Source organism: Solibacillus cecembensis (genome assembly GCF_050272495.1).
GTDB classification, from domain to species: domain Bacteria; phylum Bacillota; class Bacilli; order Bacillales_A; family Planococcaceae; genus Solibacillus; species Solibacillus cecembensis.
Window position 1 is genome coordinate 1 of sequence record NZ_JBNNMF010000002.1, and the last position, 115,343, is coordinate 115,343.

General features: G+C 37.0%; 83 protein-coding genes and 1 pseudogene. 15 read left to right on the forward strand and 69 right to left on the reverse strand.

Features of this window, described 5'->3' with window-relative positions; translation table 11 throughout:
• Positions 1 to 266 precede the first annotated feature (266 nt).
• Complete coding sequence (locus ACQKIH_RS01940; protein WP_057984447.1) at positions 267 to 809, reverse strand: C40 family peptidase; 543 nt, start codon at positions 807 to 809, stop codon at positions 267 to 269.
• Between the two features lie 351 nt (positions 810 to 1,160).
• The gene (locus tag ACQKIH_RS01945; protein WP_427763129.1) at positions 1,161 to 2,084 is read right to left on the reverse strand and encodes a C40 family peptidase; all 924 of its coding nucleotides are present in this window, start codon (positions 2,082 to 2,084) and stop codon (positions 1,161 to 1,163) included.
• Positions 2,085 to 2,381: 297 nt separating this feature from the next.
• Here ACQKIH_RS01945 and brnQ point away from each other — a divergent pair, with 297 nt between their 5' ends.
• Both brnQ and ACQKIH_RS01955 read left to right on the forward strand, forming a co-directional pair.
• Positions 2,382 to 3,701: a branched-chain amino acid transport system II carrier protein gene (brnQ, locus tag ACQKIH_RS01950; RefSeq protein WP_427763130.1), complete on the forward strand. Its 1,320-nt coding sequence runs from the start codon at positions 2,382 to 2,384 to the stop codon at positions 3,699 to 3,701.
• 158 nt (positions 3,702 to 3,859) lie between these two features.
• Positions 3,860 to 5,230, forward strand: coding sequence for a S41 family peptidase (locus tag ACQKIH_RS01955; protein ID WP_427763131.1), 1,371 nt, complete (start codon positions 3,860 to 3,862; stop codon positions 5,228 to 5,230).
• A gap of 45 nt (positions 5,231 to 5,275) precedes the next feature.
• Here ACQKIH_RS01955 and ACQKIH_RS01960 read toward each other — a convergent pair whose 3' ends face one another.
• Positions 5,276 to 5,869: a TetR/AcrR family transcriptional regulator gene (locus tag ACQKIH_RS01960; RefSeq protein WP_427763132.1), complete on the reverse strand. Its 594-nt coding sequence runs from the start codon at positions 5,867 to 5,869 to the stop codon at positions 5,276 to 5,278.
• Positions 5,870 to 6,201: 332 nt separating this feature from the next.
• Between ACQKIH_RS01960 and ACQKIH_RS01965 the strand changes: the two genes are divergently transcribed.
• A complete protein-coding gene (locus tag ACQKIH_RS01965) occupies positions 6,202 to 8,235 on the forward strand; it encodes an S-layer homology domain-containing protein (RefSeq protein ID WP_427763133.1) in 2,034 nt (677 codons plus the stop codon).
• Between the two features lie 153 nt (positions 8,236 to 8,388).
• Here the strand turns inward: ACQKIH_RS01965 and ACQKIH_RS01970 are convergent, their stop codons facing one another.
• The 32 genes from ACQKIH_RS01970 to ACQKIH_RS02125 form a co-directional block, all read right to left on the reverse strand.
• Positions 8,389 to 9,303 (reverse strand): C40 family peptidase, encoded by a 915-nt coding sequence (locus tag ACQKIH_RS01970; RefSeq protein WP_427763135.1) that lies wholly within the window; start codon positions 9,301 to 9,303, stop codon positions 8,389 to 8,391.
• A gap of 358 nt (positions 9,304 to 9,661) precedes the next feature.
• A complete protein-coding gene (locus ACQKIH_RS01975) occupies positions 9,662 to 12,793 on the reverse strand; it encodes a hypothetical protein (RefSeq protein WP_427763136.1) in 3,132 nt (1,043 codons plus the stop codon).
• Between the two features lie 302 nt (positions 12,794 to 13,095).
• Complete coding sequence (locus ACQKIH_RS01980) at positions 13,096 to 14,898, reverse strand: N-acetylmuramoyl-L-alanine amidase (RefSeq protein WP_427763138.1); 1,803 nt, start codon at positions 14,896 to 14,898, stop codon at positions 13,096 to 13,098.
• A 104-nt stretch (positions 14,899 to 15,002) separates the two neighbouring features.
• Entirely contained in the window at positions 15,003 to 16,085 is a 1,083-nt protein-coding gene (locus ACQKIH_RS01985; RefSeq protein WP_427763140.1) for a CAP and S-layer homology domain-containing protein, read from the reverse strand.
• 332 nt (positions 16,086 to 16,417) lie between these two features.
• Positions 16,418 to 18,913 carry an S-layer homology domain-containing protein gene (locus tag ACQKIH_RS01990; RefSeq protein ID WP_427763142.1) on the reverse strand — a complete coding sequence of 832 codons (2,496 nt, stop codon included), beginning with the start codon at positions 18,911 to 18,913 and terminating at the stop codon, positions 16,418 to 16,420.
• A 197-nt stretch (positions 18,914 to 19,110) separates the two neighbouring features.
• Entirely contained in the window at positions 19,111 to 21,153 is a 2,043-nt protein-coding gene (locus ACQKIH_RS01995) for a stalk domain-containing protein (RefSeq protein WP_427763144.1), read from the reverse strand.
• 119 nt (positions 21,154 to 21,272) lie between these two features.
• Complete coding sequence (locus tag ACQKIH_RS02000; RefSeq protein ID WP_427763145.1) at positions 21,273 to 22,388, reverse strand: phosphodiester glycosidase family protein; 1,116 nt, start codon at positions 22,386 to 22,388, stop codon at positions 21,273 to 21,275.
• A 183-nt stretch (positions 22,389 to 22,571) separates the two neighbouring features.
• The gene (locus tag ACQKIH_RS02005) at positions 22,572 to 25,355 is read right to left on the reverse strand and encodes an S-layer homology domain-containing protein (protein ID WP_427763147.1); all 2,784 of its coding nucleotides are present in this window, start codon (positions 25,353 to 25,355) and stop codon (positions 22,572 to 22,574) included.
• A gap of 529 nt (positions 25,356 to 25,884) precedes the next feature.
• Positions 25,885 to 27,720, reverse strand: a complete 1,836-nt coding sequence (locus ACQKIH_RS02010; protein WP_427763149.1) for an SH3 domain-containing protein — start codon at positions 27,718 to 27,720, stop codon at positions 25,885 to 25,887.
• 888 nt (positions 27,721 to 28,608) lie between these two features.
• On the reverse strand, positions 28,609 to 30,300 hold the full coding sequence (locus ACQKIH_RS02015; RefSeq protein ID WP_427763150.1) for a phospho-sugar mutase: 1,692 nt from the start codon (positions 30,298 to 30,300) through the stop codon (positions 28,609 to 28,611).
• Positions 30,300 to 31,586 carry a glucose-6-phosphate isomerase gene (locus tag ACQKIH_RS02020; protein WP_427763151.1) on the reverse strand — a complete coding sequence of 429 codons (1,287 nt, stop codon included), beginning with the start codon at positions 31,584 to 31,586 and terminating at the stop codon, positions 30,300 to 30,302. Before ACQKIH_RS02020 ends, ACQKIH_RS02015 begins: the two co-directional genes overlap by 1 nt.
• A 94-nt stretch (positions 31,587 to 31,680) precedes the next feature.
• Positions 31,681 to 32,652: a UDP-glucose 4-epimerase GalE gene (gene galE, locus ACQKIH_RS02025; protein ID WP_427763152.1), complete on the reverse strand. Its 972-nt coding sequence runs from the start codon at positions 32,650 to 32,652 to the stop codon at positions 31,681 to 31,683.
• Positions 32,649 to 33,533 (reverse strand): UTP--glucose-1-phosphate uridylyltransferase GalU, encoded by an 885-nt coding sequence (galU, locus tag ACQKIH_RS02030; RefSeq protein ID WP_427763154.1) that lies wholly within the window; start codon positions 33,531 to 33,533, stop codon positions 32,649 to 32,651. The genes galE and galU overlap by 4 nt, the downstream gene beginning before the upstream one ends.
• A gap of 70 nt (positions 33,534 to 33,603) precedes the next feature.
• Positions 33,604 to 35,001: an undecaprenyl-phosphate glucose phosphotransferase gene (locus tag ACQKIH_RS02035; protein ID WP_427763426.1), complete on the reverse strand. Its 1,398-nt coding sequence runs from the start codon at positions 34,999 to 35,001 to the stop codon at positions 33,604 to 33,606.
• Positions 35,002 to 35,046: 45 nt separating this feature from the next.
• Positions 35,047 to 35,913: a glycosyltransferase family 2 protein gene (locus tag ACQKIH_RS02040; protein WP_427763156.1), complete on the reverse strand. Its 867-nt coding sequence runs from the start codon at positions 35,911 to 35,913 to the stop codon at positions 35,047 to 35,049.
• Positions 35,914 to 35,925: 12 nt separating this feature from the next.
• Positions 35,926 to 36,885, reverse strand: a complete 960-nt coding sequence (locus tag ACQKIH_RS02045; protein WP_427763157.1) for a glycosyltransferase family 2 protein — start codon at positions 36,883 to 36,885, stop codon at positions 35,926 to 35,928.
• 63 nt (positions 36,886 to 36,948) lie between these two features.
• Entirely contained in the window at positions 36,949 to 37,800 is an 852-nt protein-coding gene (gene rfbD / locus ACQKIH_RS02050; protein WP_427763159.1) for a dTDP-4-dehydrorhamnose reductase, read from the reverse strand.
• Positions 37,800 to 38,810 (reverse strand): dTDP-glucose 4,6-dehydratase, encoded by a 1,011-nt coding sequence (rfbB, locus tag ACQKIH_RS02055; RefSeq protein WP_427763161.1) that lies wholly within the window; start codon positions 38,808 to 38,810, stop codon positions 37,800 to 37,802. Before rfbB ends, rfbD begins: the two co-directional genes overlap by 1 nt.
• 13 nt (positions 38,811 to 38,823) lie before the next feature.
• A complete protein-coding gene (gene rfbC / locus ACQKIH_RS02060; protein ID WP_427763162.1) occupies positions 38,824 to 39,381 on the reverse strand; it encodes a dTDP-4-dehydrorhamnose 3,5-epimerase in 558 nt (185 codons plus the stop codon).
• Between the two features lie 21 nt (positions 39,382 to 39,402).
• Complete coding sequence (gene rfbA, locus ACQKIH_RS02065; protein ID WP_427763163.1) at positions 39,403 to 40,272, reverse strand: glucose-1-phosphate thymidylyltransferase RfbA; 870 nt, start codon at positions 40,270 to 40,272, stop codon at positions 39,403 to 39,405.
• An 18-nt stretch (positions 40,273 to 40,290) separates the two neighbouring features.
• Entirely contained in the window at positions 40,291 to 40,641 is a 351-nt protein-coding gene (locus ACQKIH_RS02070; protein ID WP_427763165.1) for a DMT family transporter, read from the reverse strand.
• Positions 40,642 to 40,645: 4 nt separating this feature from the next.
• Positions 40,646 to 41,011, reverse strand: a complete 366-nt coding sequence (locus ACQKIH_RS02075) for a DUF2304 domain-containing protein (RefSeq protein ID WP_427763166.1) — start codon at positions 41,009 to 41,011, stop codon at positions 40,646 to 40,648.
• 7 nt (positions 41,012 to 41,018) lie between these two features.
• Positions 41,019 to 41,723, reverse strand: coding sequence for a glycosyltransferase family 2 protein (locus ACQKIH_RS02080; RefSeq protein WP_427763168.1), 705 nt, complete (start codon positions 41,721 to 41,723; stop codon positions 41,019 to 41,021).
• Between the two features lie 205 nt (positions 41,724 to 41,928).
• On the reverse strand, positions 41,929 to 43,716 hold the full coding sequence (locus ACQKIH_RS02085; RefSeq protein WP_427763170.1) for an ArnT family glycosyltransferase: 1,788 nt from the start codon (positions 43,714 to 43,716) through the stop codon (positions 41,929 to 41,931).
• 46 nt (positions 43,717 to 43,762) lie between these two features.
• Positions 43,763 to 44,812, reverse strand: coding sequence for a hypothetical protein (locus ACQKIH_RS02090; protein ID WP_427763172.1), 1,050 nt, complete (start codon positions 44,810 to 44,812; stop codon positions 43,763 to 43,765).
• A gap of 62 nt (positions 44,813 to 44,874) precedes the next feature.
• Positions 44,875 to 45,714: a glycosyltransferase family A protein gene (locus tag ACQKIH_RS02095; protein ID WP_427763173.1), complete on the reverse strand. Its 840-nt coding sequence runs from the start codon at positions 45,712 to 45,714 to the stop codon at positions 44,875 to 44,877.
• Between the two features lie 19 nt (positions 45,715 to 45,733).
• Entirely contained in the window at positions 45,734 to 47,194 is a 1,461-nt protein-coding gene (locus ACQKIH_RS02100) for a hypothetical protein (protein ID WP_427763174.1), read from the reverse strand.
• 14 nt (positions 47,195 to 47,208) lie between these two features.
• Positions 47,209 to 48,111 carry a class I SAM-dependent methyltransferase gene (locus ACQKIH_RS02105; RefSeq protein WP_427763176.1) on the reverse strand — a complete coding sequence of 301 codons (903 nt, stop codon included), beginning with the start codon at positions 48,109 to 48,111 and terminating at the stop codon, positions 47,209 to 47,211.
• A gap of 14 nt (positions 48,112 to 48,125) precedes the next feature.
• Entirely contained in the window at positions 48,126 to 49,400 is a 1,275-nt protein-coding gene (locus ACQKIH_RS02110; protein ID WP_427763178.1) for an ABC transporter ATP-binding protein, read from the reverse strand.
• Positions 49,390 to 50,202: an ABC transporter permease gene (locus ACQKIH_RS02115; protein ID WP_427763179.1), complete on the reverse strand. Its 813-nt coding sequence runs from the start codon at positions 50,200 to 50,202 to the stop codon at positions 49,390 to 49,392. The genes ACQKIH_RS02110 and ACQKIH_RS02115 overlap by 11 nt, the downstream gene beginning before the upstream one ends.
• Before the next feature lie 115 nt (positions 50,203 to 50,317).
• Positions 50,318 to 51,898 (reverse strand): O-antigen ligase family protein, encoded by a 1,581-nt coding sequence (locus ACQKIH_RS02120; protein WP_427763180.1) that lies wholly within the window; start codon positions 51,896 to 51,898, stop codon positions 50,318 to 50,320.
• Between the two features lie 17 nt (positions 51,899 to 51,915).
• Entirely contained in the window at positions 51,916 to 52,413 is a 498-nt protein-coding gene (locus ACQKIH_RS02125; protein ID WP_427763181.1) for a tetratricopeptide repeat protein, read from the reverse strand.
• A 672-nt stretch (positions 52,414 to 53,085) separates the two neighbouring features.
• Between ACQKIH_RS02125 and ACQKIH_RS02130 the strand changes: the two genes are divergently transcribed.
• Positions 53,086 to 53,469, forward strand: coding sequence for a hypothetical protein (locus ACQKIH_RS02130; protein WP_427763182.1), 384 nt, complete (start codon positions 53,086 to 53,088; stop codon positions 53,467 to 53,469).
• A gap of 162 nt (positions 53,470 to 53,631) precedes the next feature.
• On the opposite strand, the gene ACQKIH_RS02135 is transcribed toward ACQKIH_RS02130, so the two are convergent.
• From ACQKIH_RS02135 to ACQKIH_RS02155, 5 genes are all read right to left on the reverse strand, one after another.
• The gene (locus ACQKIH_RS02135) at positions 53,632 to 54,141 is read right to left on the reverse strand and encodes a QueT transporter family protein (protein WP_427763184.1); all 510 of its coding nucleotides are present in this window, start codon (positions 54,139 to 54,141) and stop codon (positions 53,632 to 53,634) included.
• Between the two features lie 158 nt (positions 54,142 to 54,299).
• Positions 54,300 to 55,055 carry a 3-oxoacyl-ACP reductase gene (locus tag ACQKIH_RS02140; RefSeq protein WP_427763186.1) on the reverse strand — a complete coding sequence of 252 codons (756 nt, stop codon included), beginning with the start codon at positions 55,053 to 55,055 and terminating at the stop codon, positions 54,300 to 54,302.
• 73 nt (positions 55,056 to 55,128) lie between these two features.
• Positions 55,129 to 55,350: a DUF2829 domain-containing protein gene (locus ACQKIH_RS02145; protein WP_427763188.1), complete on the reverse strand. Its 222-nt coding sequence runs from the start codon at positions 55,348 to 55,350 to the stop codon at positions 55,129 to 55,131.
• A gap of 100 nt (positions 55,351 to 55,450) precedes the next feature.
• Entirely contained in the window at positions 55,451 to 56,827 is a 1,377-nt protein-coding gene (locus tag ACQKIH_RS02150) for an MATE family efflux transporter (RefSeq protein WP_427763427.1), read from the reverse strand.
• 32 nt (positions 56,828 to 56,859) lie between these two features.
• Entirely contained in the window at positions 56,860 to 57,321 is a 462-nt protein-coding gene (locus tag ACQKIH_RS02155) for a GNAT family N-acetyltransferase (protein ID WP_427763428.1), read from the reverse strand.
• Positions 57,322 to 57,579: 258 nt separating this feature from the next.
• Between ACQKIH_RS02155 and ACQKIH_RS02160 the strand changes: the two genes are divergently transcribed.
• Together ACQKIH_RS02160 and ACQKIH_RS02165 are read left to right on the forward strand one after the other, a co-directional pair.
• On the forward strand, positions 57,580 to 58,419 hold the full coding sequence (locus ACQKIH_RS02160; protein WP_427763189.1) for a MerR family transcriptional regulator: 840 nt from the start codon (positions 57,580 to 57,582) through the stop codon (positions 58,417 to 58,419).
• A 338-nt stretch (positions 58,420 to 58,757) separates the two neighbouring features.
• Complete coding sequence (locus ACQKIH_RS02165; RefSeq protein WP_427763191.1) at positions 58,758 to 60,398, forward strand: multicopper oxidase family protein; 1,641 nt, start codon at positions 58,758 to 58,760, stop codon at positions 60,396 to 60,398.
• Between the two features lie 412 nt (positions 60,399 to 60,810).
• Here the strand turns inward: ACQKIH_RS02165 and ACQKIH_RS02170 are convergent, their stop codons facing one another.
• The 4 genes from ACQKIH_RS02170 to ACQKIH_RS02185 form a co-directional block, all read right to left on the reverse strand.
• Positions 60,811 to 61,797: a sensor domain-containing diguanylate cyclase gene (locus ACQKIH_RS02170; RefSeq protein WP_427763192.1), complete on the reverse strand. Its 987-nt coding sequence runs from the start codon at positions 61,795 to 61,797 to the stop codon at positions 60,811 to 60,813.
• Between the two features lie 17 nt (positions 61,798 to 61,814).
• The gene (locus tag ACQKIH_RS02175) at positions 61,815 to 62,600 is read right to left on the reverse strand and encodes an alpha/beta fold hydrolase (RefSeq protein ID WP_427763193.1); all 786 of its coding nucleotides are present in this window, start codon (positions 62,598 to 62,600) and stop codon (positions 61,815 to 61,817) included.
• A gap of 506 nt (positions 62,601 to 63,106) precedes the next feature.
• The gene (locus tag ACQKIH_RS02180) at positions 63,107 to 68,437 is read right to left on the reverse strand and encodes a S8 family serine peptidase (RefSeq protein ID WP_427763194.1); all 5,331 of its coding nucleotides are present in this window, start codon (positions 68,435 to 68,437) and stop codon (positions 63,107 to 63,109) included.
• 196 nt (positions 68,438 to 68,633) lie between these two features.
• The gene (locus ACQKIH_RS02185) at positions 68,634 to 73,160 is read right to left on the reverse strand and encodes an endonuclease (protein WP_427763196.1); all 4,527 of its coding nucleotides are present in this window, start codon (positions 73,158 to 73,160) and stop codon (positions 68,634 to 68,636) included.
• A gap of 672 nt (positions 73,161 to 73,832) precedes the next feature.
• On the opposite strand from ACQKIH_RS02185, the gene ACQKIH_RS02190 reads away from it, so the two are divergent.
• Positions 73,833 to 74,357 carry a PepSY domain-containing protein gene (locus ACQKIH_RS02190; RefSeq protein WP_427763197.1) on the forward strand — a complete coding sequence of 175 codons (525 nt, stop codon included), beginning with the start codon at positions 73,833 to 73,835 and terminating at the stop codon, positions 74,355 to 74,357.
• Between the two features lie 119 nt (positions 74,358 to 74,476).
• Here the strand turns inward: ACQKIH_RS02190 and trpB are convergent, their stop codons facing one another.
• Positions 74,477 to 75,628: a tryptophan synthase subunit beta gene (gene trpB, locus ACQKIH_RS02195; RefSeq protein ID WP_427763429.1), complete on the reverse strand. Its 1,152-nt coding sequence runs from the start codon at positions 75,626 to 75,628 to the stop codon at positions 74,477 to 74,479.
• Between the two features lie 298 nt (positions 75,629 to 75,926).
• Here trpB and ACQKIH_RS02200 point away from each other — a divergent pair, with 298 nt between their 5' ends.
• Together ACQKIH_RS02200 and ACQKIH_RS02205 are read left to right on the forward strand one after the other, a co-directional pair.
• Positions 75,927 to 77,282 carry a sodium/glutamate symporter gene (locus ACQKIH_RS02200; protein ID WP_427763198.1) on the forward strand — a complete coding sequence of 452 codons (1,356 nt, stop codon included), beginning with the start codon at positions 75,927 to 75,929 and terminating at the stop codon, positions 77,280 to 77,282.
• 101 nt (positions 77,283 to 77,383) lie between these two features.
• Positions 77,384 to 78,088, forward strand: coding sequence for a FadR/GntR family transcriptional regulator (locus ACQKIH_RS02205; RefSeq protein ID WP_427763200.1), 705 nt, complete (start codon positions 77,384 to 77,386; stop codon positions 78,086 to 78,088).
• 628 nt (positions 78,089 to 78,716) lie between these two features.
• Here ACQKIH_RS02205 and ACQKIH_RS02210 read toward each other — a convergent pair.
• From ACQKIH_RS02210 to ACQKIH_RS02225, 4 genes and pseudogenes are all read right to left on the reverse strand, one after another.
• Positions 78,717 to 80,112: pseudogene (locus tag ACQKIH_RS02210) on the reverse strand (alkaline phosphatase).
• 553 nt (positions 80,113 to 80,665) lie between these two features.
• Complete coding sequence (locus ACQKIH_RS02215; protein WP_427763202.1) at positions 80,666 to 81,556, reverse strand: stalk domain-containing protein; 891 nt, start codon at positions 81,554 to 81,556, stop codon at positions 80,666 to 80,668.
• 422 nt (positions 81,557 to 81,978) lie between these two features.
• Positions 81,979 to 82,443: a JAB domain-containing protein gene (locus ACQKIH_RS02220; protein ID WP_427763203.1), complete on the reverse strand. Its 465-nt coding sequence runs from the start codon at positions 82,441 to 82,443 to the stop codon at positions 81,979 to 81,981.
• A 271-nt stretch (positions 82,444 to 82,714) separates the two neighbouring features.
• On the reverse strand, positions 82,715 to 85,969 hold the full coding sequence (locus ACQKIH_RS02225; protein WP_427763204.1) for an S-layer homology domain-containing protein: 3,255 nt from the start codon (positions 85,967 to 85,969) through the stop codon (positions 82,715 to 82,717).
• A gap of 1,013 nt (positions 85,970 to 86,982) precedes the next feature.
• Between ACQKIH_RS02225 and ACQKIH_RS02230 the strand changes: the two genes are divergently transcribed.
• Genes ACQKIH_RS02230 through csaB form a run of 3 tightly spaced genes read left to right on the forward strand, consistent with a single transcriptional unit; the run spans position 86,983 to position 92,293 of the window.
• Entirely contained in the window at positions 86,983 to 87,714 is a 732-nt protein-coding gene (locus ACQKIH_RS02230; RefSeq protein WP_427763206.1) for a WecB/TagA/CpsF family glycosyltransferase, read from the forward strand.
• A 5-nt stretch (positions 87,715 to 87,719) separates the two neighbouring features.
• Positions 87,720 to 91,217, forward strand: coding sequence for a DUF5693 family protein (locus tag ACQKIH_RS02235; RefSeq protein WP_427763207.1), 3,498 nt, complete (start codon positions 87,720 to 87,722; stop codon positions 91,215 to 91,217).
• Positions 91,217 to 92,293 (forward strand): polysaccharide pyruvyl transferase CsaB, encoded by a 1,077-nt coding sequence (csaB, locus tag ACQKIH_RS02240; RefSeq protein ID WP_427763208.1) that lies wholly within the window; start codon positions 91,217 to 91,219, stop codon positions 92,291 to 92,293. Before ACQKIH_RS02235 ends, csaB begins: the two co-directional genes overlap by 1 nt.
• Before the next feature lie 844 nt (positions 92,294 to 93,137).
• On the opposite strand, the gene ACQKIH_RS02245 is transcribed toward csaB, so the two are convergent.
• A complete protein-coding gene (locus tag ACQKIH_RS02245; protein WP_427763209.1) occupies positions 93,138 to 93,617 on the reverse strand; it encodes an IDEAL domain-containing protein in 480 nt (159 codons plus the stop codon).
• 476 nt (positions 93,618 to 94,093) lie between these two features.
• On the opposite strand from ACQKIH_RS02245, the gene ACQKIH_RS02250 reads away from it, so the two are divergent.
• Positions 94,094 to 95,668, forward strand: coding sequence for an SWIM zinc finger family protein (locus ACQKIH_RS02250; RefSeq protein ID WP_427763211.1), 1,575 nt, complete (start codon positions 94,094 to 94,096; stop codon positions 95,666 to 95,668).
• A 45-nt stretch (positions 95,669 to 95,713) separates the two neighbouring features.
• Positions 95,714 to 98,467, forward strand: a complete 2,754-nt coding sequence (locus tag ACQKIH_RS02255) for a DEAD/DEAH box helicase (protein ID WP_427763212.1) — start codon at positions 95,714 to 95,716, stop codon at positions 98,465 to 98,467.
• 267 nt (positions 98,468 to 98,734) lie between these two features.
• On the opposite strand, the gene ACQKIH_RS02260 is transcribed toward ACQKIH_RS02255, so the two are convergent.
• The gene (locus ACQKIH_RS02260; RefSeq protein ID WP_427763213.1) at positions 98,735 to 99,169 is read right to left on the reverse strand and encodes a single-stranded DNA-binding protein; all 435 of its coding nucleotides are present in this window, start codon (positions 99,167 to 99,169) and stop codon (positions 98,735 to 98,737) included.
• A 258-nt stretch (positions 99,170 to 99,427) separates the two neighbouring features.
• Between ACQKIH_RS02260 and ACQKIH_RS02265 the strand changes: the two genes are divergently transcribed.
• A complete protein-coding gene (locus tag ACQKIH_RS02265; RefSeq protein ID WP_427763214.1) occupies positions 99,428 to 99,895 on the forward strand; it encodes a YwpF family protein in 468 nt (155 codons plus the stop codon).
• A gap of 76 nt (positions 99,896 to 99,971) precedes the next feature.
• On the opposite strand, the gene ACQKIH_RS02270 is transcribed toward ACQKIH_RS02265, so the two are convergent.
• The 18 genes from ACQKIH_RS02270 to atpF form a co-directional block, all read right to left on the reverse strand.
• Positions 99,972 to 100,319: a hypothetical protein gene (locus ACQKIH_RS02270; protein ID WP_057986787.1), complete on the reverse strand. Its 348-nt coding sequence runs from the start codon at positions 100,317 to 100,319 to the stop codon at positions 99,972 to 99,974.
• Positions 100,320 to 100,420: 101 nt separating this feature from the next.
• Positions 100,421 to 100,804, reverse strand: a complete 384-nt coding sequence (locus tag ACQKIH_RS02275; protein WP_427763216.1) for a hypothetical protein — start codon at positions 100,802 to 100,804, stop codon at positions 100,421 to 100,423.
• A gap of 111 nt (positions 100,805 to 100,915) precedes the next feature.
• Complete coding sequence (fabZ, locus tag ACQKIH_RS02280) at positions 100,916 to 101,353, reverse strand: 3-hydroxyacyl-ACP dehydratase FabZ (RefSeq protein ID WP_427763217.1); 438 nt, start codon at positions 101,351 to 101,353, stop codon at positions 100,916 to 100,918.
• 146 nt (positions 101,354 to 101,499) lie between these two features.
• Positions 101,500 to 101,787, reverse strand: a complete 288-nt coding sequence (locus ACQKIH_RS02285; RefSeq protein ID WP_057986781.1) for a DNA-directed RNA polymerase subunit beta — start codon at positions 101,785 to 101,787, stop codon at positions 101,500 to 101,502.
• A 26-nt stretch (positions 101,788 to 101,813) separates the two neighbouring features.
• Entirely contained in the window at positions 101,814 to 102,653 is an 840-nt protein-coding gene (locus ACQKIH_RS02290; protein ID WP_427763219.1) for a flagellar hook-basal body protein, read from the reverse strand.
• A 169-nt stretch (positions 102,654 to 102,822) separates the two neighbouring features.
• The gene (locus ACQKIH_RS02295; protein ID WP_427763220.1) at positions 102,823 to 103,662 is read right to left on the reverse strand and encodes a flagellar hook-basal body protein; all 840 of its coding nucleotides are present in this window, start codon (positions 103,660 to 103,662) and stop codon (positions 102,823 to 102,825) included.
• 77 nt (positions 103,663 to 103,739) lie between these two features.
• Positions 103,740 to 104,738, reverse strand: a complete 999-nt coding sequence (gene mreB, locus ACQKIH_RS02300) for a rod shape-determining protein (protein ID WP_427763221.1) — start codon at positions 104,736 to 104,738, stop codon at positions 103,740 to 103,742.
• Between the two features lie 202 nt (positions 104,739 to 104,940).
• Positions 104,941 to 105,207, reverse strand: a complete 267-nt coding sequence (locus ACQKIH_RS02305; RefSeq protein WP_057986824.1) for a sporulation transcriptional regulator SpoIIID — start codon at positions 105,205 to 105,207, stop codon at positions 104,941 to 104,943.
• A gap of 338 nt (positions 105,208 to 105,545) precedes the next feature.
• The gene (locus ACQKIH_RS02310; protein ID WP_057986773.1) at positions 105,546 to 106,193 is read right to left on the reverse strand and encodes a peptidoglycan DD-metalloendopeptidase family protein; all 648 of its coding nucleotides are present in this window, start codon (positions 106,191 to 106,193) and stop codon (positions 105,546 to 105,548) included.
• A 254-nt stretch (positions 106,194 to 106,447) separates the two neighbouring features.
• Positions 106,448 to 107,362 (reverse strand): stage II sporulation protein D, encoded by a 915-nt coding sequence (gene spoIID, locus ACQKIH_RS02315; protein WP_427763222.1) that lies wholly within the window; start codon positions 107,360 to 107,362, stop codon positions 106,448 to 106,450.
• Positions 107,363 to 107,628: 266 nt separating this feature from the next.
• Positions 107,629 to 108,942, reverse strand: a complete 1,314-nt coding sequence (gene murA, locus ACQKIH_RS02320) for a UDP-N-acetylglucosamine 1-carboxyvinyltransferase (protein ID WP_427763223.1) — start codon at positions 108,940 to 108,942, stop codon at positions 107,629 to 107,631.
• A gap of 542 nt (positions 108,943 to 109,484) precedes the next feature.
• Complete coding sequence (locus ACQKIH_RS02325) at positions 109,485 to 109,730, reverse strand: DUF1146 family protein (RefSeq protein ID WP_057986767.1); 246 nt, start codon at positions 109,728 to 109,730, stop codon at positions 109,485 to 109,487.
• A 110-nt stretch (positions 109,731 to 109,840) separates the two neighbouring features.
• On the reverse strand, positions 109,841 to 110,248 hold the full coding sequence (locus ACQKIH_RS02330) for a F0F1 ATP synthase subunit epsilon (RefSeq protein WP_057986764.1): 408 nt from the start codon (positions 110,246 to 110,248) through the stop codon (positions 109,841 to 109,843).
• 24 nt (positions 110,249 to 110,272) lie between these two features.
• Positions 110,273 to 111,688 carry a F0F1 ATP synthase subunit beta gene (atpD, locus tag ACQKIH_RS02335; RefSeq protein WP_057986761.1) on the reverse strand — a complete coding sequence of 472 codons (1,416 nt, stop codon included), beginning with the start codon at positions 111,686 to 111,688 and terminating at the stop codon, positions 110,273 to 110,275.
• A 51-nt stretch (positions 111,689 to 111,739) separates the two neighbouring features.
• Complete coding sequence (gene atpG / locus ACQKIH_RS02340; protein ID WP_057986759.1) at positions 111,740 to 112,597, reverse strand: ATP synthase F1 subunit gamma; 858 nt, start codon at positions 112,595 to 112,597, stop codon at positions 111,740 to 111,742.
• Between the two features lie 105 nt (positions 112,598 to 112,702).
• Positions 112,703 to 114,211, reverse strand: a complete 1,509-nt coding sequence (gene atpA / locus ACQKIH_RS02345) for a F0F1 ATP synthase subunit alpha (RefSeq protein WP_057986757.1) — start codon at positions 114,209 to 114,211, stop codon at positions 112,703 to 112,705.
• A 28-nt stretch (positions 114,212 to 114,239) separates the two neighbouring features.
• Positions 114,240 to 114,776: a F0F1 ATP synthase subunit delta gene (locus ACQKIH_RS02350; RefSeq protein ID WP_427763224.1), complete on the reverse strand. Its 537-nt coding sequence runs from the start codon at positions 114,774 to 114,776 to the stop codon at positions 114,240 to 114,242.
• A complete protein-coding gene (atpF, locus tag ACQKIH_RS02355) occupies positions 114,773 to 115,294 on the reverse strand; it encodes a F0F1 ATP synthase subunit B (RefSeq protein ID WP_057986750.1) in 522 nt (173 codons plus the stop codon). Before atpF ends, ACQKIH_RS02350 begins: the two co-directional genes overlap by 4 nt.
• Positions 115,295 to 115,343 lie beyond the last annotated feature (49 nt).

A 115,343-nucleotide genomic window follows, 5' to 3' on the forward strand; every position in this document is an offset into this window, starting at 1 on the left:
GTTCTTTTATTATATATGAAAAGAGCGAGGTATTCGACGATTCAATCGTCGAATACCTCGCAAAGTTAAACTATATGGACTTTTTCAGTACCCTCCATTGGATTGATGGGGGCTTTCGCTTTGAGGAATGAAGTGGTGCTGGTTTTTGCGGTTATCCGTCTATTTCGAGTTTTATCCGTCTCTGCCTACAAACAAAAAATCCCCCAGCCTATTTTATAATAGACAGAGAGATTGAACTGTAGTGTTTGTGTATGATGCTATGTATGTTATTCAGCCTCTGGAGTGTTATCTACTGCACTTCCATCATCAGCAAAATCTGTGCCTGGATTGAAGTTTGCAATGCGTTTTGCGCCAACATATTTGTTACCCCAGTAAGCTTTATCATTGATGCTTGTTTTTACAACACCCTTGCTCGTTGAAGCGTGGATGAAGTTTCCAGAACCGATATAAATACCTACGTGTGAAACACCTTTACCAGATGTATTGAAAAATACTAGGTCTCCTGCTTGTAAATCGCTTTTCTTAACTGCTGAACCTTGTCCATACATGCCTGAAGAAGTACGATCTAAAGATGTAATACCTACCTCTTTAAATACTTGGCGTACATAGCCAGAGCAATCAAAGCCTGTTGACGATGTGCCACCGTATGCATAGCGTACACCTAAATATTTTGATGATGCTGATTTCAACTCATCTACTGAGTATGCTGCAGATGCAGAAGCTTTGTTTTCATCAACTGGAGTAAAGAAAAGGATAAATGCCGCAGCCAAAGTAAGTATTGTATTACGAATTATATTAAGATGTTTCATCGTGTTCCCCCAAAAGTTCAATTAGTTTTCTGAAAACTTAACTGTTCTTAGGTTAACACGTGGTTCGACACCGTAACATTACATTTGTGTAACAATACAGTAACACAACCACTTTAATGTAATATTAGCACATTTACTACATATACCCTTTATTTACGCGTTCTAAACCGTTTTTCTTCCAATTTTTTTTTGTTATATTTGTAATATTTTTGCCGTTCCTTACGTTTTTTGTTACATTTGTAATATTACTCGACAAGGAAGTGCTCCATAATCCCCCAATAAATCTATCTTACTAAAAGAAGATACATAGATTCTCAACAAATCGAGGAATTCTACATACCTTCTAATAGTTTACTGCACGTTATTTAGACGCTTGAAAGATACAAAGCGCTCAGCCCAGTATTTTGTTTTTACATTGGCGACAGCGACCCCTTGAGAGCCCGCATGGATAAATTCATCATTACCTATATAAATGCCCATATGTGAAATATTAGGGATAAATGTGTTTTTAAAGAACACTAAATCTCCTGGCACTGGGGTTTGTACCTTTGTAGTATCCTGTTGGAAATACATTAAGCTACTTTTACGCGTCAATTTTACCCCTGCTTGTTGATAGGCATAGTTAACAAATCCACTACAATCAAAGCCCGCCATTGTATTTCCACCATAAACATACGGAACACCTAGCGACTGATTTGCAATATTTAATACTTGATTGTACATTTGCTCTGAAGCAGCATTGACTGAAACAGTAATTTCTCGTTCATTTCCTAACTGCTTGGCAATCGCTTCATCTGATGTTTCTTTAAATTCAATTACTGCCTCCACTTCATCTACACTCGCTTCTTCTTTAGCAGTAAGTTGTTGCATTTTTAACCTTTGTCCCACTTTAATTGCATCAGATTCTAAAGCATTCCACTTTTTCACATCGGAAACTGTCGCATTATATTTCTTAGCAATATTCGTTAAATTATCGCCTTTTGCAACAGTATAATATTGTATTTTATTTGCTGTTGGTTTATTTTCCTTTTCCACTAGATTCCCCGTTGCTTTGTCGGACGTTGCAACGATCAATTTTTGCTCCAAAAAAATGCTGTCATCAGATAGTTTATTCCATTGTTTCAACTGTTGGACCGTCGTATTGTGGGCTGTTGCAATTTTTGTTAAATTATCGCCTTTTTGCACGGTATACGTAGATGCCTCAACATTGGAAGCAACTAAAAATACGGATGTAAATAGTGCACCTGATATTAATGTTTTCCATTTATGCTGCATGATAGGGGGCTCCTTACTATTATATGAAATTTCTTCTATATGCCCATTTTACTGAAAAATATGTCACAAATACAACATGCCATAAGGTCGATTCTACGATACAATTCGAATTATTAGTGTATATTCTAGCATTTGTGAAGTAATTAATAGCGTTCATGTTGAAATCCCAACTTTTGTTATCGGAAAATAATAAACGCACTTTCATTTTTAATACTTTTATGATAGAATAATCAATTGTGATAGGGTTTAAATTTTTTGAAAGTTTTGCATTTTCAAACTAAAAGGAGTTTTATCGAAATGAAGAGCAATACAAATTTTATCCGCGACAATATTGCGGTTGGTTTTATGTTATTCGCTTTATTTTTAGGCGCGGGTAATATCATATTCCCACCACTTTTAGGTCAAATGGCCGGAGAAAATATTTTTGTATCAATGGTTGGTTTTTTAATAACAGGGGTTGGATTACCTCTTTTAGGAATTATCTCCGTAGCAAAAAACGGCGGTGACTTGGAAGTATTAGCAGGCCGTGTGAATCCGTATTTCGGCATCATATTCACTTCAATTGTTTACTTATCAATAGGTCCGTTCTTTGCAATTCCTCGGACAGGCGCTGTTTCTTATTCAATCGGGGTTGCGCCATTCCTTTCAGAAGCTGCACAGAATAGTTGGATTCCATTGTTCTTGACAACACTCGTTTTCTTTGGAATATCATTTTATTTAGCTTCCAATCCAACGAAGCTTGTTGATCGTGTCGGGAAGTTTTTAACACCCGCCCTACTGTTTGTCATTATTTTACTTGCAGCGAAATCCTTCTTAACACCACTGGGCGAAATTGGTGAGTCACAAGGAGCCTACATTAATAATGCATTTGGTGAATCCTTCATCCAAGGCTATTTAACGATGGACGTGCTCGCATCACTCGTATTCGGGATCGTTATTGTACAAGCACTTGCATCACGCGGGATTACACAAAAAGCACAGCAAATTAAAATTACCATTTTTGCTGGTATTGTTGCTGCATTAGGCTTAGCATTTGTTTATGTTTCACTCGGTTATTTGGGTGTAACAAGTGTTGATGCAATCGGCTTCCATGATGATGGTGGTGCGATTATTTCGTTAGCAGCTAATGCTCTTTATGGAAGTTTTGGTAACATTATTTTATCTGCTACAATTATTTTAGCTTGCTTAACCACATCGGTAGGTTTATTTTCAGCGAACGCAACATTTTTCCATAAAATTTTCCCGAAAGTTTCTTACAAAACTTACTTAGTCGTTTTCGCGTTATTTAGTTTTGCTGTATCCAATTTCGGATTATCTAATTTAATCAATATTTCGTTACCAGTTTTAGTAGCGATTTATCCGATTGCGATTGTATTAATGATTTTTGCAATGTTCGGTAACCTATTCAATCATGCACCGAGCGTTTATGGCGTCGCACTGATTTTCACGGGTGTTGTTGCTTTATATGATGGTATCAAACAAACAGGTGTAACGATTCCTGCCTATGAAAACTTCCTATCTATCTTCCCGTTTTACGAACAAGGGATTGCTTGGGTAGTTCCTGCATTAGTCGGCGGTGTGATTGGCTACATTATTCACATTGCAAAACGTAAATAGAAAGCTAACTTGAAAAGGGTGTTGAGTATAAATTACTCGGCGCCCTTTTTGTTAAAATGTTTGAATCGTGATTATTTGTGCAATGGTAGTAAAAGGCATATTATAATAGATAGGTTATCCATTAAAATGCTCATAGCAGGAAATTTTGAGGTGAGATTATGTTAAAAAGACAGCTTTCTGCACTATTATTTTTCATTTTACTTTTCACAATCCCTTTCACGACCTTGGCAAGCCCGTTAGAAGAAGCTAAACAAACGGTGAAGGATCTTTATGTCGGGGATATTCACGGCAATGTGGACAATGCTACTTCTATTGAAGCACTTGTAGATATGCTTGATCCCTATTCAGGCTATTTCACAGAAGATGAATTTGAAGAATACATTAATGCCGTTGATTTAACGTCTGTAGGAATTGGTATAGTCATCGAAAAAGTAAATACAGGCATTTTGATTACTCAATTAATTGACGGTGGTAGTGCTAAAAAAGCTGGGCTTATTGTCGGGGATATTATTACTGCGGTGGACGGTACTTCTACTGTTTCAATGACAATTGAGCAAGCAAGCGCTCTGATTAAAGGGAAAGAAAATACAAAAGTGGCGGTAACCATTTTGCGTGAAGACGGGACAATTTTGAAAAATACACTCGTTCGTAATGCCTTCTCGTTACCAAATGTTACGACAGAACTGCTTTATGGAAAGGTTGGCTATATTTCTTTAAGTTCTTTCTCAAACGATACGGCTTCCCTAATTTCAAAAGCGATTACGACATTAAAAAAACAAGGTGCGCAGTCGTTTATTTTAGATTTACAAAATAACGGTGGCGGTTATGTTACAGCAGCCGAGCAATTAATCGGGATGTTCCCAAACACGAAAGATGCTTATAAATTACAAGAATCTACAGGCATATCCAATGTACGCGCACTTCAGCAAGCAGTGAAATTCCCTGCGAATACGAAAGTGCTCATCAACCAGTTAAGTGCTAGTTCTTCTGAAATGACTGCTGCTGCATTGCTAGATCAAAAAGCAGCAACTTTATACGGTCAAAAAACATATGGTAAAGGCTCCATGCAAGCATTTTATGAGCTATCAGATGGCGGCATTTTAAAGCTAACAATTGGTCATTTCCTCGGTCCTGCTAATACGGTGATTAATAATGTAGGGATAAAGCCAAATATTGCAACAACAGGAAATCCATTATTCCAGGCACATTATGATGCAATGACTTCTAAGCTTTCCGGTTACAAAGAACAAACAGGCCTAAAAAATGTAACAGCGGGAAATCCTTTTACAGTAAATTTCACTAAGCCTGTCGCTAACAAAATTAACACTTCTTCAGTGGAATTAGTCGAGCTTGGTGGTCAAGTCGTCCAAGCAACCATCACAAAGCAGCGCAATCAATTACTTGTCACACCCGCTCAACCTTTAAAGGCAGGGAAAGATTATGCGCTAATTGTACATCCAAAAAACAAAAATAGTAATGGGCAAACATTACAACAAGGCATTTATTTACCAATTCAAGTCGCTAAATAAATAAAAAACTGCGCAACTTCCTTAGATGGAGGTTGCGCAGCTTTTTTATCGTACTAATTTGCGTGAATCTGAAAAATAAATATGAGAAATCTCTTCTGCAAGCTGTTGTGGATTGGATTTGTATGTCAGTAAATTTGTTCGTGTTAAGCGCTCTATCGAACCAACCAAACTCTCCGCTAATACATGCGAATCCACACGCTGCGTAACATCATAATCTTGGCACTCTGTCTCAATAACATTCACCAAGTTCATGACAAATCGATCCTTCAGCGCTAGGGATTGCTCTGTCTCATAGAAACCTATTTTCGTTAAATTTGGATTCTCAATGAAATACTCAAAAATTTGCTTTAAGTGCTCTTGAATCATTTGATTTACATCGTTATTTGTCATCATATGTACAGGATTGTTTGAAAAAATTTGGTTCAGACCATTTTGAAACTTTTCATTTAAATCATTGAATAATGATTCTTTACTTTGAAAGTACAAATAAAACGTCGGCTGTGTTAAATCGGCCGCCTTAACAATATCACTAATTTTCGTTTGATGATATCCATATGTTGAAAATAGTTCAACTGCCTTCTCCAACAATAATTGTTTGCTTCTTTCTCCATTTGAATTCACTTTGCGTCCTCTTGCCATACTTCTCCACCCTTATCTCTCTATATTTAGATGTTTAGTACTTTATAATTACCAAATATTTCACATTTATTATATATTAATTATCTTTCAAAATAAAGCTATCTATCATAAATATAACATTATCTTTTAAATTTAGTAGTTCATTTATAATATTTATAAGTATCATTATAAAATCCCATATATTTCTCCGCAGTTCAAATCGCCCACGCAAGAAAGATTGACTTAAGGATAAGGTTACATTTGTATGACATTCCTTTTAAGATTGCGGTTTCTTCTATTATTCAACTGAATTAATTGCTAAAATGTTAATAGATTGAAAGGAGTGTGAATTTGTGTTCAAAAAAATATTCGGACTTGCGATCGCAGCAACGCTTTTCTTGTCCATTTCTACACAATCGAAAACGTATGCAAATGATATACAAGGACATTTAATGGTCCATGAGCTTACATATTGGGCAAATTTAGACGTCATTCGCCCAGATGCAAAGGGGAATTACAATCCAAACCGCGCCGTAACTCGTGGGGAATTCGCTTCTTACATTACGCGTGCACTGAATTTACCAGTCTCTACTGTACATGTGTTTAAAGATTTAAAGCCTGGTGAGGATCGTACACTTGAAATTCAAGCGGCTGCTGGCTCAAATATTTTAAGCGGCTATCCTGATGGTACTTTCCGTCCAAATGAAAAGATTACCCGTCAGCATATGGCTGCACTTTTACAAAGAGCGTTAAATTACTCGAACGTCCCGCTATCTGGGGCACCGCTCACGTTTAAGGATAATAATAAAATTGATGAGCAATTCAAGTCAGCTGTAGCAACGAGTGTATACTACAATATTATTCGTGGCTCACAAACATCGAAGGGAATTATTTTCGATCCACAAGGGTCATCAACAATCGCTCATGCCTCTGCATTTTTATATCGTATGAACGCAACGATTGAGCAGTACGCTCCAGGAGCAGATGAAGATAACGAAGGAAATCAAGGTGAAACAGAAGTACCACCAACTGCACCACCGACAAATCCAAGCAGTTACTATATCGCAAAATTATCAAATGGAGAGATCACAAAAAATCCAACTGTTTACTTCAATTACGAACAAGCAGAATCGGCACTAAAAGGCGCTTCCGCACAACTGATTTTTAAAGGTGATAAAATCGTCCATATGCCAAGCGGAATTGCATCTGCGGCTGATACAGCTGCTAATACTGTAACGATTTATGCAGATAAAGAGTTTAAAACGCAGTTAACTTATGCAGTAGAAGGTTCAGAGCTAAAGTATTATAGCAACACTGAAGACTATGCCATCGTTCAACTTGCTGATACGAAAGGCTATGCAAAAATGAATGAGGTGACATTAACACCAACAAGCTTAATTAAAGGGAACAATGAATATTTTGTAGAGGGCGGTTTTTTAACGCATCGAACGTACAACCATGTAACACAAAAAAGTTATGGGGTTTATGTTGTTGGTGAGGCACCAGCCTTTATGAAACCTGGCACAAACTATTATAGCCAAGACGGGGTTAACTTTTATAGCGATGTGTTATTAACGAAAAAAGTCGGCACACATTATCCTTATTTCCAATTTACTTCTCTACGTCAGCATTCAAACTATACAGCTGAAGAGTTAGATACGATGATTATGACAATACTTGCAGAACGACAAGCAACTGGACAAGTGCGCTATGCGAATGCAACGACTGAATCTCGCTTAATTGGAATGGGCGCATTATTAAAACAAGTAGAAGCTTCTCATAATGTCAACGCGCTGTTCATTTTAGCGGCCTCAATGCATGAGGGCGATTACGGAATTAGCGTCAATTCGTTAGAGAAAAACAATATTTTCGGCATTAAAGTGTATGACTCAGATACGACATTAGGCACTGCTTACCCAAGCCGTGATGAAAGCGTCATGGCGTTTTTAAATCAATATGTTAATTTAAACTATGCACCACAATCAGGTAAGTTCGCGAAAGGCGTGGCTCCTGGTAACAAAACAGCCGGAATGAACGTCCACTATGCATCTGATCCATTCTGGGGTAGTAAAATTGCCGGACATATGTACCGCATGGACAATCGTTTCGGTCAAAAAGATTACAATCAAGTAAAACGTGCATTCGTTGCCAATAACGGGGATTTAGTCAATGCGCGTGCAGAAGCGTCTGCAACTTCTACTAAACTATTTACGTATCAGTCAAAAAATGTTGGGGAAACCGCTGTATTTGGCTATCCTGTTGCCATTGTAGAGGAAATGACAGGCGATGATGGCTACGTATGGTACAAGCTTTTATCTGACGAAGTTCCACCATCGCAATACGTTTGGGTTCGCTCAGATTTGGTGAAAGTAATTCCGAATAACTAACTTTTTAATGACTATGAAAAAGCACCTGAGCCGCGAATTGCGACTTAGGTGCTTTTATTCGGTTTGGCTTCTACTGGAGTCATTAGCGTCCAGAATTTTTGCGGTTATCCATCTATCTCGTAAATAACCTACAAGTTCCCAATTCCTACTAACTTATTGAACTCGGTTAATAAATGTTGCTAAATCATTTAGTTTTACGTGATCATTAATGCCGAATGTACCATCACCTTTACCTAATGTGATGCCGTTTGATGCTAAAATAGAAATATCATTTGAAGCATAGTGAGATTTCGAAACATCCGTAAATGTCACAAAGTCACCCTTTTGCTCTAAGTTAAACGCAGCAACTAACACTTTCGCTAATTGCGCACGTGTAAACGGTGAAGCTGGATTGAATTTCCCGCTTTCATCACCTGTAAATACACCTATTTTATGTAATGCCGTTACTGCACCCGCATATTTTGAAGTTGATTTAACATCTGCAAATGGTGTGTTTTTATCCGATGTATCTAGCCCTAACGCTTCTACTAGCTGGATTGCAACTTCACCGCGAGATGCATAAACTGAAAAATCAATCGTTGCATCTTTTACTTCTCCTGTTGATGCGACTACTTTACTAGCGTCAAAACTAGCAACACGTTTTGCACCGATATAGCGCTTTGCCCAATAAGATGAATTAAATTTTGCAACCGTTACACCTGTGCTTGTCCCTGCATGAATGAATTCGTTATTACCTAAATAAATTCCTACATGTGAAACACCACCAGTTGTATTAAAGAACACTAAGTCCCCCGATTTTAAATTAGCTTTTGAAACGGCTGTTCCTTGTTTATACTGCTCAGCAGCTGTACGGTCTAAGTTATGGCCTAGTTTGTTAAAAACGATACTCGTATACCCTGAACAGTCTAGCCCTTTAGCTGTAGTTCCCCCGTATACGTATGGTACCCCAATATATTGATGTGCTACTTTTGATAATTCTGAAGTTGATGCTGCTTGAGCTGTATTTGTATCCGTCCCTGCAAAAATCATAAATGCTGCAAAGATCGGTAATAAAATTCTTTTTTTCACGATTCAATGAAACTCCCTTCGAAGATCCGGCTTTAAATTATTTCGGCTGAAACAATTTAACCTACAAATAGAGTATCATATATTTTCGTGCTATAATTTTTCACTTATGTAACAGTTCATCAAAAGTTACACCTAAAACAAAAGTTAGCTATTTAACTCGATAAAGAGATTATAAACAACATTAAATACAAAATATCAACCACTCAATTCCTTGGCGTAATATTGTTGTAACACAAAATGCATATTTAACCATTTTTATCGGATAATAAGTATTAAATTGGATAATAGATTTATTATCTAGGAGCATTTAACGCATTAGAAAACGCCGCCTCCTAGTGGAAGCGGCGTACCAAAATTATTATAACCCTAATTCAAATACATAATTTTGCAATAAATTATAATTGGCAATGAGCATTTTTTGCTCTTCTGCTAGCTTTTCATATGCTTTCAATGCCGATATTGTTTTGGATTCGAACGTGCGCAAACTTGGATCGATGTCCTCAATCTGCTTCATTACGGATTTGGCTACTTTAATATCTTGTTCAGCTTGCTTTAAAATATCATAGTTTTGGACTTGGCGCTTTGAATCAGATGGTAGTTCCTTGTACGCTGCCGCTGCCTTTTCTACATCCTCAACATAGGAGCTTGAGTTTCTTGATAAAGAGGCAATAATAGTGATTACTTTTTGAATTTCAGTCACGTCTAATTGCGATTCTTGTAATTTATAAAAGTTTGTCACTTTTAACTTTTCATCATTTGATAGACGGTCATATGCTAATTTCGCGGCTTCCAAGTTACCCAGGTAATATTTGTCACTTGGCTTTAACTTGTCAATTAACTCATACACATAAATAACATTCGATAAGTTCGAATATTTATCGATATTTGTTACGTACCTTTGTTGCTTCGAATCTAGCTTTTTCATTGCTGAATTCACTTTATCAAATTGGCGACTTAAATCGTTACGTGAATTACTTAAGCCTTCAATTGCATCAATCGCGACTTCTACTGGCTTAATATATTTTTCTTGTGCTTTTAACTCATCGATTAATGTTACTGCTTTTTTATTCGTAGAACTTAATGCTTTATATGCTTGGCTCGCTTCTTTTACCTTTGTAATAAATTCGTTCGGTGAAACTGAATTTAAAGCGCGAATTAATGCATCAACCGTTGCTCCCCCTGTTACATTCAGTTCATGGTCAGTTAATACGGATATATTCGAAATTTTTGCTTGCTGGTCAGCTGGCAATGCATTGTACAACGCTCGAGCCGCTTGCGTATCTGCTACAAACGTTTTACTCGACGTTTTAATGTTATTAATTGCATTCATTACATTGTATATAACTTTTAGTTCGCCCGTTAATTTTGCACTGTTTAGTAATAAACCGCGCTCTGCTTGCGTCAGCTTTTCATAAGCCTTTTCCGCACTCTTATATTTTGAAATAAAGGTACGTGCATTTGAAGGATCCAGCAATAAAATGCTCGCATCTAATGTTAAAACAGGCTTTAATGAACGTTCACGAGTCGTTAAATCTTTGTAGTTCGTTACAAGTTTTTGCTGTGACTTATCAAGTGCATTATACGCATTGCGCGCCGCTGTCAACTTCACGATATAGTCTTCCGCTGTTGGAATCGCTTCTTGAATTAATGCTACGACTTGTTCTGCACTTGTCATATTGTCTTCTGCAATCGTTAATTTTGAATAATTATGAACTAATGCTTGTTCATCTGGTGTAAGGGCATCGTATTCTGCACGAATTGCCGCTGTTTCCGCATAATACGTTTTACCACCCACTTTTAACTTATCAATACGATCAATTAAGCTCGCGATTTTTAGAACAGGCTGTAATTTTGAAGCATGATTATACACATTATCCTTTTGCTTCTGTGTCAGCTTTTGGTAAGCCTTTTCAGCAGCAATAACTTTTTTAGTATATGTTTTATCTATATTGGCTGGTAACTTCTCAATTAATGTAAACACTTTTAATGATGCTTTATAGTCCTTTTCGAAAGCCTTTAATAATGCTGCATTCGTTACACTGCGTTTCGCTGTTGAATCCATCGCCTTATATTCTGCTGTTAGTTTAGCCAACTCATCCATGAAAGCCTGTCCTGTTTGTGAGCTAAGTGCGTTAATTCTTTCTACCATCGTATGCGCAGAAGCGAGAATTTTTTGGAAGTTCTCCAATTTTGGACCGTATTCTTTTAGTAAACGTTCTTTTGCATTCGTTGGTACATCTACAGGAGACACGCCTGCTGTTAATGTTTTAAACTTTTGATCAGCAGTTGATACCTTGTCGCGGAAATCCTTTGCCGATGAACTGATGGCATCAATGTCTAGCATTAACTGAGCAACCTGAAGACTCTCTTGTAAAACAGGATAATTATTTACTGTTAGCTTAAGGTTTGCTGATAATTTCTCGTATGCTACATTAGCTGCTATTACCTTTTTAGCAAAATCCTTCGCGCCAAAATCAAGGTTTCCAATTAAAGTCACTACAGTTAATGCGGATTTATATTGACTCTCTAATGTAGTTATATGTGCACTATATTTCACTAATTTTTTCCCATTTGATGAAAGTGCGTTAAAATCTTTTCTGACTTCTGCTAACACTACCAGATCAACTGCGACTTGCATTGCTATAATTCGCTTGTCAATTGATATGGCCATATCTTTTTCACTGACTAAATCTTTAAGTTTTGCGTCCAATATTTTTTTCATGTTTTCTAAACCAATATCACTTGAACTCTTCCATGTAGCAAGGTTCGTGTTTGCAGTTTCTAAATCTTTTACATACGTTGCATTCGAGGTATTCAAAGCCATTATTGCTGCAGCGATTTCCATGTATGGTTTGAGCTCATCTAAACGAGCAATATTTGTAACTAACGGCTGATCAGTTGGAGACAAATCATCATAGCCTTTAACCGCTTTTTTTGTACTTGCAATAAAGTTCGGAATATCTTTTTCTGTAAATGTAACTGTTGAAATATCATTAATTTGCTTCATGACAGCCGCTGCAGAAATATTGGATTTTTCCCATGCAGCGAGTTTCTCTACATACTCTTTAAGTACATATTTTGGACCATTCACCGACAATGCGGTATAGTCATTGCGCGCTTCTGCTACAACTGTATTTGCATTGGTGCTATCGATGGCTTTAATTTTCTCCTCGACTAATTTCGCCTTGAGGATGCCATCTTCCATTTCTTTTAGCTTTTCCAAATAAGTTACTAAATCCTTCGTTTCCGAATCCACTAGATTACCGTACGCAGTTCGTGCATCAGATACTTTATCACGAAACTCTGCTGAATTTGCTGTCATTTTAGCTAAACTTTCAATCTTATTTATCACTTCCAATGCAGCTTCATTACCCGTTACTGCCTCATAATTCTCCACCAAAGATTTTTGGGAATCATCGAAGGCATGTGCAACTGCTCCTGGTACTAATAACATCCCTGTTAAAACACCGATTTGTACATTCTTTTTCATCGTGTCATTCCTCTCTACTTATGTATCCGAACATTTTTCTTAATTTTATCGAATGTCACGAATTTAATTTTGCGACTACACAAAGCTGAATCCGAACGTAATTATACCTAAGCACAATTAACCTACTATCTCTTACTACTAATATCGGCCTAGAGCACTATTATTCAAGTAAATTTATCATTAAGTAAGTCGCAATAAGGTGTATTAAGATACGTTTTTCTGTAAAATTTCAAAAAGTCACCTTACAATATCTACAAAAAAAGTCACCCTCTCAAAATAAAATGAATAGGCGACTTTTAAAGTTAATTTCTTCCGTAATACTCTACAATCCCATTATAAATAGATTGCGCATAGGCTTCTATATGCTCATCACTTAGTAGTTTTGCACGATCTTCTGCATTACTTACAAATCCAAGCTCCACAAGAACTGCTGGAATTTTTAAATTCTTAATGACAACAAAATCTGCACGCTTTACACCACGATTAGACATACCAACATTTTTAACGATTTCGTTATTAATATTCGTTGCTAACACGAGATCCTCTTTTTCGTTTTCATTTGATGTAACGCTATAATACGTTTCCGTCCCTTTTGCAGAAGTATTCGTTGCCGAATTGGCATGGATACTTACAAACATTTCACCATATTTATCCGTTGCAAATTTATGGCGATCATCAAGTGACGGATATGTATCCCCTTGACGCGTCATCAACACAGACGCACCATCTGCTTCTAATTTTTGTTTCACTAATTGACTGACTTTAAATACGATCGTTTTTTCAACTGCCTGACCACCTATTGTTCCAGGGTCTTTTCCGCCATGACCTGGATCGATAATAATAACGCGATCTTTTACTGGGTTTTCCGTCGTATTTTTTAAACGGATAAATCGTTTATCCACATAACCTACCGTACCTTGATAATCAATTTCTACCCAATGACCTGCAAATGATAATACATTAACGCTCGTACCTCGATCAATTTTTCCGAGTGAAGTAGCGCTTGCTGAATCACTTTCTCGGATATTTAAACCATTTACCGTTGCAATGGCAATTGTCTCCGTTTGCGTTGTCGGAATTTCACTTGGTTGTTCTGTTGGTTGTTCCGGTGTTACATCAGTCGGTTCATCCGGTATTTCTTCCACGGGCTTTTCCGGTTTTATTTCAGTTGGCTTTTCTGGCTTAATTTCAACTGGTGTTTCTGGTGTTTCTTCAACAAGTTCTTGCTCTGTTTTTGTAAATTCTTTCGCTACAAATGCGTATTGACCGTTGTAAGCAATTTTTAACCAGTATCCTTGCTCTTCAAATACAGAAAGTTCCTTACCTGTATTTACCTTGCCTAAAATATTCGTTGCATTGGCAGTTGAAGCACTTGAACGGACATTTAAATTATCCACCGATACGAATACTTTGCCGATCGCATCCGATTCATTCGGAACGCGGACTCCTTGAACAGGAAGGTCGAGACGATACTTATCCGATGACGCACGTGCAACAAATGACGAAAACTGCGCGCGTGTCACAGGATCCTTCGCACTATACTTCGTTGCATTGGCTGTCCCGTTCGTTATTCCATTATAGTAAATCGCTGCAATATATTTATAGTAAGGGTCATTTGCTGCGACATCATTAAACGGTAACGTTAATTTTTCGGTTTGCTCGATATTTAATTTGAATGCCATCGCTAATACTTTACTCATTTCATTACGAGTAAGTGGCGTTTTCGGTTCGAATTTCCCAGGCGAGTATTCGCTAAAATAGCCTAGCTGAACTGCACGCTCCACATACCCTGACAATGCAGCACTTTTCTTTAAATCGATATCCGAAAATGTTGATTTTTTTACGACTAATGGCTTTTCACCAGTCGCTACAACGACCATCTTAGCAGCCTGTCCACGCGTTACTGAATCAGATGGCTTGAATACTCGTTTACCATTTTCGATCGAACCTTCTAAAACGCCTAATTCGATTAAGTAGTGAATTTCACCATAGGCCGGATGCGATGAAGAAAGATCCGTGAAAGTAATGGATGCTTGTGCATTTTGAACATTAAACAATGAAAATACGAGAAGTACTAATAGAAAGCTAATTTTTTTAATCGACACGCATTTAACCTCCCTGAGCAAATTATTACTTTATATTTTATCAAATAATTCCAATATTTACACTAGATTTGGATAGATTCACCTTATTTATCCGATAAAATACCCTATTTTTTCGCAAATAAGTTGACGATATACAAGTTGCCATCATTCGCTCGCTTTACACCGATACCAGTTGTCGTATAGTGCGCATTTAATAAATTTTCACGATGGGTTGGTGATGCAAGCCAAGCATCGACCGTTTGCTTAGGTGTTTTATAGTTTCGTGCTAAATTTTCACCAAAGCTTACATATTCATAATCAAAAAGAGTCGCCATATCCCAAGGGTCCCCGTAAAAAGGCGATGTGTGGTCAAAATAACCACGCTTTATCATGTCTTGCGCTTTAATAATGGCGAGCTGACTTAATGCTGGATCTTGCGCAAGTGCATTTAATCCTTTGCTTACTCGAATTTCATTTATTAGTGCCACCACTTGATTTGACCAACTTTTATGGGCAGTCGTTGTCGAAATATAATCCTTCGCCAAATAGTCGTACACAAGGTTGTAATTACTCAATTGTTTTGTAAAATGAATGCCACGCACCGTTAACGAAGCAAGTTGTGCACGTGTCACATTTGAACGAGGGCTAAATTCCTTCTTTGTAATCCCCTTAATAATCTCGGTATCTGCAAGCGACTCTACATAATCTTTCGCCCAATGATTTTTCGGCATATCTATAAAAGAAGCTTTATTTTTCTGATCGATTTCGATTTGAAAGGCGAGAGTAAGAATTTTAGCAATTTGATCTCGTTGCACAGGCTCCTCTGGTTTGATTTTATTATCGTTTTGGATAACACCTAGTTCCGCCATCTTCTGAATTTCTTTGTAAAACGGATGCGTAGGCGAGAAATCTGTCGCCTTTAATTGAAAGTCCGATTCCAATGAAACCCCTGTCGCGCGGGCAATAACTGCAATCGCCTCTGCACGAGTAACTATCTCATTTGGTTTGATATGTCCATTAGTTGGCGCGTCTAACACACCTATTTCAATTAACTGCACTAAATCTTTTGCAGCCCAATGTGACTTACTTAAATCTTGATAATCATGCGTTGCTGAAACTGTTGGACTTTCGGCATTGACTGGCTCAATCGAAGCAGATTGCCCAAGCATTGCTGTTAAAAGACTAAAAATCGCTATTTTTTTTATCATCATAACCCACCTATTTATGAATAATAACTTCATATTAATGAATTTTACCGTTAAAACTATAACTTAACTCTTAATTACGAGATCCTATGAGAATTTTACTATAGGTACAGAGCGAATTGCGAGTGAATTTTGACACGGTTTCTGTCATTATACAGCAGCGGAATGGTTGTTAATATTATGATTGGCTAGTTAGCGCGGAAGTTTGGCTACTTATCGATAAAATTTGGCTAGTTTCCCCTCAAATTTGGCTAATAAACCTAGCTCCTCTTCCTCTCAAAAAAAACGTACCATTTCGATTTTTAATCAAAATAGTACGCTTTTCATGTAACGCTTTATTTATCTAATACTTTCGATAAAAATGTTGCAAATTCTGCACGAGAAATTTGTTTATCTGGACGGAAAGTATTGTCAGGATAGCCGCCCGTTAATTGATTGCTATAAACGGTTTGAATCGCTTCATATGCCCAATGTGAATTTTTCACATCTTTAAATGGTAATTGCGTTGTCCCTGTTAAATTATACGCACGTTTTAAAATCGTCGCCATTTCCGCGCGTGTTAACTTATCATCTGGACTGAACTTACTTGCTTCGCGCCCTGTAATAATCCCTTTTTCAGACACAGCCGCAATCGCATCATAAGCAAAGTGATTGCTCTTCACGTCTGTAAAGCTTGGGTTTGCCGTTTTAGAAATACCTAATGCACGCGCAATAATTGTCGCTGCCTCTGCACGTGTAATCGTACTGTCTGGCTTAAATGTACCGTTTGGATATCCTTTAACTAATTCTTTCGTGTTCAGAAGTTCAATCGTCGAACTTGCCCAATGCGTAGCTTTCACATCTGTATACATTAACTCTTTATATTTATCATTATAAACCGCTTGTAATTTATCAAAGTACACGACACCACGATTATGATTTGATGCATTCGGTTCCGTTACATAAATGCGGTCAAATTGAATTGGGAATGAAAGGTCTTGTGGAATTGCCGCTGTCACATACTTCCAACCTGTCCAATTAAAGCCGCCCTGCTCTGTAAAGTCCACTGTATGCTTTGTTCCCTGACTATCAATCACGTTCGCGCGTAACCAATGATTGCTCGCATCGCCGTAAACCCATACACCTAATCGCTTCGGTGCACCGGCAATGGCGATTGGTTTATTCGCCGCTGCGTAAACTGCTTTTGTACCTGTATCAGCTGTTGTAAAGTCATACGTTAATTTTAATGAAGATGAACCTTCACGAAATGGCTCCGCTTTCGAAGCATTACCGATTGTTGCCTTCGCTTTTGCCGCGCTCGCAGTCCATGCCGCTGCATTATCAAATGAATCGAGTAAATCAACTGATTCTGGCGCTTTTGTCACCTGCACAGCTACTTCAGAACGTACTCCCTCATAAACTCCTACAATTTTACCAGTACCCACTTTTGTTGCTTTAAATGTATTGCCTTCAATTTGGCCAATACCCCCTTCAACCGTCCATTTCACTTTTTCAGATTGAATGGCAACAGGGTTTAAAAATTCATCATAGCCTGATGTAACGGTTAAATTCGTCGTTGTTTCAATCGCCATTTGTTTGGCAACACCACCAATTGTGATCGCTTTTAACTTGCCTGGAGGTGCCGAGTTAATAACTTGTAACGTTGCAGAAACCCTTCTCTCACTACCACCTGATGGACGATTCACAAGTGACGGTGCTTCCTGTCCTGGATTTCTTACAACCATTGTCGTCGAGCCACCACCGTCTAAATTAATCGCCGAGTGTGCGCCCTTTGAAATTAAATACGATGCTAAATCCGGTAAATTCGTTCCATTACTATGACCTTCTTGACGGCCATCCACCGTAACTAAAAACACCTTTTTACCCGTCGCATCAATCGCTACTGCTGTACGATCGCTTCTTGTTTTCGAAAAACCTTCTGATTGTGGCATCGAAATATTCACTTTGCCATCTTTCACAAGTAATGGACCTGCTGCCAAAATAAATTTCGCATTCATCCATTTTTCATCAATTCCTAAATCCACTTGAATCGGTGCCCCTACTTCAAGGTTTTCAAACTGACTTGCTAGCTCTTTATTTTGAATCGAAATAACAAAGCCATCTGCTGGAACTGCCGAATTACCTGTTTGTCCATATGGCGTAACGCTTTCTACTGTCCCTGTAATGACATCGCCAAAACTTAATGTTTCTGTATTTTTCGATGCACCCGTTACAACAATTTCAAGACCCCAGTTATTCGTGTTCGTTGATGCTTCACTCGCCGTATATAAAACGGTTGCATTCGGAGTTCTTTCATAGTTAATACGATCAATTGTATGTTTCCCACCATTTACTGTGAATGAAACATCTGTCTTATAGTAATCTGCAATCGCTTTACCAGATTGCGAAACGCCAAAAGCTACTGGCTGTTGCGTCGGACTATTCGCTGTTTCACCCAAAATCCCATAATTCACGATGACATTATTATTCACTAATAAATTTAGTGGCGTACCATTTCCCGCAAAATAGGCAGCATTTGTCGCACCTACCACTCGGTGTCCTTCGTAATTATTCGCTTTCGCTATGTTTGTCGTCGTTTTTAATGAATTCATCGGGTCCGGTAAACCGATTTCCAATGATGTGTAGCTATTCGCTAAATCAATATGTAAGTAATTTACTACTTCTTTTAAATCCTTAGATTGATATCTTTCTTGGAAATATGTCACGCCCGGTGAAATCACTTTTTGTTGTGTATCTACTTTCGTATCAAATGCCGCTGATACGTTTGCTGTATGTATGGAAACTTGTAAAAATAACAAGGCCATTCCCATGTATAATATTCTCTTAAACAATTTATTTTCTCCCCTATTTCTATAGATTTCCCTTCAACGAATATATCATAATTCTAGGCGGAAAAGGTTGATTTATTGAAATTGAAATATAAGTCATTCAAATTTAATAACTTTGGTTGGAGAGCATTAAATCACGAAAAAAACATGCAATTTCGACTAAATGCCAAAATCACATGTTTTCTTCACTCAACTTATTCTTATCGTGTTTCCACATATACCGCTACTGGAAGGTTACTGCCGCCAGCATGGATGATTTCTAACTCAATCTTGTCAGATTTTTTTGAAGTTCGTAATACCGGAAGTTGAACAAATTCCTCACCCGGCTTAAGTGTTGGGATTAAGTATGTTTTTCCATTCATTTTAACCGCACCACTGTAAACACCACCACGACCGGCGATTTTTACTAATACATACTTCAGTTTACCAGATGGATTTACAACTGGAATATCTACCTTGTACGTCATACCAAAATGACCTGGATTCCCCACTGTACCATCCATCTTATCCAATGAATTTTCAGCAGTTAATAAATGGTCTGTTTTACCATTTGAAATATTATAACCTACTTGCTCTGTATCCACTGTATATTCCGGTAATGTTACCTTTAACGATGAACTTGGCCATACGCCACGTGGATGTGCCGCATACTGATTAATCGGTACAACTGGTGAATGGATCGATGCTAAGTCTGGATTTTCTTCTAAGCTAATTACTGTACGTACAGTATAGCTACCTGCCCCGCCACTCACTTTTCGTACATCAAAATCATGTGTAAAACCAAGTAAATAACTTATACCAAGTTCATATGAATCAATTACTTTTGTCTCGCCTGGTGCAAGTGTAAATTTCTTTTCTCTCGCATCGGCTAAAGTGTTTGTTAATACGGCATCCGATAACGGTAATCCCACATCAAATGTGCTCCAACTGTTACTCGTAACTTGCGACATCCCTTTTGAATTCGTTATTTCTAGACTCGTATTATCTGATGTATTTTGAATCGTAATGGCAATCGTAGCTCTTTCTCCAAGCTTGTTAATATGCCATCCGTAAACACGGTGTAACTTACTATCTATTAACCCTTGTACTTTATATTCCGATAATGTTTCATTCGCTCTCGAAATACGGTCTGGCGTTAATTCCTCAGGGTTATCACTCACAAGTAATTCGCGATTCCCATCCAATGAAACGTTTTCTACTAATTGTGGAACCTTTAAAAAACCATATGATTTTTCTAAAAAGTCACTCGTCAACATGTAATCATACATTGAAATATACATAGTATTTGACTCGGCTACATAACGGAGCGAGCCACCATTTTTAAATGAATCGATAATAAATTTCACTGGCACATACATTTTCTCACCTTGCATGAATGGCTTTTCAGCACCTGTATACAAGTCATCGTTTATGAAAATATTACTGCTTCCATCTATAAAACTAAAATGCAGACCTGAAATCGTTAATTCTAAACGATCTTTTGCTGTCCACTCTTCATAACTATTTTGAAGATGATCAACAAAATAAGTTGATGGGATATACATACGGCCGCCCTTATTAACAATCGGGTCGTCCATCATAATCTTTTTATTATTCATATATAATATATATTGAATTTGTGGAATTTCCGGAACTTCTGGAGTTTGGTTTTCCTCCCCATCTCCCGTGTCGTTTAATATTACTTCAACAACTTGTTTCTCCTCATCCCAATAAACACTACCATCTGAATTTTCACTTACAAAACGCATCGGAATATACGTGCGGTCTTTATAGACAATCGGCGCAACAGAAACTTGCACTTTATTGCCATTTACTACTGCCGTTTTTGAATTGATCGTTAAATCAACCGTTTGATTATTACGAATACTACTCGCCATTTTCTTTTCTTGGTTCCAATAAACTGTGGCACCAATCGCTTCATAAAAATCTCTCATCGGTAAAAGTAGATGCCCTGAATCATTCAAGATTGGATCCTTAAAAAGAATCTCTTCTCCATTTATAATGATTGTTACATTATTTTTCTCGATTAAATTCTTTTTAACAGTTGTTTTCTTAACGCTAGTTTCTTCAATATTTGCTTTCTCAACAACGTTTTCTTCAACGATTGTTTCAATGCTGTTCTCTTCAACATTTATTGTTTCAATATTGCTTTCTTCAACGATTGTATCTGCGTAACTTAGTTCTGTATTTGTAACATTAAACGTCACAAAGGCTAAAAAAAGTACTGTAAACCATTTTTTCATTGTTCCGTTGCTCCTCACTCGATTTAAAATTCTTTCCCATCATACCATAGCCAATTCAAGAGATGAAATGAATCTGCGCATTTTTGGATTATTTTGGATTAACGAAAAGAATTAACTTTTTATTTGACTATTAACGTAACCGCAATATCGCGACCAGGTGTTGTTACATACTTGCCATTTGCATATAAACCGCTTGATGCACCACCATCAAAATTCATGGCATCAACCGCACCTAATTGTTTCATAATAGAAGCGAGCTGTTGAATTGTTGCACCTGGTGTCGTCACAAATAGTATTTGTAGGTCTTTTGAAATGCCAATGGCACTTCTCGCACCTGGTGAACTTAAAACTTTAGGACTTTTAAATCCTTCTGCTTCCGGATTTAACGTCACAACACCATTCGTTAATAGACGCGGACCGATTTGCAGAGCTTCTTGAATATTACCTTGCTGGAATAATTCCATAAACTGCGCTCCCGGTAAAATGCCTACATCTCCGTCCTTCGTATAATAAAAAACAGAAAACTTAGGATCGAATGGTTTTACGCGCTCACCGTTCATCACAAGTCCGTTATACACTGTGCGGTAACTATTGTTTGTATACGCATCAAAATAATTTCCATTCATAGCGACTACTGCTTGATTTGCTTTGGCAATCGATGTTAACTTATCGACTGAACCTAACTTATTATTTGCTAGTTCCACATGAAGTGATGTATTAGGTGCTAATAAATTGACGGAAACGACATTAACCGAAAGATTTTTCCCGCCAGCGTTGATGCTCTTTTTCTTAACAGACACTTTTGGTTTATTAACAACCGCTTCTTTGTAAGCCGAAATTTTATATGTATTTTCTCCCACTTGATAGGACACTTGTCGATTCACTTGATTCCATGTCATTGGAACATCAAATAAAAACGCCACTTCTCTTACAGGTACATACACGGCATTGTGAACCATTTTTGGCTGTGTATCCATTTGCTTTAACACAATACCATTTTTCTTAATTACTTTACTGCCCATTGTCAAAGTGTAGACTTCATCAATTGTTACAACCTTTTTCTCATTATCCCACTTTACCGGTACAGAAAACGTTTCAGCAACCATGCGTAACGGTACAAGCGTACGATTTGTCCCATCTTCAATTACGCCATACGAACTTGCTTTGGCTTCATACCCCGCTGCACCTAAACTAACTAGTACAGCTAGAAATGCAACGACCATCTTTTTCAACATAATTTATTCTCTCCTTATCTATTGAATCCTTTCATTATAATGCATATTACTAGGATCAACACATAAAATTTGGAAAGTTTACCTCATAAAAAATGGGACTCCTAATCTATAAAAAAGGTTCCGCTTCGGATTTCTCCTAGACGGAACCTTTATTAATTCAATAAGTTAATAATCTAAACGAAATTATTTAACGTCGATTGAAGTGAAGTTTAATTCGTTTGAGTTAACATCTTTAATGTTAATTGTTGAAGCTGGTTTGATTGTGATACCTGCAGTTAAATCTGCTCCAGAAATTGTACCACCAGAAATAGTTAATACAAGTGTAGTTTGTGCTGTTGCTACTGCAGCAGAAACTTTTAGATTTGATTCTTTACCACCAATAAATAGTACGAAATCTTTCTCTTCTCCAGCATCTACATTTGTAACTTTTTCAGAGAATGTTAAGTTGATTTTATCATTTCCGTCTAATTCAGCTTTTGCAACTGTTGGACGTACATTTTCATTTAAGTTAACTGTAGTAATGAATTTATCCATTGTTACTGAAGAACCTAATGCTTTTACATTTTGTACAGTAATGTTACGTGCACCATCAAATGTTAATGAATCTTGTTTAAATTTCAATGTTACTGTTTGTTTACCATTAACTACTGCTGCTAAAGTAGCTGATTGTACTTCTGAGCCGTCAACGATATAGTTTGCAATGTTTGTTGCTGATTCGCCGTCTACTTCACCAGTGAACGTTACAGTTACTGTATCATTTGTTGTTTTAGTAGTTGTTGCAACAACAGAAGGAGCACCTAATTTTGTTACGTTTGAAGCAAGATCTTTACCACGAGTAAATGTTGCTGAGGTTTTAGCAACTTTAATATCTGATAATAAGCTTGTTACTGTATTAGATTCGATATCCAATGTGTATACAGAACCTTCTTCAGTTGCGAAGTCTTTAAGAGCAGCGCGTACTACTTTTTTGTTTGATTTAGTCGCATATTTAACTGCTACATTGTTCTTAGTTACTGAAGTTGAAATAAAGTTTTTATGAGATGTTCCAGTTACATTTACTGTTCCTTCAGTCACTTCTTTATCGAAAGTTAACTCAAGGTATTCAACACCATCAACTGTTACTTTTTCTACAGAAGTTGCTTTTGGCGCTGTAATATCTTCGTTAAATGTAACATTTTTCGTTACATTTTCACCTTCTTGACCAGATAAATCAAAAATGTTGCTTACTACTACTTTTTGAATGCCTTTTAATGCAGTTGTAGTTGTCACTTTATACTCATTTTCTGCAATTTCTTCAATAGAAGTTGCTGCGATAACAGTAGTTCCTACAGTTACTTTTGGCTGAGCTCCTAAATCTTTTGAGAATTTAATAGTGAATGTTTTAGCACCAGTTTGTGTAATTTCAGAAACAGTTGGTAAAATACCATCAAGTGGTAATTTAGTAATTGTTACAGTAGATGGGTTTGGTGATAACAGGTTACCCGCTTTGTCTTTTAAACCGTTAAATGTAGCTGTAATTGGTGTGTTTACTTTGATACCAGCTGCTGCTAAGTCAACGATAACATAAGTAGCACCTTCAGCAATATTAACTGTATCACCTGTAGTTAAATTTGTACCATCAGCGTATTTTAATTTTGCTGTATGTGCTTTAACTGGCTCAGAGAATTTAACTTTTACTTTGTTCGTAGCAATTTGTTCAGTACCAACAATTGTTGGAGCCGTTGTATCTGCTTCGATTGTAACCATTTGTTTGTGCTCTTTAAGCTTTTTACCGTCAGTTGATTTTAAACCTTTAACAGTGAAGTCATAACGTTTTTCTAATTCATGTTGAGTTGTAAGAACTAATGTTTTACCATCTTCACTTAATTCACCAGTGAAAGTACCTGGAGCTTTATCGTCTAAAGATTTAATTGAAACTGTATCATGAGTTGTTGCTAATGCACCTTTAATACCGTTTGCAAATAATGTTTCTTTATTTACAGCTTTAGAGAATTTAATTGCTACTTGAGTTGCGCTAGTTGCAGCAATTGATTCAACTGTTAATTCTTTCGCAGCTTCTTCAACTTTAGCGATTTTTGCTTCTGTTGCTACTACTAATTCTGTTGCAGCGTTAATTGTCGCTTGTGCTTTTGCAGCTTCATCAGCTGTAATTGCTTTTGCTTTTGCTTCTCCAGCTTTTACAGCAGCATCTAATGCAGCTTGTGCTTTCGTAATTGCTGTTTTTGCAGTTGCTACAGCCGCTTTTGTTTCAGCGATTGTTTCGATTTTAACTTCAACTTCTAGAGCTTTAGTTGCTTTTGCTAAGTCAGTTAATGCGTTTGCTAATTCAGCAGCATAATCAACTTCTTCAGCAACGTCAATTGCACGTTTGAACATAACAGCAAACTCTTGACGAGTGATTGAATCATTAGCCGCTAATTTACCGTCTTTACCGTTAATTACGCCGTTTGCTACTGCTGTTGATAAGTACTCTTCAGACCATTTACCTGCTACAGTTTTAGCATCTTTGAATGTAGATAAATCTGCTTCACCTGTTAAACCATAAGCTTCTACGATCATTTTTGCAGCTTCTGCACGAGTTAAGTTTGCTTTAGGAGCAAATAAACCAGCACCAATACCATTTACAATACCTGCATTTGATACTGCAACGATCGGGCCATAGTACCAATCTTTTGCAAATACGTCTTTGAAATCTTCAGTACCTTCTTCAGATAATTCTAAAGCAGCTGTGAACATTTTCGCAGCTTCTCCACGAGTGATGTTACCACGTGGGTTGAATGAACCATCTGGGTTACCACCGATTACTTCTTTTTCTGATAAGAAGTCTACTGCTTCTGTAGCCCAAGGTGCGATTTTATCAGCATCTGTGTAGTTAGCAGCTGATGCTACTGGTACGATTGCTGATGCTACTAATGCTGCTGTAGCAGTTGTTGCGAAAAATTTACGACTTTTGTTAATTTTTGACATGGGAAAATTTCCTCCTAATATGCTTCTTTATACGAATCACCTAAAATAGCGATTACACATAGTTTTATAGTTGAGCCATTACCTTATCGTTCTTCTTATGTATTTAAGAGAATATGACGGGTTAATGATTGCTCTGAAATTACTTATCTATTAAAAGATATTGATAATGCAATTCCAATTGATTATAGCATAGACTACATTACGTTTTTGTTAAAAAAATATTACAACGAATCCAATATTATGATATTTACGAGATATTTAATATAATTAGTGGAAGTGTTGGATTTTTTCTATTACATATACCATTATTTTTATATAGCCTAAATTACTATTGGCTTTTTTTGGGGAGCTGATAGTTCGAGTTTTGGAGTTTATTAGCTAATTTAATCCACCTACATTTTGATTAGCACCCATTCAATCCCAACTAAAAAAATCCCCACACATCTTCCTATGGTAGAAAGACGAGTGGGGGGTTCCCTTTTATTCAATTCACATATATCCGCGTACAAAAACAAATAAATCTCACCAATCAATTTTCACGTTTTTTACGATAAATATAGAAACCCGCCGAAGCAGCACCAATAAGCAAAACCAATCCAGCTGCTAATAATCCCCCTAAAATAGATGACCCTTGTGACTCGGCTGGTTCTCGCTTCATATCACTCTCTTTTTCAGTCACATTTTCTACAACAGGTGACTCTTGTTCCCCTGTTGCTACTTGCTGCTCAGCTACAAACTTTTGGACTATATCCAATGAATTTTCATACGTTTCATACTGATCCACATTCAAACCATCAATATACTCTACCGTATCGATATAAATCCATTTCACACCTGATTTAAATGGTAGGCGCTTCAAAAGGACATACCCTTCTTTTAACTTCTCCCCTGCAATTAGCATTTGCTCATTCGATTCAGAAATAGCGATATCAACAGGCACTTCATAATCCACATATTGCAATGCCTCATAGCCTGTTTTTAACGATTCAATGCCGACAAGCTGACGATAAGTGTACATTTTCGGAAGTTCTTCCAACTTTTCAACGGGAAATTCATACGTTTGCTCGTCCAAATGACGGAAATCAACTGAAGCCAAATTATTGAATTCCTCTGTATCAATTTTCACACCATAAAAATCATAAATGACCGCATCAATTGGCGTCCGCTCAAAATAATGCATCCCTTCTTGCGCAAACTCCACGTCACTTTTGGCGAAATAGTTCCCATCATAGCCAGCTAAACCATTGATGATGCCCTTTTCAACATTTTTCACGTAAGTCGCCGCATTGCGTTGGATCGCCTGATCATAAGGTACTTCTAATAGAAGGGACTGTGCTAATTTCACCTTCAATTCATCAAGTCCCACGACTCCCTCAAGCTGTTTTTTATCCGAAAGTACAGTTGACGCCAATTCCAAAATTTCCTGCTTCGTTCGCTCTACCTTAAATGAAAAATCAGTCGCTAAAGAGGCCGATTGATAATCATCGCTATAAATAATTTTGGCACCTTTCGCCTTTTCATAATAGGCAAATAACTCATCAAATTCCTTTTCTAATAAAGTCGTCGTTTTGCCATCACGAGATACGGAATAGTTGTCTTGATAAACCGTTTCACCAAATTCATTCGTCTCTTTGCCACCCGTATAATCTTTTGAAGCAACTTGCTCACGCGTTAGCGTTAGTTCCTCCACTATTTTATTACCCGACTGCACAATATAATACGAATTCAAATAGGTATTCGTCGCAATTTGAAATGAATTTTTCCCACCACTTGCCTCGTAATAATCGGTTTTCGCCTGGTCATTTAATTCAGCGAGCTTATACTTTTTTTCTGCGTTCTTTTGTGCATGATGGAATAAATAATGATCCGTTGTACTTTTTAAAACAGTTAGCCCATGCTTTAAATTCTTTTGATAAATGACTTTCTCGCCACTATAAATAGTCGCGACATACTGCCCTTTTGAAGGGCTCGCATCCGTCACAACATACAGATCCTCTACCCCGTCCTGCGTAAAATCCGCAACGAGTGCATAAATAAGGTCCACCGTTTTATCCAATTTCTTATAATATGTCGAATAAATCGGCAATAAATCTTGATTAAATGGTGTTAATGCTTCATTTTTCACCCAGCCAAGCCGACCCTTATAGTCAATTTTCGTCCAACTTGCCTCCTGACGAACAAGCGCTACACGCGTCCCCTGCTTTAAAGTCATGATTTTCATGCCATTCGCATCCGCGCTCGCCGTCATAACCGTCCCATCCTCAGGAACAATCGTGTAATACTTTATTTCTTCAGCCAATGTTCGCGGCACAAAACTAACGCTAAACAAAAAAAGTGCCAGCACTAGCATGACTAATTTCTTCATCTTATCCTTCAACTCATTTCTTCTATGTACGTACTTATAATTTTAACAAAAATCCACTAAGACGTGTGAGGAGAATTTTGGAACAGTACTACTTAAACTTCAACTATCGTATTTTTAATTTAAAATTTTTCGTGGATCAGGTACGTACTATTTTTTTACTTGTCATCGAATGATTAGTCCTTATATTTAAAACACCAAAAAGAGAAAACAATATATACACATACGATATACTAAAGGGTGAAATATGAGAGAGTAGGAAAAATTATACAGGCTATAATGGAACATTAGACAAATTGAAATTGAGTTGCCAAATTGCAATCGTCTTCAAGCATCCGATTTACGTCACAGTAAAAAATGGAAGACTCTACTACAGAACTATGCAACGGGTGAAATCATTTCTGGTGGGGAAACAATCGCTCAATTGAATTACCCAAATTTAATTCCCAATTTAATCAACAAAATTAAAGAGCTTTAACAAGAAGTTGAGCAATTAAAAATAGAGTATCTTTATAGCAACCGACTTCAGGAAAAAATTTATTAAACGGCACAGCGCTAGAGAATGCAACTAATGCTTTATTAGATCAATATTTGCAAAACGGAGAAATTAAATGACCTTTTTTGTATCTTTTCTTTTTATACCCTCTTCTAGATTCAAACTCCAATACATCAAATACCTTATATAAAAAACAAAAGCACTGCAGAAATTTTCATTCTACAATGCTTTTGGTAAAGTTACTAACTGCTTATCCCCACTTAGCGACTTTTTTTAATTTTGTTGTTGCCTTATACTCAATTCTAATAAGACCACTTACTTTATATTGTAATTTATTTGTAAAATCCCCACAATAAATAAATGAAATATCATAACATTCTATATTTTTCTGTTCATCAAAACGCCATTTTTAGCTCATCAATCAACTGTTGAGCGGATTCTAGGCTTGTCTGTTTAACTCCAACATAAAACTTACATTTCGGTTCTGTTCCAGAAGGACGAACGGTTACCCATGAGCCATCTTCTAAAATGAACTTCAACACATTTTCTTTAGGCAGCTGAATAGATTCCTTCGTACCATCAGTCATTGTTGCCATTCCAGTTAAATAATCCTCTACACGCGCGACAACAATGCCTGCAAACGCTTTTGGTGGATTCATACGATAATCATTTAAAATGTCCTTCATTTGCTCTTGACCATCTTTGCCTTCGAACGTTTTTGAAATTAACGCTTCTTGATAGTAACCAAATTGCTCGTATATATCATTTAACGCATGTAACAATGTTTTTCCTAAAGTCGCGTAATAGGCAGCCATTTCCGCTACTTTTAACGCCACTTGAACGGCATCTTTATCACGCGCAAATGTTTCGATTAAATAACCATAGCTTTCCTCATAACCAAATACATATGTATGAGATCCCGTCGCTTCGAATTCCGCAATTTTTTCTGCAATATATTTAAAACCTGTTAATGTATTAACTGTTTCAACATCAAAATGAGCGGCAATTGCTGTTCCTAGTTCTGAAGTTACAATGGTCTTTAACATCGCACCGTTTGTTGGTAACGTGCCATTCTCTTGCTTTGTTTTTAAAATATAATGTAGTAATAATGCGCCTAACTGATTGCCTGTTAACAGCTCATAATTATCACCATTACGAACGGCAACACCTAAACGATCGGCATCTGGGTCTGTTGCCAATAACAAATCGGCACCTACTTGCTTCCCTAGCTCAATTGCCATAGAAAACGCGGCAGCTTCCTCAGGATTTGGATAGGCTAACGTTGGGAATGCACCATCTTGCACCGCTTGCTCTGATACAAGATGTACCTCTTTAAAACCAAATTGCTGCAAACCTTCTACAACCGGCACTAAACCCGCGCCATGTAACGGTGTATACACAAGCTTCATATTATAATCAATCGCATCATTATTTTTCAATGTCAATAATTGCGCCATAAACTTCTCATCTAAATCTGTTAAAATCCACTGAAGTAAATTCATTTTCTCAAGCTGGTCTGTTTCTGCCACAGCAATATTAAAAATATCCTCAATTTCATTCATATGCTGGATAATCGCATTGGCCCCAGATGGAACAAGCTGTGCCCCATCCTCACCGTACACTTTAAAGCCATTGTACTGTTTCGGATTATGACTTGCGGTAATGACAACACCCGCATAAGCATTTAACTCACGCACCGTAAACGATAATTGCGGAGTAGGACGTGCTTCTTTATATACATAAGCTTTAATGCCATTTGCACCGAGCACACGAGCAGTTTCATAAGCAAATTCATGAGAAAAATGGCGTGTATCATAAGCAATAACGACTCCACGTTGTTTCGCCTCTTCACCGTTTGCAGCTATATACTGTGCTAATCCTTGTGCAACACGGCGAATCGTAAAAATATTCATGCGGTTTGTCCCCGCGCCTAGCACCCCACGCATGCCGCCCGTCCCAAATGATACATACTGGTAAAATCGGTCTTCAATTGCAGCTTCATCTAATACGATCAACTCCAACTCTTCCGCTAAATAATCTGGTAACGCTACTTCCTGCCACTGATAAAACAATTCTTTTACAACCATTATTTCGACACCTTCTCTTCTTGCAACAACTCTAGCATTTTACGTTTATATGCCTCGACACCAGGCTGATCAAATGGATTTACTTCAAGTAGGCAAGCACTCATCGCACAAGCTTTCATAAAGAAGTAAATTAAATACCCTAGATGATACGCATCAAGCTTAGGTAGCTCTAGCTGAATAACAGGTACGCCCCCCTCAGCATGTGCCAGTGCCGTCCCTTGTTTTGAAATGGCATTGATTTCATTAAATGTTCGATGCGATAAATAATTTAAACCATCCTCATTGCGTGGATCAAATGGCACCTTTAAATCCCCTTCAATTTCATGAAAGTGAAGCAATGTTTCAAATAAAATTGGCTTACCATCTTGAATAAATTGACCAATTGAATGTAAGTCCGTTGAAAAATTAACTGTGGATGGATAAAGACCTTTTTTCACTTTCCCTTCACTTTCACCAAACAGCTGCTTCCACCATTCATGGAACTTGTTTAAACCCGGTTCAAATGATGCAAGAAGCTCAATCGAATAACCTTCCTCATATAACATATGGCGCATGACCGCATATTTGTAAGCATCATTTTTCGATAAATCCGATTCAGCCAATTCCTCTGCACTACGTTTTGCCCCAGCCATTAATGCGCGGATATCAACACCCGCAACTGCTACAGGCAATAAACCAACAGGCGTCAACACCGAAAAACGTCCACCAACATCATTTGGAATGACAAATTGACGATAACCCGCTTCATCCGCAATGCCTTTTAAAATCCCTTTTTCAGCATCCGTCGTCACAATAATACGCTCCGTTGATTTGTCACCATAGCGCTCTTCCATATACAAACGCATCGTACGGAAAGCAAGAGCCGGCTCCATCGTACCACCCGACTTCGAAATAACATTGACATACACTTGCTTCGAATCTAAGTACGCCAGCAGCTCTTTAATATATGCCCCACTCATATTAAGTCCAACATACACAACCTCAATACCACTCTTAGCTAAACCAAAATAAGGCATCAATGCTTCTTGTATCGCACGCGCACCTAAAAAAGATCCACCAACCCCAACAACTACAAGCACATCCGCACAAGCACGAACTTCACTTGCCACACGCTCAATAGAAGCAAGCAGCGCATCATGGTCCTGTAATGGCGAATCCATCCATCCCGTTAACTCATATCGTGGCAATGTATCATGAATCGCCTGTACACGACTTTTATATTTTATAATATCACTATCAACTAGCGAACAATTTAGTAATGTTGTTTTTACTATTTCTGTAAGCACTATAACATCCTCGCTTTATAAGGCTAAATTTTATAAGTCTATTATGACATATAGAATAAAAGAAAACCAACTCGAGCTGTGTCGAGTTGGTTAATTAATAGCTTTGTTTAGAGTGCCAATTCCATGCACTTTTAACAATGCCTCCAATATCAATCAGTGTCTTCCAACCTAAATCCTTATAAATCTTCTCTGCATTTGCTACTAACTTTGCAGGATCACCAGCACGTCGTTCAACATAATTCACATTCGCTCGTTTTTCTGTAACACGCTCACATGTTTCAATAATCTCTTTTACAGAATAACCATTGCCATTCCCTAAATTGTAAGTTGCTATCTTTATAGTGCCATGCAACAAGCCTTCTAGAGCCAGTAAATGGGCTTTCGCTAAATCTGTTACATGAATATAATCACGAATACAAGTACCATCTGGGGTATCATAGTCTGTTCCGAATACTGAAATAGATTCTCTTTTACCTAATAATTGCTGCAAAATAATAGGTATAAGATGTGTTTCTGGATGATGACTTTCACCAATTTCAGCAGTTTCATAAGCACCTGCCGCATTAAAGTAGCGCAATACAACATAGTTCAATTGATAACTTTCAGCAAAATCAGCCAACATCTGTTCAATCATTAATTTAGAACGTCCATATGGATTGATTGGTAAAGTAGGTGTCTGTTCGTCAATCAAATCTACAGATGGCATACCATATGTAGCTGCTGTAGAAGAGAATACAAATTTATTAACATTATTTTCTTTCATAACCTTCAATAAATTCAAGGTTGCTACTACATTATTTTCATAGTATTTCATCGGGTCAAGTACTGACTCTCCTACTAAGCTAAATGCTGCAAAATGTAAAACCGCATCGATTTGAAATGTATTAAAAACATGTTGAACAGTAACCGAATCACCTAAATCACCTTGCACAAAATTAGCCTTTGAATCTACCGCCCAAAGATGTCCCGTGCTCAAATTATCCAGCACTACAACTTCTTGCGTTTTAACTAATTCTTTAACCAAATGGCTACCAATATAACCCGCTCCACCAACCACTAAAATCATAACGTTTCACCACTTAACTGTTTAGCCTTTTTTAAGATTAACGCTTTAACGCCTTCACTTAAATCATCTCGGTCAAGCGCAAAGTCAATCGTCGTTTCGATAAAGCCTAATTGCTCACCTACATCATAGCGACGCCCTTCAAACTCATACGCAAACACTCGTTGAATGCCATTTAAAGATTCAATTGCATCGGTAAGTTGAATTTCTCCACCTTTCCCTTTTTTCTTCTCGTCTAAGAAACGGAAAATTTCAGGTGTCAGTATATAACGTCCGATAATTGCATAATTTGATGGTGCATCCTCTAGTGTTGGCTTTTCTACGAATTGTGTTACTTGCATTAAACGTTCATTTGTATTAACAGGATCAATTACACCATAGCGATGTACATCTTCATCAGGCACTTCCTGCACACCGATGACACTAGAATATGTGTTATCGTACTGTGCCATTAACTGCGCTAGACAAGGTGTTTCGCTCTTCACAACATCATCACCTAAAAGAACAGCAAACGGCTCTTCACCAATAAATTTACGCGCACACCAAATCGCATGTCCAAGTCCAAGTGGTTCCTTTTGGCGAATATAGTGAATTTCTACATTTGCGGATTTTTGCACCTTTGCAAGCATTTCCAGCTTGCCATTTTCAATTAAGTTTGTCTCAAGCTCTAGTGCATTATCGAAGTGATCCTCAATTGCACGCTTCCCCTTACCCGTAACAATAATAATATCTTCAATACCAGATGCAATTGCTTCTTCGACGATATATTGAATTGTTGGCTTATCTACTATTGGAAGCATCTCTTTTGGCATTGCTTTTGTAGCTGGAAGAAAGCGTGTCCCTAGCCCTGCTGCTGGGATAATGGCTTTACGGATTTTTTTCATGACCGACCTCCTGAACATCTACATAAATTTACAAGTGTAATCTTAGAATCTGCTAACTTTATAAAATACTTTAGTAGGCGTTTTTATTAACAAATCCATTGAAAATCGTTTTAAAAATAATTTTAATATCAAACAATAATGTCCAATTTTCAATATATTGAATATCATGTTCAATTCGCTCTTCTATTGACGTATCTCCACGTAAACCGCATACTTGTGCCCAACCAGTAATCCCTGGTCGAACATGGTGCTTAATCATATATTTTGGTACTTCTTCTTTAAATTGATCCACGAAATATGGTCGCTCTGGTCTTGGGCCAACAACACTCATATCTCCCTTTAACACATTAAAAAATTGTGGAAATTCATCCAAACTTGTTTTTCTTAAGAATGTTCCAAACTTAGTTCTGCGCGGGTCATTTTCAACAGTCCATTGTGTATTTGATGCAGCTTCTGGCATATGCTTCATCGATCTAAATTTATACATATAAAATGTACGACGATTTAAACCAACACGCTCTTGTTTGAATAATACTGGTCCAGGAGATGTTAATTTTACCCCTATAACAATTGCCAGCATAATCGGAGATATTATCAAAATTGCCATCAGTGCAAATGCAATATCAAATGCTCGTTTTAATACTCGGTTTGTAAATTCATCTAATGGTATATCACGGACATTAATAATCGGTAAATCACCAAAACGTTCAAAATGCGGCGTTGCTGGTAAAATATCGTAAAAGTCTGGGACAATTGAAACCCGTACGCCCGCTTTTTCACAATCGAGAATAATTTGTTGGTATTTTGTAAAAGCCGTCAACGGTAGTGCAATGACCACCTCATCAATAACTCGTTCATCTAACACTTTCGGTAATTCTTTAATCTTCCCTAAAATTTGTGATTCGTTTTTACCTTTAACATTTATAAAATCATCTAAAAAGCCTAATACAGAAAGTCCATATTCCGGATGATTTTCTAAGTTACGCACATAAGTTTTCCCTATGGTTCCTGCACCTAAAATTAATACAAATTGTTGATTAAACCCTTTTCTTCTCATTTTTCGTAGCGTTTGTTTTAAAATAAAGCGATAAATTACAACCGCTATAATACCTATCACTAAATAAAACACTAAAAACAAACGTGAAATATCAATTGTTTTCACAAGAAATAACACACTTAATAGAGCAAACATACTAAATAAATGCACTTGAATAATTTTAGATGTTTCATAAGCAAACTTCATTTTCCTTTTAGGCACATACAACCCTATCATAAACCCAATTATTAAAAATGCTACAGAATATACAATGTTCCATATATAGTAATCTGCTATAGGTAAATACGAGCCTTGTTGTTCCTCAAAAACTTTAAATCGTAAAAACCAAGCAACTAAAAATGAAATTTGAATAAATAAAAAGTCTGTCGTCATATATAGCTGCGTTATAAAGCGCTCTTTTCCTCTTATCACTTTAATCACCTTGTATCTTTCATTCTTTTTATGAAAATAGTCTATTTATCGACCATGTTTCGCTAAATTACTAAGTGCCGATACACCTAATTTTAACCCAATTCCACAATAAACGATACCATTTATAATAAAAGGATATTTTCTTGCAAAATGTTTCTTATGAAATAAATACATGGCACGATGAAATTCATAGACAATTTTAAACGGCTTTTTTCTACTACTAGCACCTTTGTAATGAATAATGGATACAGTAGGATTATAGTAATTTTTCCAACCTGCTTCTTTTATACGGTAACACCAATCGATATCCTCACCATACATAAAAAATTCTTCATCTAACATTCCGACTTCATTAATCGCTTCACGTCGTATTAACATGAACGCTCCTACTAAACAATCAATTTCATGTATCGACTTCATATTTAAATACGATTGATGGTATGCGTTAAATTTTGGATTTCTCGGGAAAAACCTCGATAATTGGAGCATATAGTATAGTGATGCTGAAGGTGTTGGAAACCCACGATGACATGCCTTATCCAATGATCCATCAGGTAAATTAACTTCACAACCCGACGCACCTATCGCTTGATTTATATCCATAAATTGAAGCATAGTATTTAATGTATTTTCATTTACAATTGTATCCGAATTTAAAAGTAATACGTATCTCCCTGTGCTTTGCTCAATCGCCTGATTATTTGCTCTTGAAAAACCAACATTCTCTTTATTTTGGATTAACTCCACGTTCAGTGATGTTGCTATAATCTCTTCACATGAACCGTCTGTAGAAGCATTATCCACAACGAATATTTCATAAGTGAAGCCTATTTTCGAATTAATAACGGATTTTATACAATCCATTGTTAGCCTTTTTGTATTGTAATTTACAATGACAATGCTTAAATCCACCTTTTTCAATCCTTACCATATCCCTTTAAAAAAGGAATATATTTTTTTATTTGCAGCCATTTTATGATTTTGGATAAAAATACGTTTTTGTAGCATTTCTTTATAGTTGCCCTTAAATAATTTCCATGAACCTAATAATTCTCTTTCTTTTATAATCATATATATATGAACTATTAAATCATATAATAGAATAAACGGCGAATGTAGAAGTAAATAGCTTTTTTGATCATTTTTCATAATATAATAATAGCGATTAATAAACGATCTTTTACGCGTTACGATTGAGATATCTTTACGAGATGCATTATCTTTCCATCCTCTATCATGCTGAGCAACTGCATCATGTACAAAGTAAGCTGTCCAACCAGCTATTAGAGCCCTCCAGCTAACATCTACGTCCTCTTTATACGCAAAAAAACTTTCGTCAAAAAACTCTCCATCTATTGTGATTGAGTTTATCATTTCCCTTTTATAAATAGCTGCAGCACCTGAAACACCAAAAACAGAAGTTTGGTCATTATATTGGCCACTATCCACTTCGCCACTGCCACGATCAACCGCTCTTCTATTTTTTTTCATATTGATACCCGTGCTATCAATAATACGCGACGCCAAATTTCTATATAAAATACCTGTCGCTAATCCAACATCTTCCTTTTCGGAAATCGTTAATATAATATTTCGAATATAATCCTTATCTAAAATAATATCTGGATTTAACACCAATACATATTCTGAACTAGACTGTTTAAGCGCTTGGTTATGCCCTCCAGAAAACCCCGTGTTATTGCTATTTTTTATATAAGTAATTTCTTGATATTCACTTAAAATTCCTTCGATATTATCTGTGGAATTGTTGTCGACAATAATTATTTCATCTATCGGATATGACTGTGACATCACGGAGTCCAAGCAAGTTTTTATATATTTTGCACTATTATAAGTAACAATTTGTACTGTTATTTTCCCCATACTAACCCTCTATTCTATCCAATGGTACATTTGTATTATAACTTGATAAATAAAAATAACAATCTACAATAGATTGTTATTTTTATTTATATATTCATTTAAGGCTTCTTTCCAATGTCTTCTAGCACCAAAGCCATTCACTGATATCGCCATATCACTTAATACAGAATAATTTGGACGCTTAGCTGGTCGTGGGAATTGATCTGAATTCAATGGGTTCACCTTGATTTCTTTTCCAGCTAACTCGAAAATTGCTTTTGCAAATTCATACCAAGAACATGTACCACTATTCGTGCAATGATAAATCCCATATTTCTCAGTCTCTATTAATTGCAAAATAAATTCGGCTAAATCAACAGTATAGGTAGGCGATCCTACTTGATCATGTACAACACCAAGTTCATCCTTCTCTTCCGCTAATCGAAGCATCGTTTTAACAAAGTTCGGACCGTACTCGCCATAAACCCAAGCCGTTCGTACAATAAAGTATTTAGAGCTCAGCGTATTCGTCAAAAATTCACCGGCATATTTAGATTCACCATAAATTCCCAATGGCTCTACTTGAGCATACTCATTGTATGGAGAATTGGCTGTTCCATTAAATACATAATCCGTACTTACATAGCAAATTTTCGCACCAATTTTTTCTGCTGCAATAGCCAAGTTACGCTGACCATAAGCATTCACATTAAACGCCAAGTCCTTATTTGTTTCCGCACCGTCTACATTTGTATAGGCAGCTGCATTAATAATGACATCTGGTTGGATTTCATTTACAACTTCTGAAACTTGTTGAATATTTGTGATATCTAATTCTTGCTTAGTAAAAGCATATAGCTGATATGCGGTATTTTTTAGTTGTACTACAAGCTCTTGACCTAGCTGCCCATTCGCCCCAGTAACCATAATTTTCATTATAGTTTACCGTCATATTGTTGTTTATAATAATTTTGGTAGTCACCAGAAATAATATTTTCCCACCAAGATGTATTGTCTAAGTACCATTGTACTGTATCTTTTAAACCTGATTCAAAATTATACTTAGGCTTCCACCCTAATTCTGTTTCAAGCTTTGTTGGATCAATCGCATAACGACGGTCATGTCCTAAACGGTCCTCTACATATTGAATTAACGTTTCTGGTTTGTCTAATTGCTTCAAAATTTCTTTTACAACTTCAACGTTTGTTTTTTCATTATGACCGCCTACATTATATACTTCGCCGACTTTACCATCGTGCAATACTAAATCAATCGCACTGCAATGATCTTCAACATGTAGCCAATCTCGTACGTTTTTACCATCACCATATACAGGAAGTTGTTTATTGTTTAATGCATTAATAATCATTAAAGGAATAAGTTTTTCTGGGAAATGATATGGTCCGTAGTTATTTGAACAACGTGTAATATTCACGGGTAAACCAAATGTTTCGTGATAAGCAAGAACTAGCATATCCGCCCCTGCTTTACTTGCACTATATGGACTATTTGGCGCTAATGGTGTTGTTTCTGTAAAGTAACCTTCTTCACCTAACGAGCCATATACTTCATCCGTAGACACTTGCACGTATTTTTTCACATTATGCTTTTTAGCAGCATCTAATAATACTTGTGTCCCTTGAATATTCGTCGTAACAAAAATACCTGGATTTGTAATGCTTCGATCTACGTGTGATTCAGCTGCAAAGTTAATAACAGCTTCAACGTCATCGCCAATTAAACGATCCATCATTTCTGAATCAGTAATATCTGCCTTTACAAATTCATAATTAGATTTACCTTCAGATTCCTTCAGGTTTTCCAAGTTTCCTGCATATGTCAATGCATCTACATTGACAATGTGATAGCTTGGATATTTACGAATCATATAATTCACAAAATTACTACCAATAAAGCCAGCGCCGCCTGTAACTAAAATTTTCATTTGAGAAACTCCTTTATTTTGAAAACGTAAAATTATTATCAGCTTCTTCTAGATTTGGATGCTTGTTATCTTTATCAGATAAGATTGGATTAGTTGTTGGCCAATCGATATTTAATGCAGGATCATTCCAAGCAATACCACGATCATTTTCAGGTGAATAATAACTATCCACTTTATATTGCACTTCTGTATTTTTGACAATTGTACAAAAACCATGTGCAAATCCCTTTGGTACTAGTAATTGGTGTTTATTTTCTTCAGATAATATAAATCCTTGCCATTGACCATAAGTAGGCGAACCTTTGCGAATATCTACAATAACATCATAAATAGCCCCTCGAACAGCACGTATTAATTTTGTTTGTGCAGCCGGTTCTAATTGATAATGTAATCCACGTAAAGTTCCCGGTTCTACTGAAAGCGAATGATTATCTTGAATGAAATTATAACTTAAACCTAATTGCTCGAATACTTTAGCATTATAGCTTTCCATGAAAAATCCGCGATGATCGCCAAATGCTGTTGGTTCAAGTAAAAAAGCATTGTCAAAAATTGTTGCTATCTTTTGCATAATCTATTCTCCACCTTCTTGTCAATTACGATTAGCTAAATCGATTAAATATTGGCCATACGCATTTTTCTTCAGTGGCTCTGCTAATTTTAATAATTGAGATTGATTAATATAACCTTTACGGTAAGCAATTTCTTCTAAACAAGCGACTTTTAAGCTTTGACGACGCTCAATTGTTTCAATAAACATTGACGCCTCGAGTAAGGATTCATGTGTACCTGTATCTAACCAAGCAAATCCACGTCCTAAAAGCTCGACTTGAAGATTCCCCGACTCTAAATAAACCTTATTAACATCTGTAATTTCTAATTCTCCTCGTGGAGATGGTTGAATCGATTTCGCAATTTCTACTACACGATTATCATAGAAATATAGGCCCGTAACAGCATACGTAGACTTTGGTTGTGATGGTTTTTCTTCAATAGATATTGCTACACCATTTTCATCAAATTCAACTACACCAAAGCGTTCTGGGTCTTTAACATTGTAACCAAATACTGTTGCCCCATTATCTCGACTAGCTGCTCGCTCAAGCATTGTTGTAAATTTATGACCGTAGAAAATATTATCTCCTAAAATTAGTGCTACTGAATCCGTACCTATGAACTCTTCGCCAATAATGAACGCTTGTGCTAATCCATCTGGAGATTCTTGCACAGCATAAGATAAATTAATTCCAAGATCATCACCATCACCTAATAATAGTTCGAAACGGGGTGTATCTTCGGGTGTAGAAATAATTAAAATTTCCTTAATCCCTGCTAACATGAGTACTGATAGTGGATAATAAATCATTGGTTTATCATAAATTGGTAATAACTGTTTTGATACAGAGCGCGTAAGTGGATATAAACGTGTTCCACTACCGCCTGCTAAAATAATGCCTTTCATATGTCGTAAAATCTCCTTTTATCTTGTTACTAAAAATACTCCAAATAATATAACCGATACACCTACCCATCTTGTAATAGGGATAGCTTCTTTAAATATTATTAAAGCAACAAATAATGCAAGTATATACGCTACACTCTGTAGTGGGTAAATTAAACTAAACGGAAGCTTCGATAATAAATACAACCAAATAGCAGTTGCTATTACATATAATACCCCACCACCGATAATCCACGGTGATAAAATCACATTAATGATCGACTTAAATCCAGATAGTTCAATTTTTTCAATGCCTATTTTCCAAACAGTTTGTCCAATTACTAGTAACAAAACATTCGAAATAAATAAGATAGTGTTTATTAAGTTCATATAATCACTCTTTCTCTATGGTTTCTCTTAATGACTCAAACTCATTTTTTAAAATACCTAGTTCTTGAGAAAGATCTTTCATTTTATTTGAGGCTCTTGATAATGAAATTGTTAAACTAAATACTATCGCTAGTATTAAAAAAATACCTAGTAAAAATAATGCATTAGTAGGTGTCTCAATTGTTAGGAAATCTGCAATATTATAAACAATATTAGGAAAAACCGTAAATAATAATAATAATAATCCAAGTAAGAGCCATAATAGTGCATATTTCAAGTCTAATTTATATCGTGTAATCATTCTTACTAATTGAAAAATAGCTACTATGGTTATGAATAGTAGTATTAATTGTAATTTAACTGAAATCATATCTCACCTATAAAGATTCTTTTCTTATTTTGTCAAAAAATATGGCTAATGAAACTTTAATCATATAATAAATTGAACGGTGGAAATTTATCGATGATGTTCCACCTTCTCTTTCGTTCATAACAACAGGTACTTCCGATACAGAAAAGCCTTTTCTTTTTATATACATAATTGATTCTGGCTCTGGATAATCTCGTGGGTAATTCATCGCAAATGTCTGAATTAATTTTTTATTACAGGCTCTAAATCCCGAAGTTGGGTCTGTAATTTTTAGTCCAGAAAGTGAATTTATTAAAAATTTTAAATATCGAATGCCTACTCTTCTTAATGTCGATGACTGAAACCCATTATGTTCAATATATCTTGAACCTATAACCATATCTGAGTTACCTTTTACAATTGGTTCTATTAATTTCTCAAGGAACTCTGGATTATGTTGCCCATCTCCATCGACTTGTATAGCTATATCATAATTATTTAGACTAGCGAATTTATATCCTGTTTGTACAGCTCCGCCTATACCTAAATTGCATGGTAAATCAATTACATTAACACCTAGTTTTTTACAAATATAAGAAGTCATATCTGAGGATTGATCATTTACTACTAGAATGTCTACATTATTTCGAAATTCAACTTTCCTAATATTTTTAATAAGCTTACTAATGTTATCTTCTTCATTAAAAGCAGGTATAATAACTAATATATTCATCTATAATTCTCCCATACTAGTATTAAAATTTTATAGCCTTGAGTTAATACCATAATACCTATTTTTTTATGTCTCTTTTTTATTGTTAGGATTTCCTATCAATCATATGATTAAAATTATGAATTTAACTCACCCTAGTGATTATCTTTAAAAATCTAAAAGGTTAACACTCTTTAAATCAAAAAAATTGCATTGTAAATAAATCTTACTCATTTGGATTTATATATTTAGTGATTATAATTTCATCAAAAATAAAAGATCCACCTCTAAAGTTTACAGGTACTATCATTAAATCACTAACATCGCCTTCTACAAAAATAGTTTGTTTACTTTCAAATAAATTAGTTGGAAATCTATAAACTTTACTTTCCGAAAAATCAGAGTCATTGTTAGTCTTCCAATATACAGTCATATAATCATAAATATATCCACCCTTAGACTTGATTTCTACTTTTGTTACGGAATCATTTTTAGTTGTCAAAATCCCACCAAGCCTAATTAAAGTAGGATCACTGACTATGTTTTTAAATTTATTCGATTCAATAGACTCTGCATTTTCAATGGTTAGATTTTCTGAATCTAAATTATACTTCTGCAAAATAACCTCTTCTTTTTTTTCAATTTCAGCTATAGAAATTTCAGCATATTTTTGCAACCTAAATTCAGACATCTCTTCTTCTATATTAAAAGAAAAATAATAAACGCTATATGTCATTATTAATGAAAATAATAATGAAAATATTAAATAAGATCGTCTAAATAAACGCTCTATCAATTTATAATCCATTATATTTATTGGGGACATATTCTTTTTTTCTATTAAAAACTGTAGCATATAACCAAATAGAATTATTACAATCGAAATAGATGGCCATACATATCTTGGAAGTCCGTGATAAGGTAAATTCATTATAGTGAAAATAATCGGGATTGTAGTTAAATAAAGGATTTCCTTCTTACATTTCATAATAACCACAGGTAATAATATTAAAGTAGGAACAACAATTACTAGCTGTATAATCATAAAAGGTCTTAACCCTTGGAATGGATGTACTAGATACTCGTCCCAAATATCTGCCCACATATATTGGAAAAACCCAAATATACGCCATTTATAAAATAAAAACTCATTGACATTAATTGATGTACTCAGAAGTTCATTTAATGTTTGATTTCCTACTTCAAAAATACCGATAAAGTACGGTAACGCACCCCAAACTTTTGGATTATCCCCTGCCTCAGAAAATAACACGAATTTTTCCAATAAAATATAATTTCTTATCCACCAAGGTAGTTGTATAACAACAAAAGTGAGCATCACTAATACAAGTTTCTTAAATAACTCTTTAATATTGGCTTTATGATAAATTAACATGAATAAAATACTCATAATCAATATAGGGAACCCATGTGCTCTTACAAAAATTGACAAGCTAATGAAAGTTGTAAATAATAATAGATCCTTTGTTTTTTTATCTTTTAAATATCTAATAAAATAATAGATATGCCCGAGTAATAATAGTGTAAATAAATGCTCTGATAACATTTTCGCTGTATTATAATTGAACCCAGGATATAGCGTTACTAATAATAAAACAATAATTATATAAGGTTTTCTTAGGCCTACTAATTTCGAAATTTTATAAATTAATAACATAGATAGCATACTAATAATGATATTTGCCATTCGCACTATTTGCTGATTTTCACCAAAGACTTTGTAAATTAATCCTATGAAAAATGGATAGCCAGGTTGAATAGCTGAGGATGGAACAACAGCTGATTCTCCCCTATTAATCGCACCATCCCTATCGCTAGTTAAAACTCCATGTTCAACTATATTTGCACCAGCATAATGATAAACATTTTCATCACTGAAAAGTTCCAAATTAGAATCAAAATAATAAATTCTTACAAAAAGTGCAAATATAAATATAGTAATAATTAAAACATTATTTAAATTAAAATACTTTTTATTTTTTATTTTCTCCAACTTATCTCGTCCCTTAAAATAATTTATATAAGGATACTTCATACCATTATTTTAAATTTTTTTTTATTTTATTCACTACTACCCTTAATCCTTCTTTTTTATATACACTAACGACCTTAGTTAAATTATTTTTAAAGTCTTTAGATGGAATTGCTTTGTCAGTTAAAATATTTTCAAAATATCCGTTAGAATGCTTAAAAGGATTGTCTGTATTAAACATAATGTCATGATTTTTTCTATATTTAACTCTCAAAATATCTTCTATTTTTTCTCCATTTTCATAAAAATCATATGCCCATTTGGTTTTTGAAACTTTATCTGAGTTATTAGCATCATGTAGTTCAGCATACTCAGCATATAAAGTCTTAAAGGGATGCGGACCTTCTGGTAACCAATCGTTCATACATTTTTCAGCAGTCCTTCCGTATCCAGAGAAATGTATAAATCTTAATGGGTCACCTTTAATTAAGATTTCTCCATTATCATTAGTCATTCCACAATCTAATAATGACCAAGGTGCAAAATTATATCCTCTATGTTTAAATATTTCAACATCAAAGAAACTTGGAGCTAAATCAATCCACTTTTGATCCGTAAAAACGCCATTTTCTTTGTCATCATAACAAAACAGATATAATCGCTCTGCCCACCAATTAATAAACCTTTTAGCTTCATCAAATGATTTATTTACAGCTAAGAATCCTAGATTATACACACCATGTGCGGTACTTGAAAGTTCCATATCGATATTACCTGGTTGCAAAAGGTGAGGACATAAAACGATAGGCCTTGTCTTAAGAACTTCTTTTAGCTCAATAAAATCTGAGTAAACATAAATATCTGGATCTAAATAAACAAAATCTGATTCCTCGGGGAATTTTTCAAATAAATAATTAAAGAAGTTCCCTTTTACAGAAGTTGATGCCTCTACAATAGAATGTTTAAAAATAAATTGGTCAAAATTCCCATTCCAAGTATCTTTCGCTAATACTACATCGTCAAAGTATTCATAATCAGCTAAACTTGTATGCTCTTTTTCTAAAAAACAAACAATAAATTTTGCATCTGGAATATTATTTTTTACAGATTTCGCCAAAGTTCTGGTCTTGTGCAAATAGTTTGCGCATATTGAAGTGAAAATTATCATATTTTAGTACCTTACCTTATTAATATTTTTTTAACGAATTTTTTTATTACATTAATTTTCTTAACTTTATTAATTACAGGTCCAAAGTCAGTCAGCTTTTTATTAATGTAAATTTGCTCAATTAACGAGTCTCTTAATATCATGGCATATTCTTTATAATACTTCTCATAGAGTTTTGGATGATTTAAATATAGAGTTTTATATGTATCTTTTACTATACTAGAATTATCACTGAACTTTGTTGTTCTTGAAACCTTTTTAATGCGATAAAAGAAATAGACTTCTTTTAATTGGATTACTTCTCTATTTAACTCTAAAATAGATAACCAAAAATCATAATCTTCCATACCATGGATTAAATTTTCGTTAAATCCACCTACTCTTTCCCAATCTTTTTTTCTAAACATTGATGTTACAAAAATTATATTATCTAATAACATACTCTCAAAAGTATATTCGGGTAAATCCCATCTTCCCTTTTGTTCTCCAAATAGTTCTGCGAAACAATAAACAATCCCAACATCTGAATTTGTTTCTAATTGATTTACACATTCCTCTATATAAACCGAATGAATTTTATCATCTGCATCTACTGGTAAAATATATTTACCAGTAGATACTTTTATCCCAAAATTTCTTGCTGCTGAAGGACCAATATTCTTAGTGTTTAAAACTTTAATTAATGGGTTGGAGATATTACCCAATATAGTGTTAGTCTTTTCATCAGTTGAGCCATCATTAATAATTATTAATTCAATATTTTTATACGTTTGATTTAAAACCGATGCTATACTTTCCTCAATAAATTCTCCATCATTATAGCATGGCATTATTACAGTGACTTTACACATCCTAATCTCTCCATGATCACTAAATTTTCACTAATTTTAATTTTTTCAATATCTTCCAAGCTCTAGAAGATTTAATTTCATTAATTATCCCTTCTTTTTCTTGAACTATACTACTTAATTGCTTGATATTGATTTCTTTTTTTTGTATATCATCACTTAATTGATTATTTAACTTTGATAATTCTTTTATTTCATTTTCCGATTGTTGGTCCTTATTTGATAAATCTCCAATTGCTATATCCAACTGTTGATTTTTCTTAATTAACTCTGTTATTACATTTTTTAAATCTCTTTTTTCATTATTTTGATTATTAAAGACCGTACCTAGTTCATTTTCTATATTTTTATTATATGATAATTCTATTCTAATTTGTTTCTTGCCGCTTTCACTTAAAAGTGGATGTTTTAAAAATAGCTGCGGATCATTAGAACCACATATAATTGATTTATTATAGTTTTCCTTATCAATAATTATTGAATCTAAAATTGAGAATACTGCTTCAAATATATTAAACTTCTTCTCATTAACTATTACTATTCCATTAAGTTCTATTATACAAATAAATGATGCTGGGTCTAATCTTAATATATTCAATGGTTTATCTGGTAAATCAAATTCTATTATTTGTTTTTGATTTTCTGTTAATAAATCTACTTTGATTGAACTTTTTTCATTAAAAATAGAATCACTCGACCAGAATAATTGAATATACTGATTTTCATCAAATGAAATATGATTATTTGTATTTTTATAAACAGAGATTTCGTTTAAATAATTTTCGAATAATCTTGACTTATGACCTATATATGAAGTGAAATTCTTTTCCATTTTATCAAAACTAATTAAAATCTCTTTAGTTACACCCATTTCTAAAAATAACTCTTCTATAGCTAATAAAAACTTGGCTGGTAATTCATATTTAGAAGTAAATCCACTAATACTTCTGTAAAAGATATAATTCAATGGAATAGGGAACTTGAAAACCCACTCATAATCAATTACAGTTACACTATGGTCATTATCTAATATAATATTATCGAAATTAGAATCAATATTAGAAATTTTTAGAGAGCGACTCCCTTTAAAATCATAGCCTTCGCCAAAAACCTTTCCGAATGCAGCTGTCATTTCAAATTCGCTTTTTTCTTCTTTTTCAAATAATCCTATAAACCAATTGATTTTATCTTTAAAATTTTCAATATCGTTATTATGAACATCAGCTAATAATGTTGAATCAAAACTTTTTCCTTTAACAAAAGGGAAAATTACTTTTCCCTTTTCTAAAGTTGGCTTAGCCAAATGGAATGTTGAATTTTTTAGTAATTCATAATTTTCATAAATATTAACAATATGATTATTTGCGAATTTTGTATATGGTTCTTTTTTTACTAATTTAACCCCATTTTCTTCATAAATAATCGTTTTAATTTGATAATTAATCTCGCGATTTACACTATAACGAACACTTAAAACATTCAAGTTATTAGCTCCTTTCATTCACATACAAATAAAAATGAATTAGCAAAAAATCTAAATTCATTGTTAGAAACTACTGAATCAGAAACTCTATCTTCATCAAATAATTCAATTCTATGCTGATCAAAATTGTGAATTAAATTTCTTAATTCTCCGACTTTTGGTAACCTTTTGTCAGAAAATATTTGGAAAGGTAATTTATAATCTGGAATTGGGTAATAATTATCAATCTTCTTGAACCCCACTTCATTTAAAATAGTAGTTAATTCATTTTTAGAAAATGTACGAACTCTTTCATTTTCAAAATAGCCTTCAATAGATTCAAAAAATTGACCTGTGTGATCTTCACGGGCCCCTGACCAATATTTCAAACCAAATCTATTTTCAATTGCTATAAATAATTTACCATTTTCATTTAACAAACTTTTAACATACGTTAGTAATTCATGGAAAGGTTGATTTGAATTAGAAAAAGCTGGAGCATACTCTAATACACCAATCAATGTAATATAATCAAACTTATGTTCAAATTTAATTTTCTTAAAATCACCTACAATGATTTCAATATTATTGAATTTTTTATTTCGATTAGCATTAATTAAAGATCTTTTCTTTGATAATTCTACACAAGTTACTTTTCCGACCTTCTCAGCTAAAGTTCCTGTAATTGCTCCGCAGCCTGCCCCAATTTCTAATACACTACTTTCCCTATTGAAAGGGTACCATTCTATGATATTCCCTCTATGTTTAGACAAATGGTATAAAATAGGCCATCTATTATCGCTTTCTATAACCTTATCGAATTCTACATTTTCAGTTACAATTTTCAAAAGTTCATCTTCAATATCGCCATCGCTATACAAGTCTGCTCCACTATAATATTCTAAATCCAATTTCAAATTCCCAATTTTTCGAATCATAAACTCACCTATTCCTACTTAGTAGTCATTTCAATATTTGCGTTTAAATCAAAATATCCTACTGTATTTTTGGATGAAATCACTTGGAAAGCTACAACATCATACAATCTGTGATATACAACAAATTCCCCTTTATCAAATCCAGTGCATCCTAATGCTAATAAATAATTCGCACCTTGCAAATTCATTTTAAATTCGAAATTTATTTCTATAATCTGACCTGCCAAAATATCGCCAGTAAATATATTATCAACCATTGTATTTGTACCTGTAATCTCCGTACCTTTTAAATCTTTTATTGTAAATGCAAAAATAGGGGATTGTATTGACTTATTGAATCTTACTTTCAATCTAATAGAGCATATACTACCTTTAGTAATCGTCGATGTTAATTGATCAGTTTCATCAAAAATCCCAAAGTCAATGATTCCAGCATCTCCATTCCCGTATTCAAGTAAATCATCGTTAATTCTATAAAATTCTTTCCATTTCTCATTAGTGTCATCAATTATATTTTTACAATCTTGTACTTCTTGTGGTTTATGTAAATTTACAACCACTTTTTTATATAAATCAACAGCCTCTTTCGCAGGATATATTCCTAACGATTGTCCTTGATTCAAAACAAGAACATTATCACAGTATTTTATTACACTTCCTAAATCATGCGTAACCAATAATATTGTTCGTCCTTGTTTTTTAAATTCATCAATTTTTTTATAACATTTCATTTGAAATATCATGTCACCTACAGCCAATGCTTCATCGACAATTAATATATCTGCATCAACATTAATTGCCACTGCAAAAGCCAATCGAACATACATTCCGCTCGAATAAGTTTTTACTGGTTGGTCAATAAAATCGCCAATATCTGCGAATTGCTCAATTTCAGCAAATCTTAGATCCATTTCTTCTTTCGAAACCCCTAAAATAGAACCATTCAAATATACATTTTCTCGACCTGTATATTCTGGATTAAATCCACTCCCTAATTCTAATAAGGCTGCGACACGACCATTTACTATTACTTCACCCTCAGTTGGAGTTAAAGTATCTGCTAGCATTTGTAATAGTGTACTTTTACCTGAACCATTTTGACCTACTATACCGAAAGTTTGACCTTGTTTTACATCGAAACTAATATCATTTAGTGCATTAAACTCTCGATAATATTTTTTTCCACCAAAAGATAAGCTTTGTTTCAAACGATCTACCGGCTTTTCATATATTTGATATCTTTTAGATATTTTTTTTACGCTAATTGCAATATTATTATTAAAGGACATCTGCAAAACCCTTTCTTGTCTTTTTAAACCAAATGTAGCCTAATACAGCAATAATTAAACCTATTAGTGTTCCAATAATTAACCAATCCCAATGTGGCAATTTCCCCCAAATAATAGCACTTCTCATATCCTCAACAACATAAGTGACTGGATTTAAAGAATAAACAAATTGGAAACTCTCTGGGATTGAAGATCTAGAATAAAAAATGGGGCTCATAAACATTAATGCAGGAATCACTATTCCTACAATTTGTCCAACATCTCTAATATAAACCCCTAAAGAGGCTAGAAACCATGCTAACCCTAAAGAAACTAACATCAACGGTAATAGTATTATTGGAAATAGTAACGCAGTCCAATAAAATGTACCTGTAAGCATTAACATCGCTAATAAAAGTATTAAGTAACTTATCAATGCTTGAAATAATGCAGATCCCAAAGCAACTATTGGGAGTATTTCTAATGGGAATACTACCTTTTTAACATAATTACTATTGGCAATTATCAAACTCGGTGCTCTCGATACTACTTCAGAGAATATGTTAAAAACTAATAAGCCCGTAAATAGAATTAATGCAAATTCCACTTTACTTGTTTCTTCATCCGTTCCCCATCTAGCTTGAAAGATAACACTAAATACAAACGTATAAATAGCTAACATCATTATCGGTGTAACAAACGACCATACTATTCCTAAATACGATCCTTTGTATCGGTTCGATATTTCTCGTCTTGTAAATTGAATAATTAAAGATTTTTGAGCAAATAAATATTTTATTTGTGACTTAATCGAACTTATCATTTTTCATACTCCTTAATAATCTTTCAAAATGCTGAAACATATTATTTTACATGGGTAGACAATTTAACGTTCTACCCATGCTTAATACTATTAAAATTAATTTAAAACGAAATTATTAAACTGTTTTTTCTTTTTTATTAACTGTTGAAATTCCTATTAAAAGTCCCACAATAATCCACAATGTTGCTCCCAAACCTGGTAATGTATCATTGAAAATTGCTTGGAATAAAAATGCTAGCCATCCAATAGCTAATACTGCGGTAAAATTACTCACTCTTTTAATATTGATAATTTCTTTAATTGAATGCCATACAGTATAAAGAATCATTGCTATAAGGCTAATAAACCCAACAATTCCTGTCCCATATAAAATTGACACATACATATTATGCGGTTTATCCACAATAACATCTGCAGTTTCAAGATTAGCTCGAGCATCTTTATTATAGTGTTGGAAATTATATATTAAAGAATCTAATCCATAACCAACAAGAGGTCTTTCCTTAACTAATTCCATCACATACGTCCAAATATATATACGCCCTGATCCTGCACCAATACCTGATGCTGCGTTTTCTGGAAGTTCAATACTATTTTCAGAGGCATAAGCTTTATGATTCAAACCTAATAGTTCAACAACATTGATATCTAATGGAGCCTGGTTAGACACCTCAACTTCTGTATATGGATTCGTTGAAGTGAAAAAGCCAAATGTTTCATCCCATACTTTTGAGTTTTCTTGTGATAAGAAATGAATCCCTGCTAGAGTAACTCCACAAAATACTACAATTTGAAGTATAGCTATTACTTTTTTCTCGTTTTTTATAGCTAACCATAAGATTAAAGTCATCATACATAAAAGTGTTAAAAATCCACTTGTCGAAAGTGACATTAAAACTACTAGGATAGCTAGAACCGCCATTACCCAATTGATTACTTTTTGAGCGATATTATGTTCTACAATACTCTTACTCAAATACATTAAAGTTAGAATTGCAAACATACCACTCATATAGTTCCCATGATTTAGCGTACCTAATAGCGTAGATCCTTCACTAATTGAAGCACCCTCTGGTAATGTTGACGAAACTAAAGACTGCATCCATCCATACTGAAGTAAATCCTTACCATAAAAGTTCATCGTAATAATAAATAAGTTAACCAAAACAAACGGCATCATTGTATACATTACATAATTTACGACATTTTTCGGATACTCAATATTCATCGCAATAAACATTAGTGCTAAATAACATATCCAGGTAATCGCACCGTCTGAACGGTTATATTGTCCACCTAATGCAATTGTAATATTTGGTGAAAATACAGTCGAAAGAACAATCATAACTGCGAAAATCCCGATTGCATAGTTCAACGGTGTTTTGCGGATTTGACCATTCATGAAAAAAACTTTTGCTAGTAGCATTGCACCTGTAATGATTGTAATAACGACTACAAATAACGCTTTATAATGTGTAAATAAATCCCCTTTCATCCCTGAAGAAAGCGTATCAATATTTGAAATCAGCGGACTCACCACTTGCTCTACATTCGCAAGTACGATTAATGGCATGACACCTATTAATAATAGTAATAAGCGGAAAATCCATTTGTCTACACTTGCACGGGACTGCGCGTTTTCCTTTTCGTCACTCATCTTGCCTGATTTATTCAGTTCTTGGTAAAATGAAGTCATTATTCTATATCCCTACCTTATTGTATAGTTTCGATCTGCGCTAGTAACTCAGCGACACGATTTTGATATTCCGGAAATTCCTCAGGAGTCCATGCTGATTCTTGGCAGCGTACTAATACCGTTTTAGCGTCCTCATGTCGCTCAGCTGAGACTAATACTTCCCCAAACTGTAGCATAAACATGGCATCTTCTACTTTATATGGATTAATGTCCAATGTTTTTTGGAGTAAGACAGCAGCCTGTTGATATTCCCCTGCATTTGCTGCTACTAAACCACCTAAATAGTTCACTGCCTCTGATTTTGGCTGAGCTAGTAATAGTTCGTTTGTAAAAACTAAGGCGTCCGAATAATTTCCTTCGTTATACATCTGTGCAGCTTGTTGATAAAGTACGTCTTCCGTTGTGAATTGTGTATCTTGCCCTTTCGCAAGAACTTTTGCTGCTACAAGTCCAACGATTATAAATAGCACCGCTCCAAGCAATATGTATTTTCTAGTAGATTCTTTTAAATTCATGTAAGTTTCATTCCTTTAATATGACGTTAATAAATGACCCTTTCTATTATACACTATTTTGAGAGTTTTTCGTCATGATTTGTCGAACGAATGTAAGGCACATATTATTTGAATTTTGATTGAGACATTCCGGTAACGCTGGAATAATAAATAGTAACCGATAGGAACGTTGATTTAACAACATTTGTGCATTTTGTTATTTCCCAGGTAATTATTCAATAGACAAATACTACTATGGGGGATTTACTTTTTAATGGGTGGCATACCTATAATTTATCTTGTGGGGGGATAATATGGTGTGGTGATTCCTTGTATATTTTTAAAACATTGTGGAAGTTCATATCATTGTCCAAATGTGTAGTAACTTTTAACAGTAAAATAGAAAGAGCACCCTAGATTCAGAGTGCTCCTCGCCAAGTTTCTTTTAATGAATCGACCATTAATTACTACCTATTTTAAGACTAATACATTATCACCTCCCATTTCACCGTATCATCGTCCCTTAACCAGTAACCTAGCCCTAGGAATGTCTTTCTAACAACACGAATTAACCAGCATTCGAGATGGGACTCATACATTCACGCTCACAAATTTCACAAGTTCTGAAATCACAATCAATAAAGAAAAGCTTGTATTCGATGGATCGTTTTCATCTATTTTTTCCGCAACCAGGTGCACATTCAAAATTATTCTCCAGCACAAGGGGGAGATCAACGGGGAATTAAATGTAACTTGCATAGCTGGTCTACCAATGGTTCTTGGTCACCCGTTTGTTACACAAGCAATCATCAATATGCCCAACAAATGTGGGATAAACCACGCGAATTGACATCTTACATTGGAAATCGATATGAAATTTCAGCTGGTTCTTCTGGCGGTAGTATAAGTCCTTCAAAAGCACTTAATATATGGAAGGGCTCTACGGGACATAATAATGTCATTATCGGTGCTGGAAGTTGGTCCACGTTAACCGTAATGGTTGGGGGATTAATGGAGGGAGGCTACGCACATGTGTGGTTTGGAAAAGAGCCTGATTCAGCTTTGCCAATAGAATGATTCATACTTAATACACCAGGTAATTAATATAAGACGAAATTACGTGAGATTACATGGTATGTCCTATGTGAGAAGACCATCTTGCATAGAGCTTACTTTTGCACTACTCCCTCAAAATCCCCAAAACAAAAACGCACTTCCCAAAGCAAGTGCGCCCTTAATCTATTTCGTCAAATCAATTTTCTTATTCAATAAATAAATTGTCACACCACCAACAGTCATTGACAATAATTCTCCTACGCCCACTGTAAACCAAGTTGCCCAGAATGGAAGTCCGTAAAGAATGGATAATTGTCCTGCAACTGTGAACATTGAAAACGTGAAGATCAATGCGGTCACAATCATTTTTAATTTAATATTTGCCATTCTTTTTGTTACTACACGACATAAAATTAACACAAGAAATGTTGCGATTCCGCCAACTGGTACATCAACGATCCACATAGGTGACATAAAGTTTGCGAGCACGACGCCGAGTGTTACGGCTACGATATAGCGCTTGTTGTACAACACTAAATAGTTGAACATTTCCGACAAACGGAGCTGTACCGCGCCAAAGCTAATGACGGATAATACGACCGTCACGGCTACATACAACGCGGCTACAAGTGAGATTTTTGTAAGCTCTCTTGTAGATGTGCGTGATGAGTCTTTTAAAGCAGATGTATTCAATTTTCATTCTCCTTTGTAAAATAGCATTTTCGCTATTTTAGTAATAACTACGACCAAAGGAAGAGAGCACAGTCGCCCTATCTGAAGTGTCGTAGTGCAAGCGTGATTGATTTTGCTTACTTGCGTATTATAACAAATGTATCTATTTGGGAACAGAGCTATTTCGCAATCCAACCGCCATCCAGTGGAATAACAGCGCCGTGTATATAATCGGCTGCTTGACTTGCTAAAAATAATGTTAAATTCGCTACCTCACTCGGCTGTGCCCAGCGTCCTGCTGGTGTTTCATTCGCCACCCATTTCGCCATTTCGCCGTTTCCTTCAAAATCCGCTTTATTCATCGGTGTTTGAATGGCGCCCGGTGCAATCGCATTGACACGAATGCCATCACGACAATAATCCGCATGTAATTGCTTCGTATAGCCAACAATCGCATGCTTGGACGCTGTATAGGCTGCGCCCCCACCGCCTGCAACAAGCCCTGCAATGGATGCCATATTAATGATGATGCCTGATTTACGTTTTAACATGTGCGGCAAAATTGCATTCGTCACAAAATATGTACCTTTTACATTCGTATCCATAATTTTATCCCATAGCGCCTCATCAGTATTGAGCGTTTTCGCAAAGCCGTCTAATACACCTGCTGTATTAAGTAAAATATCTATTTGCTCAAATGTTGCTAACGCTTCTTGAAACGCTTGCGCTACATCCATTTTTCTACTCACGCTGCCAATTGAATAGGAAAAGCGCTTCGAATACTGTTGGTGTAAATGCAATAATCCCGCTTCTTCCATATCTAAAGCAAATACATTCGCCCCATTTTCTAAAAAAGCAATAGCCTGCGCTTGTCCAATACCCGAAGCTGCACCCGTAATAAAAACTGTTTGCCCTACATATTCTTCAAATTTCATCATGTCTCTCCTCCATATGAAAAAGCCCATGATCGCTCATGAGCTTTTATCTGATCCATTTTGCTAAAGTAAGTTATTCTACAACAATCCAATCTTCCGCTAATAAATCGCACACAGTTGGTGAAAACATCGTGTAACCTTCACCGCGTACGTTAATTAAAAAATATGGGTTCAAGTTCTCACCATCATACTCACTTTGACCAACAAGCTTCACATACAATTCAGCACCGCCCCAACCAGAACGGATTACTTTCTCGCCTGCTTTTAAACGCGGTAACACTGCTTCAAATACCATCTATACTCATCCTCGATTCTCAATCTCTCTTTACCGAAAAAGTATACTGGAGTTTCGATTAGTTTACAACTGCTGCCCTACGATATGTTCATCCCTATACTTACGCTCCCGGCACATTCAGCACTGGTTCAGCCGGTTTATTCTTCAACGGCTTTAATGCTTGTAACCTATTCCTCGCAATGATTAAGCCAATCGCGGTAAGGCCCTCTGCAATTGGGAACGCGAGCCAAATAGCGTCACCGCCGAAGTATGTTGGTAACAACCATAACAGCGGTAAAAATAATACGATACTTCTCGTTACTATTATAACGGAAGAAAGTTTAATCTTTTTAATCGCTTGATAGTATTCTGCGTAAACTAAATTATAGCCTAAAAATAAATAGCCAATGAAGAATAGCATGATGCCTTTCGTCGTATATGCTAAAACGTCTGCTGGCATTTCGCCGAATAACGCCACGATACTTCCACTAAATTGCCAGCCAACGAACCAAATACAAATACCAAACAAAATACCTGTAATGACGCCGAGCTTTAAAAATTGCTGCAGGCGGTCATATAATTTCGCACCGTAATGATAGCTGACAATCGGTTGAAGTGCCGCGCCAATTCCGATAAATAACATAAGGAAAACCGCATGCATATAGTTCACAACTGCGTATGCTGTCACCCCTACTGCTCCTACAAAATGCATAAACGTAATATTATATGCAATAATTGTCACCGCTGCAGATGCCTCTACAATGAAACTTGGTAAACCGATTTTCAATATTTCACTCACGATTTTCGTTTCAAATTTTAGTTTCGTAAATTTCAAAATACTTGATTTGCGGAAGAAATGGGTTAATAACACGAGTACACCGATTACAGTCGCAAGCCCAGTTCCATATGCCGCGCCCTTTACGCCCATATCCATCATGAAAATAAATATATAGTTAAACACGATATTTAATACAGAAGTAACGCCAAGCCCAATCATCGCTAACTTCGGATTGCCGTCATTTCGTATAAAAATACTTAAAATATTTTCGATGACGTAAACCACACCGAATATGAGGATGATTTGAAGATAATCCTTCACGTATGGGAAAATCTCATCGCTTGCACCGAATAAGTAGGCGATTTCTTTTTGCTTCCATAATAAAAGCACAACTAAAGTACCTACGATAAATGTCGCAAGGAAAAAGGATTGCGTAAAAATTGATTGTGCTTTTTTGAGATTATTTTGCCCGAGTGCAATGGAATACAGAGTCGCTCCACCCATACCGATCCAAAGAGAAATCGATAGTAAAATGGAGAAAATTGGGACCGCAATATTAACGCCTGCTAACGCTTCAGGGCCAACCCCATTACTAACGAATATTCCATCAACTAATATGTTAATTGCCATGAGTAGCATACCGATTATCGAAGGGATTAAATACGATACAAATAGTTTTTTCGTGGGAGTATTTCTTAATATTTCAGATGTTTCATTCATTTTTTTCACCTAATGCTTTTTGTATTGAGTTATTAATGCTGTCCGTTTAAGTTTTTCACCATAATTTTTTCGTTATTTTCATCCGATTCTCCGTTAAAATGAAAATCGAATTTTTCGTACAAGTGGATTGCTGCTTTATTGTCTTCATAAACACTTAAATATATATTGTTACATGAAAATTCATCGACTAATTTTTGAATCATCGCGTTTAGCATCGTTTTTCCGTAGCCAAAACCTTGATATTTGGCATCTATTAAAAATCGATCCAGCCATACCCGGCCATTTTCCTCACCCTCTGAGAAATGCCCATACATCGCAAATCCGATCAGGCGATTATCCGAATACAGACCCACTGGTTTAAAATTCGCACATTCTTTCGCTTCATCTAAGCATTGCTGCGTTGTTTCAATAAAGTTTTGCTGTGCTTCTCCTACTCGTAAATTTAAAATTTCTTGTACATTTTCTTGCGTTACGTCATGAATGGTAATATCCATGACTATCAAATCCTTTCTTTTTTCCGCATGAACTACGCGGGAACGTTCCATCAATCAATTATGCCTCGGCATAAATTGCGTCCGGAATCGGCTTTGTGCTTGCACAAAGAACTCCTTTCCGATTCCGTGACATCCGCCGGAGGCTTAACTTCTTTTAGCGGTTGTTTGGACATTCGCTAAAAGAAGTTAGCACATTATTGTGGTATAGTTACATCTTAAAGTATACGGTTACCGTACAGTCAAGGAGGAGGCTTCAAAATGAGTGAGAATTTACGAAAATACTTTACAACTGGGGAATTCGCAAAGCTTTGTCATGTAAAAAAACAGACACTTTTTCATTATGATGAGATAGGACTACTATCCCCAGAAATAAAAACAGAAAAAGGCTATCGCTATTATTCGTATCATCAATTCGATGTATTTAATGTGATTGAATTATTGAAGGAAGTGGATATGCCTTTAAAAGACATTAAATTATTTTTGCGCACGAAAACGCCTTCTGAATTAATAGAGCTTCTCAAAGGGAAATCATTGGAAATCGAACGCAAGATCCAAACGCTTAACCAAATCCAAAAAATTATCGACACAAAAATTGCATTAACGGAATACGCATTAACGATTGATTTTTCTCAAATTCAGCTAATTGAGCAAGAACAAGAACAGTTATTTTTAAGTGGCTCAATTTTAGATTGTTCGGATAAGGAATTTTTAAACTCGGTGTCGGCATTTATTGATTATTTATATACAAAGGAATTAGATGTGGGCCATCCGATCGGTGCGGTCGTAAGTAAAGAAAAAATATTGCAAGAGGACTACGATAATTATGCGTATTTGTATACGAAAATCGCCGATCAAGCAGAAGGTGTTTCCCTTTATACAAAACGAAAAGGACTTTATGTCGTTGCGTATCACAAAGGGAGTGATAAAGACATTCCAAAAACGTATAAGAAAATAATAGATTTTATCGATGCACAGCCGATCACCCTTGGCAATTATGCGTATGAAGAATATGTATTAGATGAAATTTCTGTAAGTGGTGAGGAAAATTACGTGACACAAATTATGGTTGAAGTGGAGAAATGCCAGTCCGAGCAGTGACAGCATTTTGAGTCAATCAATTACTCCTCGGCGTAATTGCGTCCAGATTTTTTTCGAGCTTAGGCCTGCACGATGCAGGTCAGTTAGCCGTTATCGCATGGATGCGATGTCCTTAGGCTAACATCCTAAATTAACCTCATTTAAAAATCTGTGACATCCGCCGGGGCTTGGGCCAACACGATGTTGGTCACTCAGGCGTTGCCGCACGACGCGGCGCTCTTAGCCAGAGTTCCCCTATTCAGCAGCGATCTTCTGCTGAAGCAAGTTAAAATTTCATAATGCGCCCAGTTATCCGCCTAGTTTCATTCATATAAATAACTATACGGATAAATTGTAAAATGAATGAGTATAAAAAGGGTGTGAGCTTTTTGCAAGGTAAAGTCAATCCATCTGATCCAAATACAATTCCTAAATTTGTCGATCCACTACAAAAGCCGATTGCTGCCAAAAAGAAGCCGAACAAAGACTGTCAAGATGCAGATTATTATGAATTACAAATGAAAGAAGCCAGGCATCGTTTCCATAAAAATTTTCCCCCTTCGAAAGTTTGGGGATATGATGGGCTTTGTCCGGGACCGACGATTGAGGCGAGCAAGGATAAATCAACGTTTGTAAAATATCTTAATCGATTGCCTACAAAACATTTCCTCCCGGTAGATCGTACACTCCACAGCGTTTCGGATTCAGTAGAAGTAAGAACGGTTGTACACTTGCACGGGGCAAATGTTAATTGGGAAAGCGATGGCAACCCCGAATCCTGGTATAGCAAAGATTACATCCATACAGGTCCAAAGTTTAGAAGAAAAGTGCATGAATATACAAATCATCAGCCCGGAACAACGATGTGGTATCACGACCATACAATGGGTTTAACACGGCTGAATGTGTATGCAGGGCTAGCAGGCTTCTATCTGCTCAGGGATGGGCTGGAGGATCGGTTAAAGCTGCCTTCTGGAAAATATGAAATTCCGCTCATGATTCAGGATCGCTCTTTTAATGAAGATGGTTCGATTTTTTACCCAGATTCACCGCCATTCCCAGTTCCCGTGCACCCTTCCATCACACCTGGATTTACAGGTAATACGATTACGGTGAACGGAAAAGTGTGGCCTTTTTTAAGTGTGGAGCCAAGGAAATACCGATTCCGAATTGTGAATGCATCGAATAGAAGGGGCTATGTTTTAAGTCTTTCAAACGAGCAGCCACTCATTCAAATCGGGACAGATGGCGGTTTTTTGACTGAGCCTTGCGCAATCAATTCAGTAGAGCTACTGCCCGCGGAAAGGTTCGATTTCATCATTGATTTTTCGAATTTAATTGGCGAGAAGATTACGTTGCTCAATTTGGATATAGAGTTTCCAGATGAGCATACAAAGTTCGTCATGCAATTTCATGTGGATGCTCCTTTGATTGGGAAAGATACGAGTGAAATACCAGAGCGACTTGCTGAACCAATGGATTTACACGAGCATCATGCCCATATCCAGCGAAACTTGCCGTTAAGCGTTACCATAGATTCTTACGGAAGGCCGATGCTTATGTTGGATAATAAAATGTTCCATGAACCGACAACCGAAAAACCTGCACTCGATAGTATTGAAGTATGGAATATTATTAACGGTACACCTTTCCCACATCCGATCCACATTCACTTAATCCAATTCAAAATCCTCGAACGCCGACCATTTAACGTGGCGCTTTATGATAAGGAAGGAAAGCTTGAATTTACAGGTCCCCCTAAAAAACCGAGAGACTATGAACTTGGTTGGAAAGATACCGCCAAAGTAGACCCAGGCATGGTGACAAAGTTGATTATGCACTGGAAGGATCATGCAGGCTATTACATGTGGCATTGTCATTTCCTTGAACATGAAGACCATGATATGATGCGACCAATACTCGTCATCAATGATACTCATCCCGTGCAGCAGCCGCATGCTGATCAAGGGCATGATATGGATATGGGGATACATGACTAATGCTATTCCTGATTGTGCGAAAAACAAAGAAGTACCACTTAAAGTGCGATTTGTCCTTAAAATATACAAAACCAAAAATGCCGAAACGTTGAATTAACAGCATTTCGGCATTTTTTAGGTATTCATTTGGGATAAAATCCCTTTTTGCAATACATTCTTGCTTGGCTTGTCACAGTCGTTAGCTACGTTTTTGTTTTAGGAACTAATTTAGTTATAATACTTTCTGTTCTATAAATAGGGAAATAGGAATGTGGCTCGCTATTTAAGTGATAATTGTCTCAAGAGTCGGGGTGCAGCTAAATTGGCAATTAACTACATCCATTTATCCATTGTACGATGTATTTCGCTTGGCTTGTTTTACGTTTCATACATAGCACTATGACATTTCGGACACTCAAGCGCTGCCGTTTTATCACTCTTTAATCATGAAATCATAATGCGTAGCCCGGTTGCGTCCGTTGCGTTTAGATGCGTATAACGCTTCATCAGCAGCTGCAATTAGAGACGTTATAGTACATTTTTTTTCACATGTTGCGACACCTAAACTAATCGTTAAGCTACCGACTTCACTCCAATTCGCTTGTTGGACCATTTTATTTAAAAATTGCGCCATGTTTAGTGCTTCTATTTCATTCGCATTCGGGAAAATAATAACGAATTCTTCTCCACCATAACGTGCAAGGAAATCTTGTGGACGTAAAGCTGTTTTCAATAGTTCTGCTAATTTTCTGAGCACTACATCGCCAACTATATGACCAAATGTATCGTTTACTTTTTTGAAAAAATCGATATCTAAAATACAAAGGGAAAAAATCTGCCTCTTTTTTTCAAATGTATTTACATACGACTCGATTTTCTCTTGGAAATAGCGACGATTCGCGATACTTGTCAAATGATCCGTATTTGATACTTCTAATAGCTTCGTATTGATTTTCATTAGTTCTTGTTGCTTTAACGTGATTTCCTCATTCAATACTCTGATTTCTGCTAATACATGTTTTTGTTCTTTATAAGCTGCTTCTAAATTTGCTTTCGTTGTACGCAGCTCTAACTCACAATTAATGCGCTTCTCCATCTTAACCAAAATACAATCCGTTACTTCCATCCCATCTCTTTCGTACCGACGTGCATTCATTAAATAAGCAATATTTTTGCCATCCGCGTGTCGTAAATGAATAAAAAATTCACATACATAACCGTATATATTGATATTTGGGTAAAAATAAGAATGGAAAATGAGCTTATTTGCAACTGTTAGAAATTTTTCGATATGCACATTCATAAATTGCTGCTTTTCATAGCCCGTCCATTCTATCAATGTACGGTTAACTTCAATAATATCGCCATTTTGCTCCATTGTTAAAAAGCCACATGGCACTTCGTTTAACCGTGCATCCATAATTATCACTCCTAATTTTAAATGTAAGCTTTAATCTTCTCTATCGTTTCAATAGGATGGCTCATATGTGGGTAATGCCCTTTTGCTTCCATCACTTGCAATTCGCTATTTTTAATATGTTCCTGTAAGTATACCCCTACATTTAAAGGAACGATGCTATCTTCTGCACATTGGAGCAGGAGCGTCGGGGTTTGTAATTCATGCAAACGATGGCGATAATCCGCAAAAAATGTCACTTCTGCAAACTCTCGCGCAATACGTGGATTCGTTGAAACAAAGCTATCTTCTAACGTCGCAGCATGATGCTTATTTTCTTCGTGCATTGCAACTGGGGCTAAGTAACTCGCCCATCCTGTAAAGTTCATTTCCATCATCGTTAATAACTCTTCAATGTCACTCTTTTCAAAACCACCTTGATAGTCTCCTTCATTTATATAACACGGGGAAGGGCCCACCATAATTAACTTACTAAATTGCTGTGGTTTTGCAATGGCCGCAAGCATGCCAATCATCCCGCTAATCGAATGTCCAACAAAGATCAATTCTTCAAGTTGCAATTCTTCCACTATATCAAGTACATCCTGTGCATATCCTTGCAGTGAGCTGTAACGTTCACTCGTATAAAAATGGGCGTCTGAATGCCCAGAACCAATATAATCAAATAAAATAATACGATAATCCTTTTCAAAAGCTGGCACAATATATTGCCACATTTCTTGACTACAGCCAAAACCATGCCCAAACATTATTACTTGTGTACCTTCTCCAACTATTTTAACATTATTACGTTCCATTACTGACATTAAAATACACTCCTCTAGTTAAAGTTCCATTTAATTATTCTTCGTACTCAATGTTTTTTTATTTTCATTCATTTCCTATTAGATTAATAATAGAAATGTACCAATTTAACACAGCTCTTTTCTAGAAGTTTGTTGCTCAATAGAAGTGCAGAACTACTTTTAAATATATGGTGGTCCATCGTAAAGAGCAAGTTGTTTATATGTTTCTCCTATTTATATAGCGTCATCATTGTTTACATCATGACAGTTGTTTTAAGATTTATAATAGGAAACTATTCTTTCCGTATGTGGAGAGGGTGGTTTTTTCGTAGTTACGCGGGATTATTTTTCGGTTGAAGAGTGTTGGTTACAGGAAATGGTGCAGACTTATGCAATGAGTTGGTACAAGGTATCTACTTTTCAATAAAAAAAAGAAGCAGCTAAATTTCTAGCTACTTCAAACTTGTAATCTTTCTTACTTCTTTATGAATTGAAGAATCGTTTCTACTTACCTAATCGAATAGAGATCAAAATTCGATTGGCATAACATCAGTTATTAGAATGTCTTCAGTTATGAAATTGCCCTCAGTTTTGAACGAATCATCAATTATGAAAATATCGTCAATCATTAGAGTACCATCAGATGTCATAAAGTTTCCAACGTTCACATCAATGATTAATTCATTCTTACCGTATTTCACAGTAATTTTTGTCGTACCTTCAATCTTTTTCGGTCTTACTAAACCATTCAATACAGAAACCACTTTTTTGTCTTCTACATAATATTTTGCGGCACTTGTAACATCTCTTTCTGTTACTGTCCCATCTGGTGCTGTTGTTACTTCTGTAATGATTAGTTGTACTTCATGATTAAGGTTCAGATTTAGTTCTGTATTGCTTGCAACAAGTGTTACTTCAGGTTCTGTTACAATCACATTTACAGTTAATTCTACTTTATTGTATACGACTGTGATTGTTGTACTACCTGCTGCTTTTGCTCTTACTAAACCGTTCGAGACAGTAGCCACTTTATTATCTGCTACTTGATATTTTGCAGCAGTTGTTACATCTCTTTCAGTTGTTTTCCCATCAACTGAAGTTGTTACTTCTTTAACAGTTAGTTGTGCTTCTTGTCCAGCTCCCAATTCAAGTTGCGTTTGGTCTACGCTGATTGTCACTGTAGGTTCTTTCACAATGACATTTACAATTAACTCATTTTTTCCGTACTTGACAGTGATGGCTGTTTCACCTGCTGCTTTTGCTCTTATTAATCCCTCGCTTACAGTAGCTACTTTATTATCTGCTACTTTATACGTAGCGTTTTGAGTTACATTTTTTTCAGTTGTTTTTCCATCTGCAGTTGTTGTGATTTCTTTAATCGTCAGTTTTGATTCTTTTCCAGCTTCCAATTCAACCTGTGTTTTATCTGTAGTCAATGTCACTACCGGAACTGTCACATTTACATCTACAGTTAGTTCGTTTCCACCATATTTCACTGTGATTGTTGTATTTCCTTCATTTTTAGCTCTTACTAGACCATTTGTTACAGAAGCCACTTTACTTTGTGCAACTGTATAAGTTGCTAAGTTTGTAACGTTAGTTTCTTTTGTTTTACCGTCTGCCCCTGTTACGACTTCTTTAATGACTAGTTGCGCTTCTTTACCTGGTTCCAAACCGAGTTGTGTTTTGTTTACTGTCAATGTCACAACTGGCTTTGTAACCGTTACATTTACCGTTAGTTGATTTTTACCATACTTCACAGTAATTGTTGTACTTCCAGCTTCTTTTGCTGTTACTAAACCATTCTTTACAGAAGCTACATTTCCATCCGCTACTTCATACGTTGCAGCTTTTGTTACATTTGTTTCCTTTGTAGTTCCATTTGGCAATGTTGTTACTTCTTTTATCGTTAATTGTGACTCTTTTCCAGATTCTAACGTGATATCTGTTTTGTTTGTCGTTAACGTTATACCACGTTCAGTAACCGTCACATTAACCATTAACTCATTTTTACCATACTTCACTGTAATCGCAGTGCTACCTGGATTTTTAGAAACGATCAAACCATTCTTTACAGAAGCAACGTTGTTATCTGATAATTTATACGTAGCAGCTGTTGTTACGTCTTTTTGTTTTGTTGTTCCGTCTGCTGCTGTTGTTACTTCTTTAATGACTAATTTCGCTTCTTTTCCAAGTTCTAAATCGAATTGTGTTTTGTTCGCACTTAGTGTTACAACGGATTCTGTAACCGTTACATTGACCAGCAATTCATTTTTCCCGTATTTAACAGTAATTGTTGTTGCCCCAGCATTTTTAGCCTTGATTAAGCCATTCTTTACAGAAGCAACATTGTTATCTGCTACCTTGTACGTAGCTGCTTTTGTTACGTCTTTTTGTTTTGTTGTTCCGTCTGCTGCCGTTGTTACTTCTTTAATCACCAATTGTGATTCTTTACCCTTTTGCAAATCAATTTCAGTTTTGTTTGCATTCAGTGCCACACCTGGTACAACAACTTCAGGATCCACTACAGTTACATTTACTTTTACTTCATTTTTACCATGAGTAATGGTAATTGTCGTAGAACCTTGTCCCACTGCAGTTACCACTCCGTTTGAAACCGTTGCAACCATTTCATCAGCAACAACATACGTTGCCTCAGTAGTTACGTCTTTGTTCGTAGGATCTCCTTTTTCTGGAGTTGTCGTTTCCGTAACAGTTACTTGGCCCTTTTCACCTGACTTTAATTTTAGTTCTGTAGGGTTAACTGCCAGTGTTACGACTGCTTCAGGTTTTTCTTTTTCAAAAATTAATGCTTCTCCAACATTCCCCGCTTCATCTTTTACGATAACTTTCACAGCTTCTGTCTCGTCTGTTACAGGGAATGTGAATGTACCATCTTGTGCTAGATTGAACGGAACAGCTTCAGCCTCTTTTCCGTTAATCGTTGGAATATAAGACGCATGTAGCTTTTCATTTAAGTCAAATTCCATTCCATACAAATATAATTCTTCATTATAGTCTAGATATTTATCAATTACTTTACCAGTTGCGACTTTTTCAGTAACTGAACCTGTAATTTCTGGTTTTGTTGTTTTTACGATAATAGGTCCAACATAGTCACTTATGATCTCTGAAGGTGCCTGTGCTGTAAAGTCGATAGTATACAAACCATCTGGAATCGTTGTTGCAGGTGCACCGCTCCATGGTCTGTACTGACCCGCTACATTTAACGTATACGATCCTTTTCCAAGAGAAGTAGCACCATGTAAATAACCAATGTAACCATCCCCATATTCTCCACCTTCAGGATTCATAATATCCCAAACTTCGATATAGTTAGTTGCTACATCGCCTGTCAGTGTGAATGAAAGTACTGCCGAATCTTTCACACCGTCTTTATTAAAGGATAGGTCTGTTTCAGTTATATCCATATTCGTAATTGCTACTGAAGCTGCTTCACTAAAGTCTGCCGCAAATGGCAAGGAGATTGCAGAATCTCCACCGTTAATGTGGATAGATCCTAAAATTTCTGAACCTTTTGGAGCTGTAGCTTTTGAAGCTGTTAATGTAACATTTAGCAACTGCTCTCCAGCTAAAGTAAATGTCGATTGATCAACAGTCACTTGAGCATCCCCAAATGACTTAGTAACATCAACTGTCACACTATAATCCCCACCGCTACCCTTCGTATCTTTTACAAGAATTTGTTTTGTAACAGATACATTTTCAGATAATGACTGAGGACCGAATGTCACAGTACCTTTCAAGTTATCAACAATTGATCCACTTCCGTCTAACACTGCTTTATCAAGTGCATAGGCAAGTACACTTGGGTGTGCAGCAGCATATGCGTCTACTCGACCAGCACCTTGAGCGAATACATCATATTTAGATTGATCAAGTACTTTCGCCGTATTCGAAAGTGCAACTTTTACATCAAACGCATTCCAATCCGGGTTTGCCTGTTTTACAAGCGCAACAATACCCGCGATATGCGGAGTAGCCATTGACGTACCTGTTTTACGGTCATATGCCTGGTCATAATTTACGTCAGGAAAATCCGCTTTGTACATTGGAATTGTCGACATAATATTTGTACCAGGTGCACTTACATCTGGTTTAATATCAAAATTCGGTGTGGATGGTCCACGTGAACTCGAGTCGTTTACATCATCACCTGCTGTTTGAGTGGAGCCGAAGTTACCAAAAGTAATCGTTCCTGCTCCCTCTTTTAATGCTGCTCGAATTGCTTCTCCATCTATTTGAGACATATCATATGATGGTAAGAATGCAAATGAATCCCCTAGGAATGTTCCAGATGGATTTGGCGCATTTGAACCACCCGCAAAGTTATGGATAATCGTTGCGATTGCACCCTGTTCTTTTGCATAAGCAATTTTATCAACAAATGCAATTCCTCCACGAGAAATCAATGCAACCTTCCCGTTAACGTCGATTCCAGTATAATCTTTTGCTTCCCCGTTTCCAGGAACAGCAACAATTTCAAACTCACCTTGAAGTTGTGTCGCTAAATCTTGTCCAAATGTTGTCCCCATCAATTGCAATTGTTTCGTCAAATTATAACTTCCAACTGCGACATTGACTTGTCCATTATGCATTACCTCTGGGTTCGTTGTATTACCTACTGCAATTCCTAAACGACCTGTTGCTGGCGTACCCATTGTGCCACGATTAGGACCATCATTACCTGTTGCTACGACAGCAATTGTTCCAGCCATCATCGCATTATTTATAGCAAACGATCCACTATCTGTCTCTGTGTTAGCCCCTCCACCTAGTGAAAGGTTTATGACATCCATCTTTTCAATGACAGCTGTATCAATTGCTTTCACAATACCAGAACTAGATCCACTTCCATATGCACCGAGCACACGGTATGCATATAAATCCACTTTAGGTGCAATTCCTTTAATACCATATTCGTTCGCACCGATTGCAGCGATTGTCCCTGCTACGTGCGACCCATGTGACGTATAGAACGCACTTCCTCTTTCATTAAATTCAGGAACATTCGCTGGACGTTCCACAGGTGAAGTTTCCGATGCATCATCATCGGCACGATTTTTTGTATAAGTAGAGGAATTAGGAATAAAGTTTTTTCCACCTTTATAGATTCCCGCAAACTCTGGATGATCTGCATCGATTCCTGTATCAAGTACAGCAACTTTAATGCCTTGTCCTTCAAATCCTTCGTTCCAAAGCTTTTCAATGCCTAGGAATGAATTACTTGTATTCATCATTGCATCCACTTGCGTTTCTTTCAGTGGATTCGATGACGTAGTTGGTTTCGTTTTTAATGGTTGTTCTAGCGCATGAACAATTGTGTCAGGCTCTACTAGCGTAATGCCTTGAATTGTTAGGAGTTTGTCCAGGTCATCCGCTTTTACTGTTGCTGCAAATCCATTTAATACGGTATCGAATGTATATCCTTGCTCAAAATTTATATTTTTTATACTTAACTCTTTTTGTACAAAAGCTTGCTGTGATTGGACTTTCGTTCGTAATTGACGTTCTTGTGAGGAAGAGAAAGCTTTCCCACTTAAGTTGTGTATACCTTTTTCAAGAGCGACCGGTTTCTCAGATAAGTGAATGATTACTGCAACGTCTTGATTACCAGATAGACCTTGTAACTCTTTGTGTAGTTTCGGTCCACCATCTAGCACATTTAATTGATCGGCAATCGCTGCCTTTAATTGCATCGTGCTTTCGCTTTGTGTTGTTGGTTTAAATGGTTTTAATTCGTTTGCTGATGCAGCTTGTATTGGACTAAATAACGAAAAAATCATAGCTAGTACTAAGAAAGAACTAAATAATCGATTAATAAATTTCTTCTTCATTAAATACCCTCCTAGGTACAGATTATTTTTCTATATGATATTCTAATTTTGTCCACCTTACTTGCTACTAGTATTCTATAAAGAACACATCCTTCCTAATATAAAGAATTTCAATTCTTGTAAATTGGTACTTTGCCAATGTATGTCCCACTCTACTTTTCTATGACTCAATATGACTTAGACTAGTATTTTCAATTTAAGATGCCCTCTGCAAATCTGTCGAATCATACTTGTTCCAAATTAATTCAACCCACTCCGGATGATCTATAAACGGATTACGATTGCCTTGCCATTTGAAGATAACCTCATTTCGATTTCTCTCAAAATCGTCTACAGGATCCATTACATGCCACTCTAATAGAACTGAAAGCTTTCCATGATATGGAGCCGACCCGTTATTAAGTTTGTCGTTCAATTCAAGATCGACACGGTCGCCTGTTTCATATCTAGTAGCCATGTAAAATAGGATTCTCGCTACGTCACCTTTGACGTGATCAGGTGGTTCCCAAGAACTTGATTTTTTGAAGCATCCTTCACAGCCTTTAACAGCACTTCCACCGTTGTCAAAATCAAGATTGCCTCGGGCACTATTCACCTGAACATCCGTCGGGCGTAGGTGATGGATATCCGTCCCCGGTCCTTTACTTGTACCGAAGTTACCATGGGATTTTGCCCAAACATGCTCGCGATTCCAGTCTCCCACATTGCCGCCGTTCCGATTTTTTGAGCGCGACTCATTTGAGTAAAACAGGATTACGTTATTTACATTATTCGGATCTTCGTCAGTTTCCCGTAACGCTTCCCACACTTCCGAATAATCAAGCTGTTTATGATCTGAAATAATGTTGTGAAGGGACGTTTTTAGTGCTTGACCTTCTTTCCCAATCGCATCTTTATAGTAGTCATCAGCTGGTATTGGTGGTGACACCTCATCCGTCACCGTTACGCTGAAACTTTGTGAGACTGACTTTGCTCTATCGCTTGCCGTGACACCAACGATATGGCTACCTTTTTCGAGCTTAAGTGTTAATATCTCACTTGTAAGATTGACAGTCCCTTTCGTTGTAGAATATAGCAGTTTATCTCCGTTTGGATCTGTAAAATGGTCGGAGAGTGCTATCGAAAGAGTCTCGCCTATTTTCACTTGTTGATTGTTAATTGCTTTTTTAATCACAGGTGCTTCATTATTCGTTGGGTTATAAATCTGCTTCCCATTCGAATCATAGAATACGATATTTTCCGAATTAGCCCCTGCAACAAACTCGATTTTCTGGATGTTTTCGGCACCCTTAATGGCAACTTTATTTGGACCCTCGACTGTGATATGACCTATCGTTGTGCCTTTCATGTCAACTCTTATTCCATTTTTCTTCGGTTGCAAAATAACACGATTCGTTTTGAACCCTTCACCAATTAATTCAGCATAATCCCCTTTGAGATAAATGCCATCCTTCAACTTTGTAGCTGCATCCATATACACCGAGACACTCGGTTCTGCTATGACTACTTGCTTTTTCTTCTCGTTTACTAAGTTATACTCTTTTCCAATTGGCGACGGCTCCCAAACAACTGGCGAATCGAATCCAATTTGTACTAATATCGGATCATGGTCACTTGCACGCCCCGCCATATCCGTGAAGTCGGCATTAATATGCAATATGTCGATTTCTGTTTGTTCGACTAATTTATTGGATACTAAAATATGATCTAACACTTGTGAATTCCCTTGATACACATACGAATAGCGATCGGATGTTTCTACTTTATTAATCATATTCGTCATTAGATCGCCTTCATGAATTTTTAAGCTCTCAGAGAACTGGAAGTCGTTGAAGTCGCCAACAGATACAACATTTGCTTCTGGATTTTTAGTTTTAATATCTGCAATAAATTGATGGACAACGTTCGCAATTTCTCTTCGTTGCACTTCACTACCATAGATTGGTGGTTGCGTCGATCCGAATAATGGCGTATCGCCTGATTTTGAATTCCAATGATTCGCTATAACAATGACAGATTCCCCTTGGAACTCAAACTGTGCAACTAACGGTTTACGGCTACTTTTAAATGCTTCATTGTTCGGCTCAATACGACCTGGATTATACGTTAACTTTCCATTTTCATAACTGACCGCGGTCGTAGCATCCCCGTGAGGAACTCCTTCTGTTAATTTCACACGTGCCGGATTGTAAAGAAAACCTACTCGAATATTAGCATTCGGTTGTCCGCCATCCTCGTTGTTCACCGGATCAATATTGATGTATTCATACTGGGCGCCACCTGCATCTTTGATCGCTCGAATCAAACGCGTATAACTCGCATCTGCCTTTGAATCTCCATTGTCTGGACCGTTATTATCCTGAACTTCCGTAACGCCGATGATGTCGGGATTTTGCATATCTATTGCGATAGCTCGCGCCAGTTTTCTTTCTTTGTCTACAGTTGTTGTTTGATTGTTATTGGAGAAATTCTCTAAGTTGTAGGAGGCGATTGTTAATTTATCCTCTGCTTTAACAATCGTTGTTTTTTCTGGCGAAGCATTTCCTTTTGTATGCGCTGCTTTCATTTCATCTAAGGAAACGTAAATCTTATAGTTTTGGAATGAATAACCAACTACCCCAGTAATCGGGCCATTAAATACGTCACCCGTTGCCACTTCGAAATCTCGTCCTGGACCATTCGGCTCTAAACGAAACTGAACGCGATTGGCATTTTGGTTGTTTTGTTCCAACAAAACACCGCCATGTAGCGTGTTTGTTGCTGCGCTTTCAAGGACCGTAACCAAATCACCATGCTCTTGAGGTGCAATTGCTTTCACATGACCAACTTGTACACGCATGCCTTCTAAACTTTCCCAAAAGTCAATTGCGTCGACATCTGGGTTAAAAATCGCTAAGTAATCACTATCGATATGCTCTTTTGGTAAATTGGTTTCATCAATAATAATTGGGTTAGGTAGTGCCACATCTCTTTTTAGAACAGCAACTCTCCCACCTTGATCATTACGGACATTGATTTGTGTTACTTTCATATCTGTCTGCTGTCGATCATCGAATCCGTCAATGGCGAATTCACTTACTTTTCCTGTGACAGATACGTGATCCCCAACTTGAATTGGCCAAGCATTTCGTCCACTGTAAAGAATAATCGCCTCAGACGTATTAGGATCGTTATCCATTAATTCATCAGGTGTTTGAATGTGGTAGTACGTAGAACCGCTTAATGTGAATGAATACGTAACGACCCCTTCAATTCCTTCTACCACTTGATTATTAAATGGAGACGTATGACCTTCACCTTGAATATCATGAATTTGAAGACTTTCAGCTATCACATAAGTGTACGTACTCACTTCACTAAAGCGATGATCCCCGGTTTTCACAACCGCTTTAAGTACAGTGTCCTCTGTAATTTCGATTGGAGTTGTATACGCTACACCGTTTTCAATAGGATCAATTCCGTCCAACGTATATAAAATTTGTGCATTTATCGTTCCAGTAGTCAATGTAATTGTTGTCTTGCCGATAAAAGTCCCACTACTAGGATTCGCTAAAACAGGTTGAACAATTGTGCGATCTACGACAATATCGGCAATGGATCGAGGTATTACTTGATAATCGTTATCGAACTGCTGGACAATGCCCGTAATCGCATCATATGCCGTTCCAACTGATAAACCTAAAGAGGCATTTTCGTCTCGAACAAGAAATTCATGCCCATCTGTCGCAACATAATTTGCCCAGCCACTTCCAGCCTGCTCTTCAGAAAGAGTGACATTGTGGATCGTTACAAGTTGTGATTCGTTCGATTCCAATACTTCTGCACCTGTAATAATTTTCGGCGTAGGTGCTTCACTATTTTCGATTTTCTCTACAATTGTCGCCCCATCTAATTGAAGCAACCCACGGAAATCCGCCAATGTACCCGTTAATATGACCTCATCCCCAATTTTCACATTCAAACTGGTAGGCCTAACTGCAATACCACCTGTCGCATCTTGGATTGAAATTGTATTTTTCAAGATTGCAGCGACAGTCCCTTTAATTGCAACGGTTTCACCAACAGGTAGTGCACGTGCATCAGCAATCGGTAGAACATCTGTTGGTTCCGGTTCTCCCGGAGTAGATCCATCCATTTCATGGAACCCCAAATACTCGAACGTATCTTTGGGATAAACACTCCACTCTTCATCCCGATTAAAAGCATCGTTCGGCATTGAATCGCCTTCCATTACTGTAGCTTTTCGAACTAACGTTACATCAGTTCCCCAGTTACTTCTTGCTCCCACTTGTCCAAAAGAATCAATGATGTCTTCTGATTTTTTTAAAACAATAGCATCATCACCATTGAAATTAATAACACTTACGTTTTCAAGGTTCCCCTTACTTCTTAATTCAGGTACTGCATCTCGATGATAGATTACATATGTTTCTCCATTATTTAGACTTCCCGATAAAGCCAGTACTGCTGAGGCAGTTTCCGCACCATTCGCATACAACTCTAGTGAATAGGCACTCAAGTCAACAGTCGTCCCCGTCCCGTTATACAGTTCGAGAGCTTTATTGAAACTGCTCCCCTCCACATACTCAGAAATAAATAGTTCTGAAACATTTGAAGTACTCATAGCCGTTACTGTTCGTGGAAAGGCTGGTGTTATTAAACTCACAACTAAAATGATCGACAAAATAATACTCATACAAACTTTCATTTTCGCGCATCCCATTAGAGCTATTCTCCCTTCAACTTTAAATTGATGAAGCACTATTCATGTACAAAAACGGAAACCCAACCTAACGTAATAATGTACCATCGCTCCCTTTTTATTTAATCGCATCGAATATTAAAAAATTCATATGCCCTATATTAATGGTAGCATTGTCATTAGATGAACTCCATGAGACCTTTTGAGAGCTTTTGTTATATTTTGGATATATCAAAAAATAGTATTCAACAGTAATTTTCTCAATCTAGTATTATTCACGAAAATTAGTCAAATTCTCACAGATACATAAGACACCTATGAATTCATTTCACAGAGTCTAGGGCAAAAATAAAAGAAATCCTATGCAACCTCTCACATTGGACTTCCTCACTCTAGAAACACTCAACGCATTTTTATGAGTTGTATTAAATTGTTAGTATAGTTTGCCCACACGGTGCACGGTTTATCAACGTATATGCTTATATGTATTTGATGATAGGTGGACAATTTATGACATGGTTAGCGAAGCATTAGGCTACGCGGCATTTCTTTTCTGTTGAAGAAGTATTCGTTACTTCTTCCTTTCTGTTACATCCCCCTTCAAATCTCTCATCAAATTTTAATAATTTTCACATTATTCTTTCACACTCATCATTTATACTAAATAATAACAACAAAAGGAGGAGAATTAATATGAAGAAAATGATCTTGATACCGGCATTGGCTGGGGTGCTTGCGTTAAGTGCGGTTGCAATGACAGGATACACAGTAGAGGCAGCGACAAATGGTTTATTAACGATGGAGAAAGCGAGAGCGATTGCTGTAAAATCAGTCGGTGGTAAAGTAACAGAAATTGAATTAAAGCGTAAAAAGTCAGGCAGTATGTATGAAGTTGAAGTTCAATCAAAAGGTTTCGAATATGATCTTGATATCAATGCAAAAACAGGGAAAATTTTACGTACAGACAAAGACGACCTAGATGATATGGATGACGATGATGTCATTGTATTTACTAAAAAATTCATAACGCCAGAAGCTGCTGAAAAAATTGCACTGAAAAAAGCAAAAGGTGCGATCGTAAAAGTAGCATTGGAAAATGACGATAATCGTGTCATCTATGAAATCGAAATGGAAGATGGCTTATATGAATATGATTTCGACATCGACGCGATTTCAGGAAAAATCTTGGAATTTGAAAAAGATAAAAAAAATGATTAATATAAAGGGCTGTTCCTTAACAGCCCTTTTTGTCTAGAACTTTCAAATCGCACTTCCTTCATCTAATCTCATTCCAAAAATAAAAGTCCTTCACAGCCTTAGCCATGAAGAACTTCCCCTCATTTTGTTTTAAGCATTTCAAAAACTTGTTCCACGTCTTTGTCACCGCGCCCCGATAAATTGACGATTAATATGTCCTCTTTCGATAATGTAGGTGCTAATTTTAACGTGTATGCAATGGCATGGGCGCTCTCAAGTGCTGGAATGATCCCTTCGCTTTGAGATAATACTTGAAACGCATCGAGTGTTTCGGCTCCCGTCACCTTTACATATTCTGCTCGACCCGTTACTTTTAAATAGGAATGTTCTGGGCCAACACCAGGATAATCTAACCCTGCCGCAATGGAATACGTTGGTTTTGGATTTCCTTCTTCATCTAAAAGCGTCAAACATTTAAATCCATGGATCACCACTGGAACACCTTCTGTTAATGAAGGGGCTTCCGCTGGCTCTACACCGATTAATCGCACATTCTCTTCCTCAAGGTAATGAGCGAATGCGCCAATGGCATTACTTCCACCGCCTGTGCATGCGACTACTGCAGTTGGCAACTTGCCTTCCTTTTCGAGAATTTGGCGTTTGGATTCCTCACTGATGATGGATTGAAAGTGCTTTACCATTGTCGGGAATGGGTGTGGTCCAACTACCGACCCCATTAAATAAAACGTATTTTCATAGTTTTCTACTAAGTCATCTAACGCTGCATCTACTGAATCTTTCAAGCGACCTTGCCCTTTATCAACTGCTATAACCGTTGCCCCTAACAACTCCATACGAAATACGTTTAAAGCTTGACGTTCTGTATCTAATTCCCCCATATAAATTGTACATGGGATGTCAAATAATGCACACGCAGTCGCCGTCGCAACACCATGCTGCCCCGCCCCGGTCTCTGCAATGATACGCGTAGCTCCCATACGTTTTGCAAGTAAAATTTGGCCTATTACGTTATTGATTTTATGAGCGCCTGTATGATTCAGATCCTCACGTTTCAAATAAATTTTCGCTCCACCTAACTTTTCTGTTAAATTGGCTGCAAACGTCAATGGGTTTTCTCTACCTACAAACTCTTTCAGATAATACTTGTATTCCGCTACAAATTCCTCGTCGTCTTTATAACGATTAAATTGCTCCGCTAAGACATTTAATACGTTTTGTAATGCAGGAGGTACGAAACTGCCGCCAAACTCTCCGAAAAATCCAACTTGCATTTCTACTTTTTGCTCTAAATTTACACTAATCAAGTCTCCTTTTCTACTGAACGAGATTATCTATTTATATTCCTACAAGTATTACTATATTCTGCAAAGACAAAATCAGTTGAAATACTACATTAATATTAAAATTCGACGCTTATTATGAATAGTTTTTTTTAAGTAATCTTCACACAAACCTTCATACATTCAGGTTGTGGTACCCAGTGCAGGTTCTAACACCCTATACATGAAGCAAAAAAATGTTGTATACTTGTATTACAAATATTATTACTTACTCAATAGGGGGAATAAAATGAACGATTATTCAATTTGGTCATTAATGATAGATATTAGTATCGTATCTGGTTTGCTGTTAGTAGGAACTATTTTACGTGCGAAAATAAAATGGATTCAAGCTCTATTTTTACCGGCTAGTATTATTGCTGGTTTTATCGGACTAGCTCTTGGACCGAGTGGAGCAGATATACTCCCGTTCTCAGATCAAATTTCTACATATCCAGGACTATTAATTGCCATCATATTTGCCACGATTCCAATAGGAAGTTCGAAGGTTAAAATAGGAGAAATCATTGGCCGCATTAGAGATATGTGGTCCTATTCAATGTTACTCACATTGTTAATGTGGGGTGGCGGTGCCATATTTGGCCTTTTAATCATTGGTCAAATCTTTACGGACTTACCAAGTGGATTTGGCTTAATGTTAGGAGCTGGATTTTTAGGCGGACATGGTACAGCAGCCGCACTTGGAGATGCCTTTAGTTTACATGGCTGGGAAGAAGCGATGGATCTAGGTATGACATCCGCTACTGTTGGGATATTAGTTGCTGTCTTAGGCGGAATACTTATTGTAAAAAGAGGTACCGAAAAAGGACAAACACAATTCATTTCGAGTTTTAGAGATCTTCCTTCTGAATTGCGTTCAGGGTTAATTAAACCTGAGGATCGTACAAGTATAGGTAATGAGACCGTATCATCGAGCTCGATTGATCCTTTAGTTTTACATTTATCTATCGTTGCATTTGTTGTTGGGATTGCTTATTGGGTAACGCAAATGTTAGGTTCTCTTTTACCAGGGATTTCTGTACCTTTACTTAGTATCGCCTTTGTTGTAGCATTACTTTTCCAAATGTTAATAAGAAAAGTAAAGGCTGACGCTTATGTCGATCAGCAAACAATGACTCGAATTGGCGGAAGTGCTACCGACTATTTAGTTGTCATCGGGATTGCTTCTATTAATGTCGTAGTCGTGATGGATTATGCTATCCCATTAATTATGCTATTTATTTTTGGTACAATTTGGGCTTATCTAATATTTAAGTTTATCGGACCAAACATATTCAAAGATTTTTGGTTTGAGAAATCCTTATTCGGCTGGGGTTGGAGCACAGGAACCGTAGCAATGGGACTTTCACTTCTTCGTATTGTCGATCCTGATTTAAAAAGTAAAACCTCAGATGATTATGCTTTATCCTATATAGGCATGGTTCCCGTTGAAATTATGATTATTACTTTTGCACCGATACTCGTTTCCATAGGATTACCTTGGGTTCTACCTATTACCCTTCTTGCTAGCGGAATAGCGATCATCGTCGCCTATAAGTATTTTGGGTTATGGGGCTTAGCTGCAAAAAGAAAAGAAAAACACTAAAAAAATAAGCTAATTCTCGACAAAGCCTCTCATTTCTACTATTATTTCCGTGTTATAATAGTAGAAATTGAAGGGCTTTTATAATAAAAGGAGAATCCGCGATGATCGTTAGAAAACGTGTATCTGATCAAGTTATAGAAGAAATTAAAAATAAAATACAATCTGGCGAGTTCCCAATCGACTCAAAGCTCCCGTCAGAAAATGAATTAGCCAAAATGTTTAATGTGAGTCGGGTCCCAATACGTGAAGCGTTGAGTGCATTATCTTCTCATGGAATCATCGAATCCATCCATGGTGGTGGGAGTTGGGTTCGACCTAAGCCTTTTGAAAAGCTCATCGATCAATCTTTAATCGATGTTATCTCATCCAAACAAATTATCGATTTGCTGGAAATGAGAATCATCCTTGAAACAAAAGCAACCTTTTTAGCAGCACAACGGCATGATGATAATGACTTACAAAAAATGGAGCAATCGCAAGAAGTACTTCTGAAGGAGCTCGAACAAACAAGCGAAATTAACAATGAATCCGAGTTCCTTTTTCATCAAGCAATCGTTCATGCTACCAAAAATGAAGTGCTAATTCGGACATTAGAAAATTTGTTTGATTTATACAATCGAGCATTAAAAGCCTCACTACCTACCAATTCAATGATAGCAGGTAGCAATAAACAAGTTTACGAAGAACACCAAGCTATTTTAAAGGCTATTTCACTTCGAGATGCTGAAGGAGCAGAAGCAGCAATGTTTCAGCATTTATCCAACAACTTAGAAATGCTACAAGCTAGGTATGCTAAATTTAATTAGCATTCGATTGAATTGCTTAAGTAATGTTGAACTACGCCAGCTTTTATAATTGGGCGTAGTTCAGACATTCTTTCAAGTGGCTGTATTGTTTATGCACCCGCTACTCGGTATTCGTATTTATAACCGTTTAATGATTTCTGTTACTTCTTCAAGGGAATAGCCGATCAATAACGCTAACGCATCTAATTCAATTCCCTTTCTCCCACACGCATTGAATGCTTCCAGTAAATTTTCCATCTCTCATCGATTAGTCCAAGCAGCAATAACCAGCGCTCTAAATCGGATTCACTATAAGAAGAATTCAAAGCAATACGCGCAAATGGCAAAAAACGCATATGAACAAGTGATGCCTGGAAAGAGAGAGACAACGATTAAGTATGAGAATTAATAAAAATAATCTGACTTTATAGCCCGCTGTCTAAATTTTTTAGATGATTGGCTATTTTTTTGTACTATATATTTGAATGCATTGTTCGCGTAGTTGATCTACCGTATTTAGTTGAAAATGCATAAAGAAAAGCCCCATTCAAGATTTATTTCTCTCACATAGGACTTCCTCCATGCCAACTACATACAATGTATTTTCATTAATTGTAGTTTATTGTTTGCGCACCCGGTGCATAAAATTCTAATGCTTGTCTTCACTTGGACTGCCCAAGTTTAAAAGTTCAAATAAAATTTTAGCATGATCCGTGTTATCCTTTAATCCCGCAAAACGTTCTTTCAATGGACCAAATGCATAAACAGGTACGTCTTCACCTGTATGTCCGCCTGTCGTCCAACCAGTAAATGAATGTTTATCGAATATGGCTTTGATCGCCGTTTCGATATCAGCTGCTTTTTCCCCAGCAGCTTTTACAGTAGCAATTTCTTCCGCTGTTAATGGTAAAAGCGTTTGATCAATATACATTTTTAATGTATTTTCAACATCGGCACCACCCGCTATTATTCCAGTAAGAAACTCAGGTGTTCGCTTAGCTGCCTTGATCGCATATGTGGACCAATCATAGCTTCCGTTAGCCCCAATCGAAAATCCACCTGTTGAATGGTCTGCTGTTGTAATAACTAATGTTTGTCCATCTTTTTCAGCAAAATCAATCGCGGCTTTAAATGCTTTTTCAAAGTCTTCCATTTCACTCATCGTACCTACAACATCATTCGCGTGGCCAGCCCAGTCAATTTGACTACCTTCTACCATAAGGAAGAAACCATTATCGTTTTTTACTTAGACGATCAATCGCTGTAGTTGTCATATCCGCCAGTGATGAGACTTCATCTGTACGATCAATCATTTTAGGCAGTCCACCATCTGCTAATAAACAGACTACTTGATCGTTGCTATCTTTTAACAAATCTTCTTTCGTTGTCACGTAACTAAAACCATCCTGTTTGAAAGAGTCCGTTAAATTAACATCCGAACGAACAAAATTCGATTTCCCCCCACCAAGTAGTACGTCAATTGTATGTTTATCGTTAATGCATTCATAGTAGTAGTCGTCTGCAATTGCGTCCATGTTTTTTCGGCTTTCATTGTGAGCACCGAATGCAGCAGGTGTGGCATGTGTAATTTCAGAAGTTGCGACAAGACCTGTTGATTTTCCAGCTTCCTTAGCCGCTTCTAAAACTGTTTTGACACGAGATTTGTCATTATCAACCGCGATTGCATTGTTAAATGTTTTAATACCAGATGACATAGCTGTTGCTGCAGATGCCGAATCTGTAATGGATTCCTTTTCATCTTCTGGGTATGTCATTTGCTGACCGACCAAATACTTATCGAATTCTGTTCATTCAACAATAGGCGTTGATGGATTATCTTTGAAATAACGGTAGGCAGATGTATATGAAACCCCCATACCATCACCAATTAAGAAAATGACATTTTTCACTTCGGACTGATTATTCGAAGTTGTTTCTTGAGCCTGTACGATCAGCTGAGAACCTGGACCGATTAAACTTCCGAACAATACCGTTGAAAGAACAGCGAAAGGTAAAGCTTCTTTAAAAATCTTCTTTTTAAACATGAAACAAACTCCAAAAAGTTTATTTTATAATGAAAACTATAAAGCGAGATTGTTAGTGCCATATAAAAGCCGTGTAAATTTTTGTTAATCTCAACGATTTATGCACACGACTTAAGTCGAATGATTCGGCTGAATTCCATTTTCGCCTGCCGCTCATCACCGTTCATTCCTTCATATAAAGATAATCCACAATGCCAAAATTTATAGTTTCCTTAACAACAAAAAAAGCCCGATGCAAGATTAACTCTCACATAGGACTTCCCCAAGCTCTAATAGCGCTCAATAGATTAACAAAGTTGTGGGAGCTTTACCATATCGGTTGGATTCGATAACTGAATTTCAATTCGGGAGTAGGTTTGAAGGGGGTCATGTAGGCTTATTTTGAGCATAATCGGATTTTTGAGGTAAATCAAACTAATTATTGAAAATGACTTTTAACCATCAAAAAAAGCTCTTCACAGCTATTCATAGCCATGAAGAACTTTCTTTGTATTTTTATGAATTGTAGTGTATTGTCTGGATTGCTTGTGCACCCGGTGCATGTAACATTACATTAGTATTTAGAAACACTCATTGAATTTCTGCTATCATTATAGAATGCACCTATTGCTTTATTCTCGTAAACATCAAATACATTACCTGAGATTTCAGCATTTCTGTCATAATACCAAATATCACGCGCAATGCCATTTACATAATTCGTTAAATCTTCTTTTTTCAAGTTCTTCCAATTATTAAAGTCAGTATTATCTCTTAAATTAACTTCAATTTGAACATTAATACCACGTCTTTCCTCTTTTAGAACGATATAAGCATTCAAATCCTTTAAAAATCGATGATCTCGATTCAATTGTTTTTCTATTTCTTTTAGAGTAGTATTCGAATTGAAATTATTATTTTTCTCTAATTCTGCAATTCTAGCATCTTTTACTTTAATTGCATTTTCTAATTCAAGGATTTTAGCGTCTTTCGTTTTGCCTGTGTTTTCTAACTCAGCAACTTTAGTATCTTTCGTTTTGACTAAGTTATCTAGTTCCGTGATTTTAGTATCTTTGGTTTTAATTGAAAGTTCTAATTCAGAAATTTTAGCATCCCTTGTTTTAATATATCTTTCTAAATTAGCAATTTCATTTTTAGATTCATTTGGATCAACATTATCTGTAATAAAAATAGATTTAGTCAGTCCATCCCAAAGAACAGTTTTGTTAAGTACAGTTGACAAAGAACGTACAGGTAAATACGTCGTTCCATTAATAACGATTGGCGCAACATCACTACCAGGCACTAAAAGACCATTATTTAAAATTTTAATTTGTGGGTTAACTTCAACTTTTTTCGTTACTTCAGCAGCTTCCGATACACCCGTTTGTGAAAATACTAAAAGACTAGCAATAATCGTTGAAGCAAGACCCTTACTAACTTTCCCAAGTAATTTATTATCCACGTTTTATCACTCCTACTCTACTTTATAAAGTCTATTATACACTCAAATTGGGGTATTTGGTATATTTTATAGGTTCAGAATGGCGTAATTTTAATATTATCAAAAGGTTATTGGATTTTCTTCATGACGCAGAGGATACTATTGCCAATTTTGCATAATAATCTAGAATTAAAAGCCGAATATGAGTCTGAGAATTAGGTAAAAAAAGCCCCCTGCAAGATTATTTAACTCTCACATAGGACTTCCCTCATTCTAACCACATTCAATGTATTTCCATAAATTGTATTGTATTGCTAGAATTGTTTGTGCGCCCGGTGTACGAAATTGTCATAGCCTACTTCACTAAGCGGAACATAGATACCGTACTTTTCCATCATCACTTCTGCTAATCGTTTGAATGCGTTCAAGTTTCATCATCTCCTTTACATGTAGCCTGCTTCTTTTAGTGAGCGGAATGAATTAGATGCTAAAATCAAATGATCCATTACATCAATACCAAGTAATTTACCTGCTTCAACCAATCTCTCGGTCACATCAATATCTTCTGGACTTGGTGTTGTATCATTCGATGGGTGATTGTGAGCAACTACACAACACGCACAATTCGCTAAAATTAAAGATTTCATGACTTCTCTAGGATGAACAATCGATGCATTGATTGAGCCTGTGTGCACCACTTGCAAAAGTTGTGGTTCATTCTTTGTCGACAACCCAAGCACCACAAACTTTTCTCTGTCACTGTCTCCGATGAAATCTCGAATGATGTTTGCTGCATCCTCTGGTGATCGAACACGTCTTCCCTCGAACATCTGTGAACCCTTTCTCTCCAGCACCACATCCACTAACTGAATCCTCTTTGCAGGTACTTCCATTTGCTTCTCCTCCATGTGAACTCCTCCTTGAAAATAAAAAATAGCCATTCACTCCATTTGGAATGAAAGGCATTAATTCATTGCTTCATAATTATATTAACTATTTGAAAGTCGAGTTGTTACGGCTCTAGATATGATCGTAGGCTTGGGAGTAAAAAAGAAAAGCCCATTGCAAGATTTCTCTCGCAAAGGACTCTTCCCTCTAACCGCACTCAATTTATTTTCATAAATTGTAGTGGATTGTTAGAGTTTTTGTGCAATTAGTGCATACTACTAAATAATAATATTATTTAATAGTAACGCCTGCGTTAACTGTAATTGTATTACCTGTTTTATCAGTAACTGTGAATGTAGTTACAGGAGTAGTAGCAGAAATACCAGTACCAGCAAACTTAACAACTACAGATTTCTTATCTGAGCTAATAGAAGCTACAGTACCGTTTGTAGTATTAACTACAACTTTATCGCCAGTAGCAACGTTAAATGCTGAAGTGAATGTAAACGTAACTTGTTGATCAATACCCGCTACACCAGTTGTGCTCGTAGTTTCAACACCATTTACACTATACTTGAATGTAGTATTTTTTGTATCTGATAATTCTAGAGTAGTACCATTAACTACTGCAGTAACTTTTACATTTTGATGTGCATTAATCTTGTAAGCTAAATCTGCTGCATCTTTAAATACTAATGCTTCAGATGCTGTTGCACCACCATGATAAGTAAATGTAACGCCATCTACTTTTACTGTGTTGCCATATACAGAACCAGTAACTACTAAAGCAGTATCAATAGTTGCTGTAGCAGGAGTTGTTACATTACCAGTTGTAGTAATTGTAGCACCAGTTAAAGCAGTAATATAGCTATCTACAAGTACTTTATCAGTAGCTAGACCATTACGAAGTGCACGTACAATTTTAAATGTTACATTACCTTCTGAATCTTTACTATATTGTACTTCAACACCAGTATCATATTTCTGTAATTCAGTGATAAAACCATCTAAATCAGGAATATTAGTGTTATTTTCAGTTACAAACTTAGCATCTTTAAGTGAAATAGCTTTTTTGCCTTTAAATGTTAAAGTTTTAGCTTTAGTATCAACAGAAACTACTTGACCAATGTAACCGTTAGCTACTTCAGTTGATGCAGTGAATGTTGCTGTTGCTTCTTTAGCAGTAAATGCAAAGTCTTTAGCATCTGCTGGGTTTTTAGCAACACCAGTAGCAACTACGCGTACAGATGAAGTTTTTCCATCAACAGAGTTCACTTTTAATTCAGGTAAATCTAACTCACCTGTGAATGATAATGTGATGCTACGGTTTGGAGAAACTGTTTTAACACCAGATTTCGTAGCTACTTCAATATCATTTGAACCTGTATTGAATACAGTGTAAGAAACTGATTTAATTTCAGAAGTAATAACTTTATCACTTTGGTTTACTAATTCTGCTTTGAATGTTGCTACTGCAGCATCCTCAAATTTAGCTAATTTTTTACCGTCTTTATCGTAAGACTTAACTGATGCTCCATCAAGGTAAGCTTCTTGGAAGTAAGAAATTGGTGCAACCGTTTTTGGTTCGCCTTCATCTAATTTACCTTGCTTAGCATCTGATGTATTAATATCAATCCAAGCCACTGGTGTTGCATAATCATTTTTTAAATCAGAAGAGATAACAAATGTTGCTTCACCTTTATCATTTGTTTTTACAGAAATTTGATCTTCTGTCATACCGTCTTTAGCAGTTTGTGGGTAATATACTTCATCATCAGCATTAACGAATTTAGCTTGAGTATTCGTTGAGATTACGCGGTCTAAATTTTCGTTTAATGCAACATTTACGATTTCGTTTTTAGCAACTTTACCGTCTTTATCTTTAACGATAACTTTGTATTCACGACCGTTTTTAGCACCCATTGCAGCTACTTCTCCACCTTCACGAGTTAACTCGATCTTGTAGTCAGCTTGAACAGCGCCGAATGTTACTTTAGCAGTTGTTGCTTGTAAAGCAGATGCTTTATAAGTTTTTTCTTCGTCACGAACAGGGTTTTCTGCAAATACTACTGGAGTTACAGCTGTATTTACACCAGATACTGTAAATGTTGCTTCACCTTTAGAGTCTGTAGTAATTGTAGCTGCTTGTGGTTTAGTATTGTTGTTTAATTGTGCAGCTTTTACACCATTAACTGTTGCGTTTGCTAATTTATCAGAAGTAACGTTCATGTTTTCTAAGAAACCAACGTTAAATGTTTTGTTAGCAACTGCTTTACCAGTTTCTGGGTCTTTGTAAGTCACTTTATAAGTTTTGTTAGCACCGTTGTTAACTGTAGCGCCAGTAGTTACTTCTGTAATAGCAAGGATTGTATCAACACCCCAGAATACATAACCGATAGCAAACTTAGAACGATCTCCAGTTGCATAAGTAGTTACTGTATCTGTAGTTACACCATAACGAGTGTAAGTGTAAGTTGCAATACCTTCAGCGTTAGTGATTGCTTCACCAACTTCTGTTGATTTTACAGCATCGTTAGTATTACCTGGGATAGAGAATGTTACTGGAATGCCAGCTTTAGATGCACCTTCAGCAACTGTTACTTTTGCTTGTACAGAAACTTGTTGACCAAGTTTACCTTGTACTGAAGAAGATACTAATTCTACTTTAGTTGGAACTACAGCAGATACACCTTTGAATGTACCAACAGCTTCACCGTCAACTGTTACTGTGTAAGTTACGTCAGCAGTTTGAGCTGAAGTAGTTAATACTACAGTCTTTTTGTCTGATTGTTTAACAACAGCGTTTGAAACTGTTAAACCTTCGATAGCGAAGTCTAATGCTTTCACATCAGCAACAGCATCTTCAAAAGTTACTTCAACAGTAGTATTGTTAATAGCTTTAACTGAACCAGAAACTGTTTCTTCAGTTGTTTCAAGAGCTTCAGTACGGAAGTACATTACAGCGAATTCTTGACGAGAGATAGATGCGTTTGGCTTTAAGTTACCGCCGTCACCTTTCATTACTTCGTTAGCTACAGCGATTTCTAAAGCTTCTTGAGCCCAAGATTTAACGCTAGCGCTATCTTTGAATTGAGAAAGGTCAGCTGAACCTTCTAAACCGAAAGCATCAACAAGGATGATTGCCGCTTCAGAACGAGTTAAGTTACCAGATGGATTGAATTTGCCAGCGCCTTGACCTTGGAAAATTCCGTTGCTTACTGCAGCGTCGATTGCATTGTAGAACCATGCAGATTTGTTAACGTCGTTGAAGCTAGTAGAACCAGAACCTTCTAAGCCTAAAGCGTTAGTTAAGATTGTAGCTGCTTCTGCACGAGTTACGTTGTTTTTAGGATTAAAGTTACCTTTTTGGTCTCCTTTAATAACTCCACGATCGTTTAAATCTTGTACCGCTTCTTGAGCGAATTGTGAAATTGAATTAAAGTCATTAATTTGAGCAGCTGATGCTACTGGTACGATTGCAGATGCTACTAATGCAGCAGTTGCAGATGTCGCGATAAACTTACGACTCTTGTTTGATTTTGTCATTTAATTTTTTCCTCCTAAATTACCTTTTATCCAGCTTAATACCAGCTTCTCACAATATAAAAGAATACTGTTTTTCGCTACTTATTAAACATAGCACACAAAGGTTTTTTCTAAATGCTCCTAAACTAACTACTAAGGTTTCAGTTTAGTACATTTATTTACTTCTATAATATACCATCTATCATTTTGGAACACAAGGAGATATTTGAGATATTTGAGATAATTTACAGCTTATTATCTTCCCCCTTTTAACAAGGCATGAAACATCTTCCTCAATTCCTTGCATCCTTTGGCAAATGTTAGATGCGTAACAATCTTATCCTATGTTGAAATATATAGCAATATACATGCATAGCAACCAATTAGCCCAAACAACCCTTATTACTAGAAAATATACCCTTCCCTTTCTATTTCTAGTGAATTAATTCTAGTTCTTGATTCGATAGAGAGTTGCGCTCAAATGCCCCTTCTACCTACTTCCATAAGAGTTATCGGCAGTTTATGCGTTTTTTCGATACAAGCCTACAATTTAATATGTGTCTATATTGTGACAAATCAAAAAGTGGTTATTCGCACTGAATAATGCATTTTCGCCATATTAATTCAGCAACTACATTTAACCTATTATAGATATACCTTCCATCGAAGTTGTATTTAGCTTTCATTGCTCCCTTCTATAAATTCGAACGCTTTTAAATATGAATGAACTTTTTCCGTAACGATACGTCAAAGCATTGACTGTATGCTCCTCGACTCCGATTGAAAATCTGTGCTATCTAACTTGATTCAGCTTAGGTTAAACCCGTACGGAATTAAATGCATATTCGATAGTCGTCCTCACAGATAGAAGTGCAAGACTTATGCTTAAGCAAGTTAACTTTCTAGAATACTTTTGTGGTATGATAAATGGCAGTAAAACGCAATGGACTTGCTTCATTTAAAATGGTGAAACTCTAGCCAAGTGTTAGCCGTGGCGTAATGGATATTAAAATAGAAAGGTTGTCATAACAATTATGAAACATGTAAAGATTATGGGTGTTCCCTTCTTACATATAGATCAGCAAAACTTTATTGAGCTATTGGCAGACCGTGTTGAACAAAAAGAAAAAACATTTGTTATTACCGCAAACCCTGAAATTGTCATGCGGGCAAATGAAGAACCCAAATTAAAAAACTATATTAATGAAGCAACGTATATTTGTGCGGATGGAATTGGTGTCGTAAAAGCCGCGAAAATCTTAGGCGAGGACTTGCCAGGACGTGTCACTGGGTATGACACAATGATTGGTCTGTTAAACATCGGGCAACAAAAGCGCTTCAAAGTGTATTTATTAGGAGCGCAAAAAGAAACGCTCAAAAAAACGGTAGCCAATATTGAAGCACAATATCCGAATGTAGAAATTGTCGGGCATCATGATGGCTTCTTTGATTGGAACAATAACACAATTGCCGAGGAGGCTGCCGCGCTCGAGCCCGATTTAATTTTTATCGCACTCGGTGTACCGCGCCAAGAGCAATGGATTTCTGAAAACATTGGGAAATTTTCACATGGTGTGTTCATAGGTATTGGCGGTTCCTTCGACGTCATTGCCGGAACGGTAAAACGCGCGCCTGTTATTTGGCAAAAGTTAAATTTAGAATGGCTTTATCGTTTATTAAAACAACCAAGCCGTTGGAAGCGTATGCTCGTACTTCCACAATTTGCGCTGAAAGTATTTTCAATGAAGCGTAAAGGGAAGGTATAAATGCGATGAGTCAATCTACGTTAGTTAAGAGTACCGTCATCCTCACGATTGCGACGCTACTTTCTAAAATTTTAGGTAGTATATTCCGCGTCCCTTTGCAAAATATTGCGGGGGATGAGGTACTTGGTATATTTACCGCTGTGTACCCTGTTTACATGGTTGCACTTTATTTATCCGTAGCTGGGATTCCACTAGCAATTTCCAAACTGATTGCGGAAGCTAATGCGCGTAAAACACCGCAGCAAATAAAGAAAATTTATATGACGGCGAGTATTTTGGCCATTTGCTTCGGACTTTTTAGCTTTACGATTATTTTTAGCTTCTCTAACATACTTGCGCAGGCACTCGGTGGACCGTCTACTCGCTTTGCATTAATTATTGTGGCGCTTACTTTATTAGTTGCCCCTTATATGGCGGTTTACCGTGGCTTTTTCCAAGGTTATGGAGATATGCGCCCTACTGCCATTTCACAAGTAGTCGAGCAGCTCGTTCGTGCCGTACTGATTATCGTTGCAGCTTATGTTCTTGTGAAAATGGACTACTCAACAGAAATTATTGCTGGTGGCGTGATGATTGGCTCAGTATTCGGTGCACTTGTTTCACTCGTTTACTTGCGCCTTAAATATCATCGCTCACCGGTTAAGGTCGTTAGTAAAGAAAAATATGAAGCAAAGGATTTCTCAAAATGGAGTGGCATCATTTTAAAAATTTCGATTCCAATTGCGATTGGTTCGATTACGATGGCGTTGTTTAATTTTGTTGATTCCTTTACGATTGCTTATTCTTTACGACAAATTGGTGTAGAGGCACAACAGGAAATTATTTATTTATTCGGGCTTTATGGACGTGGTGCGACGTTAGTGCAAATTACAACCGTTTTTGCTTCTTCCATCATTTTGCCGCTCGTGCCATTTATTACGACAAAGCTTGCGCAAAAGGATCTTATTGGGACGCGCGCTGTCATTGAACAAACGTACCGCATGACGCACCTTATTACATGGCCTGCTGCGATGGGTTTACTGGCAATCACTTTACCATTAAATTTAGCACTTTATACAAACATAGAAGGTAGCTCGATGTTGGCGATTATTAATGCGAGTGCGGTATTTACTTCACTGACATTAGTAAGTACAGGTGTGCTACAAGGAATGAATTTAGCACGGTTAGGCGCATTCATTATTGTGGGGGGCGTCTTGCTGAAAATTGTGTTAAATATTGTGTTCATTCAGCTTTACGGCTTAGATGGTGCTGCTTGGTCAACATTAGTCGTTTACCTTGTCGTATTTATCGTCAATACCGTGTTCTTACTACGTGCCATACGCTTTACTGCTTTCAATTGGAGCACAATAAAAATTATACTTTCTTCTATTTTAATGGGTGCTGTAGTTGGACTTCCTACGTTGCTACTTGATGTGGCAAGCTGGGGACGACTTTTAGCACTTGGCTATGTATTCGTCGCAATGGCTGTTGGCGGTGTCGTGTATTTCGGACTGCTATGGCTAACAGGAGCAATTCATCCAGAAGATTTACGTAAAATTCCTGTGATCGGAAAAAAACTTCAATTACCAGAAAGAAAGAGGAATACGATGAAATTAAAACGCACTTGGCTATGGGCAATCATTGTCCTATTACTGCTTGCCTCTTCCACAGGGTTAATCAATCGTTGGAAAGCAGAACAAAGTAATAAAAACTATGAAATTATTATTCCGTATGATGAAATTTTAACAACTTCTACTGAAAGCGACTTATCGGTGGATGAAATACTTGCAACATTAAAAGAAGCCGGATTAACGACAGTTAGTTTGAGTCCTCTTCATCTGAGAGATTTAGAAAACCAAAATATTATTACGCTTTTTAAAGAAAGTAATTTAGCGGCACAACTACGCTTTACCCCTTATCGTGATGCGATTGATGTGACGGAGCCTGGATATTATATTTCTGTTCCTGAGGATCCTTATTATCAGCAGTTAATTACGGACAATATCGAGGTAGAAAATGTAATGATTGGCGATGAGCCGTTCTACTTCCTTGCTCGTTCAAATGAAGATTACGATATTGATACACCGATTGGCTATGATGAAATGGCACTTGAAGCGATTCAAGCACAAGGTTTACTCCATGTATTCCGCGTGACAAACGCTCAAAGTGAAGTTGTGAACAACAAAATCGTTCAGCAATTAGTAGATATGAAATCAGATAATACATCTAGACTACTTGGTTCTGGCGCTGAAGTAATCGGCTTTGGACAAGAATCTCAAAGCAAGATGATCCAACAATTAAAAGAGGCGGATTATTCCTTCTATACAATTGAGGGTAATCCAATGATTGGTGAACAAACGCTTGCACGTCATACAAATTACGACTCGATTCGTCTACACAGTATCGATATTAACCGTGAAACGACATTAACTTTGCAGAAAATGGTGGATCGTACGGTTCGTGCAGTAAAAGAGCGTAATATTAAATCGATTTTCTACCATATTAAAACAACAGAAAATCCAACAGAAAACTTAGAGCTTGCTGTTGAGTACTTAACAGACGTACAAAAACGTATGCACGCTTCTTATCAATTAGGTACACCTGCTGCATTTGATAAAATCGATGTTCCTTCTTGGGCAACAGCAATGATTTTACTGGCAGGAACAATTTTTACGTATGTTATGTTTGGCTTGTTAAAATGCAATCCACTACGAATTTTAGCAACATTAGTTATGCTATTACTTGCCGTTGCTTATTTCTTACTTGATCGCTTGCTATTTATTCAATCGTTTGCCTTAATTATTGCTGTATTAACTCCGATTTATGCGGTCGTTCATACAGCACAAGGCTCAAGTAGTTTCGGTAAAATTACCGTTCAATATATGAAAGCCGTTGCGATTAGTGCGGTTGGTATCGCCATTGTGATCGGTTTATTAAATGGTAATGGCTTCGTTACAGGCTTTGAGGCATTCCGCGGGGTGAAGCTCGTTTACATTATACCAATTGCGGGTGTCAGCCTATTCGTCTTCATGATGATGACCAATATTTTTGAAAATGGCTATAAAAATGCCCTGCTCAACTCTGTAAAAATCGTCAATAAGGAAGTTCGTTACTGGCATTTACTGCTATTCGTCGTTGTTGCTGTCATCGGTTTATTCTACATTAGCCGTACAGGAAACGCAGGCTCAGTCAGCAATTTGGAATTAGTAATCCGTCAATGGCTGGAGGATGTTTTATACATTCGCCCGCGAACGAAGGAATTTTTAATCGGCTTCCCACTATTTATTGTCGCGCTTTATGCGATGAGTATTAATCGTAAATGGGGGAGCATCCTACTTGTACCGGGTGTTATTGGTTTCCTATCAATCATGAATACATTTACGCATTTACACATTCCACTTGGCGTTTCGGTATTGCGTACAGCGTATAGTGTTGTTTTCGGTTTAGTTATTGGATTTGTATTCATTTTCATCTTCAAGCTACTTCTTAAGGTAGCTAAAAAAGCAATTGCGAGGTGGTCTTAATGCATGTAGTGCTTTCTGGCTACTACGGCTTTGATAATGTTGGGGATGAGGCGATTTTATTTTCAATCGTCCATGCCCTTCGAAAATGGCAGCCTGATGTTAAAATTACGGTGCTTTCGAACAATCCAGCAAGCACCGCACAAACATATGGTGTCAATGCGGTCAATCGTTGGAAGCTAAAAAAAGTTTCACAAATGCTGAAACAAGCAGATGGACTCATTAGTGGTGGCGGTAGTTTAATGCAAGATCAAACGGGGATGAAGTCAATCCCCTACTATTGCGGCATTATCCGCATTGCGAAATTTCATAAAAAGCCGGTATTCGTTTATGCGCAAGGGATGGGCCCAATCAATCAAAAAATTAGTCAACTGCTTGTGAAAAATACGTTTAAAAAAGTGGATCAAATTACAGTCCGCGACGTGGCATCGAAACAACTTTTAGCGGACATTGGTATGAACAGTTCCGTGTCGATTGTGCCAGATCCTGTTATGGGGCTAGATGCAAAGACATTTCGTAGTGAATGGCTGGCAGGGCAAACTTTCGACAACGGCTATATTACGGTAAGTGTACGCGATTGGCCATCTGCTGTTCCGTTCAAGCAAAAGATTGCGGATAGCTTAGATTTACTTGCACGCGACGGGAAAACGATTGTATTTATTCCGATGCACGGCGATCATGATGAAAAATCATCTCATGAACTTGCCGCGCTGATGCAGGAAAAATGTATTATCGCACCTGGCAATCTTTCAATTGAGGAGAAAATCGCCGTGATTGGGCAATCTGATTTATTAATCGGGATGCGCCTGCACTCGTTAATCTTTTCTGCCATTCAAGCAACACCTTTTATCGCGCTTTCGTATGATCCGAAAATCGATGCGTTTGCGGATATTGCTAATCAACCGGTCATTGGTCATGTTGAAAAGGATGATTGGGATGGTACGCAGCTATTCGAACGTGCTGTTGACATGCTCGCGAATCTGCCATCTTTGGAGCAAGCTTTAAGCGAGCAAGTACAAACACTCCAAGCAGAAGCTAATGCTACTGCAAAATTAGCGTTGGAGACGTTTTTGAAGTAATTATTGGTTATTGATATGTAGTCCGCCGTTTCTCCCTAGTGGGAGAAACGGCGGATTTTTTGTGATTGTTTAATTGTTTTGGGGGTTATCCGTCGATTTCCGAATTTATCCGTCTACACATTCGTACAAAAATGAAGTCGTGTCACCTTAGAATTGCTTTTTAGATCTAAAAGCAATTAATTTCACATGAAAAATGACTGTTTTTTGACCCGAAACGCTATTATTTTTAGTGAAAAATCGTGATAAGTATGCCGAAAAAATGGACAAATCATTTTTTATTCAACGCACAGAAATGCCGTAGTTATAGGCAAGCAGCCACTTTGAAAAGCTTGCATCAAAATTTTTACCGTACAATTTTTTTTGCGTAAATTCGTGATTCAGCATATTTGATATACTACATATTTAAAAATAAGTGCTAACTTAGGTATTTAGTAAGCAAAAGGGGCGTTTGTCACTTATTTAAAATTAAGTTGTATAGCGATTTCGCCAAACGGCCCTAAATTGATTTGAAAAACGCACAAACTTTTTTGGCATCGTTGTCAAATCAACTGTTAGCAAAAAATAAGCAGCACGTTGTAATAGTTTAACGCATTTTTTTCGATGTAATAACACAAAAAATCACTGGAAATATGAAGTTTTTTTATGATTCTTGATTGATTTGAATCAAAAAAAATGGTGTGAATAGCTGCGTATCAATCTCCTTGCTCAGTGACTGCTATGCGTATTTTATTCAAAAAAACTGCTATTAGAGTGTAATCACACGCTTTTCTCACAAAAAAGCAGCCTAAACAGTTCCCTACTGTCGGCTACTTTTTTTAATATTTCAACATGAGTGGTGCAATATTCACGTTGCGAAACCTTTACTTAACTTTTGCTTCTCCATCATTAAGTGATAAAATAAATCTTCATCTCGAACAGCAAGTGCATCATCAATGAGTCGCTCTAAATTTTCCTCTTCCAGTGCATGAACAATGCTTTCGACCTCTTCATTGAGTTCGGCTTTTACTGTCGTTATCGCCGGCTGTACATTGACTGAGGCATTATCTAAAATCGGCATTAAATGCTCATGGACATTGGATACTAACAGCAACTGATATAACGGAAGGCGTATAAAACGATTGCCGCGCTGGAATACAAACACATCCGATAGATTTTCGATTTGCATTGTATTTAAATCAATGACCATTTCCTTCCCCTCAATGGGAATGAAGTGAAAAATCTCGTCGTCCTTTGTAATCGAAAAATATTGATAAGCAAATACTAAGCGCAATTTTGTACCTGCTACCTTCGTATAAAACGGCTTCATAAATTGAACATGAATCATAATTATCCCTCCTAACGATTAGAAAGACATATCCCGGTTAGACTAATGGGAATTGATGTCCTTACATATGTTGTTTTCGAATACAAAAGCCCTAACTTTTCCAGATTATTATATGCTTTTTTAATCATTTTCTTTACTTACTAATAGTTTCCCCATACATTTGACATTTCAAACTTCCAATTTCGGGTATTTTATCGGTTTTCAAATATTATCAATTACGCCTCGGCGTAATTGCGTCCAGATTTTTTTCGAGCTCGCTCGAAAAACTCCCCTAAAAAATCTGTGACATCCGCCGGGGCTTAACTTGATTCAGCAAGGGCTTAAATTCTGCTGAAACAAGTTAAAGAAAATTCATTTGTCAGCTTCTTCGTTTACGCTTTGTTTCGTTTCGTATTATAATGGAAGGAGTGCTTTTTTCTTTCGGACGCAATTATACCGAGATATATTTGATTTAGTGATTAGGTAGGAGTGATGAAATGGGTTTATCCATTGCTGAAGTAGCCCGAGATCATCGGGATTATATAACTGATACATTGCAATTTCACGAGCAACAATTGCACCCCTCGTCGACTGAGGATGAGGAGCTTGTAAGGCGGGCTGTCTTTTCTGTCCGCAATAAGGCGATTATTTTTGAGCGCTATATTCCATTTAGTGAAACGCTGTATAGTGTCGTTCAAGATGTGCGCCCTGCTGAAGTCACGATTGATTTTCGTCGTCAGCAAATTTCATGTAGCTGTCCGCAAAAAACGAGTTGCCGTCACCAGCTCGGCGTTATTTTGGCCCTGTCGCAATATTTTATTTCCGTACAAGACTGGGCAGGACAATGGCGGGCTAAAAAAACAGTTAAACTTGAATCATTAGCAAGTGCGCGCAGTCCCGAAAATTGGCAGCGCATGGTCGATGAAGTACTGCTTCACGCGCTAGATAATAAGCGACAAATTGAACCAATTTTAATTCCTTCTATATTTGAAAATGTACGACAGAAATTACGTCGTCATCGCCCATTTGAACGAGAATGGCAGCCCCTGTTTGATTTATTTATTGAGGTGGCTATGCTAAAGCGCTTATGGGAGTATCTAATCCGTATGAATTCGCCGATGCAGTCTGACTATTTCCTTTACTATTTGGATAAAGTATTCGGGCTGATTGATCATGCTGTTTCAGATGTACAGGCAGCTCGCCGATTATTTGCGACTGAGCCATTTTTTGATGCCATTCAACATCAAATTCGTGCACTTGTGCTTATTGAAAATGGTGCGCCACATCGTCGTTTAGCTTTGTACTTAAGCCTGTGGGAAAATTTATTTACTGACAAGAAGCAAATCCAAAAAGAGTTACAATTACTAGAAAGCTTGCCGAGTGGGACATCTGACATTGATTTAATGGCTTTAAGAAGCGCTTTTTACATTTTACAATCGGACGATGATCAACTGCAGCAAACTGTCCAAGCCATTAATCCAGCAAATCTTGAAACCTTTATTACGATTGCTCATTTCGCGCTAAAGAAGGAGCAACAACAAGGTGCAGAGCTCATTTTAAAGGCAGCGCTACCCTATTTAACGGAGTATATTCATCAACACTTAACACCGATGCGTCGTCAGCAGTTCACAAGATTGCTTGATTTATTATATTCACAAATCCATTTACATGAGCAGGAAGAACTCACCTTATTTTCTGCATACGGGAAATACGGTGTTCAAGCCTTTTCGAATTACTTACTCGCACAACAACGCTACCCGGATTGGGTCGCCCTGCATCAGCTATATCCTTCATCTATTTCATACTTGGATAGCTGCGGACTAAAGGATGTCGTTTCAAATGCGCCTGGTGTGACTTTACCGCTTTATCATTATTATGCGATGAATGAGATTCAGCAAAAATCGCGCATCAATTACAAGCAAGCTGTACGCATTTGGAGAGCAATGAAATCCGCTTCAAAAAAGGCGGACAAACTTGAGTTTTTTGAATCCTATATGCAGGAAATTCAACATCAACACAAACGTTTGCGTGCGCTTCAAGAAGAAATTGATAACAGCAATTTAATCGTTTAGATTTACAGTAATCGGAGGTGAAATTGCGTTTTCACGCAGTATATTATGCACTTTTTATTCAATACGAAATCACCCTTTTTAAAGGTATTCCACTTCACAATCTCGCAGGTGCGACCAGGCTATTATTCAATTACTGCCTATAATGAAGCGGGTTTAATTTTGCCGACTGCCAATTGGGTGCCAACACTCTACTTCAATTACGAGTCGCAATATTATGGTGTGGGTACTTCACTTCAAGAGCGGGATTTACTGCTCTCTGCTGCTGAGTTACTCGATGTTTTTTCACCCCAGTATAAGCATCCCTTCATTGATGTGGAAGCGGGCGATGAAGAAACCATGACACTCTTTCAAAGCCTTCGTGATACGTTACCACTTTGGAGTTCCACATCTTTATGGGAACGCGCGGCAGTGACTGAGGACGGGTTTACATTTTCAAACGAGCTGATTCAAAATGCCGTGGAACAAAAACTAGCTGCTGCCGGTATGACAAAGGAGGATGCGGTATCGCTCATTCCTTTCTTTCAAAATGGTGGTTGGCCGATTCAAAGCTCTCGTTCGTTGGATGGGGTGAAAATATCGCTCCGTTTAAGTGAACCCGAAGAAAATGCAGAAAATTGGTTACTTGAAACGATTCTAACCGGTACTGGATCTGTAAAGCATTGGACACCTGCTGTACGGAAGCTATCATCACCTATTTCACTGACACTCCCTAAAAAGTGGCTTCACCTTGCACCACAGATTGAAGAAATGCAAAAGCAAATAATGGAATTAATTCAATTAAATGCTCCAGATTCACATTTTATTCATCTGGAGCTCTCAGATATAGAAGTGCGCGATTTTTTACGCAAAGATTTAGCAAAATTACAGGCGATGGGCTTTGATGTCATTTTACCTGCCTGGTTAAAAGAACTAAAACAATCGAAAATGCGTGTACGTGTGAGCGCCAACAATCAATCGACTCGTTCTGTTGCAGGTCTGGACGATATTTTAACATTCAAATGGCAATTTTCAATGAATGGTGAGGATATTTCAGCGGAGCAATTCCGTAAGCTTGTTGATGAAAAACGAGAATTTGTACGCATTGGGACGGAATGGTTCCGTATGGATGCCCAGTGGCTAAATGAGATGCGCGCTTTAATGGAACAGGCCGACGAAGAAAACTGGACTGTGCGTGATTTATTATTCCGTGAGCTACCTGAAACACTTGCTGCCCCTCTTGAAGAAGACGATCTAGATGATGCCGAGCGCGATGATCCGATGTTTGCGTTTGAAATGCAACAGTCGCTCCAGCACTATATTGGGCAACTTCAAAACAAAAAGGGTCTCCCTACTGTGCCAGTACCGACGATGCTTCATGCCGAGCTGCGACCTTATCAAAAAGAGGGCTTTGAATGGCTCATTTTCATGCGCGAGCAGCGATTTGGCGCTTGCCTTGCCGATGATATGGGGCTTGGAAAAACGATTCAATTGATTACGTATTTGCTATATACGATTGAAACATTGCAAGAAGATAAGCCTTCCTTAATCATTTGCCCTACTTCTGTATTAGGAAATTGGCAAAAAGAAATTGCACGCTTTGCACCCGATGTAAAAGTCCACACGCACTACGGAAACCGACGTTTAAAAGGCGATGAATTCACAAGTTACTTAGCTGAGGAAAAACCGCAAATTATCCTTTCAACTTACGGTACAGCGACACAAGATGCGGAAGACTTACAAGCGATTGACTTCTCTACTGTCGTATTAGATGAGGCGCAAAACATTAAAAATATGCAAACGATGCAATCTCGGGCAATTCGAAAGCTTCAAGGTATTCATCATATTGCTTTAACAGGAACGCCTGTCGAAAATCGTTTATCCGAGCTTTGGGCTATTTTTGACTTTATTCATAAAGGCTATTTAGGTAGCTTTGGCAAATTTTCTGATCAATTTATTTTACCGATTGAGCGTGACGAATCCGACTCACATAAGCGGGTATTGCGTATGAAAATTCGTCCTTTCTTACTGCGACGTACAAAGCGTGATCCTGAGTTGATGCTGAACTTACCGGAGAAGCAGGAAATGCAAGAGTTTTGTGCATTAACAAGTGAGCAAGCCGCTTTATATGAGGGTTATATTCAAGATACGCTTGCACAGCTTGAACAAATGACTGGTTTTGAGAAAAAGGGACGTATTTTAAAAATGCTCAATAAGTTAAAACAGTTATGTAATCATCCTTCGCTGTATTTAAAGGAGCCCTTTGAGGATGCAAATACGATGCTAAATCGCTCTGTAAAGCTAAAACGCATTATAGAATTAACCGCAGAAATTGTCGATAACGGGGAGCAATGCTTAATTTTTACCCAATATATCGGGATGGGGAATCTTCTGCAGCACTGTTTAGCAGAGCTTTATGATTTGGATGTTCCCTTTTTAACGGGAAGTATGCCAAAACAGCAGCGTGATCGTTTAGTCGATGCATTCCAAGCGGGTGAGTTCCCTATATTCATCCTGTCACTGAAGGCTGGTGGTACGGGGCTAAACTTAACTGCGGCCAATCATGTATTACATGCCGATCGTTGGTGGAATCCGGCGGTAGAAAATCAGGCGACGGACCGCGCATACCGTATCGGCCAAACACGCTTTGTGCAGGTGCATAAATTTATAACGATTGGTACGATAGAAGAAAAAATTGATAAAATGATTGCATTAAAATCAGCGTTGTCTGAGGAATTGATTCAGTCGAGCAAATGGTTAACTGAGCTCGATGATGGAGAATTAGTTGATTTAATGATGCTTGATACGGCAAGCTTAAAATAAGCCGGTGCAATTGAAAAATAACAAGGAGAAGAGTCTACTTATACGCCATGAAGTAGACTCTTTTTTTGCTTACTTCACTACTTTATTCAATTGTGCAAGATAGTTTTTAGTATTCTACGTCATTTATCAAAGTCGGTAAAATAGGAGAATGAATTTTACTACTGCGCGGTCAACAGCAGATTTTAGCGTTCACCTCAAATCTAATTTTTTTCTAATGACTATGGACAACTACTACAGAAAAAGAACACCCCTTTGTTTACCTTGAAATTATACCTGTTCAATGGGTAGGTTTTCTTCATGCTCAGGTAACACAAAATCAGCTGGTATTTCTTGTGTAACATCATGTTGGGTGGACTTCATTGGCATTGTATCCGCTACACTCGGCATTTTTAACACATAAAATCGGACATCCTCAACAGCCGCTTCCATTGTATATACTTTTTGGTTTTCCTGATTCATATAAGTTCTAGATTGGAGCCTGCCATTCACACCAATTAAGGAGCCTTTTCCGCAGTATTTCACAACACGCTCTGCTAGCTTGCCCCATGTAATGCAGCTAACGAAGTCTGCTTCAATATTGCCTTCACTGTTTTTGAAATTACGATTAATCGCTAAAGTAAAATTTGTGTACATTCGATTTTCCGATAATTGTCGAAGCACGGGATCTTTTGTTACTCTACCAACCAGTCCGACTTGGTTCACCTAGTAACCTCCTTTCCTCTTTGGATGTTTTTATCTTACTTGATGCTGTCCTTTTCTTGCAAAATACCATATGTGAAATTTCCCATGATTTCCGTTTCGAAATATCATTTTTAGGCAATTTATTAGTAGCTCCTTTTTGCTTAATTTACCGATGAAATCTTGATATGTAGCGATTTTTGAGGACTTTTTCAAATTGTCAATTTCGCATTTTTTTCTATGCTATACTGTTACTAGGAATAATGAAGGGGGAGAACGAGCTTGAAAACCTTTAAAATGCTCTCTTTTGACTTATTTTCTGAAGGTCAAATCAAAAAAATACCTTTAGTTGATGGAATTATTATTAATCAAGAAAATAGTCATCAAATGTGGGTACTCGAACTATTTACATCTTCCGAATACCATGAATTTTTTAATGAGCTACGATGTGCCGATGCGATTTTAGATGCACGCGCCATTATCTCACTACCAGATAATGAACCTGCTCCCTTTTCAGTTGTCGTTCATTCGATTTCTGAAATTGGCGATCAAATCTCTGTCCTGTTAAAAGGACGCTTGAAGGCTCAACGGAAAAAATATGCTGAGTTGCTACTATCACAGCTACTTGAAGGTGGATTGCGCAATGACGAGCTACTTGAAGCATTTGAGCGTGGTATGCGTGAACGTCCATCACTAAAAGAACGCAATGAAAAATTAGAGCAACAAGAAGTAAAAAATAAATCTTTGTAGTGGCATTATATTCAAAACAAAAAACCAATTGGCTCGCGTAAGTTTTACGCAGCCAATTGGTTTTTTACTTTCATGCTTATTCAGCTTTCTTATCTTTACTACTTTCGACGATGCCTTCTTCTTTAACAGATGGGGCACCTGGTGCGATTGTACCATTGTCTACTTCTGGAACAACTGTATCATTATTTATTGTGCCATCATTTACTCGACCAGGTTCATTTGGTAAATCCCCATTATTGTTGATACTTGGATCAACCGCATCCATCGTATCATCAATTGCGTCACGCGTGTCTCGCATCGCGTCATCTACCCCGTTTTCGACATCTCGCATCGGTGTTTCCTCGTTCAGTTTATCATTGTTCGTATTGCATCCTGCTAGTAATGCTAGTGACATTACGGAAACTAAAATCATTGGTTTCCACATAAAAAATCCCTCCTCTCATATGAGCATTGCATGTCAATCACAACTGTGATCGTACATAGATTGCCCGGGAAAGGAAGGTTCTATCCTACATATATTCGATATTATTTTAATTTATCTTTTAAAAGCTGTTCAATATAAGTTGCTTCTGCCTTGCATTCAAATGTATAATTTGTCCCCAATGTTTTTTGAAGCTTTGCAATTTCGGTTTTTTGCTTTGCTGTTGGCGCTTCGTTTAAAATTTTCGTCATCACTTCATCGATTTTTTTAGCAATTTCTTCGTGGAATTCAGTACTTAATAATACTTCTTGTGGCACTTTATCAATCCATGCTGCATTGTCTTTAAAATAACTTTGCCAGCTGACCATAAAGTCTTCCATTGAAAACTTATCTTCTTCCCAAGCTATACTTGCTAAATATGATTCAAAAGATGTAGAAATCGATCGAGTGATACTGATTTTCACACCTGAAGATAGTTGTTTATACATCTATTTAAAAACCTCCTACGTTTAAAGCCAAAGTTCGCTCATTATTTTTCTAAAATAAAGAATATAGTCAACCTATATTCTATAATCTTTACGTTAGAATTGCAAATTTGCCTATTTTGGCTGTTCTGGGCCAATCGCAAATAAAATATCGCACTCACATACAAGTTCGCCATCAACTGTAGCAATACCATGCCCTTTGCCCATTTGACCACGTAGTTTAGTAAATATTACTTCTAACTTTAATTGATCACCTGGTACGACTTGGCGCTTAAAACGGCAATTATCAATTCCTGTTAAAAATACAAGACGCCCTCTGTAAGCCTCTGCTTGCAATAGTGCCACACCACCTACTTGCGCTAATGCTTCGGTAATAAGCACGCCCGGCATAACAGGATATCCAGGAAAATGTCCTTGGAAAAATTCTTCATTCATTGAAACATTTTTAATACCTACTGCGCGTTTGCCTTCTTCTATTTCAAGAATTCGATCAACAAATAAAAATGGATAACGATGTGGTAAGATTGCTTGAATTTGCTCTGCGTTTAACATTTTAATACCCCCATTTGTTTGAACATGATATGAAAAAGTCAGAAAAACACCTCTTGCATATAAATTGTGCAAGAAGTTGTATTTACACTATGTATACACTATATTTTATTATCTTTTGGAGAAAAAAGCGCCTTTTCAAAAGACGCTTAGTTTTCCTTGCCTTGCATAATGTCTAATAGATGCTGCCAAGTACTCCATTTTAGAGCACCGCCTACTTCTCCATCCCCGATAAAACTATATCCAATTGTGAGTCCCAATACGGCTACACCGACAAATAATGCGGTTACAATAATGATGCGTAGCCAAATTGGAATAAGACGTAGCTGGACCCAGCGAATCGGTTGTTCCGATTGTGGTTCTTCCGTTCTTCTACGCCTTCTCTTCCTAGGTGTAGCGTCTGGTTGCTGTGTTCGTCTTTCTAACTCATTTGTCATAAACTTTACTCCCTTAAAGGTGACGATTAACGAATCCCGGTAATTAGTCCAAGCATTTGATCGGCAATTGTTACCGCGCGTGTATTGAACTGATAAGAGCGTTGTGCTTGAATTAAGCTCGTCATCTCTTTTGATACATCGACGTTAGACGCTTCAAGTGCACCTTTTTGAATGCCGACTTGACGGTTTGCCCCTTGTAAATTTGTAACGATGTTTTCTTCAGTATACCCTAATTCCGCTAAATTATTAGGGAAACCGATATATGTGCCACCTTGAATTTGCTCCATTACTTGTGGCTTTTGAAGTGTTGAAATACCTAATTGGAATGTTTGTGCTGGACCGTTTGCATAATTTACAACTAAACTGCCATCCGCATTCATCGTAAATTGCTTCACGTCATCTGGAAACGTAATCGGCTGTCCATCTGAATCTGCTACTGCATGTCCATCACTATTTACAAGTGACACGATGCCTGGTTCCGTTGGTGTTACGTAAAAACTACCATTACGTGTATACACCGTTTGTTGTGCACCCGTTTCATCTTGCATCAAAATATTAAAATATTGATTTTTCCCAGTAAGGACAAAATCCAAGTCGCGCTCAGTCATTTGAATTGCACCTTGTGTTTGATTGGCTTGAATTTGACCAATTTGTGCACCGACACCATAGCGAATGCCAACTGGTGATTGGCGTAATGTTTTATCAAACTTGTCATTATCGAATTGTTGATATAACATTTCTGTAAAATTCGCTTGTTGTGCTTTATAGCCATGCGTATTACTGTTGGCGATATTTGAACTAATTGTATCAAGCTGATGCTGTATTTGTGACAATGTATTTGTCGCAGTAACCATTGTACGTAACATGCTTAAGTCTCCTCTACGCGATAAAATTTGCTGTTATGTTTTTGGCAATTAAGCATAAAGTATAATTGCGTCTGAAATTGGCTTAGTATGTTGATTGTCCTCGTAGTAACAGTAGACGAGGTATTCCTAGCCAAAGTTTCACTACTTTTGCGATTTCATCCGTCAAAGGTTATACTCGTCCAATTTCATTAACGGCTTTGTCCATACTTTTATCGTAAGCTTGTAGTACTTTTTGGTTTGCCTCGAATGCTCGATATGATGTAAGAAGATCTGTCATCGCTTTTGCAGAATCGACATTTGATCCCTCTAAATATTGATGCTGCATCCCAAAAGTAACGCCTGCTTGTCCATAGGCAGATGGTAAGTTTACATTATCCATTGTATTGTAAAGACCGTTATCACGCTTTATTAATAAATCTGGATTTGCAGCAAATGAAACACCTAACGTGCCTACTTGTACGCCATTTTCATCAAAAATTGCACCTTCAGGACTAATTTGAATTAAGTCATTTGCAAATTGAAGACGTTCTCCATTTTCATCTAACACAAAAAGCCCATTTGGATTAACTAGATTACCTTCTCCGTCTAATGTAAAGTTACCGTTACGCGTATAAGATTCTGTACCATCTTCGCCTTCTAAACGGAAGAAAATAGCGCCTGCATTCCCTGATTCGGCATCTGTTGGCAATGTTTTGTTAATCAATGCTACATCTGTTGTCAAACCTGTTGAATAAATTTGTCCTTGCGTATGATTCGCTAATGTTTCTTGTAAATAAACACCCGCATTAAGCGTACCAACTGGATCTAGACCTTTTAATGTAAAGCCCTTTTCTGTTGGAATTGTTGTAGAGTTCACAGCTGACATAAGCATATCTGGAAACGAACGAATCGTCGTCTGATCGGATTTGAAACCTGGTGTATTAGCATTTGCCATGTTATTTGTTAAAATTTCTGTTTTACGTTGTTGAGCAATCATACCTGATGCAACTGTATAAAATCCTTTAAACATTGAATTCACCTCTAAATATATTTTATTCGTATATTATCGGCAATAATTTAAGAAATGTTAGAAATCGCGTTCGTTTGTTATTTACTAGAGCCTACTGCACGGTCAATATTGTCTAACATAATGCCTGTCCCAATCGCTACGCAGTCTATTGGATTTTCAGCGACAAATACTGGTACTTTTAATTCGCTCACTAATAACTGATCCATCCCATGTAACAATGCGCCACCGCCTGTAATAATAACACCACGGTCAATAATATCCGCTGATAACTCTGGCGGTGTTTTTTCTAATACATTTTTGGCAGACTGCACAATCATGCTCACCGATTCACGCAATGCTTGTTCAATCTCGTCGGAGTGAATTTCAATCGTACGAGGTAGTCCTGTGACCATATCACGCCCACGAATATCCATTGAATCATTACGCCCACCACGAGCAACTGTACCTATCGTCATTTTGATTGCTTCTGATGTGCGTTCACCAATCAATAACTTGTATTCTTTCTTTATGTATTGCAAGATGTCATTATCAAATACATCACCTGCGATTTTAATCGATTCGCTCGTTACGATATCACCCATTGATAAAACAGCGATATCTGTTGTACCACCACCGATATCTACTACCATGTTACCACTTGGTTGGAAGATGTCCATACCGGCACCGATTGCCGCTACTTTTGGCTCTTCTTCTAAGTATACCTTTTTGCCACCCGCTTTTTCAGCAGCCTCACGAATTGCCTTTTGCTCTACACTTGTAATATTAGTTGGGCAACAAATTAATATGCGTGGCTTTGATAAAAAACCTTTTACATCTAATTTATTTATAAAATGCTTTAACATCGCTTCTGTTATATCAAAATCAGCAATTACGCCATCCTTTAATGGACGAATTGCACTAATATTCCCTGGTGTACGTCCCACCATCTGACGCGCTTCTTCCCCTACTGCAAGAACTTTACCTGTATTTTTATCAATCGCCACAACGGACGGCTCATTTAAAACAATCCCTTTCCCCTTCACATGGATTATTACATTCGCCGTCCCTAAATCGATCCCAATATCTTTTGAAAACATGGCTATTTTAGCTCCTTCCCACCGATTCCAATCTATACGTATCTATTATATCTTTATCTTGATTATTTTATCATATTAAATAGTGAATTACATCTTATTTTATGGGAAGGATTCCCCTTTAATAGGTAAATTAATGGGAATTTTGCTTTTTCGACTTTTCTCTTTAAAGTCGAAAAAGCATTTAGAATCTAATCGAGATCGTCTAAATGCTTTTTTCATATTGTTTGCTTTCCCATTTTTTGCGTGTCGCTTCACCTCCGCGCAAGTGACGTATTGATTTATTGTACGCCAATACTTGCTGTACCTGGTGTGCGAGTGGTTCATTTATTTGTTTGAGTCTTTCTGTCAAATCCTTGTGTACAGTACTTTTTGAAAACCCAGTCATTTTTGCAAGGGCACGTACAGTTTCCCCCGTCTCAATCAACAGCTCTCCCAGTCGAACGCAGCGATGCCGAATATGTTCGTGCACGTTCTCTCCCTCTCTATCGAATATAAAAAGAGCCAACTTCATATTGTGTTCAGACCTTTTTCTAGTTGTTTTTACACCCTTTTACATTTCAACATAGGTTTTGAAATGCCTCTTTTGCAAAGTACAGGGCTTTGGTGATAAGGTCTTCTCTTATAAAGTGAGCGCTAGCAAATATGGTCATTTCTTACAACTAAGTGTAAAAGATGCTTATTGCTTCACCTTATGTTTTGTTGGCTCTCAATATTCGGATAAATCAGGAAAAAATCTGTGACATCCGCCGGGGCTTAATTCGATTCAGCAGGGTTTGAATCCCCGTTGAATCAAGTTAAATCGTCAACTTAGAATGATAAAAATTTACGTGGATCCACGAGCACACCTTGATCTAATACTTCAAAATGTAAATGCACACCAACACTTGGATTCCATTCATTCGCCTGCGATGTTGCAATTTGTTCACCTTGCGTTACTTTATCGCCCGGTTTTACTAAAATATCTGCCACAGAGCTATAACGCGTTTGCTTACCATCTGCATGATTCATAATAATGGTATTCCCTGTAAAGTCGTCAATCTTCACTTCTACAACTTCCCCACTCATGGCAGCTACAACTTCAAACGGTTCACTATTAATCGCAATCGAAACACCTGTTGACGCTGTGAATACTTGATTGAATACAAGCAATGCGTTTTCACGTGTTGCTGCATCTGCATTCACATCATAAAAATTTTGAAGAATCGCTACTTCATTCACAAATTCTTCCTTAAACGGATACTTCAACGTTTCTTCACGTGCAGCCGTCTCTACTAACCCTGGCTCTGGTAGCATTGCTTCTTCCACTAATGCCTTTTCCTGTTGACTCTCATAGAGTTGGTTAAATCCAAAAATTACTGCAACAATCATTAATGCCATTCCACCATAGATAGCTGGCCAAAACCACTTCTGTTGCATAAGTGGTTTTTGAGAAGGCTTTTGTTTATCTTCTCTCATCATCATCACCTCTAATGGAAGTGTAGACCGATTTTTGAGAATTTAAACATACTTATTCATTGTGATACATCATTATTTTTTATCTCATACATAGACGTGTAGACCCCCTACTGAATCAATTACGCCTCGGCGTAATTGCGTCCAGATTTTTTTCGAGCTTGCTCGAAAAAAATCTGTGACATCCGCCGGAGGCTTTAATTTGCTTCAGCTGGGGTTTGCCCCCCTGCTGAAGCAAATTAAATCAGGAGAGAACACTATTGTTTCCCTACTTCTTTGCAATAATTCGCTTCTTCAATTTTTGCTCCTGGATAATAATTGTTCAAAATTGCTTCCACAGTCGTACCATTTTTCGCCATCGCATTAGCACCGTGCTGGCTCATTCCTACTCCATGACCATATCCTCGCGTTGTAATTTCGAGCCCTTTTGCCGACCATTTCACTGTGAAGTCCGTAGATTTTAATTGAAGCAACTCTCGAAATTCTCTACCAGACCAAACGACTTTACCTACCGTCACTTGCTCGATGCGATTCGTATTATTTCTAGCAAGACTCATGTTGCCGTAAGCAGTGGCACTTAGCTGTTGTTTCAGTTTTTCATTGAGCTGGGTAAAGGTAAAGTTGACCGTTTCGCTTAATATCTCTTCTATCGATGAAACCGCTTGTAAATAAGGAATATCATGTCCACTATAATTTTTTGCTGATTCTGTTTGTTTGCTAGAAGATGCATGAAACATTGCGGTAATTAATTCGCCATCATAGGTCAATACTTGATCTCCCGTTGCTTCTATTGCTTGCTCAATCTTATTTTCGTACGTGGAAAATACTGCTTGCCATTTTTCCTTTCGTTTTTCTTCTGATTGAAATACTTGATGAGCTGTTGTTGCTTGAATTTCCTTTTTACCATATTCTGTTTTCTTTAATGCATACGTCCTAGCAGCAATTGCTTGCGCTTTTAATGCCTCTTCATGAAAACTTGCCGGCATCTCCCCTGCTAACACGCCAACTAAATATTCATTGAGCGCGATTTCTTTATCATTCACTTTCACATAAATTTCGCATTGTTTTTCTGGTGCTGCTGGTGTTTCTAGCGTTGGTGATGTGCTTTTAAGACCTTTCACAAAATACAATGGAATGCAAAACAATAAGATAATGATTAGCAATTTTTTCATAGCTCAATATATGTTCACTAGAGAAAATCATTCATTTAAATTTAACTTTTATGAGATTTGAGAGAACAAAAAAAGAAACTAGTATTTTTACACACTAGTTTCTTCTTAATCAATTTCGCCTTGGCGTAATTGCGTCTAGATTTTGAAATGTGCCTGGACCTAAATCTTATAGGGCAAGGCACATTTCATTCTGCTCAAAATCTGTGACATCCGCCGGAGGCAACTTCCTATAGTGAGTGTTTGAACACTCACTATAGGAAGTTACGTTATGCATTTACGATGTTTGATTCTGCTGCTAACTCATTTATATTTTCATCCGTTTGTACACGCTCTATATTAGCTCCTAATGCCGCTAATTTCTTATGGAAGTCAACATAGCCACGGTCCAAATGATGTAGCTTAGTCACGCGCGTAATGCCCTTAGAAACTAAGCCAGTCAGTATAAGTGAAGCGGCTGCGCGTAAATCGGTTGCACTTACTTCTGCACCTTGTAGTTCCTTTTCACCTTCAATGAAAACAGAACGTCCTTCGATTTTCGCTTCAGCATTCATGCGACGGAATTCCTCAACATGCATGAAACGATTTTCGAATACCGTTTCTGTAATGATACTTGTGCCCTTTGCTGTTAGCATTAACGCCATTAGCTGTGACTGCATATCTGTTGGGAATCCTGGATGCGGCATCGTTTTAATATCCACCGCTTTAATCGGGTCTTTTGCACGGACGCGTAAACCTTCGCCCTCTTCAATAATTTCGACACCCATTTCACGCATTTTCGCAATTAATGCGACCATATGCTCTGGAACAGCATTTTCTATGAATATATCACCGCGTGTAATTGCAGCGGCTACCATAAATGTCCCCGCCTCAATACGGTCTGGGATAATCGCATGCTCGCAACCTTTTAATTCTTTAACGCCTTCAATGCGAATTGTATCTGTACCGGCGCCAATTACACGGCCACCCATACCATTAATAAAATTCGCTAAATCTACAATTTCCGGTTCTTTTGCTGCGTTTTCGATAACTGTTATGCCTTCTGCAAGTGCTGCTGCTGTCATAATATTTTCTGTTGCACCAACGCTAGGGAAATCCAAGTAAATTTTAGCACCCTTTAATTTGTCCTCGACCTTTGCTTCTACATAGCCGTGACCAAAAGAAATAGTAGCACCCATTGCTTCAAAGCCTTTTAAATGCAGTTCAATTGGACGTGAACCGATTGCACAGCCGCCTGGTAAAGCGACACGTGCAAAACCATTGCGTGCAAGTAAAGAACCCATTACTAAAATTGATGCGCGCATTTTACTGACAAATTCAAATTGTGCTTCACTTGAAAGATCTGTGGAAGCATCAATGATCATTTCATTTTGTGCTACATTATATTCTACTGTTGCATTTACGCTTTTTAATACTTCACTGATTGTACTTACATCAGCTAAGTTCGGAACATCTGTAATTCTATTTTTATCTTTAGAAGCTAAAAGAGATGCAGCCAGGATAGGTAATACAGCATTTTTCGCGCCTTCAACTCGCACTGTCCCCTTTAATGTTTGGCCCCCTGTAACAATAATTCTCTCCACAATTCGTCCCTCCGAATTCAATTCTTAAAAAATAATAAGCTCGCAATTTATATTAATTATGCCTCGACATAATTACGTCCAGATTTTTTCGAACGTGCTCGAAAAACTCCTCTAAAAATCTGTGACATCCGCCGGGGCTTTAACTTGATTCAGCCCTGGATTAACCCTTCTCGAATAAAGGGCATACTTGGTATTCTAGCCCCACTTGTAGCAGTAGGAAACTTTTGCTGAAGCAAGTTAAAATTCATTTGACTTCTATTTTACACACAAAGAATATGTTACAACTATTAACGCCTTTATTCAAGCGCCCAAATCACTATTTTAAGCTAAAATTAAGATATTTGCTATCTTTTATAGTACGCATCTTAAGTAAATATGGTGAATATACATAAATCCTCCTATTTGAAGCATTCTCAACCATCTACACGGATTCGGTAAATCTTTTAACAGTCGTTATTTCCTAGGAAATTTTTATACCTTGTAGCGAAAAATAATCGGTTATTCTTCGTTACAAGGTATAAATTAGTGAACCACTTTCCAATTCAATTAAAAATATAAGTAATTTTTTGAGACCAACTTGTAAAATTAATGAAAAAATCTGCCACTGTTGATCCGATTGTAATACTCATGACAATATAAAAAAGTTGAATTTGAAAAGTTTTCCCTTTTTTAAATAATTGCTCAATCCGAATTCCTTGTAATGCATAAAAGGAAATACCTATGAATACAATATATGCGGTTACACTCACTAATGCTTGTTGACCTGCCTGCATATAAAGATTTTCCATGTATTTCACATCCTCTTCTATAAAATAAATTCCTTTAACGAGAATATTTAAGGGTATTGCTTTTCTATTCACAAAAAAGCGGACAGATTTCTCTGCCCACTTTAATATTATTAGATGTTACCCTGATGAACGTTGATACGATTCAACGCACGTTTTAATGATAATTCTGCACGTTTGAAATCAATGTTGTCTTTTTGTTTTTGAACGCGTTCCTCAGCACGAGCTAAAGCAGCTTTGGCACGAGCTAGATCAATTGTTGAAGCCACTTCAGCTGAAGGTGCTAAAATTGAAATTTTGTCAGGACGTACTTCAATAAAACCACCGCTAACAGCAGCTAGTTCAGTAGAACCATCTGCCTTTTTTAACTTTACAGCGCCGATTGCTAAAGGAGCAACCGTTGGAATGTGTCCAGCAAGAACACCAATTTCGCCTGAAGTTGTTTTAGCGATTACCATTGATACTTCTGAATCGTATACTGGGCCGTCGGGAGTGACAATGTTGACTGTTACTGTCTTCATATTTTTTCCTCCTCGCCGTTTTTATTAAACTTCAACGCCCATATCTTTAGCTTTTTGTAACACTTCTTCAATGCCACCAACTAAACGGAATGCATCTTCTGGTAAATGGTCATACTTGCCTTCAAGGATTTCCTTGAATGAGCTTACAGTATTTTTAACTGGTACGTATGAACCTTTTTGACCTGTAAATTGCTCCGCTACGTGGAAGTTTTGAGATAGGAAGAATTGAATACGACGAGCACGGTCTACTGTTTGCTTATCTTCATCAGATAACTCATCCATACCTAAAATCGCAATGATATCTTGTAATTCACGGTAACGTTGGATTGTACGTTGAACTTTTGTTGCTACTTCGTAATGCTCTGGGCCTACGATTTCTGGTGATAAAGCACGAGAAGTCGAAGCTAATGGGTCAACCGCTGGGTAGATACCCATCTCAGATAATTTACGCTCAAGGTTTGTTGTTGCATCTAAGTGGGCGAAAGTTGTAGCCGGAGCCGGGTCAGTATAGTCATCGGCTGGTACATAGATCGCTTGGATAGAAGTTACAGAACCTTTTGTAGTAGATGTAATACGTTCTTGTAATTTACCCATTTCAGTAGCAAGTGTTGGTTGGTAACCTACCGCAGAAGGCATACGACCTAATAGCGCTGATACTTCAGAACCTGCTTGAGTGAAACGGAAAATGTTATCGATGAATAATAGTACGTCTGCACCATCTTCATCACGGAAGTATTCTGCCATTGTTAAACCAGTTAAAGCTACACGCATACGTGCGCCTGGTGGCTCGTTCATTTGACCGAATACCATCGCTGTTTGTTTGATAACGCCTGAATCAGTCATCTCGAAGAATAAGTCATTACCTTCACGAGTACGCTCACCTACACCTGCGAATACAGAGATACCTGAGTGTTCTTGTGCGATATTGTTGATTAATTCTTGGATTAATACTGTTTTACCTACGCCGGCACCACCGAATAGACCGATTTTACCACCTTTGATGTAAGGTGCTAATAAGTCTACTACTTTGATACCTGTTTCAAGGATTTCAACAGTAGTTGATAATTCAGCAAAAGTTGGCGCTTCACGGTGAATTGAATCACGACGAACGTCAGCTGGAATTTCTTCACCTAAGTCAATTACTTCACCAAGTACGTTGAATACACGACCTAATGTTGCTTGACCTACTGGTACTGAAATTGGTTTTCCTGAGTCTGTTACTTCTGCTCCACGTTGTAAGCCATCAGTAGATGACATAGCAATTGTACGAACAGCATCGTCACCTAGGTGTAACGCAACTTCTAATGCAAGAGTTGTTGCCGCTTCGCCTGGACGTTCGATTGTAACTGTTAATGAGTTATTAATTTCTGGTAATTGGCCATTAGAGAACTTAACGTCTACTACTGGACCCATTACTTGAAGAACGTGTCCTTTGTTCATTACTGTGTACCCTCCTATCGTATTCTTATACGAAGTTGGTGTGAGCTGATCCTATTCTAAGGCTGCAGCTCCACCAACGATTTCTGTAATTTCTTGTGTAATCGCCGCTTGACGCGCACGGTTATATTGCAATGATAATTCCGAAATACGGTCATTCGCATTATCTGTTGCATTTTTCATAGCTGTCATACGCGCTGAATGTTCACTTGCTTTTCCGTCTAATAATGCCCCATAAATTAGGCTTTCCGCATACTGTGGAAGTAATACTTCTAGAATTGCTTCACCAGAAGGCTCGAATTCATAAGAAGCTGTACCTGCAGCAGGTGCAATATCAGTTAAAGGAAGAACTTTTTTTGCAGTCACTTCGTTAGCAATTGCGCTGACAAAGTGATTGTAATACATATGAAGTTCATCATAAGTACCATCAATGAACATACCAACAGCATTACGGGCGATTTCTTTAATATCAGCAAAAGTTGGTTGGTCTGGTAGAGCAACCACATCTGCGATAACGTTATGATCACGTTTTACAAAGTAATCACGAACAACACGACCAACTGCTAAAATAACGTATTCGTCTTTAGACTTATGACGTTGATTAATTGTACTTTGAACTTCTCGAAGGATACTTGAGTTGTAAGCACCTGCAAGTCCACGGTCCGAACCAATAACTAAGTAAGCTGTCTTCTTAACAGGACGAGAAGTTAACATTGGATGTCCACTGTCTTTCGTACCTGATGCGATTGCGCCAACTACTTCTTGGATTTTTTCCATGTAAGGTACATATGACTTAGCATTTTGCTCTGCACGACGTAACTTTGAAGAAGAAACCATCTGCATCGCTTTCGTAATTTGTTTCGTTGACTTTGTCGAATTTATACGACCTTTGATTTCGCGTAAGTTTACCACTGGTATTTCACCACCTTATGTTTTTTATCAAGTGCTACTGTTTATTCATTTAAGCAAGGACTACTAGCTAAATCAATGAACTAGTAGCTTGCTTTTAAATGAGGCTTACTCAGATTTTGCGAAAGTTTTTTTGAACTCAGTAAGAGCTGCTACGTACTCTGCGTCTGGAGCAAGTTCTTTTGTAGTACGAACATGATCTAAAACGTTAGTGTGGTTTGATTCTAACCAGCTTAAGAAATCACGCTCAAAACGAACGATGTCTTGTACTGGAATATCATCTAAGTGACCTTTAGTTAATGCATAAAGGATCGCAACTTGTTTTTCAACTTTAAGTGGTTTGTTTAAGTCTTGTTTTAAAACCTCAACAGTACGTTTACCGCGCTCTAATTTAGCTAAAGTAATTTTATCTAAGTCAGAACCGAATTGAGCGAATGACTCTAATTCACGGAACGCAGCTAAGTCAAGACGTAATGTACCAGCTACTTTTTTCATCGCTTTGATTTGAGCAGAACCACCTACACGTGATACTGATAAACCAGCGTTGATTGCTGGACGTACACCAGAGTTGAATAAGTCTGATTGTAAGAAAATTTGTCCATCAGTAATAGAGATAACGTTTGTTGGAATGTAAGCTGCGATATCGCCTGCTTGTGTTTCAACGAACGGTAACGCTGTGATAGAACCGTTTTTGTAAGTTTCATTTAACTTCGCTGCACGCTCTAATAAACGTGAGTGTAAGTAGAATACGTCACCAGGGTAAGCTTCACGACCTGGAGGACGACGTAATAATAATGAAAGTTCACGGTAAGCTGATGCTTGTTTAGATAAGTCATCATACACGATTAAAACGTGTTTACCTTGTAACATGAACTCTTCAGCCATTGATACACCTGCAAAAGGAGCAAGGTATAATAATGGAGCTGGTTGAGAAGCAGATGCTGTAACTACGATTGTGTAGTCTAATGCACCGTTTTTACGGAAAGTTTCAACTACACCACGTACAGTTGATTCTTTTTGACCGATTGCAACGTAGATACAAATCATGTTTTCACCTTGTTGGTTCAAGATTGTATCGATTGCAACAGAAGTTTTACCTACTTGACGGTCACCGATGATTAACTCACGTTGACCACGGCCGATTGGAACTAAAGCATCAATTGCTTTAATACCTGTTTGTAATGGTTCATGTACTGATTTACGAGCCATTACACCGAAAGCTGGACTTTCGATTGGACGAGAATTTGTTGTGTTGATTGGACCTAAACCGTCAACTGGTTGACCAAGTGGGTTTACAACACGACCAATTAGTTCTTCACCAACTGGTACTTGCATAATACGACCTGTACGACGAACTTCATCGCCTTCTTTAATGTCTGCGAATGGCCCTAGAATAACGATACCTACGTTACCTTCTTCTAAGTTTTGTGCCATACCCATAACACCGTTTGAGAACTCTAAAAGCTCTCCAGCCATGGCGTTGTCGAGGCCATGAGCACGAGCGATACCGTCACCAACTGTGATTACAGTACCAACTTCGCTTACTTTAAGCTCAGATTCGTAATTTTCGATCTGTTTTTTAATCAGACTGCTGATTTCTTCAGCTTTGATGCCCATGTATGTTCACCTCTCACATTTCTTAAAATTAGCCCACTAAAATACGTTTTAAACCCTCTAACTTAGATGTTAAAGTGCTGTCGTAAATATAGTTGCCGATTTGAACTCGTACACCACCAATTAGAGATGGGTCGATTTCGTTTGTAATATTTAGTTTCTCTTTGTTCACTAATTTGCCGAATGCTGCAGAAATTTCTGCGCGCTCCGTATCAGTTAATGCACGTGTCGAGAATACTTTAGCATCAGCTGCGCCTTGCGCTTCAGCCGCTAAAAATTGGAATGCTTCTGCTACATTTGTTGCTTCATCAATACGTTTTTTGTCGATTAAAACAGAAATCATATTAATAATAGCTGGTTGTGCACCAGATAAAAGTTCTGCAACAAGTTCCTTTTTGCGAGTAGCTGAGATTTTAGGAGCTTTTAATAATAGAACGAATTCTGCATCCGTTTTAATTACTTTTACAAGTTCCTTTAAATCTGAGCTTACTTCTGCAACAGTATTTTGCTGTGCAGCTAATTCAAATAAAGCTTGAGCATAACGCTTCGCTATAGTCGATTGACTCATTTCGCTTCGCCTGCCTTCGCAATTGTTTCTTTAATTAATGCGCTGTTGTCCTCTTCTGAAATTTCTTTTCCAAGAACTTTAGACGCAGCAAGTACTGATAGTGAAACTACTTCTTCACGTACAGCAGCGATTGCTTTTTCTTTTTCTGCTTCGATATCACGTACAGCAGCTTCTTTTAAACGGTTTGCTTCAGCGCGTGCAGTCGTTACGATTTCTTCGCGTGTTGCTTCGCCTTGCTTTTTAGCACCTTCAATGATTGATTGTGCTTCCGTACGAGCTTCTTTAAGAAGACTCTTTTGTTGTTCTAATAGTGCTTGCGTTTCTTTTTTAGCTTTTTCAGCTGCATCAATTCCTGTTGCAACTAATTCTTCACGTTCTTGCATGATTCCCATTAAAGGACCCCAAGCGAACTTTTTAAGAAGCATCATTAAACCTAAGAAAATAACTAGTGTTGCTACAACGTCACCTAAGTTAAGACCAGTAGCACCTGCACCTAGTACAAGATAATCTAAAAACACGATTGTTTCACTCCCTTCAAGAGCTTTGAGTTCATAAATCTATATTGTA

Bases quoted from the DNA above. Each gene is read 5' to 3' on its own strand.
- ACQKIH_RS02120 (WP_427763180.1), bottom strand. From the start codon at position 51,898: ATGACTTCATTTTACCAAGAACTGAATAAATCAGGCAAGATGAGTGAC.
- ACQKIH_RS02070 (WP_427763165.1), bottom strand. From the start codon at position 40,641: ATGAACTTAATAAACACTATCTTATTTATTTCGAATGTTTTGTTACTA.
- atpA (WP_057986757.1), bottom strand. From the start codon at position 114,211: ATGGGCATCAAAGCTGAAGAAATCAGCAGTCTGATTAAAAAACAGATC.
- ACQKIH_RS02000 (WP_427763145.1), bottom strand. From the start codon at position 22,388: ATGTTGAAAAAGATGGTCGTTGCATTTCTAGCTGTACTAGTTAGTTTA.
- ACQKIH_RS02015 (WP_427763150.1), bottom strand. From the start codon at position 30,300: ATGGTTGTAAAAGAATTGTTTTATCAGTGGCAGGAAGTAGCGTTACCA.
- ACQKIH_RS02295 (WP_427763220.1), bottom strand. From the start codon at position 103,662: ATGTTTAAAGGATTTTATACAGTTGCATCAGGTATGATTGCTCAACAA.
- galE (WP_427763152.1), bottom strand. From the start codon at position 32,652: ATGATTTTAGTGGTTGGTGGAGCGGGTTATATTGGTAGCCATTTGGTT.
- ACQKIH_RS01985 (WP_427763140.1), bottom strand. From the start codon at position 16,085: ATGATAAAAAAAATAGCGATTTTTAGTCTTTTAACAGCAATGCTTGGG.
- ACQKIH_RS02160 (WP_427763189.1), top strand. From the start codon at position 57,580: ATGAGTGAGAATTTACGAAAATACTTTACAACTGGGGAATTCGCAAAG.
- ACQKIH_RS01960 (WP_427763132.1), bottom strand. From the start codon at position 5,869: ATGGCAAGAGGACGCAAAGTGAATTCAAATGGAGAAAGAAGCAAACAA.
- ACQKIH_RS02045 (WP_427763157.1), bottom strand. From the start codon at position 36,885: ATGGGGAAAATAACAGTACAAATTGTTACTTATAATAGTGCAAAATAT.
- ACQKIH_RS02180 (WP_427763194.1), bottom strand. From the start codon at position 68,437: ATGAAGAAGAAATTTATTAATCGATTATTTAGTTCTTTCTTAGTACTA.
- atpD (WP_057986761.1), bottom strand. From the start codon at position 111,688: ATGAACAAAGGACACGTTCTTCAAGTAATGGGTCCAGTAGTAGACGTT.
- ACQKIH_RS02075 (WP_427763166.1), bottom strand. From the start codon at position 41,011: ATGATTTCAGTTAAATTACAATTAATACTACTATTCATAACCATAGTA.
- galU (WP_427763154.1), bottom strand. From the start codon at position 33,533: ATGAAAAAAATCCGTAAAGCCATTATCCCAGCAGCAGGGCTAGGGACA.
- ACQKIH_RS02145 (WP_427763188.1), bottom strand. From the start codon at position 55,350: ATGGTATTTGAAGCAGTGTTACCGCGTTTAAAAGCAGGCGAGAAAGTA.
- spoIID (WP_427763222.1), bottom strand. From the start codon at position 107,362: ATGAAAAAATTGCTAATCATTATCTTATTGTTTTGCATTCCATTGTAT.
- ACQKIH_RS01940 (WP_057984447.1), bottom strand. From the start codon at position 809: ATGAAACATCTTAATATAATTCGTAATACAATACTTACTTTGGCTGCG.
- ACQKIH_RS02250 (WP_427763211.1), top strand. From the start codon at position 94,094: ATGGGTTTATCCATTGCTGAAGTAGCCCGAGATCATCGGGATTATATA.
- ACQKIH_RS02200 (WP_427763198.1), top strand. From the start codon at position 75,927: ATGAACGATTATTCAATTTGGTCATTAATGATAGATATTAGTATCGTA.
- ACQKIH_RS02185 (WP_427763196.1), bottom strand. From the start codon at position 73,160: ATGGGATGCGCGAAAATGAAAGTTTGTATGAGTATTATTTTGTCGATC.
- ACQKIH_RS02220 (WP_427763203.1), bottom strand. From the start codon at position 82,443: ATGGAGGAGAAGCAAATGGAAGTACCTGCAAAGAGGATTCAGTTAGTG.
- ACQKIH_RS02140 (WP_427763186.1), bottom strand. From the start codon at position 55,055: ATGAAATTTGAAGAATATGTAGGGCAAACAGTTTTTATTACGGGTGCA.
- fabZ (WP_427763217.1), bottom strand. From the start codon at position 101,353: ATGTTAAACGCAGAGCAAATTCAAGCAATCTTACCACATCGTTATCCA.
- ACQKIH_RS02310 (WP_057986773.1), bottom strand. From the start codon at position 106,193: ATGAGAGAAGATAAACAAAAGCCTTCTCAAAAACCACTTATGCAACAG.
- ACQKIH_RS02125 (WP_427763181.1), bottom strand. From the start codon at position 52,413: ATGAATTTAAAAGAATCTACTAGAAAATACATATTGCTTGGAGCGGTG.
- ACQKIH_RS01945 (WP_427763129.1), bottom strand. From the start codon at position 2,084: ATGCAGCATAAATGGAAAACATTAATATCAGGTGCACTATTTACATCC.
- ACQKIH_RS02175 (WP_427763193.1), bottom strand. From the start codon at position 62,600: ATGTCAGTAATGGAACGTAATAATGTTAAAATAGTTGGAGAAGGTACA.
- ACQKIH_RS02170 (WP_427763192.1), bottom strand. From the start codon at position 61,797: ATGGATGCACGGTTAAACGAAGTGCCATGTGGCTTTTTAACAATGGAG.
- trpB (WP_427763429.1), bottom strand. From the start codon at position 75,628: ATGCAAGTTGGATTTTTCGGAGAGTTTGGCGGCAGTTTCGTACCTCCT.
- ACQKIH_RS02350 (WP_427763224.1), bottom strand. From the start codon at position 114,776: ATGAGTCAATCGACTATAGCGAAGCGTTATGCTCAAGCTTTATTTGAA.
- brnQ (WP_427763130.1), top strand. From the start codon at position 2,382: ATGAAGAGCAATACAAATTTTATCCGCGACAATATTGCGGTTGGTTTT.
- ACQKIH_RS01995 (WP_427763144.1), bottom strand. From the start codon at position 21,153: ATGAAAAAATGGTTTACAGTACTTTTTTTAGCCTTTGTGACGTTTAAT.
- ACQKIH_RS02290 (WP_427763219.1), bottom strand. From the start codon at position 102,653: ATGTTACGTACAATGGTTACTGCGACAAATACATTGTCACAAATACAG.
- ACQKIH_RS02190 (WP_427763197.1), top strand. From the start codon at position 73,833: ATGAAGAAAATGATCTTGATACCGGCATTGGCTGGGGTGCTTGCGTTA.
- ACQKIH_RS01955 (WP_427763131.1), top strand. From the start codon at position 3,860: ATGTTAAAAAGACAGCTTTCTGCACTATTATTTTTCATTTTACTTTTC.
- ACQKIH_RS02155 (WP_427763428.1), bottom strand. From the start codon at position 57,321: ATGGATATTACCATTCATGACGTAACGCAAGAAAATGTACAAGAAATT.
- ACQKIH_RS02230 (WP_427763206.1), top strand. From the start codon at position 86,983: ATGAAACATGTAAAGATTATGGGTGTTCCCTTCTTACATATAGATCAG.
- rfbD (WP_427763159.1), bottom strand. From the start codon at position 37,800: ATGAAAATTATGGTTACTGGGGCGAATGGGCAGCTAGGTCAAGAGCTT.
- ACQKIH_RS02275 (WP_427763216.1), bottom strand. From the start codon at position 100,804: ATGTATAAACAACTATCTTCAGGTGTGAAAATCAGTATCACTCGATCG.
- ACQKIH_RS02010 (WP_427763149.1), bottom strand. From the start codon at position 27,720: ATGAAGAAATTAGTCATGCTAGTGCTGGCACTTTTTTTGTTTAGCGTT.
- ACQKIH_RS02110 (WP_427763178.1), bottom strand. From the start codon at position 49,400: ATGTCCTTTAATAATAATATTGCAATTAGCGTAAAAAAAATATCTAAA.
- ACQKIH_RS01975 (WP_427763136.1), bottom strand. From the start codon at position 12,793: ATGAAAAAGAATGTACAAATCGGTGTTTTAACAGGGATGTTATTAGTA.
- ACQKIH_RS02105 (WP_427763176.1), bottom strand. From the start codon at position 48,111: ATGATTCGAAAAATTGGGAATTTGAAATTGGATTTAGAATATTATAGT.
- ACQKIH_RS02095 (WP_427763173.1), bottom strand. From the start codon at position 45,714: ATGTGTAAAGTCACTGTAATAATGCCATGCTATAATGATGGAGAATTT.
- csaB (WP_427763208.1), top strand. From the start codon at position 91,217: ATGCATGTAGTGCTTTCTGGCTACTACGGCTTTGATAATGTTGGGGAT.
- rfbC (WP_427763162.1), bottom strand. From the start codon at position 39,381: ATGCAAAAGATAGCAACAATTTTTGACAATGCTTTTTTACTTGAACCA.
- ACQKIH_RS02330 (WP_057986764.1), bottom strand. From the start codon at position 110,248: ATGAAGACAGTAACAGTCAACATTGTCACTCCCGACGGCCCAGTATAC.
- mreB (WP_427763221.1), bottom strand. From the start codon at position 104,738: ATGTTTTCAAAAGATATTGGGATCGATTTAGGGACGGCGAATGTAATA.
- ACQKIH_RS02205 (WP_427763200.1), top strand. From the start codon at position 77,384: ATGATCGTTAGAAAACGTGTATCTGATCAAGTTATAGAAGAAATTAAA.
- ACQKIH_RS02115 (WP_427763179.1), bottom strand. From the start codon at position 50,202: ATGATAAGTTCGATTAAGTCACAAATAAAATATTTATTTGCTCAAAAA.
- ACQKIH_RS02005 (WP_427763147.1), bottom strand. From the start codon at position 25,355: ATGTCAAAAATTAACAAAAGTCGTAAATTTTTCGCAACAACTGCTACA.
- ACQKIH_RS02245 (WP_427763209.1), bottom strand. From the start codon at position 93,617: ATGATTCATGTTCAATTTATGAAGCCGTTTTATACGAAGGTAGCAGGT.
- ACQKIH_RS02165 (WP_427763191.1), top strand. From the start codon at position 58,758: ATGAATGAGTATAAAAAGGGTGTGAGCTTTTTGCAAGGTAAAGTCAAT.
- ACQKIH_RS02285 (WP_057986781.1), bottom strand. From the start codon at position 101,787: ATGACAAATGAGTTAGAAAGACGAACACAGCAACCAGACGCTACACCT.
- ACQKIH_RS02235 (WP_427763207.1), top strand. From the start codon at position 87,720: ATGAGTCAATCTACGTTAGTTAAGAGTACCGTCATCCTCACGATTGCG.
- ACQKIH_RS02325 (WP_057986767.1), bottom strand. From the start codon at position 109,730: ATGGAAAATCTTTATATGCAGGCAGGTCAACAAGCATTAGTGAGTGTA.
- rfbB (WP_427763161.1), bottom strand. From the start codon at position 38,810: ATGAAAATTTTAGTTACAGGCGGCGCTGGCTTTATTGGTAGTAATTTT.
- ACQKIH_RS02150 (WP_427763427.1), bottom strand. From the start codon at position 56,827: ATGAATGAAACATCTGAAATATTAAGAAATACTCCCACGAAAAAACTA.
- rfbA (WP_427763163.1), bottom strand. From the start codon at position 40,272: ATGAAAGGCATTATTTTAGCAGGCGGTAGTGGAACACGTTTATATCCA.
- ACQKIH_RS02080 (WP_427763168.1), bottom strand. From the start codon at position 41,723: ATGAATATATTAGTTATTATACCTGCTTTTAATGAAGAAGATAACATT.
- ACQKIH_RS02225 (WP_427763204.1), bottom strand. From the start codon at position 85,969: ATGACAAAATCAAACAAGAGTCGTAAGTTTATCGCGACATCTGCAACT.
- ACQKIH_RS02270 (WP_057986787.1), bottom strand. From the start codon at position 100,319: ATGTGGAAACCAATGATTTTAGTTTCCGTAATGTCACTAGCATTACTA.
- ACQKIH_RS02255 (WP_427763212.1), top strand. From the start codon at position 95,714: ATGCACTTTTTATTCAATACGAAATCACCCTTTTTAAAGGTATTCCAC.